General features: G+C 58.2%; 106 protein-coding genes and 1 pseudogene (1 of these 107 running past the window's edge). 55 read left to right on the top strand and 52 right to left on the bottom strand.

Going from position 1 to position 115,343, the window contains the following annotated elements:
- From HGP17_RS31385 to HGP17_RS31375, 3 genes are all read left to right on the top strand, one after another.
- Positions 1-2,896 carry the 3' portion of a lysozyme inhibitor LprI family protein gene (locus tag HGP17_RS31385; protein WP_168815533.1) on the top strand. It extends 2,753 nt beyond the left edge of the window, so 2,896 of the gene's 5,649 nt are visible here — the last part of the coding sequence; the start codon falls outside the window, past its left edge; its stop codon occupies positions 2,894-2,896.
- A gap of 17 nt (positions 2,897-2,913) precedes the next feature.
- Entirely contained in the window at positions 2,914-8,868 is a 5,955-nt protein-coding gene (locus HGP17_RS31380; RefSeq protein ID WP_168815531.1) for an MG2 domain-containing protein, read from the top strand.
- A gap of 83 nt (positions 8,869-8,951) precedes the next feature.
- Positions 8,952-11,213: a transglycosylase domain-containing protein gene (locus HGP17_RS31375; protein WP_348649014.1), complete on the top strand. Its 2,262-nt coding sequence runs from the start codon at positions 8,952-8,954 to the stop codon at positions 11,211-11,213.
- A 33-nt stretch (positions 11,214-11,246) separates the two neighbouring features.
- On the opposite strand, the gene HGP17_RS31370 is transcribed toward HGP17_RS31375, so the two are convergent.
- Positions 11,247-11,693: a VOC family protein gene (locus tag HGP17_RS31370; RefSeq protein WP_205926214.1), complete on the bottom strand. Its 447-nt coding sequence runs from the start codon at positions 11,691-11,693 to the stop codon at positions 11,247-11,249.
- A gap of 73 nt (positions 11,694-11,766) precedes the next feature.
- Between HGP17_RS31370 and HGP17_RS31365 the strand changes: the two genes are divergently transcribed.
- The 8 genes from HGP17_RS31365 (at position 11,767) to HGP17_RS31330 (ending at position 18,391) form a co-directional block, all read left to right on the top strand.
- Positions 11,767-12,708, top strand: coding sequence for a LysR family transcriptional regulator (locus HGP17_RS31365; protein WP_168815525.1), 942 nt, complete (start codon positions 11,767-11,769; stop codon positions 12,706-12,708).
- Positions 12,709-12,960: 252 nt separating this feature from the next.
- Entirely contained in the window at positions 12,961-13,731 is a 771-nt protein-coding gene (locus tag HGP17_RS31360) for a GntR family transcriptional regulator (RefSeq protein WP_168815523.1), read from the top strand.
- Positions 13,728-14,564, top strand: a complete 837-nt coding sequence (kduI, locus tag HGP17_RS31355) for a 5-dehydro-4-deoxy-D-glucuronate isomerase (protein ID WP_168815515.1) — start codon at positions 13,728-13,730, stop codon at positions 14,562-14,564. The genes HGP17_RS31360 and kduI overlap by 4 nt, the downstream gene beginning before the upstream one ends.
- A 6-nt stretch (positions 14,565-14,570) precedes the next feature.
- Positions 14,571-15,326: a 2-dehydro-3-deoxy-D-gluconate 5-dehydrogenase KduD gene (kduD, locus tag HGP17_RS31350; protein ID WP_168815512.1), complete on the top strand. Its 756-nt coding sequence runs from the start codon at positions 14,571-14,573 to the stop codon at positions 15,324-15,326.
- A gap of 42 nt (positions 15,327-15,368) precedes the next feature.
- On the top strand, positions 15,369-16,052 hold the full coding sequence (locus HGP17_RS31345; protein ID WP_168815510.1) for an amino acid ABC transporter permease: 684 nt from the start codon (positions 15,369-15,371) through the stop codon (positions 16,050-16,052).
- 7 nt (positions 16,053-16,059) lie between these two features.
- Positions 16,060-16,713, top strand: a complete 654-nt coding sequence (locus tag HGP17_RS31340; protein ID WP_168815508.1) for an amino acid ABC transporter permease — start codon at positions 16,060-16,062, stop codon at positions 16,711-16,713.
- Positions 16,697-17,425, top strand: a complete 729-nt coding sequence (locus HGP17_RS31335) for an amino acid ABC transporter ATP-binding protein (protein WP_168815506.1) — start codon at positions 16,697-16,699, stop codon at positions 17,423-17,425. Before HGP17_RS31340 ends, HGP17_RS31335 begins: the two co-directional genes overlap by 17 nt.
- 171 nt (positions 17,426-17,596) lie before the next feature.
- On the top strand, positions 17,597-18,391 hold the full coding sequence (locus HGP17_RS31330) for a transporter substrate-binding domain-containing protein (RefSeq protein ID WP_168815504.1): 795 nt from the start codon (positions 17,597-17,599) through the stop codon (positions 18,389-18,391).
- 108 nt (positions 18,392-18,499) lie between these two features.
- On the opposite strand, the gene ftsZ is transcribed toward HGP17_RS31330, so the two are convergent.
- On the bottom strand, positions 18,500-19,495 hold the full coding sequence (ftsZ, locus tag HGP17_RS31325; RefSeq protein WP_168815502.1) for a cell division protein FtsZ: 996 nt from the start codon (positions 19,493-19,495) through the stop codon (positions 18,500-18,502).
- Between the two features lie 394 nt (positions 19,496-19,889).
- Between ftsZ and HGP17_RS31320 the strand changes: the two genes are divergently transcribed.
- Positions 19,890-20,195 (top strand): hypothetical protein, encoded by a 306-nt coding sequence (locus HGP17_RS31320; protein WP_246704302.1) that lies wholly within the window; start codon positions 19,890-19,892, stop codon positions 20,193-20,195.
- Between the two features lie 95 nt (positions 20,196-20,290).
- On the opposite strand, the gene HGP17_RS31315 is transcribed toward HGP17_RS31320, so the two are convergent.
- Together HGP17_RS31315 and HGP17_RS31310 are read right to left on the bottom strand one after the other, a co-directional pair.
- Complete coding sequence (locus HGP17_RS31315; RefSeq protein WP_168815498.1) at positions 20,291-20,671, bottom strand: pore-forming ESAT-6 family protein; 381 nt, start codon at positions 20,669-20,671, stop codon at positions 20,291-20,293.
- 261 nt (positions 20,672-20,932) lie between these two features.
- Positions 20,933-23,284 carry a methyl-accepting chemotaxis protein gene (locus HGP17_RS31310; protein WP_168815496.1) on the bottom strand — a complete coding sequence of 784 codons (2,352 nt, stop codon included), beginning with the start codon at positions 23,282-23,284 and terminating at the stop codon, positions 20,933-20,935.
- 418 nt (positions 23,285-23,702) lie between these two features.
- Here HGP17_RS31310 and HGP17_RS31305 point away from each other — a divergent pair, with 418 nt between their 5' ends.
- From HGP17_RS31305 to HGP17_RS31290, 4 genes are all read left to right on the top strand, one after another.
- Complete coding sequence (locus tag HGP17_RS31305; protein WP_168815494.1) at positions 23,703-24,197, top strand: Lrp/AsnC family transcriptional regulator; 495 nt, start codon at positions 23,703-23,705, stop codon at positions 24,195-24,197.
- Between the two features lie 119 nt (positions 24,198-24,316).
- Positions 24,317-25,813 (top strand): NAD-dependent succinate-semialdehyde dehydrogenase, encoded by a 1,497-nt coding sequence (locus HGP17_RS31300; protein WP_168815492.1) that lies wholly within the window; start codon positions 24,317-24,319, stop codon positions 25,811-25,813.
- A 31-nt stretch (positions 25,814-25,844) separates the two neighbouring features.
- The gene (locus HGP17_RS31295; RefSeq protein WP_168815490.1) at positions 25,845-27,224 is read left to right on the top strand and encodes an aspartate aminotransferase family protein; all 1,380 of its coding nucleotides are present in this window, start codon (positions 25,845-25,847) and stop codon (positions 27,222-27,224) included.
- A 144-nt stretch (positions 27,225-27,368) separates the two neighbouring features.
- Positions 27,369-28,799 carry a PLP-dependent aminotransferase family protein gene (locus tag HGP17_RS31290; protein WP_168815582.1) on the top strand — a complete coding sequence of 477 codons (1,431 nt, stop codon included), beginning with the start codon at positions 27,369-27,371 and terminating at the stop codon, positions 28,797-28,799.
- 123 nt (positions 28,800-28,922) lie between these two features.
- Here HGP17_RS31290 and ehuA read toward each other — a convergent pair whose 3' ends face one another.
- The 8 genes from ehuA to eutB form a co-directional block, all read right to left on the bottom strand.
- On the bottom strand, positions 28,923-29,687 hold the full coding sequence (gene ehuA / locus HGP17_RS31285; protein ID WP_168815488.1) for an ectoine/hydroxyectoine ABC transporter ATP-binding protein EhuA: 765 nt from the start codon (positions 29,685-29,687) through the stop codon (positions 28,923-28,925).
- Positions 29,684-30,376 carry an ectoine/hydroxyectoine ABC transporter permease subunit EhuD gene (ehuD, locus tag HGP17_RS31280; RefSeq protein WP_168815486.1) on the bottom strand — a complete coding sequence of 231 codons (693 nt, stop codon included), beginning with the start codon at positions 30,374-30,376 and terminating at the stop codon, positions 29,684-29,686. Before ehuD ends, ehuA begins: the two co-directional genes overlap by 4 nt.
- A complete protein-coding gene (gene ehuC, locus HGP17_RS31275; RefSeq protein WP_168815484.1) occupies positions 30,373-31,038 on the bottom strand; it encodes an ectoine/hydroxyectoine ABC transporter permease subunit EhuC in 666 nt (221 codons plus the stop codon). Before ehuC ends, ehuD begins: the two co-directional genes overlap by 4 nt.
- Before the next feature lie 92 nt (positions 31,039-31,130).
- Complete coding sequence (gene ehuB / locus HGP17_RS31270) at positions 31,131-31,988, bottom strand: ectoine/hydroxyectoine ABC transporter substrate-binding protein EhuB (RefSeq protein WP_168815482.1); 858 nt, start codon at positions 31,986-31,988, stop codon at positions 31,131-31,133.
- A gap of 103 nt (positions 31,989-32,091) precedes the next feature.
- Positions 32,092-33,111 (bottom strand): N(2)-acetyl-L-2,4-diaminobutanoate deacetylase DoeB, encoded by a 1,020-nt coding sequence (gene doeB / locus HGP17_RS31265; protein WP_205926213.1) that lies wholly within the window; start codon positions 33,109-33,111, stop codon positions 32,092-32,094.
- Positions 33,112-33,120: 9 nt separating this feature from the next.
- Positions 33,121-34,299, bottom strand: coding sequence for an ectoine hydrolase DoeA (gene doeA / locus HGP17_RS31260; protein ID WP_168815478.1), 1,179 nt, complete (start codon positions 34,297-34,299; stop codon positions 33,121-33,123).
- Entirely contained in the window at positions 34,296-35,312 is a 1,017-nt protein-coding gene (gene eutC, locus HGP17_RS31255) for an ectoine utilization protein EutC (protein WP_168815476.1), read from the bottom strand. The genes doeA and eutC overlap by 4 nt, the downstream gene beginning before the upstream one ends.
- Positions 35,309-36,286: a hydroxyectoine utilization dehydratase EutB gene (gene eutB, locus HGP17_RS31250; protein WP_168815580.1), complete on the bottom strand. Its 978-nt coding sequence runs from the start codon at positions 36,284-36,286 to the stop codon at positions 35,309-35,311. Before eutB ends, eutC begins: the two co-directional genes overlap by 4 nt.
- A gap of 290 nt (positions 36,287-36,576) precedes the next feature.
- Here eutB and HGP17_RS31245 point away from each other — a divergent pair, with 290 nt between their 5' ends.
- From HGP17_RS31245 to HGP17_RS31215, 7 genes are all read left to right on the top strand, one after another.
- Positions 36,577-37,074 (top strand): BON domain-containing protein, encoded by a 498-nt coding sequence (locus HGP17_RS31245; protein WP_168815473.1) that lies wholly within the window; start codon positions 36,577-36,579, stop codon positions 37,072-37,074.
- A gap of 220 nt (positions 37,075-37,294) precedes the next feature.
- Positions 37,295-37,450: a hypothetical protein gene (locus HGP17_RS31240; protein WP_168815472.1), complete on the top strand. Its 156-nt coding sequence runs from the start codon at positions 37,295-37,297 to the stop codon at positions 37,448-37,450.
- A gap of 37 nt (positions 37,451-37,487) precedes the next feature.
- Positions 37,488-37,724, top strand: a complete 237-nt coding sequence (gene rpsU / locus HGP17_RS31235; protein ID WP_168815470.1) for a 30S ribosomal protein S21 — start codon at positions 37,488-37,490, stop codon at positions 37,722-37,724.
- Between the two features lie 282 nt (positions 37,725-38,006).
- Positions 38,007-38,216, top strand: coding sequence for a hypothetical protein (locus HGP17_RS31230; RefSeq protein ID WP_168815468.1), 210 nt, complete (start codon positions 38,007-38,009; stop codon positions 38,214-38,216).
- 31 nt (positions 38,217-38,247) lie between these two features.
- Positions 38,248-39,210: a DUF72 domain-containing protein gene (locus HGP17_RS31225; RefSeq protein WP_168815466.1), complete on the top strand. Its 963-nt coding sequence runs from the start codon at positions 38,248-38,250 to the stop codon at positions 39,208-39,210.
- Between the two features lie 170 nt (positions 39,211-39,380).
- Positions 39,381-39,635, top strand: a complete 255-nt coding sequence (locus HGP17_RS31220; protein ID WP_168815464.1) for a DUF2934 domain-containing protein — start codon at positions 39,381-39,383, stop codon at positions 39,633-39,635.
- Positions 39,636-39,767: 132 nt separating this feature from the next.
- On the top strand, positions 39,768-40,139 hold the full coding sequence (locus tag HGP17_RS31215; protein ID WP_168815462.1) for a response regulator: 372 nt from the start codon (positions 39,768-39,770) through the stop codon (positions 40,137-40,139).
- Positions 40,140-40,177: 38 nt separating this feature from the next.
- Here the strand turns inward: HGP17_RS31215 and treZ are convergent, their stop codons facing one another.
- Positions 40,178-41,959 carry a malto-oligosyltrehalose trehalohydrolase gene (gene treZ, locus HGP17_RS31210; protein ID WP_168815460.1) on the bottom strand — a complete coding sequence of 594 codons (1,782 nt, stop codon included), beginning with the start codon at positions 41,957-41,959 and terminating at the stop codon, positions 40,178-40,180.
- A 160-nt stretch (positions 41,960-42,119) separates the two neighbouring features.
- Here treZ and treY point away from each other — a divergent pair, with 160 nt between their 5' ends.
- The gene (treY, locus tag HGP17_RS31205; RefSeq protein WP_168815458.1) at positions 42,120-44,606 is read left to right on the top strand and encodes a malto-oligosyltrehalose synthase; all 2,487 of its coding nucleotides are present in this window, start codon (positions 42,120-42,122) and stop codon (positions 44,604-44,606) included.
- Positions 44,607-44,678: 72 nt separating this feature from the next.
- Complete coding sequence (gene glgX / locus HGP17_RS31200; RefSeq protein ID WP_168815455.1) at positions 44,679-46,757, top strand: glycogen debranching protein GlgX; 2,079 nt, start codon at positions 44,679-44,681, stop codon at positions 46,755-46,757.
- Positions 46,758-46,802: 45 nt separating this feature from the next.
- Here the strand turns inward: glgX and HGP17_RS31195 are convergent, their stop codons facing one another.
- From HGP17_RS31195 to HGP17_RS31185, 3 genes are all read right to left on the bottom strand, one after another.
- Positions 46,803-47,786 carry an SRPBCC family protein gene (locus tag HGP17_RS31195; RefSeq protein ID WP_205926212.1) on the bottom strand — a complete coding sequence of 328 codons (984 nt, stop codon included), beginning with the start codon at positions 47,784-47,786 and terminating at the stop codon, positions 46,803-46,805.
- A 197-nt stretch (positions 47,787-47,983) separates the two neighbouring features.
- Positions 47,984-48,958 (bottom strand): magnesium transporter CorA family protein, encoded by a 975-nt coding sequence (locus HGP17_RS31190; protein ID WP_168815453.1) that lies wholly within the window; start codon positions 48,956-48,958, stop codon positions 47,984-47,986.
- Between the two features lie 257 nt (positions 48,959-49,215).
- On the bottom strand, positions 49,216-49,737 hold the full coding sequence (locus tag HGP17_RS31185) for a hypothetical protein (RefSeq protein WP_168815452.1): 522 nt from the start codon (positions 49,735-49,737) through the stop codon (positions 49,216-49,218).
- A gap of 118 nt (positions 49,738-49,855) precedes the next feature.
- Between HGP17_RS31185 and HGP17_RS31180 the strand changes: the two genes are divergently transcribed.
- Both HGP17_RS31180 and HGP17_RS31175 read left to right on the top strand, forming a co-directional pair.
- Positions 49,856-50,440, top strand: coding sequence for a YigZ family protein (locus HGP17_RS31180; protein ID WP_168815450.1), 585 nt, complete (start codon positions 49,856-49,858; stop codon positions 50,438-50,440).
- 105 nt (positions 50,441-50,545) lie between these two features.
- Positions 50,546-50,689, top strand: coding sequence for a DUF1127 domain-containing protein (locus HGP17_RS31175; RefSeq protein WP_168815448.1), 144 nt, complete (start codon positions 50,546-50,548; stop codon positions 50,687-50,689).
- A 272-nt stretch (positions 50,690-50,961) separates the two neighbouring features.
- Here HGP17_RS31175 and HGP17_RS31170 read toward each other — a convergent pair whose 3' ends face one another.
- Both HGP17_RS31170 and HGP17_RS31165 read right to left on the bottom strand, forming a co-directional pair.
- On the bottom strand, positions 50,962-51,615 hold the full coding sequence (locus tag HGP17_RS31170) for a ChrR family anti-sigma-E factor (protein ID WP_168815446.1): 654 nt from the start codon (positions 51,613-51,615) through the stop codon (positions 50,962-50,964).
- Positions 51,612-52,133: a sigma-70 family RNA polymerase sigma factor gene (locus HGP17_RS31165; RefSeq protein WP_348649013.1), complete on the bottom strand. Its 522-nt coding sequence runs from the start codon at positions 52,131-52,133 to the stop codon at positions 51,612-51,614. Before HGP17_RS31165 ends, HGP17_RS31170 begins: the two co-directional genes overlap by 4 nt.
- 297 nt (positions 52,134-52,430) lie before the next feature.
- Between HGP17_RS31165 and HGP17_RS31160 the strand changes: the two genes are divergently transcribed.
- Complete coding sequence (locus HGP17_RS31160) at positions 52,431-52,931, top strand: TspO/MBR family protein (RefSeq protein WP_168815442.1); 501 nt, start codon at positions 52,431-52,433, stop codon at positions 52,929-52,931.
- Between the two features lie 53 nt (positions 52,932-52,984).
- On the opposite strand, the gene HGP17_RS31155 is transcribed toward HGP17_RS31160, so the two are convergent.
- From HGP17_RS31155 to HGP17_RS31135, 5 genes are read right to left on the bottom strand one after another with little or no spacing between them, the layout of a single operon-like run.
- Entirely contained in the window at positions 52,985-53,401 is a 417-nt protein-coding gene (locus HGP17_RS31155) for a DUF2177 family protein (RefSeq protein WP_168815440.1), read from the bottom strand.
- Positions 53,402-53,433: 32 nt separating this feature from the next.
- Entirely contained in the window at positions 53,434-53,808 is a 375-nt protein-coding gene (locus HGP17_RS31150; RefSeq protein ID WP_168815438.1) for a DUF2147 domain-containing protein, read from the bottom strand.
- Between the two features lie 28 nt (positions 53,809-53,836).
- Positions 53,837-55,069 carry a cyclopropane-fatty-acyl-phospholipid synthase family protein gene (locus HGP17_RS31145; RefSeq protein ID WP_168815435.1) on the bottom strand — a complete coding sequence of 411 codons (1,233 nt, stop codon included), beginning with the start codon at positions 55,067-55,069 and terminating at the stop codon, positions 53,837-53,839.
- Positions 55,056-55,889: a DUF1365 family protein gene (locus tag HGP17_RS31140; RefSeq protein ID WP_168815433.1), complete on the bottom strand. Its 834-nt coding sequence runs from the start codon at positions 55,887-55,889 to the stop codon at positions 55,056-55,058. Before HGP17_RS31140 ends, HGP17_RS31145 begins: the two co-directional genes overlap by 14 nt.
- Complete coding sequence (locus HGP17_RS31135; protein WP_168815431.1) at positions 55,886-57,259, bottom strand: NAD(P)/FAD-dependent oxidoreductase; 1,374 nt, start codon at positions 57,257-57,259, stop codon at positions 55,886-55,888. Before HGP17_RS31135 ends, HGP17_RS31140 begins: the two co-directional genes overlap by 4 nt.
- Positions 57,260-57,432: 173 nt before the next feature.
- Between HGP17_RS31135 and HGP17_RS31130 the strand changes: the two genes are divergently transcribed.
- The 4 genes from HGP17_RS31130 (at position 57,433) to HGP17_RS31115 (ending at position 60,714) form a co-directional block, all read left to right on the top strand.
- Positions 57,433-58,233 (top strand): DUF1295 domain-containing protein, encoded by an 801-nt coding sequence (locus HGP17_RS31130; protein WP_168815429.1) that lies wholly within the window; start codon positions 57,433-57,435, stop codon positions 58,231-58,233.
- Between the two features lie 3 nt (positions 58,234-58,236).
- On the top strand, positions 58,237-59,265 hold the full coding sequence (locus HGP17_RS31125) for a cyclopropane-fatty-acyl-phospholipid synthase family protein (protein WP_168815427.1): 1,029 nt from the start codon (positions 58,237-58,239) through the stop codon (positions 59,263-59,265).
- 26 nt (positions 59,266-59,291) lie between these two features.
- Positions 59,292-59,783, top strand: a complete 492-nt coding sequence (locus HGP17_RS31120) for a hypothetical protein (protein WP_348649012.1) — start codon at positions 59,292-59,294, stop codon at positions 59,781-59,783.
- 556 nt (positions 59,784-60,339) lie between these two features.
- Positions 60,340-60,714, top strand: a complete 375-nt coding sequence (locus tag HGP17_RS31115; RefSeq protein ID WP_168815423.1) for a hypothetical protein — start codon at positions 60,340-60,342, stop codon at positions 60,712-60,714.
- Between the two features lie 167 nt (positions 60,715-60,881).
- Here the strand turns inward: HGP17_RS31115 and HGP17_RS31110 are convergent, their stop codons facing one another.
- Both HGP17_RS31110 and HGP17_RS31105 read right to left on the bottom strand, forming a co-directional pair.
- Entirely contained in the window at positions 60,882-61,238 is a 357-nt protein-coding gene (locus HGP17_RS31110) for a VOC family protein (RefSeq protein ID WP_168815421.1), read from the bottom strand.
- 130 nt (positions 61,239-61,368) lie between these two features.
- Entirely contained in the window at positions 61,369-62,445 is a 1,077-nt protein-coding gene (locus HGP17_RS31105; RefSeq protein WP_168815419.1) for a lysozyme inhibitor LprI family protein, read from the bottom strand.
- A gap of 419 nt (positions 62,446-62,864) precedes the next feature.
- On the opposite strand from HGP17_RS31105, the gene HGP17_RS31100 reads away from it, so the two are divergent.
- The 3 genes from HGP17_RS31100 to HGP17_RS31090 are packed head-to-tail and all read left to right on the top strand — an operon-like array spanning position 62,865 to position 67,213.
- The gene (locus HGP17_RS31100; RefSeq protein ID WP_168815417.1) at positions 62,865-64,178 is read left to right on the top strand and encodes a hypothetical protein; all 1,314 of its coding nucleotides are present in this window, start codon (positions 62,865-62,867) and stop codon (positions 64,176-64,178) included.
- A gap of 53 nt (positions 64,179-64,231) precedes the next feature.
- Entirely contained in the window at positions 64,232-65,257 is a 1,026-nt protein-coding gene (locus HGP17_RS31095; RefSeq protein WP_168815415.1) for a DUF4424 family protein, read from the top strand.
- Positions 65,258-65,317: 60 nt separating this feature from the next.
- Complete coding sequence (locus HGP17_RS31090; RefSeq protein ID WP_168815413.1) at positions 65,318-67,213, top strand: DUF4344 domain-containing metallopeptidase; 1,896 nt, start codon at positions 65,318-65,320, stop codon at positions 67,211-67,213.
- Between the two features lie 24 nt (positions 67,214-67,237).
- On the opposite strand, the gene HGP17_RS31085 is transcribed toward HGP17_RS31090, so the two are convergent.
- From HGP17_RS31085 to HGP17_RS31060, 6 genes are all read right to left on the bottom strand, one after another.
- Complete coding sequence (locus tag HGP17_RS31085; RefSeq protein WP_168815411.1) at positions 67,238-68,290, bottom strand: helix-turn-helix domain-containing protein; 1,053 nt, start codon at positions 68,288-68,290, stop codon at positions 67,238-67,240.
- A gap of 546 nt (positions 68,291-68,836) precedes the next feature.
- The gene (locus tag HGP17_RS31080; protein WP_281412805.1) at positions 68,837-69,604 is read right to left on the bottom strand and encodes an amino acid ABC transporter ATP-binding protein; all 768 of its coding nucleotides are present in this window, start codon (positions 69,602-69,604) and stop codon (positions 68,837-68,839) included.
- Entirely contained in the window at positions 69,601-70,260 is a 660-nt protein-coding gene (locus HGP17_RS31075) for an amino acid ABC transporter permease (protein WP_168815409.1), read from the bottom strand. The genes HGP17_RS31080 and HGP17_RS31075 overlap by 4 nt, the downstream gene beginning before the upstream one ends.
- Before the next feature lie 10 nt (positions 70,261-70,270).
- Complete coding sequence (locus HGP17_RS31070; protein ID WP_168815407.1) at positions 70,271-70,918, bottom strand: amino acid ABC transporter permease; 648 nt, start codon at positions 70,916-70,918, stop codon at positions 70,271-70,273.
- Positions 70,919-70,980: 62 nt separating this feature from the next.
- On the bottom strand, positions 70,981-71,763 hold the full coding sequence (locus HGP17_RS31065; protein WP_168815405.1) for an ABC transporter substrate-binding protein: 783 nt from the start codon (positions 71,761-71,763) through the stop codon (positions 70,981-70,983).
- Positions 71,764-72,111: 348 nt separating this feature from the next.
- Positions 72,112-75,159, bottom strand: coding sequence for an aminotransferase class III-fold pyridoxal phosphate-dependent enzyme (locus HGP17_RS31060; RefSeq protein WP_168815403.1), 3,048 nt, complete (start codon positions 75,157-75,159; stop codon positions 72,112-72,114).
- A 160-nt stretch (positions 75,160-75,319) separates the two neighbouring features.
- On the opposite strand from HGP17_RS31060, the gene HGP17_RS31055 reads away from it, so the two are divergent.
- The 4 genes from HGP17_RS31055 to HGP17_RS31040 all read left to right on the top strand — a co-directional run bounded on the left by HGP17_RS31055 (position 75,320) and on the right by HGP17_RS31040 (position 77,618).
- Positions 75,320-75,760 (top strand): Lrp/AsnC family transcriptional regulator, encoded by a 441-nt coding sequence (locus HGP17_RS31055; RefSeq protein WP_168815401.1) that lies wholly within the window; start codon positions 75,320-75,322, stop codon positions 75,758-75,760.
- A gap of 142 nt (positions 75,761-75,902) precedes the next feature.
- Entirely contained in the window at positions 75,903-76,496 is a 594-nt protein-coding gene (locus HGP17_RS31050; protein ID WP_168815399.1) for a hypothetical protein, read from the top strand.
- Positions 76,493-77,056: a hypothetical protein gene (locus HGP17_RS31045; protein WP_168815397.1), complete on the top strand. Its 564-nt coding sequence runs from the start codon at positions 76,493-76,495 to the stop codon at positions 77,054-77,056. The genes HGP17_RS31050 and HGP17_RS31045 overlap by 4 nt, the downstream gene beginning before the upstream one ends.
- On the top strand, positions 77,046-77,618 hold the full coding sequence (locus tag HGP17_RS31040) for a hypothetical protein (RefSeq protein WP_168815395.1): 573 nt from the start codon (positions 77,046-77,048) through the stop codon (positions 77,616-77,618). The genes HGP17_RS31045 and HGP17_RS31040 overlap by 11 nt, the downstream gene beginning before the upstream one ends.
- A gap of 3 nt (positions 77,619-77,621) precedes the next feature.
- Here HGP17_RS31040 and HGP17_RS31035 read toward each other — a convergent pair whose 3' ends face one another.
- Positions 77,622-78,815 carry a hypothetical protein gene (locus HGP17_RS31035; protein ID WP_168815393.1) on the bottom strand — a complete coding sequence of 398 codons (1,194 nt, stop codon included), beginning with the start codon at positions 78,813-78,815 and terminating at the stop codon, positions 77,622-77,624.
- Positions 78,816-79,015: 200 nt separating this feature from the next.
- The gene (locus HGP17_RS31030) at positions 79,016-79,783 is read right to left on the bottom strand and encodes an SDR family oxidoreductase (protein ID WP_168815391.1); all 768 of its coding nucleotides are present in this window, start codon (positions 79,781-79,783) and stop codon (positions 79,016-79,018) included.
- Between the two features lie 441 nt (positions 79,784-80,224).
- Here HGP17_RS31030 and HGP17_RS31025 point away from each other — a divergent pair, with 441 nt between their 5' ends.
- Positions 80,225-81,220, top strand: coding sequence for an ABC transporter substrate-binding protein (locus tag HGP17_RS31025; protein WP_168815388.1), 996 nt, complete (start codon positions 80,225-80,227; stop codon positions 81,218-81,220).
- 117 nt (positions 81,221-81,337) lie between these two features.
- Here the strand turns inward: HGP17_RS31025 and HGP17_RS31020 are convergent, their stop codons facing one another.
- Positions 81,338-81,559 carry a DUF2934 domain-containing protein gene (locus HGP17_RS31020; protein WP_168815387.1) on the bottom strand — a complete coding sequence of 74 codons (222 nt, stop codon included), beginning with the start codon at positions 81,557-81,559 and terminating at the stop codon, positions 81,338-81,340.
- Positions 81,560-81,711: 152 nt separating this feature from the next.
- The gene (locus tag HGP17_RS31015) at positions 81,712-82,770 is read right to left on the bottom strand and encodes a PAS domain S-box protein (protein WP_168815386.1); all 1,059 of its coding nucleotides are present in this window, start codon (positions 82,768-82,770) and stop codon (positions 81,712-81,714) included.
- Positions 82,771-83,002: 232 nt separating this feature from the next.
- On the opposite strand from HGP17_RS31015, the gene HGP17_RS31010 reads away from it, so the two are divergent.
- The 3 genes from HGP17_RS31010 (at position 83,003) to HGP17_RS31000 (ending at position 86,929) form a co-directional block, all read left to right on the top strand.
- Positions 83,003-83,164 carry a DUF1328 family protein gene (locus HGP17_RS31010; protein ID WP_168815385.1) on the top strand — a complete coding sequence of 54 codons (162 nt, stop codon included), beginning with the start codon at positions 83,003-83,005 and terminating at the stop codon, positions 83,162-83,164.
- Positions 83,165-83,376: 212 nt separating this feature from the next.
- Positions 83,377-84,888, top strand: coding sequence for an ATPase domain-containing protein (locus HGP17_RS31005; RefSeq protein ID WP_168815384.1), 1,512 nt, complete (start codon positions 83,377-83,379; stop codon positions 84,886-84,888).
- The gene (locus HGP17_RS31000) at positions 84,869-86,929 is read left to right on the top strand and encodes an ATP-binding protein (protein WP_348649011.1); all 2,061 of its coding nucleotides are present in this window, start codon (positions 84,869-84,871) and stop codon (positions 86,927-86,929) included. Before HGP17_RS31005 ends, HGP17_RS31000 begins: the two co-directional genes overlap by 20 nt.
- 51 nt (positions 86,930-86,980) lie before the next feature.
- Here HGP17_RS31000 and HGP17_RS30995 read toward each other — a convergent pair whose 3' ends face one another.
- The gene (locus HGP17_RS30995) at positions 86,981-90,073 is read right to left on the bottom strand and encodes a response regulator (RefSeq protein ID WP_168815382.1); all 3,093 of its coding nucleotides are present in this window, start codon (positions 90,071-90,073) and stop codon (positions 86,981-86,983) included.
- A gap of 103 nt (positions 90,074-90,176) precedes the next feature.
- Complete coding sequence (locus tag HGP17_RS30990) at positions 90,177-91,094, bottom strand: LysR family transcriptional regulator (RefSeq protein WP_168815381.1); 918 nt, start codon at positions 91,092-91,094, stop codon at positions 90,177-90,179.
- Between the two features lie 109 nt (positions 91,095-91,203).
- On the opposite strand from HGP17_RS30990, the gene HGP17_RS30985 reads away from it, so the two are divergent.
- The 3 genes from HGP17_RS30985 to HGP17_RS30975 all read left to right on the top strand — a co-directional run bounded on the left by HGP17_RS30985 (position 91,204) and on the right by HGP17_RS30975 (position 94,241).
- On the top strand, positions 91,204-91,815 hold the full coding sequence (locus tag HGP17_RS30985; RefSeq protein WP_168815380.1) for a glutathione S-transferase: 612 nt from the start codon (positions 91,204-91,206) through the stop codon (positions 91,813-91,815).
- On the top strand, positions 91,812-92,804 hold the full coding sequence (locus HGP17_RS30980) for a pyridoxamine 5'-phosphate oxidase family protein (protein WP_168815378.1): 993 nt from the start codon (positions 91,812-91,814) through the stop codon (positions 92,802-92,804). The genes HGP17_RS30985 and HGP17_RS30980 overlap by 4 nt, the downstream gene beginning before the upstream one ends.
- 345 nt (positions 92,805-93,149) lie before the next feature.
- A complete protein-coding gene (locus tag HGP17_RS30975) occupies positions 93,150-94,241 on the top strand; it encodes a porin (RefSeq protein WP_168815376.1) in 1,092 nt (363 codons plus the stop codon).
- A gap of 975 nt (positions 94,242-95,216) precedes the next feature.
- Here HGP17_RS30975 and HGP17_RS30970 read toward each other — a convergent pair.
- Positions 95,217-95,978 carry an ATP-binding cassette domain-containing protein gene (locus HGP17_RS30970; RefSeq protein ID WP_168815373.1) on the bottom strand — a complete coding sequence of 254 codons (762 nt, stop codon included), beginning with the start codon at positions 95,976-95,978 and terminating at the stop codon, positions 95,217-95,219.
- A 59-nt stretch (positions 95,979-96,037) separates the two neighbouring features.
- The gene (locus tag HGP17_RS30965) at positions 96,038-96,328 is read right to left on the bottom strand and encodes a hypothetical protein (protein WP_246704301.1); all 291 of its coding nucleotides are present in this window, start codon (positions 96,326-96,328) and stop codon (positions 96,038-96,040) included.
- Between HGP17_RS30965 and HGP17_RS30960 the strand changes: the two genes are divergently transcribed.
- On the top strand, positions 96,306-96,581 hold the full coding sequence (locus tag HGP17_RS30960) for an aldo/keto reductase (protein ID WP_168815371.1): 276 nt from the start codon (positions 96,306-96,308) through the stop codon (positions 96,579-96,581). The two genes, HGP17_RS30965 and HGP17_RS30960, sit on opposite strands and share 23 nt — an antisense overlap.
- Positions 96,582-96,944: 363 nt before the next feature.
- Here HGP17_RS30960 and HGP17_RS30955 read toward each other — a convergent pair whose 3' ends face one another.
- From HGP17_RS30955 to HGP17_RS30935, 5 genes are read right to left on the bottom strand one after another with little or no spacing between them, the layout of a single operon-like run.
- Positions 96,945-97,805, bottom strand: a complete 861-nt coding sequence (locus HGP17_RS30955) for a fumarylacetoacetate hydrolase family protein (protein ID WP_168815369.1) — start codon at positions 97,803-97,805, stop codon at positions 96,945-96,947.
- A complete protein-coding gene (locus tag HGP17_RS30950) occupies positions 97,802-99,145 on the bottom strand; it encodes an MFS transporter (protein WP_168815367.1) in 1,344 nt (447 codons plus the stop codon). The genes HGP17_RS30955 and HGP17_RS30950 overlap by 4 nt, the downstream gene beginning before the upstream one ends.
- A 42-nt stretch (positions 99,146-99,187) precedes the next feature.
- Entirely contained in the window at positions 99,188-100,756 is a 1,569-nt protein-coding gene (locus tag HGP17_RS30945; RefSeq protein WP_168815365.1) for a bifunctional 3-(3-hydroxy-phenyl)propionate/3-hydroxycinnamic acid hydroxylase, read from the bottom strand.
- 28 nt (positions 100,757-100,784) lie between these two features.
- Entirely contained in the window at positions 100,785-101,678 is an 894-nt protein-coding gene (locus HGP17_RS30940) for a VOC family protein (RefSeq protein ID WP_168815363.1), read from the bottom strand.
- Entirely contained in the window at positions 101,675-102,700 is a 1,026-nt protein-coding gene (locus HGP17_RS30935; protein ID WP_168815361.1) for an amidohydrolase family protein, read from the bottom strand. Before HGP17_RS30935 ends, HGP17_RS30940 begins: the two co-directional genes overlap by 4 nt.
- Before the next feature lie 160 nt (positions 102,701-102,860).
- Here HGP17_RS30935 and HGP17_RS30930 point away from each other — a divergent pair, with 160 nt between their 5' ends.
- Positions 102,861-103,550: a GntR family transcriptional regulator gene (locus HGP17_RS30930; RefSeq protein ID WP_168815574.1), complete on the top strand. Its 690-nt coding sequence runs from the start codon at positions 102,861-102,863 to the stop codon at positions 103,548-103,550.
- 18 nt (positions 103,551-103,568) lie between these two features.
- Here HGP17_RS30930 and HGP17_RS30925 read toward each other — a convergent pair whose 3' ends face one another.
- The 3 genes from HGP17_RS30925 to HGP17_RS30915 all read right to left on the bottom strand — a co-directional run bounded on the left by HGP17_RS30925 (position 103,569) and on the right by HGP17_RS30915 (position 106,321).
- Entirely contained in the window at positions 103,569-104,399 is an 831-nt protein-coding gene (locus HGP17_RS30925) for a 3-keto-5-aminohexanoate cleavage protein (protein ID WP_168815359.1), read from the bottom strand.
- A gap of 130 nt (positions 104,400-104,529) precedes the next feature.
- Positions 104,530-105,306 (bottom strand): cyclase family protein, encoded by a 777-nt coding sequence (locus HGP17_RS30920; RefSeq protein ID WP_168815356.1) that lies wholly within the window; start codon positions 105,304-105,306, stop codon positions 104,530-104,532.
- Positions 105,307-105,334: 28 nt separating this feature from the next.
- Complete coding sequence (locus tag HGP17_RS30915) at positions 105,335-106,321, bottom strand: fumarylacetoacetate hydrolase family protein (RefSeq protein ID WP_168815354.1); 987 nt, start codon at positions 106,319-106,321, stop codon at positions 105,335-105,337.
- A 113-nt stretch (positions 106,322-106,434) separates the two neighbouring features.
- On the opposite strand from HGP17_RS30915, the gene HGP17_RS30910 reads away from it, so the two are divergent.
- From HGP17_RS30910 to HGP17_RS30890, 5 genes are read left to right on the top strand one after another with little or no spacing between them, the layout of a single operon-like run.
- A complete protein-coding gene (locus HGP17_RS30910; protein ID WP_348649010.1) occupies positions 106,435-107,373 on the top strand; it encodes an ABC transporter substrate-binding protein in 939 nt (312 codons plus the stop codon).
- A gap of 13 nt (positions 107,374-107,386) precedes the next feature.
- Entirely contained in the window at positions 107,387-108,088 is a 702-nt protein-coding gene (locus tag HGP17_RS30905; RefSeq protein ID WP_168815352.1) for an FCD domain-containing protein, read from the top strand.
- 2 nt (positions 108,089-108,090) lie between these two features.
- A complete protein-coding gene (locus HGP17_RS30900) occupies positions 108,091-108,870 on the top strand; it encodes an ABC transporter ATP-binding protein (RefSeq protein WP_205926211.1) in 780 nt (259 codons plus the stop codon).
- On the top strand, positions 108,867-109,631 hold the full coding sequence (locus tag HGP17_RS30895; RefSeq protein WP_168815350.1) for an ABC transporter permease: 765 nt from the start codon (positions 108,867-108,869) through the stop codon (positions 109,629-109,631). Before HGP17_RS30900 ends, HGP17_RS30895 begins: the two co-directional genes overlap by 4 nt.
- Positions 109,628-110,392 (top strand): ABC transporter permease, encoded by a 765-nt coding sequence (locus HGP17_RS30890; RefSeq protein ID WP_168815348.1) that lies wholly within the window; start codon positions 109,628-109,630, stop codon positions 110,390-110,392. Before HGP17_RS30895 ends, HGP17_RS30890 begins: the two co-directional genes overlap by 4 nt.
- Positions 110,393-110,534: 142 nt before the next feature.
- Here the strand turns inward: HGP17_RS30890 and HGP17_RS30885 are convergent, their stop codons facing one another.
- From HGP17_RS30885 to HGP17_RS30870, 4 genes are all read right to left on the bottom strand, one after another.
- Positions 110,535-111,095, bottom strand: coding sequence for a cupin domain-containing protein (locus tag HGP17_RS30885; RefSeq protein ID WP_205926210.1), 561 nt, complete (start codon positions 111,093-111,095; stop codon positions 110,535-110,537).
- 17 nt (positions 111,096-111,112) lie between these two features.
- On the bottom strand, positions 111,113-111,871 hold the full coding sequence (locus HGP17_RS30880; RefSeq protein WP_168815346.1) for a GntR family transcriptional regulator: 759 nt from the start codon (positions 111,869-111,871) through the stop codon (positions 111,113-111,115).
- A 51-nt stretch (positions 111,872-111,922) separates the two neighbouring features.
- Entirely contained in the window at positions 111,923-112,354 is a 432-nt protein-coding gene (locus tag HGP17_RS30875) for a lipocalin-like domain-containing protein (RefSeq protein WP_168815344.1), read from the bottom strand.
- A gap of 202 nt (positions 112,355-112,556) precedes the next feature.
- A complete protein-coding gene (locus HGP17_RS30870) occupies positions 112,557-113,480 on the bottom strand; it encodes a LysR family transcriptional regulator (RefSeq protein WP_168815342.1) in 924 nt (307 codons plus the stop codon).
- An 85-nt stretch (positions 113,481-113,565) separates the two neighbouring features.
- On the opposite strand from HGP17_RS30870, the gene HGP17_RS30865 reads away from it, so the two are divergent.
- Positions 113,566-114,273 (top strand): CoA transferase subunit A, encoded by a 708-nt coding sequence (locus HGP17_RS30865; protein ID WP_348649009.1) that lies wholly within the window; start codon positions 113,566-113,568, stop codon positions 114,271-114,273.
- Entirely contained in the window at positions 114,273-114,908 is a 636-nt protein-coding gene (locus tag HGP17_RS30860) for a 3-oxoacid CoA-transferase subunit B (protein WP_168815338.1), read from the top strand. Before HGP17_RS30865 ends, HGP17_RS30860 begins: the two co-directional genes overlap by 1 nt.
- 241 nt (positions 114,909-115,149) lie before the next feature.
- Here HGP17_RS30860 and HGP17_RS30855 read toward each other — a convergent pair.
- Positions 115,150-115,343: pseudogene (locus tag HGP17_RS30855) on the bottom strand (dihydroxy-acid dehydratase); the annotation flags it as partial.

The following is a 115,343-nucleotide window of genomic DNA, read 5'->3' as shown; positions in this document are numbered from 1 at the left end:
GCCGCTGGAAATAGCAACCGCGGGATCATACCAGCTCGATCTCTATTCCCTTGGTGGCGATCTGACGGCTCGACTGGAGGATATGGAAGGTTGGCCACTGACCGCCCCGGGGCCGCTCTCGACGCTCACGCAGGATTTCACGCCTGGACATTATCGCCTGGTGATCCTGCCTCGCGACGTCGATACCCGTTTCGTCGCGCGTCTGAGACCGGTGGTCGAGCCGCCTCAGCTGCAAGGCCACGGACCGCATCCCCTGGCCTTCAATGAAGCCCAGTCGTTCCAGTGGCGCGAGCCGCAGAGCAAGAGCGACACGCGTATTCCCGACAGCTGGACGTTCGATCTTCAGGCCGATGCCAATGTCAGCATCGATCTGACCGAAGGCATGATTGGCACGCTAGTGCGCAACGACAATGAGCAGATCGCCCGATTTGTCGCGTCACCTCAATTCAGCGGCAAGTTGAAGGCCGGACATTATCGGATCGATCTCACCAGTCTCGCGCACGACGATCGGCTTGACTACCAGATCACCTTGAACACCAAGGATCTGCAGCCTGGGGAAGCGCGCTTCATCAACCTTCCGTCCGAGCTGACCTTCAATGTTGAAAATAGCCGCGTCGTCAGCCTCGGCACCTTCGGTCGGGACGAAATCAAAGGTGTGCTGAAGGACGAGCATGGCGCCGTTATCGAGCGCCTGGCCGGACGCAGCGATGATTGGAACATTGCACTTTCGACCCGCCTGGCAGCCGGATCCTATACGCTCTCTCTCGATCGCGCGGTAGCTTCAGGCACCGGCACCAGCTCATCGGAAGATAATTCCGATACTCAGGATGCCGACACAAGCAGCGATGACCAGGACACGGCAAGCGACGATCAAGCCAGTGCCGCCGATATCGAGATACAATTCGCTTTGCCGCAAGAGCGGGATCAACCCGCGCTCACCGATCACGGCACAGCCGAAGTCAACGGTGCGTCCGTCTTCACGTTTCCGCTGCCCGCCGGCGTCAAGGATCAGCTTGCCCTCGTTGCGGCGCAGTCGACGAGCGACCTCGTGCTCTCTGTCGAAAAGCGCGACGCTGACGGCAACTGGAAACCACAGGCCTTCGCGCGTGGACGCACACCGCTGATAGCGTGGCCTCATTCCGACAACGACGCGCAATGGCGTGCATCTGTTTGGACCCTTGATGGGGGAGCTGCGCCCATCAAGATCGGCGCACGTAACATTGCCCGCGGCATGAGGGAACCTGGCAATGTCGCTCTCGAACCCATGACGATCGATGGCCTCGGCATCTCGCTGAACGTTGCGCTCGCGCATGCGCCATCGGCCGGGCTTGTGAACCTTGGCGTCACGGCAGACCTGCTTGCCGGCGCAAGCGCCGACCGCCCGCTGACGACAGCGACTTCAGGGCTTTTCGCACCGCAATCGGATCACCTGTGGCTGGTCTCCAACACGGCAGGACACATCCAAGTCGATCCTGCCGAGCCCAACGCCAAAATTGCGCTGACGCTCGCGCCGGGCGATAGGGCAGTCGTCCCAGCGACAACGGCCACGCCGGGTAAAGTAAGGTTCTGGCGCGCGGATTCAGCTTTTGGTCAGCCTGGTCTGGCGGCCGGACGCGGCATGGGGGTCAGTCTCAATAGCGCGGCAGCGCTTGCCGATCGCCAGGATTTGCATGTCTGGAACGCGGCGAGCGACGAGGGCTTGCAGATGCGGCTGAAGCCGATCGATGCGACGGAGCTCGAGGCAGTGCAGTTGAACGGAACCTATACGGCAACTATTCCGGCGTTCAGCGCGCAGCCCGTAAAGCTGACGAATGGCATCAAGCGCCTGACGCTGGATGTGGCACCCGGCATCGCCGTCGTCTCCGCACCCTCGAGTTCGCAGCTGTTGAATGTCTGGTCGGGCGCCGCGCCGCTGTCGCGCAACCTTGCAACGTCGGCCGAAGAAATCTGGCTCGTCAACCTCACCCCTGAAACCGGCTCTGCACGCGTCAGCCTGTCACCGGGTCAGGCCGTTACGCTGGGCAACGATCAGATCAAGCGCCGTTTCTTCGGAACCGTCGGTTCGGAAGAAATCGCGGTCGATGCCGCAAAGGGAGACGTCATCAAGGTCTCCGGTGGTTCGGCTACCTTTATCGGAGCAGACGGCCGCGTTGCCCGCGGTGACGGCATGACCGTGTCTGGTCCGGGCCAACTGATCGTCGATCATGGCGCGGGGCTCGTCGCCCTTTGGCTGGAGCGCGGTGGTCAATCCCCCTGGCCCAAGCCAGAACTGAAATCACTGGCGCTGCCGCAAAGCCTGCCTCTCGAGGGTGAGGCCATGGCTTTCCATATCAACCCCGACAAGCCGATGGTGCTGGATGCAAGCACCGACGCCCCCGTCATCATTGCTCTCGAGCAAAATGGCCACAGGGACTTGCAGCTGTTTCCGACAGGAGCCGAGTTCCACCGCTACGTTGCGGCCGGCGATGCGACGCTAACGCTCTATTCCACGCATGAAGGACCGTTGTCAGGCAACCTCAATGTCTCGGCAACGCCAGTCGTTCCTGTAAACGACGGTGTTGGAGCCCCGGTCGTACTTGCCCCAGGCACCACGGCGCTCTTTGGCTTCGAGGTCAAGAATGGCGGCAATATCGGTGTCGGGCTGCGCTCTGATCCGGATCTTGCGGTCAGCCGGCTGCTGAATGCAAAGGGCGAGGTGATCGGCGAAGGTATCAATCAGCTCGAGCAACTTGCGGCGGGTAACTATCTGCTGGAAGCGCGTGCACCGGCCGATGCACCGACGCTCATCGTCAGACCATCCGTGGTGGGGTTGTCGCCGCCACCCGCGGGTCCACCACCCGAAGTTATCAGTGATTATCTGCAACGTGCCGGCTTGAAGCCCACGGGATCGAAGTGAAACCAATGAAAAAGCCAATGACGAAGATTGTATTTCTCATTGCCCTCGCCTTTGCGTCTTCATCGCTGACAATAAGCAGCTACGCGCAGCAAAATATGGCCTCTCCGACACTGGATATGCTCCAGCGCTCCGACGGCGTGAAAATCGTGCCGGAGAGGTTTTTGCGCGCCTACGATCCGGTGACGATTTTCTTCCCGACGGATACCGGCCCTGCGGCCGGCGGTCCGGAAGATTCACCCGAACGTTTCGCGACCGTGGAGCCGGCAACAGCCGGTGCCTGGCAATGGCTCGGACCGCGTGCGCTGCAATTCCGACCCGCCGACAAATGGCAGCCTCTCGCCCGCGTCAAAATAAAGATGCAGGGTCAAGACAAGGATGCCGGCGGCGAGACGGAGCTTGTGCCGCTGCTGCCCGTGCCGGTTTCCACCGCCCCCGCCGCCGGCGATGACCCCGTCAACGAGCTTGACCAAATCACGCTGACCTTTGCCGAACCCGTCGATGTGGCTGCACTTGCCCGCCTTCTGTCCATCGAGCTGCGCCCGGCGCCCGGGATCGGCGACGAGGGCGGCCTGATGCTCGGAGCGCAGGATTTCGATATCCAGCCTCTGGAGCGCAACAGCCGCAGCGACCAGCAATCCTATGTGGTTAAGCTGCATACCAGCGTACCCGATGGCCGCGTTGCCATCTTGCGGTTGAAACTGGCAGATACGCCCGACTTCAGCGATCAGACGTTCGAGCTCCGCGTCCGGACCGCCGTGCCCTTCACCATGACCAGTTCCGATTGCGGACAGGGCTTCGACGCCACGACGACTGATGGCATCTTGCGTTGCACCTCCAACGCCACCGTCAGCAGCTCCAGCGCATCGACCGATGACAACGGCAATCCGGTCGAGAGCGCCGATACCGCCAACAAAGGCCGCGGACTGATCTTCCGGTTTTCGAGCAATCCAGTGACGGGCGCGCAATTTTCAGTTCGCGACGCCCTTCGCATTTCTCCGCCAGTGGACGATCTGAGTGCCGAGGCGAGCAATGGGCGCCTCTATGTCCATGGTCGCTTTCTGACCGACAAGGTCTATACGCTCGATGTTGCCGCCGGTGCGCTCACGGATGAGCGCGGCAGGCCGCTTGCCACAGGCTTCAACCGCAAATTCGCCTTCGCGCCGGAACAGGCCTCGCTTGTCTGGGATGCGTCGCAAGGTGTTGTCGAGCGCTTTGGCCCGCAGCTCGTGCCGGTGCGCGGACGCGGCTACGACAGAGCCGACGTGCGCATCCATGCGATCGATCCGCTCTCGCGTGATTTTTGGCCTTTCCCTCAAGCGGGCCTCGATACGAATGACGACGACGCGCCGCCCTTGCCGGGCAAGGAGCCGCAGAAGTGGGCCAATGGCGATGATATCTCAGGAGACGCGATCACAGCCCGCGTCAAGGCTCTCGGATCTCCCGCAATTTCGCAGTTCGTGGACCTGCCGATCCACAAAGGCGGCGTCGACATGAAATTCGGCCTCGATCTGAAGCCGCTCTTTGCAAGGATTGCAGGCACGGACCAGCCGGGCACCTACCTCGTCGGTCTGCGTGCGGTAGACAACCAGACGCGGCATTGGCTGCGCGTTCAGGTGACCGACCTGACCTTGAGTGCTGTTGAGGAGCAGAGCCGCGTGCGCTTCGCCGTCACCTCGCTTTCGAATGGCAAGCCGATCAGCGGAGCGCAGGTTCGACTCGACGGGCTGCAGAATGGCAAATACGTGACCCTTGCGACCGGCACGACGGACGCCCAGGGCTTTTATTCCTGGGAATTGCAACAGCGCGCGGAGGCAAGGATCCGGCGCGTTATCGTGACGAAAGGGCTCGATACTCTCGTTGTCGACCCGGACAACGCGCCAGCCCAATATTCCCAGGATAATTGGACCAAGCCGTCGACCCCATGGTTGAATTGGACCACCAATCCGCAGGAAGATCGCACCGAACAGGCACGCACACTTTGCCATGTGTTCACGGAGCGGCCGATCTACCGGCCGGAAGAGCCCGTTCATATCAAGGGATACGTCCGCAGCTATCTCGGCGGCCACCTGACGCTGCCGACACAAGGCGGTCAGATCGTCATTACCGGTCCCGACAAGCAGGAGTGGCGCGTCCCGGTGAAACTCGACGCCTACGGTGATTTCTATCACAAGTTCGATGCCGAAACGCCCGCGACCGGTGACTACAAAGTCCATTTCGAGCCCGGAGATACGGCAGCCGATGAGAACCAGCCGGCGCAGAAATCCGGCGATGATGAAAATACCGACGGCCAGGCAACCGACGGCAATGCCGACGATGGTCAGGCAGACGACACCCAGGCCGATTCCGCGCAGACCGCCGACAATGCTGACAGTGGCGACGACACGGCCGACAATACGACGCAATGCGGCAGCATTTCCTTCAAGAAGGAAGCCTATCGCCTCCCGACCTTCGAGGTCGTTCTCAACAATCCGCAGACGGTACCGCTCGACGCCTCGTTCAACGTCGATCTGATCGCGCGCTATTTTGCAGGCGGATTGCTGGCGGATCGTCCCATTCGTTGGCGCGCCGTGCAATATCCCTACAACTGGACGCCCCCCGGCCACGACGGCTTCCTGTTTTCGACGGACTCCCGCTATTCCGGCGGCGATGAATTCAAGTCTTCGCCGGCACTGGAGCGAGACGGCAGCACGGATGCCGGCGGCGCCTCGCGCATCAGCTTCGATACGACGATCGAGCCGACCGCGCAGCCGCGCCGCTACATGATCGAGGCGACCGTAACCGGCGACGACGATCTTCAGGTACGCAGCATCACCAATGTCTATGCCGTTCCGCCTTTCGTGCTCGGCCTGAAGGTGCCACGCTATGTCCCGAAGCCGGGTGCGATAGAACCTGAGATTTTGGCCGTCGACGGCAATGGCGAGCCGGTGGCCGGATTGGAAATGACCGCTCGGCTGATCCACCGCAACTGGACATCGACCTTGCAGGCGAGCGACTTCAGCCAGGGTTCGGCGAAATACGTCACGCAGGAGATGGACGAGACCGTTCTGGAGCGCAAGATCACCAGCACGAAGGATATCCGGACCCTGGCGCTGGAGGCCAAAGACGCGGGTGTGTACATCGTTCAGCTGGAAGCCAGCGATCGCGTCGGTCGTCGCCAGCAGGTCAGCGTCGATTTCTTCGTCGGCGGCACCACGCCGGTTACCTGGGCACAGCCGCCGGCGCGAACAGCGACCGTCACCACGGACAAGGATAGTTACATCCCCGGCGAAACTGCCAACCTGCTGATCCAGTCCCCGTTCCAGACAGCGCGCGCGCTGGCCGTCGTCGAGGAGCCTGAAGGCAAGTTCCACTACGATTGGGTGGATATTGCCGACGGCTACGGCCACTATGCGCTGCCAGTGCGCAAGGAATACACGCCGCAGATTCCGGTGCATTTCCTCATCATGCGCGGCAGATTGGAGACAAGCACTCCGACGCCGAACGCGCCTTTCGATCAGGGCAAACCCGTCACGATCGCCGCAACGAAGACAGTAACGGTGAAACCGGTGAAGAACACCGTGACCGTCACCATGGATTATCCGAAGAAGGCTCGCCCCGGCGACGAGGTCGAAGTGACGCTTCATCTGGCCGATGATACCGGCCAGCCTATCTCCGGCGACGCCACCTTCTGGATGATCGACCAGGCTGTTCTGTCGCTTGCGACGGAACAACCGCTGGATCCGCTGCCGAATTTTATCGTCAGACGTCCATCCACCATGGCGCTGCGCGATACCCGCAACATGGCCTTTGGTATCATTCCCCTTGATGAAGTGCCTGGCGGCGACGAGCGCGAGGACTGGGGAACGGATAACAATATCTCCGTCCGCAAGAATTTTACGCCAGTGCCGATCTACCTTCCCGACGTAAAGATCGGTGCGGATGGCACTGCCAAGATAAAGGTGAAACTTCCAGACTCCTTGACCGTGTTCAAACTGCGCGCCAAGGCCGTTAGCGGACCCGACAGGTTCGGTTACGGCACGGGTGAGATGCTGATCCGGCAGGAAATCGTCGCACAACCCTCGCTGCCCCGTTTTCTGCGGTATGGCGACCAGTTCGAGGCAGGCGTCATTGCCCGCATTGTCGAAGGCGCCGGCGGCGCCGGTGCGGCATCGATCGTTTCCGACGGGTTGACGCTGGCGGGCAGCAAGGATTTTTCCTTCAATTGGGAACAGAACAAGCCGGCTCATATCGGTGTTCTGGCGACCGTACCGGAGCCGAAACCCGGTAAGGACGACGTGCGACTCCGGTTTGGAGTGGAGCGCGTGGCCGACCATGCGCGCGACGCCGTCGAAATCACGCTGCCGCTGAAATCCGACCGCGTTCCGATCAAACATTACGAGATCGTCGAGATTCCGGCCGGCGGCTCGAAAACGCTGGCGGCTCCGCAAGACAATATTCGCGCCGGATCGTTTCAGCGTGCGATTACACTAGCCTCCGATCCGGCATTGGTGAAGCTCGTCGCCGGGCTCAACACCCTGGTAGAAGCTCCCTACGGTTCCACGGAGCAACGGATATCGCTTGCGTCCTCCGGCGTAGCCTTCAAAAGCTTTGCGCCGATCCTGGCCGCTGCAAATCTCGACAAGCGCGTCGACGGCGATGTGCACAACACGGTGCTGGCCATCAGCCAGGCCATCGATGCCGATGGGCTCGTCGGCTTCTGGCCACACAGCAAAGGCAATGTGTCGCTGACGGCCTGGGCCTATTCGTTTCTGATTGCGGCTGAGAAGGCAGGCGAACCGGTCGACAAAGCATTGACCGATCGCCTGGCGAGCGTCTTGAAACTGTCGCTGCGTTCGGATTATCCGCACCTCCTCACCGGAGACGAAATTCGCGAACGAGTCGAGGCGTTGACGGCTCTGGCCGAAGGCGGCAAGCTTGATCCGGCGTATACGGCGGAATTGGCCCGCTCCGCAGCATTGATGCCGAATGTCAGCGTTGCTCGCATGACGGCCGCCGCCGCTGCCGCACCGGATGCCGATCCGCGCCTCGTCGGCGGTTTGGCCGATGCGATGTGGTCGCGCGTGCGCATTCTCTCGCGCGATGGTCAGCTGGTCTATAACGGTCAGGCACAGGATGGCGGCAATCCCATCATCCTGCCGTCGGAGACCCGCAGCCTTGCGGAAATGGTGCGTGCCGCAGCCCTGACTTCGGAAACCGACCCGCGCTATCCCGCCCTGAAAACAGCCCTGCTGCAACTGGGTGAAGGCGATGGTTGGGGCTCGACCAACGCCACCTCAGCGGCGATCCGCGCCCTGGCCGCCGCCTGGCAAAGGCCAACGACGCCATTGCCATTGACGCTTGCTCAGAATGGCAACACGCAGACGCTAACGCTGGACGCCAATACACCCGTGCTGCGTCAGGTCACTCTGGACTCAGGCAACATCACCATCAGCAATGCCGGATCGACATCCGCGCTTGCGCTTGTGGAGACGAACTATCTATCGGCCGATCCCGGCTACAAGGCGCAGGCGCAAAGCCAGGGCTTCGCGCTGACTCGCACGCTCTATCGGGTTCATGCCGGTGATGCGCCACTGGAAAAGCTCGCTCCCGATGGGACCGGCGCTATCCAGCTCAAGGTTGGCGACATTCTCGAAGAGAGAGTGGAACTGGTCGTTTCGGAAGATCGGACCCACGTGGCTCTCACGCTGCCGCTTGCCGCAGGGCTCGATCCACTGAATCCCAACATAGCCACCGCACCGGCAGAAGCCACGCCCTCCATGACGTCGACCCTGCCGAGCGACTGGGTCTCTTATGGTGACGATCAGGTCTTCGCCGCGTCGGACAGGCTTGCAAAAGGCAACTACACCTTCGCCTATCGAAGCCGCGCCCTGATCCCCGGCTCGTATACGCAGCCCCAGGCTTCGGCGGAGACCATGTATCAGAAGGGTGTGCAGGGAATGAGCGCTGCCGTGCAGATCGTGGTGGCGAAATAAGCCCACCGCGATCTGAACGCAGATCGGACGAGGAGCCAGCCGGCAGGCAAATGAAATTTTGGGGAAGCCGTCGATCAAAGCTCGTGTCTTTTTCCCTGCTGATCCTCGCAGCGGGTACCCTGACCTATGGCTATTTCATCAATCAGCGCGCACACCTCGACGCACCCGCGCCGACGCCGATCCTCTATGATCGCGGTGGCGCGTTTCTCGCCCAGATTGGCCATGCCGATCGGGAAAGCGGGCGGATCGATTACGGCTACTGGCCGCTGGAGAAACTGCCGGACCGCGTCGTGAAGGCAACGCTCGCGCTTGAGGACAGGCGGTTCTATGAGCATGCAGGCGTCGATCCCTATGCTGTCGGCCGTGCCGCCTGGCAAAATATCGGCGGCGTCGGACGCCGCTCGGGTGCCTCTACGATTGCGATGCAAGTCGCGCGGATGCAGCAGCCGGAATCGCGCACCCTTATGCACAAGGTTCTCGAAGCCGGTACAGGCGTATTGCTGACCCTGCGTTATGGCCGTGAAGCGATACTGGCGCAATATCTGCGGCTGGCGCCTTATGGCAATGGCAGCCACGGCATCGCCCATGCGGCACGGCTCTATTTTGACAAACCGGTCGCCGACCTTTCCTGGGCGGAGATCGCATTGCTTTCGGCAATCCCGCAATCGCCGACCCGCATGAATCCCTTTCGACCGGAGGGTTTGCGCCGTGCCATCCAGCGCGGCCATCAAATGCTGAATGCCCTCGCAAAACAGAGCGTCATCAACGCCGACGAGGCGGAAATCGCCCATCGACAGCTCGCCGAGATGCGCATGCCGGATCTGCCTCGCCGTCCGGACGCACTGCATCTGATCCTGCGATATCACGACCTCATCGAGACCAGGGAGATTACACCGTCGTCCGCAACGGCGCCGTTGATCCACACGACGATCGACCTTCCGCTGCAGGCGGATGTTACCGCTCTTGCGCGCCAATATCTCGACAGTTGGCGTCCTGCTGGCGCGCAGCAGGTCGGCGTCATGGTCGTGTCGCGTCAAACGGGTGAAGTGCTCGCCCAGGTGGGTTCCAGCAATTACTACGGCAGGTATGCCGGCGCGTTCGACTACACACGAACGCAACGTTCACCCGGCTCGACGCTCAAACCCTTTATCTATGCGCTGGGATTCGAGCGCGGCGTCCTGAAACCGACGGATATGCTGCTGGATCTGCCAGAGGGTGCATCAGGCATCGGCGACGCGGACCGGGAATTCCTTGGCCCCATGCTGCCGCGCCAGGCCCTGGCCAATTCACGCAACGTGCCGGCCACCAATCTGCTGCGCACCATCGGTCTCGAGACAGCATTTCGCTTTCTACGCGATCTTGGTCTGCACGACCTTGAGACGCCTGCAGACCACTTTGGCCTGTCGATGGCAATCGGGTCGCTGCCGACGCGGCTGGACAGGCTGATGCGCGCCTATGGCGCGCTGGCCAATGACGGACAATTGCGTGATCTGCGCTGGGCGCGCGAACAGCCGCAGCCACAGGCTGTACGGATCCTGTCGTTGGATACAGCACGATTGATCACCTCTTTCCTGTCCGATCCACAGGCGCGACTGCCGAGCTTCCATCGTTATGGCTCACTGGAATATCCATTCCCCGTCGCCATCAAGACCGGCACGTCACAAGGCTATCGCGACGCCTGGGCCATGGCCTATTCGGAAAAGGTCATCGTCGGCGTCTGGATCGGCCGCGGTGACGCCGGTACCATGAACCGGATGACCGGTGCAGGAAGTGCCGCCCATCTCGTACATGCCATCATCGATCGGGTGCATGGCAACAAGCCCGGGGACATCGCCGATTCACGCTTTCCGACGCCGCCGGATCGTAAGCCTATTGCGGTCTGCGTCGTCAACGGACAGGCAAACGACAATAGCTGCAGCCGGACTCTGGTGGAATGGCTGAAACCTGACGAGATGCCGAAAGTGGCAGCGATATCGCCTTCCCGGCCGAGTGAAAATCTTACATCGTTGCCGATCAGCGCGATTGCGGGGAGAAGCCAAGGCTATTCACTCGCCAAGGTCGATGCCTCCGACCCGCAGATCCATCTGGCCATATCCACGCCCGCTCGCAACAGCCAGATCTGGCGCAACCCAGAACAGCCGGCGGCATTCAACCGGCTGGCCCTGAAAGCCGATGTCCAGCCTCATGTGCCGCAAATCGTCTGGTATGTGGATGGACAGCCGTTTGCGGTTACCGACCCCGACAAGCCTGTCTTCTGGCCGATCCAGAGCGGTGAGCACCGCTTCCAAATCCGCCTGCCCTATCGCGACGAGACATCCGCGATCGTTCCGGTTTACATCCAATAAGGATGGACCGAAACGAGCCCTGCCTGGCGCAGGCTATAGCAAGGCGCCCTCGAGACGTTCGGACGTAAAGGCGATTTCCTGTCCGAACGACAACTCAAGCGTGTTGCCGTCGGGATCGGCGATGTAGGTCCAGCAGCCGACAGGCGGTCCGTCATCGCGCGGCTTCGACCTTAGAATACCGCAACGCTCGGCTTCGGCCGCTTGATTCAGCACCTCTTCACGGGTAGCACAAGCGATGCCGATATGCCCGAAGGGACCGAGTGGCGTGTCCTGCAGGCTCCGCGAAGCGACAAGGACAAGTGCGAAGGGGCGTAAGCCATCGGCCATCCAGGCAACAGCTTCAAGCGGCTCCCTGGCTTGCCTGCGGTGGATGACGTGAAGATTGGCAAACTTCTTATAGAAGGCGATGCTCTTGTCTAGATCGCGCACCAAAAGCGCGACGTGCGATAGACCGAGATCTGTATTCGTTGCTTGGCTCATGTTCGTTTCTCCTTTCATTTTCAATTTCGCCCATCAATAATGTGAATTGAAATCGAAATGAGACATCACGATCATGCATGAAATGAATAATATCGCAGCCTCGGACTTGAACCTGCTTATGGTTCTGGAGGCCTTGCTTGAGGAACGCCACGTCTCGCGTGCGGCTTTGAGGCTCAATCGATCTCAGCCCGCCGTGAGCCACGCGCTTGCGAGATTGCGGGATATCTTCAACGATCCGTTGCTGGTCAGGGGCGACGAGGGTCTTCAGCCGACCGCACGTGCACTTTACCTTCAGGAACCCTTGGCGGAAGCGCTTGCGCTTGTTCGCTCCATGATGGAGCAACCGGGGTTCAATCCGAGCCAGACTGAGCGCCTCTTCCGTCTTTCCATATCGGATTACGGCGCAGCCATCCTCCTGCCTGCCCTCGTGTCGCGCTTGCGGCGAGACGCCCCCCTTGTCGATCTCTCCGTGGTTTCCTATGGCAGGGACAGGGCACTTGCGGCTCTTACCGACGGCGAAATCGACCTTGCCGTCGGCGTCTATCCCACGCTCAAGCAGCAGGCCCATCGCGACTTGAGAAGCCTATCTTTATTCAAGGAGACGTTTGCCTGCCTGATCGACGCCGGATACAGCCAAACTCCGATTGATCTCGCCGCCTATCTTTCCCGGCCACATGTCCAGATTTCGGTGGCTCTCCAGGACAATAGCGAGATCGATGGCATGCTTGCACGCCTCGGCCATAAGCGTCGCATTGCCATACAAATCCCCCATTGGTCGATCGCGCCGGATCTTGTGCGTGGTACGGACCTCATATTGACGGCAGCGCGACGCAGCCTCGCTCACCTTGCCAACAACGAACTTATTTGCTGTGAGGTGCCGTTCGCGATGCCGACCTTCCCCTTCGTCCAGACCTGGCATCGCCGCCGGGACCGGGACCAAGCCCACCGTTGGTTACGGCAGCAGATCGCCGAGTTGGCAAGTTCAAAAGACGTTGGCGGCGGACAGCCAGCTTAAACTCCCTTCGCGTGGCTAAAGCATTCATTTTTCGTGTGATTTTGTTTGCATCATAGTCCACGACACCGCGGTCATCCGCCTATGGCGGCGCTTGAAGAGCGCAATTTCGTGCCGATGACAGGGCGCTGTGAATCGTGGTTCGAATCTGCTTGCCACTAGAAAAATACTAATATATTACTTCGCTCGCATCGTCGGGGGGAGCCGAGTGAAGTCGTCAACAAGCCCATTTCCATCAATCACTGGACTGCGGATATGACTGTCACCCGCAAGCGGCGGTCGATCGCCGGCGTTACTCCTCTTTCGCATCAACGTGCGGCAACGCCGCGTACCGCCACGCTGATCTACGACATGCTGCGAGAAGAAATCATTTCCCTTCGTCGCAAGCCCATGGACTTGCTGAACGAGAAAGAACTGGAAGCCCAGTTCGGAGTCAGCCGTACCCCGATCCGGGAAGCCATTTTACGTCTCGCAGATGACGGACTTGTCGACATCTTCCCTCAATCCGGAACCTTCGTCTCACGCATTCCACGGCGCGCGCTCTATGAAGCGATCCTGGTGCGAAAGGCGCTTGAGGATACGATCGTTTCGATCGCCGTTGACAAGATGACGCCCGCGAACACGCGTCTGCTGGAGCGCAATCTCGACGATTTGAGTGTCAGCGTTCGCGACGACGATGTTGAGGCCTTCCACCGGATCGACAACGAATTCCATCAGTTGATCAGCGACATCGCCGCCTTCCCAGGCATTTGGACGATCATCCAGCAGGTTAAGGTCCACAGCGATCGTTACCGCCTCCTCACATTGCCACAGGACGGGCGACTTGCGCGGGTTCTCGATGAGCATTCCGCCGTCGTCGAGTGCATGCGCAAGGGTGACAAGACCGGCGCCATGCAAGCTATGGGCTTCCATCTCGGCAGGCTTTTGCACGAAGTCGAAACCGCCGAAATCTGGGATCCGAACTATTTCATCGAGGATGCAATCTCTCCCTTGGCATCCGCCGCGAAGAAGGAAAACACACCATGAAAATCGAGGTCAGGCACGCTTCTCATCCGGAGGCGGTACGCAGCTATGACACCCAGACGCTGCGCCAGCATTTCCTTATTGAGACCGTGTTTGCCAGCGGGGAAATCCGGCTCTGCTATTCTCACTACGATCGCATGGTGATCGGCGGTGCAACGCCGCTGCAGGAAAGCCTTGTTCTGACGGCTCCGAAGGAGATCGGCCAGGAAACCTTCCTGGCTGAGCGGGAGCTCGGCGCTCTCAATGTCGGCGGCGCAGGCCGGATCATCGTCGATGGCCAGAGCTATGATCTGGCCAAGTATGATTGCCTTTACGTCGGCAAGGGCGCGAAGGATGTTTCCTTCGAAAGCGCCGACAGCGGCAATCCGGCCAAGTTCTACCTCGTGTCGACCCCCGCGCATCAGAGCCATCCGACCGTTCGACTGACGCGCGACATGGCGCGGCACCTGACGCCCGGCGAAGCGGCGACTGCCAACAAGCGCTCGATCTATCAGTTCATCCATCCGGAAGTCTGCCAATCCTGCCAGCTGACCATGGGCTTTACGATGCTCGAAGCCGGAAGCGTTTGGAACACGATGCCGAGCCACACCCATGATCGTCGCATGGAAGCCTATCTCTATTTCGATCTCGACGCGGATCAGCGCGTCTTCCACTTCATGGGCGAGCCGCAGGAAACCCGTCACATGCTCGTCGCCAACGAACAGGCGATCATCTCGCCGCCCTGGTCGATCCATTCGGGCGCAGGCACCAAGAATTACAGCTTCATCTGGGCCATGGCCGGTGACAACAAGAGTTTCACCGATATGGACCACATCGCGATCGCAGACCTGAGGTAAGCTCCCATGCCACATCCTTTTGATCTCTCGGGTCAGACCGCAATCGTGACCGGCGCCAATACCGGCATCGGCCAAGGCATTGCGGTCGCCCTCGCACAAGCCGGTGCCTCGATCGTCGCGGTCGGACGCTCGACGATGGATGAAACCCAGGCGTTGGTTGAACAGGCAGGCGTCCGGTTTCACGCCGTCAAGGCCGATCTCTCGACCATCGAAGCGGTCAAGGCGATCGTCGCCGAAGCAGTTTCAACTTTTGGCACCGTCGACATTCTCGTCAACAATGCCGGCATCATCCGCCGCGCCGACGCGATCGATTTCACCGAGGAAGACTGGGACGCCGTCATCGACACCAACCTGAAGACGGCGTTTTTCCTGTCTCAGGCTGCCGGCCGCCACATGCTGGAAAAGGGGCGCGGCAAGATCATCAACATCGCCTCGCTCCTGTCTTTCCAGGGAGGGATCCGCATTCCGTCCTACACCGCCTCGAAGAGCGGGCTTGCCGGCATCACACGTTTGCTTGCCTGCGAATGGGCAGCCAAGGGCGTCAATGTCAACGCCATCGCGCCCGGCTATTTCGTCACGAACAATACCACGGCGCTGCGCGAGGATCCCGACCGCAATGCCGCCATTCTTGCCCGGATTCCGGCCGGTCGCTGGGGAAAGCCCGAAGACATCGGCGCAACGGCCGTTTTCCTCGCAGCACCGGCTTCCGACTATGTGCACGGCACCGTCATTCCGGTCGACGGAGGATGGCTGGCGCGCTGAAGGCGCAGGATCGCGCCACGCATCGCAGCATTTGGAGGAGAAATGCAGTATCAGTTCGATTTCTGGGCACTCTTGCCCTATTGGCAGGACTTTCTGTGGGGCGCGCTGACGACCCTTGAAATCACCTTGTTTTCGGTGGCGATCGGTCTGGCAATCGGCGTTGTCTGCGCCGTCGCGCGCCGATCCGACGCGCGGGTCCTTCGAGGAGCTGTCGGCATCTATATCGAAACGGTGCGCAATACGCCGTTCATCGTCCAGATCTTCTTCATCTTCTTCGGCCTGTCTTCCGTCGGGGTTCGCCTGCCGATCGTCGCCGCCTCGGTCTTTGCGATGGTGATCAATGTGGGCGCCTATACGGCGGAAATCGTTCGAGCCGGCATGGATTCGATCCATCCGAGCCAGATCGAGGCAGCCGAGTCATTGGGGCTGTCCAAGTTCCAGATCTACCGCGATATCATCCTTCTTCCAGCTATTGAAAAAGTCTATCCGTCCCTTTCCAGCCAATTCATTCTGATGATGCTTGCAACATCGATCTGCTCGCAGATCTCGGCGGAAGAACTGACGGGCATTGCCAACAATATCCAGTCCAATACGTTCCGCTCGCTGGAAACCTATGTCGTCGTCGCGGTGCTTTATGTGGTCATCACCTATCTGATGCGTGCCGCATTCTTCGGGCTTGGCCTGATTGCCTTCCCGCGCCGTCGCAAACTCGAACTCGGTTTGTGAGGCGTCCATGCTCGGGGGATTTTCGACCAACCATCTCATCTATCTACTCGACGGTCTTGTCTGGACCGTCGTGCTCTCGGCGCTGGCCTTTCTATTCGGCGGTGTTGCCGGCTTTTTCGTCATGCTGGCGCGGATCTCGCGGTTTCGCTGGCTGCGGCGTGTAACCCTCGTCTACATCCAGATCGTACAGGGCATGCCGCTGCTCATTCAGATGTTCCTTCTCTATTTCGGCCTTGGTGTCTTCGGCATTTCCGTTCCGCCGCTCATGGCGGCTTGCCTTGGCATGATGGTCTACACCAGCTCCTATCTCGGCGAGATCTGGCGTGGTGCAGTCCAGTCGATCGCCAAGACGCAGTTCGAGGCCGCAGAGTGCCTTGGTCTGACGCGCTGGCAAGCGTTGCGCGACGTCATCCTGCCGCAGGCGTTGAAAATCGCGACGCCGCCCACGGTCGGCTTCCTCGTGCAGCTGGTCAAGAACACATCGCTTGCCTCGGTTGTTGGCTTTCTGGAGCTGACGCGCGCCGCGCAGGTCATCAACAACTCGCTATTCCAGCCCTTCCTGGTCTTTGGCGTCGCAGCCTTCCTGTATTTCTGCGTCTGCTATCCGCTGTCGGTCTGGAGCCGTTCGCTTGAGAGGAAACTCAATGTCGGTCGCCGTTAAGCTCACCAATGTCGTCAAGCGCTTCGGAGAGCTGGAAGTGCTGAAGGGCGTCTCTTTCGAGATCAATACCGGCGAGGTTGTGGCGTTGCTCGGCCAGTCCGGTTCCGGCAAGAGCACCGCGTTGCGCTGTATCAACCGGCTGGAAACGATCCAGGAAGGTTCGATCGATGTCTGCGGCCACCGCGTCGAGGACCCGAAACTCGACCTGCGCGCCCTGCGCCGGGATATCGGCATGGTGTTCCAGAGCTACAATCTGTTTCCGCACATGACGGTGGCAGAAAACATCATGCTGGCCCTGCGCCGCGTGAAGAACATGCGCCGGGATCAGGCGCGCGAGATCGCCGTTCAGGTTCTGGCCAAGGTCGGGTTGTCGGAAAAGATCGACAATTATCCGGAGCAGCTCTCTGGCGGACAGCAGCAGCGCGTCGCGATCGCAAGGTCACTCGCCATGCAGCCGAAAGTCATGCTGTTCGACGAGGTGACATCGGCGCTCGACCCGAAGCTCACCGGCGAAGTGCTGCGCGTCATGGAAGATCTCGCGCGCGCCGGGATGACCATGATCGTGGTGACGCACGAAATGGGCTTCGCCAAACGCGCCGCCAATCGCGTCATCTACATGCACACCGGCAAGGTCTGGGAGACGGGAGGAGCAGACATCCTCTCCAATCCGCAGACGCCCGAACTGAAGGAGTTCATGGCCGCAGAGCTTTGAAGCTGAGGCATGATGCCGGAAGGCGCACGCGGCTTTCGGACGACATTGCGATCTATCCATTTGATTTTAGTGCGGATTAAAATTTTGTCTCGAACAGACTCAAAGCCATTCCGCCCTAAGGAGGAGACCTGCGACTTTCGCAGGGTCGGACAACCGAGAGAGGAGTCTCATATGCCGACGAGAATGATTTCGAAACTTGCGCTGATTGCCAGCGCCGGTTTGCTTGCACTTGCCACCGTTGCCCATGCCGATGTTCTCGACAACATCAAGAAAGCCGGGAAAGTCCGCATCGCAGTCGCGATGGGTATCCCCGAATATTCCTTCGTCGACGAAAACCTGAAGCCGACGGGCTCGGACGTCGAGACCGCCCAGCTGATTGCCAAGGATCTTGGCGTGAAGCTGGAATTGGTGGAGATCACCAATGCGGCCCGCGTTCCGTCCGTGCAGACGGGTAAGGCCGACATGGTCGTTTCCTCGCTCGGCATCACAGAGGAACGCAAGAAGGCGATCGACTACTCCATTCCGTATGCAACGCTCGCCCTCGTCGTGGCAGCGCCGCCCAGCGTCGAGATCAAGGGCTATTCCGACCTCGTCGGCAAGCGCGTCGGCGTTACCCGCGCAACGACGAACGACCAGGACATCACGGCGAATGCCAAGGGTGCCACCATCGTCCGCTTCGAAGACGATGCAACGCTCATCACCTCGGTTGTTTCCGGCCAGGTCGATATTCTGTCCAGCCAGTCCGCCGTCATCAACGGCATCAACAAGAAGCTGGGTGATCATCCGCTGCAGGTAAAGTTCACCCAGAAGGAAACCGTTCTCGGTATCGGCATCCCGAAGGGCGAGACTGCGCTGAAAGGCTGGCTGGATCAGTGGGTGAAGACGAACTTCGACAACAAGGTTCTGCGCGACATCTATCGCAAGTACCACAATGCCGAGCTGCCTGACAATCTCACATCCCGCTAAGGGAATGTTGCTACCGCAACACCATCAAAATCGATGAAGTTCCAATCTTACAGGCGGCCAATGGCCGCCTGTTTGGCTATTCATGCGCAGTCCTTGCGCACCCGTTCCTCACTGCGGTTGCGCAGCAAAATCAACGGGTGCGGCAACACCTTCAAGGCCGGTTGCAACGACTGATACGCGGAAGACACCATCGAGATTTCTATCGAAGATCGCGCCGACCACGATATCGGCATCGGAAAAGACTTCATCGCGAATGCGGCTGGCCGCTTCGTCCACTTCGAACAGCGTCATGTCAGAGCCGCCGGAGATGGAAATCAGCACGCCCCGCGCGCCCTTCATGCTCATATCGTCAAGTAGCGGATTGGCGACGGCGGCATCGGCGGCCTTCAATGCACGACCCGGGCCCGAGGCTTCGCCGGTTCCCATCATCGCCCGGCCCATGCCGCGCATGACGGATTTGACGTCAGCGAAATCGAGGTTGATGAGGCCTTCCTTGATGATCAGGTCCGTAATGCAGCTGACGCCGGCATAAAGGACCCGGTCTGCGGTCACGAAAGCATTGGCGAAGGTGGTCGTGGCGTCTGCAATGCGAAACAGGTTCTGGTTCGGAATGACGATGACGGTATCGGCGCTTTCCCGCAAACGCTCGATACCTTCATTGGCGGTGCGCATGCGGCGATTGCCTTCGAACGTGAATGGCTTGGTGACGACGCCCACCGTGAGAATCCCCGCCTGCCGCGCGACCTGCGCGATGACTGGCGCAGCGCCCGTTCCTGTGCCGCCGCCCATGCCGGCCGTGATGAAGCACATATGCGTGCCATGGAGATGATCCATGATCTCGTCGATGGATTCTTCGGCTGCGGCACGACCAATATCAGGCAGCGAACCCGCGCCGAGACCTTCTGTGACCTGCGCGCCGAGTTGAATGCGTCTGCCGGCCTTCGACGTCGCTAGCGCCTGCGCATCGGTATTCGCCGCAATGAATTCGACGCCCTGCAACTCCTCGGCGATCATATTGTTGATCGCGTTGCCGCCGCCACCGCCGACACCGACGACTGAAATCTTCGGTATCACCCCGGCAAGTGGTGTGCGGACATCGGCCATGAAGGACTCCATTCAATAATTCAATTATCGATCGCGCACCGTTCGTCGAAGCAGGCGTCAATGCGATTCGCTTTTGCATAAATATCCTAATTAGGAACGTGTGCGCATTACGGCATGTAAACATCGCCCTCCACAGAATAATGGGTCCAACGGAAAATTTGTGAGCCGGATACCGGGTAACAGACGCGCGGCATATCCCGGCCCGTTACCGGATCGCACGCAACGGGTCTGAAATGCTTCCCGAATTGCACGCTCCAATGTCGCTGCGAAGAGAACCACACGTCGCACTTCGGGCTTGCTTGTCTGCGCCGTTATTTCGCCCTGACCGTGCAGCAGAGATGGTAGACACCTATCGAGCGATTCTGTCCCGGAAACGAAAGGCAATGAAATGTTTATGAAATTGGTAGCTACAGCGTCTATCTTGCTGGCAACGGCAGCACAGTCCTACGCTTCGAGCGACAGTGCATGGAACGCACTTTTCGCGAAGGTGAATGGCACCTGCATCGGGATGTCGCGCATGAATACGCCCGAGGTTTCAGCACCCATCGTTTTCGATGATGCGACGGGCAAGGTCGGCCTTCTGTTGCGCGGATCGCTTGGAAAGACCAAGGGAAAAGCCGAGACGGTGAATCTGATGTGCCTATATGACAAAAAGACCGGCAAAGCCTCGATCGAGGAATATCACTGGCTCGGGCGCTGAGCGGCAATTGTGGAGCGATAGCGATCGCTATCCATCATTCCCAACGGCAAAGAGAAGAGATTGCGTGGCGGCGTTGGCCGCCACGCCATGTTCCATCACTTCGGAAGCTGTGCGCCTGCCTGCTTGACGGCATTGGCGATGACTTCGCAGAATTGCTTCTCTGACACATTCTGTGCCTTGGCGGAGGCTGCGAGATCCTGGTTGACGCCCATGGCGGAAATCTTGCCGCTTTCGCCTTCCTTCTCGGCCGCATCGCCCTTGGAAGTATCTGTCGGCGCCGGAATGAGAGCGCTCAACTTCTGCTGAACTTCAACGGCAGAACCGTCGATATGGCCGGCGTTCTGGCAATATTTCAGAATGCCGAGCTGATTGCGTGCCGAATTATATGCCATTTCCATCTGGTCGCTGGTCGCCTGCGCAAATGCCGGCGCTGCAAATCCGAGCACCGCGATGCCCGTCAGAATAATTTTACGCATATGAAACTCCTGATTGCTTCAACATGGTGCGATGTAGCCTCAATTGCTTCGAAGGCAATACCCGCAAGGGTCAGGAGAATTATTCTTGAAGAAAACCATAGGATGAGTGTGTGGAACGCTCAAACAGACAGATGGAAAATGCGATGCGCGCAATGAAAAGGCCGCGTCGGGTAAATCCCCGCGCGGCCTTTTCGTTATCCATTTACCACCGACCTGAACGATCCTGTACGGCGGAGTTCGATCCGCGTCTCGACGCTCCGATCAAAAATCCTCCCAGGCGGGGCTGGCTGCCGGCGCAGTGTTTCCGAATGCCGAGCGAAGTTTGTCGGTCAGCGCCCTCTGTCCCGAGGACTGGCTGCCCGCGGCCTTGCTGAGGGGGATAGCCCTGGCAGGCGCATCGGTGTGAACCCGCGCCGCGGCATTCAGCGGAACCACTTTTCTGGCACTCATATCCAACTTGAACTGCGCAAGGCGGTTGGAGAGCGACGAGACTTCGCTTGCCAGCGTATGCGTTGCCGCGTTGGATTCCTCGACCATGGCGGCATTTTTCTGCGTCGCCTGATCCATCTGGTTGACGGCCGTATTGATCTCCTGAAGCCCGGTCGATTGTTCCCGTGCCGATTGTACGATTGCCTGTACGTTGCTGTCGATCAATTGCACTTCCTGAACGATCGCCCGCAGCGCTTCACCGGTCTGACCGACCAGGCTCACGCCTCGCTTGACCTGATCACCGGAAGAGTGAATGAGCGCCTTGATCTCCTTGGCGGCCGTCGCGGAGCGTTGCGCAAGTTCGCGCACCTCCTGGGCGACGACTGCAAAGCCCTTGCCTGCTTCACCGGCTCGAGCTGCCTCGACGCCGGCATTCAGCGCAAGCAGGTTTGTCTGGAAGGCGATATCGTCGATCACGCCGATGATGTTGGAGATCGATAGCGAAGACTGCTCGATACCGTTCATCGCTTCGACGGCGCTGTGAACGATCTCACCGGAGCGCTCGGCATTGTCTTTCGTGCGCCCGACGAGGGAAGCAGCTTCTTCGGCGCGTGTGGTGGAGTCCTTGATCGAGGTAGTGATCTGTTCGAGCGCTGCCGCCGTCTCCTCGACGGACGCCGCCTGCTGTTCCGTACGACGCGCCAGATCGTCCGCCCCCGTGCGGATCTCGTCAGACCCGCTCTGGATCACTGACGCGTTCTCCGAGAAGGACATCATCGCTTCCTGGAGCTTCTCGACCGAGGCATTGAAATTGCCGCGGATCGCATCGAGAGCAGAGGTAAACGGTTGATCGAGACGCACCGTCATGTTTCCGTCCGAAAGCTGCACCAGCCCGGCGGCAAGCTCGCCGACGGCGAATTTGACCTCGGCTTCCTGGGCATCGTTGATGCGGGCGCGTTCAGCCCGTTCGATCTCCTGCGCCGACCGGCTCGCTTCAGCCTCTGTCTCAAGCCGCACTTTTTCCCGGTTGTTTTCAAGAAGTATGTGCAGCGAACGCGAGAGATCACCGATCTCATCGCGAGCCTCGCGATCCTTAAGCACGACGTTGAGATCACCATTGGCGATCCTGTCGGTTTCGCCGATGACATTCTCGATCCGACGCACGAACCGCCGGGCGATCAGCCAGCCGGCAAGGCCGAGAAGAACAGTGGCGATCGAAGTGACCAGAATGGCATTTCTGACGACGGAATTGACCTGCGCAAAAACCGTGGCCTTCGGCACGGCGACGATTGCGTACCATGACATGCTGTCGGTGAGCTTCACCGGCTCGGCAACGGCGAAATAATCGGTGCCGTCGGCGCTGGTGATTTCGCGCTCCATACCAGGGTTGGCGATCAGCTGATCCCAGCCGGCCGTCTCCGCACCACCGTCCTTGATATTCTTCCCGATCAGCGCGCCATCGGGATGGCTGATCATTCCGCCGGCTCCGGTGACGAGGCTCATGAAGCCCGTCCCCATCGGGTGAATGGCGGATATGGCCTTTTGGGCATCGTCGAGCGCCATGTCCATGCCGGCCACGCCGACGGGCTTGCCATCGATGATGATCGGCTTGGTAATGGAGGTCATCAAAACCTGCTTGCCATCGATCGCATAGGAATAGGGTTCGATGATAACGGTCTTTTTCTGGGTGAACGGCAGCTGGTAGTAATCTCCGGCACCTGACACGGTGTAATCCGTCAGCGGAACGTGGCTGATAGCGCCGCCGCTGCGCACCCAATAGGGAACATAGCGGCCAGTGGCATCGTGGCCTTCCTTGCCGACGAAATCCTTGTCCTTGCCATCAAAGGCATCCGGCTCCCAGCCCGTCCAGACGCCAAGCGCCACCGGATTGGTTGCCAGCAGATTTTTGAGGATGCTGTCCGCTGTGGAGCGATCGGCATGGCCTGACACTTTCATCGTCTCAAGGACGGTCTCCAGCGAATTGACCACCGCAATAGCTGACCCGAGGGTCTTTTCCGATCCGGCCGCAGTCGTGCTGGCCATCTGCCGCATCTGATCGAGGCTCGATTGGCGAATGGTCGTGTACGCGGAATTAAACAAGATCGCTGATGCGGCGACCGTCGCGATGACGCCACACGCGGCGACCGAGAAAATATTGCGGCTAGTTGCGGATTTCAAAATCATATCACCACCTTATCGGGTGGCGTTGCAAAGCGGCCCGCCCCCCGCGCGACCTGACAGTAACAATATTCCGCAAGCGGCCAATATGACCGGAACCGCTTGTATCCTGTCCAAGATAGATGTTCGTGATTAATAATCAGTATATCTTTGGGAAATGGCGACTTACCGGGCGACTATGACTTTTAGTGATAAAGAAAACTTGGGAATTATTTCTCTGAAATTAATACTTCGATCCTATTGGGTACACTCAATAGATACCGCACCGCAAAATTAGTAACATCTATTAGATTTCAACCATCGCAATACATTCCGGAATCAGACACGCAAACGTTTTTGCTCGATTTCGTGCCACACGCTTGTCAGCCCATGTTTCGAGTGCCATTGGTCTCAGGACACGGACCGAGACATAAGCAGCCTGCCAATGAAACTTGACGCCATCGATCTGCGGATACTTGAAGCCATTCAACGCGATGGCCGCATCACCAAGCTTGCGCTCGCGGAAAAAGTGGGGTTGTCGCCGACACCGTGCTGGCTGCGCCTGCGCAAGCTGGAAAAGGCCGGGATCATCACCGGTTATCATGCAAAACTTTCCCTGCGTCGGTTGGCGCCTGTCGCCAGCGTCATGGTGGAAGTCACCCTTACCAATCATCGGCAGGCTGACTTTGAGCGCTTTGAGCGCGCAATCGCGTCCACGCCGGAAATCGTCGCATGCTGGGCCGTCGGCGGCGGCGTCGATTACATTTTGAAAATAACGACCGTGAACATCGACGCTTATCAACGCCTGATCGACAATCTGCTCGACCGCGACCTCGGCATAGAACGCTATTTTACCTACATCGTCACCAAGACCGTGAAGGAAGAAATCGTCCTTCCGGTAGCCGATCTTCTTTCCGGCGAACTTCCTGACGACGAATAGAGAAACTCTCTAGCATCGTCTTTTTCTTTAGGCCTTTTCTCTCCTGCTGCTGCGACCAATAGACAATCTCTCGTGGTGTTCCATGACAGCATGGGTCATCTGGAAAGAGAGATTTGCCGATGAACGCGCTCCACGCCCGTGCCACCTATCATGAAGCCCTTTCGCGGCTGAACGACCGCCATCTCTTGCGAGATCTGTCCTATGTCGCGGGCCGCTGGGTTGCTGGCAAGGCCAATCAAAGCTTTGAGGTCACCGATCCAGCCTCCTCCGCGACGCTTGCCTGGGTCACCAGCCTCGACCAACGAGAGACTTTCGAGGCTATCGACGCCGCGAATGAGGCCTTTGCGGGCTGGCGCTCGCTGCTGCCGCAAAAGCGCGCGGCAATCCTGCGCAAATGGTATGAATTGATGATTGAGGCGCGCGAAGATCTGGCGCTGATCATGACTCTGGAGCAAGGCAAGCCGCTCGCTGAATCCCGCGGCGAGATCGATTATGCGGCAGGCTTCATTGAATGGTATGCAGAGGAAGCCAAGCGTATCAACGCGGAGAGCGTGACCAGCCACCTGCCCGATGCAGAAATGATCGTGCGCAGGGAAGCTCTGGGCGTTGTCGGCATTGTCACGCCCTGGAACTTTCCTTCGGCCATGATCACCCGCAAGGCGGCTGCAGCGCTTGCGGCCGGCTGCACCGTCGTCGCCCACCCGTCGTCCGAAACACCGCTTTCGGCGCTGGCACTTGCCGAACTCGGCGAGCGCGCCGGGCTTCCGTCCGGCGTCTTCAATGTCATCACCGGCGACGCGGCGACCATTGTCGGCGCGTTCTGTGACGATCCGCGGGTCAGGGCACTGAGCTTCACCGGCTCGACCGGCATCGGCAAGATGATCGCCGGCCAGTGTGCCGGAACAATGAAGCGGCTTGTGATGGAACTTGGCGGCCATGCGCCGCTGATCGTCTTCGATGATGCCGATATCGATCGCGCCGTGGATATCGCCATCAATGCCAAATTCGCAACGTCGGGCCAGGATTGCCTCGCCGCCAATCGTATCTTCGTCCAGCGTTCGATCATGGACGCGTTCGTCACGGCATTCGGCAAACGCATCGAAGCCTTGAAGGTAGGAAACGGCTTGGACGGTGCCGCCGAGATCGGCCCGCTGATGCACGAACGCGCCGTCGTGAAAGTGGAAGAACAGGTGGCGGACGCTCTGAAGCAGGGCGCACGGCTTGTTGTCGGCGGAAAACGTCACGCGGCTGGTTCACTCTTCTTTCAGCCCACTTTGCTGGTCGAGCCCTCACCGGATGCGCTAATCATGCACGAGGAAACGTTTGGACCGGTCGCCGCCGTCAGCGTCTTCGACAGCGAGGACGAGGTCGTCGCCCGGGCCAACGACACGGAATATGGCCTTGTCGCCTATGTCGTGACCGCCAATGGCGCACGGCAGATGCGGCTCGGCCGCGCGCTCGAATACGGCATGGTGGCCATCAACCGCGTGAAGATTACCGGCGGACCGATCCCCTTTGGCGGCTGGAAGCAATCCGGCCTCGGTCGTGAAGGCTCCCGCCACGGCATCGAAGCCTTCACCGAGCTCAAATATCTCTGCGTCGACACGACTGCCTGACGCTCCCGATACAAAAAGAAGGAACCACAACATGTTGGACAAGCGCAACGAACTGAACGCCTGGGACAGGGACCATTTCTTCCATCCCTCGACCCACATGGGAATGCACGCGCGCGGCGAAACGCCGACCCGGGTGATCTCGAGCGCCGAGGGCGTCTACATCACCGACACCAGCGGCAAGAAGAGCCTCGATGCCTTTGCCGGTCTTTACTGCGTCAATGTCGGTTACGGCCGCCAGAAGATCGCCGATGCGATCGCCGAGCAGGCTAAGAACCTTGCTTATTACCACGCCTATGTCGGTCACGGCACCGAAGCCTCGATTACGCTTTCGAAGATGATCATCGACCGCGCGCCCGAAGGCATGAGCCGCGTCTATTTCGGTCTTTCCGGTTCCGATGCCAACGAGACCAACATCAAGCTCATCTGGTACTACAACAATATTCTCGGTCGTCCGGAGAAGAAGAAGATCATTTCCCGTTGGCGCGGCTATCATGGCTCGGGTGTCATGACGGGGAGCCTGACTGGCCTGGAACTCTTCCACAAGGCCTTCGATCTGCCGCGCGCGCCGATCCTCCATACCGAAGCACCTTACTACTTCCGCCGCGCCGATCGCTCGATGAGCGAGGAACAGTTTGCACAGCATTGCGCTGATAAACTCGAGGAAATGATCCTAGCCGAAGGTCCGGACACAGTCGCAGCCTTCATCGGTGAACCGATCCTCGGCACAGGCGGCATCGTTCCGCCGGCGAAGACCTACTGGCAGAAGACCCAGGCCGTTCTCGATAAATACGACATCCTTCTCGTGGCTGATGAAGTCGTCACCGGCTTTGGGCGTCTCGGCACGATGTTCGGATCCGATCATTACGGCATGAAGCCGGACCTCATTACCATCGCCAAGGGCCTGACATCTGCTTATGCGCCGCTTTCGGGCAGCATCGTGTCGGACAAGATGTGGCAGGTGCTCGTCCAGGGATCGGATCAGCTTGGCGCCATCGGCCATGGTTGGACTTATTCCGCACACCCGATCTGCGCGGCCGCCGGCATCGCCAACCTCGAGCTGGTCGATGAACTCGGCATCGTCGAGAATGCAGGCTCGACCGGCGCCTATTTCCGCTCGGAACTCGCCAAGGCTGTCGGCGGTCACAAGCATGTCGGCGAAGTTCGCGGCGACGGCTTGATGGCTGCCATCGAATTCGTCGAAGACAAGGACGACCGCAAGTTCTTCGATCCCGCGCAGAAGATCGGCCCGCAAGTGGCGGCAGCGCTGCTTGAGCGTGGCGTTATCGGCCGTGCCATGCCGCAGGGAGACATTCTCGGCTTTGCACCGCCGCTTTGCCTGACTCGCGAAGAAGCCGATACCGTCGTGAAGGCGGCTGCCGGCGCAATCGACAGCGTGCTCTCGGGCCGCTGATCCGCGCTAAGCCGGCGCAATTCCCGCGCATCCTCATACAGTGGTGCGGCCCGTTGTTGACAATGGGCCGCACCATCGCATTCGGTCGTCGCCATTCGGCGCCGGATGGTGTACATGGATTCTATAATTGTACCGGATCAATCCATGTATCGTCATGATTCAAAAGACCAGGACAATGGTGCCTGGAAGCCCGTTCTTCAGCATCGTAAGGGTGCGACCAAACACAAGCTGCTGACTGACAAGATCATCGCCGACATCGACGATGGCATCCTGCCGGTTCACACCCAGATGCCCACGCATCGCGATCTCGCCCACGCGCTCGGAATCTCGGTCCAGACCGTGAGCCTGAGTTACAAGGAAGCCGAGCGCCGCGGCTACCTGCGCGGCGAAGTTGGGCGCGGCACCTTCGTGCGTAGCCGCGTCACCGAACGCGCCGACAGCTTCATGCTCGATCGCGATCCGAGCGGCAGCGCCGATCTTTCTATCATTCGGGCCGTCTACACCGACGCGCATGAGCGATCGGCCCGCGAACTGATGCGCGCTCTTGCGGAAACCGATAATAGCAGCTTCATGCGACCTTGCCGGCCGATCGCCGGTCTGGATGCTCATCGCGCCGCAGCGCAGGTCTGGCTATCACGTTTGTCGGTGAAGGCCGACCCCGATCGGATCCTGATTACGAACGGCGCAGCGCACGGCCTCTTCCTTGCCGTCGCTTCGGTGATACGGCCGGGCGAAGTGGTCCTCACCGAGAACTTGACCGATCACGGCATCATCGGTCTCGCCAATGTTCTCGGCTTCACCCTGCGCGGCCTGCCGACGGATCACGAGGGTATATTGCCGGATGCCTTCGAGGCCGCTTGCGCCGTCGGCGACGTGTCTGCGCTTGTCATCGTCTCAACGCTCGGCAACCCGACCAGCCACGTCATGGGTGCAGAGCGCCGACGCACGATCGCCGATATCGCCCGCCGGCACGGTATCTTCGTCATCGAAGACGAAGTGTATAAGCCTATGCTGCGCGATCCCCTTCCCTCCATGGCGGACCTTATACCTGAGCTGGGATTCTTCGTGACGAGCTTTACGAAATCCGTGATGACGGGATTGCGTCTTGGTTATCTCGTGGTGCCGGCCCATTATTCGATCCGCGCCGCGTCGATCCTGCGCGTTACCGGCTGGAGCGCGACCAATGTCGTTGCGGAAATGGCTTCGCGCTGGGTTCTGGATGGCACCGCCGAGACGCTGCTTGCCGTTCAGAGAAACGAAGCCGAGGCACGACAGTCGATCGTCTCCGACGTGCTGGCTCCATTTGTTGCAGGCAGCCATCCGCTGTCGCTATGCGCATGGCTTTCGGTGCCCGAGCGCTGGACCGAGGATGGCCTTGTGCGCGCACTCGCGCGCAAGGGCGTCGCGATCACGCCGTCCGAGCCTTTCGTCGCAGGCGGGGAGCGACCGGCTGGCGGCATTCGCATCTGCCTCGGCGGCCGCCTGTCTCACTCCGCCCTTCGCTCGGCACTGGAGACCGTTCGCGGCACTTTCGAACAATTGCCCCCTGTGTTCGATGTCGGCTCTATCGTCTAGAGCAATTCCAGGAAAAGTGCGCAGCGGTTTTCCGTCCGGAATTACGCGAAAACAAAGAGATAGAGCGGTTCGGGGGTTCCGTGAAAAGCTGAACCGCCCTAGCGCCGCCGCAATTCGATTTCCTCAAAGGATAGACGCGAGGAACTCCTTGGTGCGCTCCTCCTTGGGCGCGCTGAAGATCTCTTCTGGCTTGCCCTGCTCACAGATGCGACCCTTGTCGAAGAAGCAAACCCGATCGGACACTTCGCGCGCAAAGCGCATCTCATGCGTGACCAAAAGCATGGTCAGGTCGTGCTCATGGGCAAGGTCACGAATGACGCCGAGCACCTCGCCGACAAGCTGCGGATCGAGCGCCGATGTCGGCTCGTCGAAGAGCAGCACTCTCGGGCGCATGGCAAGCGCACGGGCGATCGCGACGCGCTGCTGCTGGCCGCCCGAGAGCTGGCTTGGATAGTGATCCTTCTTTTCTGAAAGGCCGACCATGCGCAGAAGTTCGACTGCGCGGCATTCGGCCTCCGCCCGCCCCAACCCCAGCACGCGGGTCGGCGCCTCCACGACATTGCGCAGCACGGTCATGTGCGGAAACAGATTGAAGCTCTGGAAGACCATGCCGACATGGGTGCGGATCTGGCGCAGATGCGCCTCGCTAGCGAGGAAGCGTCCGCGACCATTGTCCTGATGGTAGGACATGCCGGCCAGATGCAAGGTTCCCTCCTGGAAGGGTTCGAGCGTCATGAGGATGCGCAGGACCGTTGATTTCCCAGAGCCGGATGGGCCGATCAGCGTCACCTTCTCACCGGGCGCGACATCGAAACAGAAATCATCGAGTACGGTCAGATGGCCGTAGCGCTTGGTCACATCTTGAAAGCGGATCAGTGGTTGCGTCATTTGAGAGCAATTCCGTTTTTCGGCAACGCCTTTTCGAGCCAATGAATGACCGCCGAGCAGACGAGCGTGAGGATGAGAAAGATCAGGCCAACGAGAGAAAGGGGCACCAGATACTCGAATGTCCGATCTCCGATGAGATTGGCAAGGTTGAGCATGTCGACCACCGTGACGACGGAGAGCACCGGCGTCTCCTTGAGCATGGAAACGAGATAATTGCCCATGGCCGGAATGATGCGGGGGATCGCCTGTGGGATGATGATATCCCAATAGGTACGCCCATGGCCAAGATTGAGCGCCGTCGCCGCCTCCCATTGTCCACGCGGCACGGCATCGAGACCGCCACGATACACTTCCGATGTATAGGCCGAATATTGCAGCCCGAGGGCCAGAGCGCCCGTCAGGAATGCAGGCAGCGTGATGCCGTAGATCGGCAGGACGTAGTAGAGGAAAAAGAGCTGCACGAGCAACGGCGTGTCGCGCAGGAACTCGATGACGAAGGCTGTCGGCCAGGAAATCGCAATGAAGCGACTGCGTCGCAGCAAGGCGAAGATCAGGCCGAGAACGAGTGCGATGGCAAAGCCGGCGGCCGCCGCCTCAAGCGTCACGATCAAGCCGATGCCAAGGATCGGCAGGATTGACCATGCGAAGGACAGCGTCGTCGACGTATCCCATGTGAAGCCATACATCATGCCGGGGACCTCCCCGGGAAGGCGGCGCCACGCCGGAAGACCGTCTCCAGCCAACGCATGAAGGCGACGAGGATGAGCGCCATGATGAAATAGCCGACGAGCGTCAGCGAGTAGATCGTGACGCTATCGAGCGTGATATTGCGCAATTGCTGCGCCTGAAAGGTCAGATCGCTGATCGAAATAAGCGACACCAAAGCCGTGTCCTTGAGGTTCTGGACCGCGAGATTGCCGAAAGCCGGCATCATTTCGACCACAGCCTGCGGTAGAACGATGTGGAAGAGCGTCTGACGCTGGCCGAAGTTGAGGGCTCGCGCCGCCTCATGCTGGGTATCTGGAACCGCCTGCAACGCACCGCGCACCACTTCCGCGCCATAGGCGCCGATGTTGAGCGCCAGGCCGGCGATGCCTGTCGTGATGGGGTCGAAGGAGATTCCAATCAGCGGCAGCGCGTAATAAAGCCAGAAGAGCTGCACCAGCAGCGACGTGCCGCGAAAGATCTCGATATAAACGATCGCGATCGAGGAGAGCAGCCTCCCTCCGGCAAAGCGCGCAAGGCCGGCTGCAAAGGCAAGTGCGGCACCGAGCAGCATCGAGGCGACGGCGATGATCGCGGTCACCTCCGCGCCCTTCAGCAAGGCCGGAATATAATGGGTCCAACTCATTTTGGGTCACCTCCGTTCCAGGATGGGAGGGGCCGAGCGACCTGGCGATCGTCCGCAGACTGCCGCCAGGTCGTTCCCGATGATCGATAAAGTCACTTGCCCGCGCAAAGGTCTTCGGTGCTCTTGGTGCGTGCCGCCTCGACGCTTTCATCGCTAAGACCATAAGACATCAGGATCTTCTTGTAGTCATCGGTCTTCTTGAAGGCTTCAAGCGCCGTATTGAAGGCCTTGTAGAGCTCCTTGTCTTCAGGGCGGAAATCGAAGCCGCCATAGCTTCTGGCGGATTTTCCGTTGATGACTGGGTCAGTGAAGGGCGCTGCGTGCTCGACATTCGTGCTGCCCTGAACAAGCTTGGCAACAGTCAGCTCGGTTGCTGCATAGGCGTCGGCGCGTCCGGTCTGGATCGTCGACAACGCATCGGCGTTCGCCTGGATCATGACGATCTGTGAGTCCGGAATGCCGAGACCGTGGAAGAAATCGAGCTGATCGGCGCCGGATACAATCGCAATTTTCAACGAAGGATCCTTTTTGATGTCTTCGTAGGAATGCAGATTCTTGGGATTGCCCTTCGGCACCAGCAGGCCTTCGCCATAGCTGGAGTTCGGTGTGGTGAATTGAACCTGCTTGCAGCGTTCCGGCAGGATATTCTGTTCGGCGGCAACAAAATCGAAGCGCTTTGCCTTGAGGCCGGGGATCAGCGATCCGAACGGCGTCACCGTCCAGTCGACTTCCTTCACGCCCATCGATTTAAGGACGGCTGCGGCAACATCCGGACCGATGCCCTTGGCGGTACCACTCTCATCCATGAAGCTGTAGGGAACTTCGTTGGCGCTGGCGCCGCGGATGTAGCCATCCTTCTTGATCTGCTCAAGGCTGGCGGCATTTGCGGATGCGGCCAGGCCGATGGAGAGGCCCAATGCGGCCACACTGCGATAAAAATTCGATCTCATCGTTCACTCCTCTGTGGTTGAATTCCGTTATCGGCTGTCCGGTTTTCCGGATCTCTGCCGTAACGGGGTGATGATCCGCGCCGCGCTGCCGCGGCGCGGCAACTCAAGGCCCCTCCGTCAACGTTGCGACGACGGCGAGACAGTCCCCGGTCTTGATGAAGCCAGGGAAATGACGTGCGGCAAGAACACCATTCAGCGCCGCTCGATAATCTGAAGGTTCGCCGCCCGTACGGCCGATCGGATGGATACGGGCGATGATTTCTCCCTGTGCGACTGTGTCGCCGAGATCCTTGAGCGGTTCGAAGAGGCCATCAGCTTCGGAAAACACAAAGCAATCCGACGAGGGCATATCGAGCCATTGCGTCGCTGCGACCTCCGGTGCGCCGGAGACGATGCCCGCATGCTTCAGGAGATTGAGAACGCCGCGCTTGGCAATTGAAGCCGTGCGCGCCGATATGGTTCCCCCGCCCGAAAGCTCGGTCGTTACAAAAACCTTGCCCATCTCCTCGGCCGCGGTGTCGTACATGCCGGCAGCATCGATCTCGATCATTCGCATGGAATAGGGTGCGGAAAACGCGGCAACGCCGTCGAAGCAGGCTTTCTCCTGCGTCTTGTCCGGCAGCTCATGCGCGGCGGCATAGGGCAGGAAATCGAGCGTGCGGCCGCCCGAATGAAAGTCGAGCACGATGTCGGCAAGCGGCAGTAGGTGGCGCGTGAAATAGTCGGCAATCTTTTCGGTCACGTTGCCATCGGGCCTGCCGGGAAAACTGCGATTGAGGTTGCCCTTGTCGATTGGAGAGGTGCGCGTCGCCGCCCGGAAGGCGGGATAGTTCATCGCCGGAACGATGATGACCCGCCCCTTGATATCTTCCGGCTTCAGCGTCCGGGCAAGATCGAAGAGCGCAACAGGCCCTTCATATTCATCGCCGTGATTGGCGCCGGTCAAAAGCGCCGTCGGCCCTTCGCCGTTCCTGATGACGCAGATCGGGATCATGATTGATCCCCAGGCGGAATCATCGCGTGACCAGGGCAGACGCAGATGGCCGTGCTGGATGCCGTCCCGGTCGAAATCGACCGTCGGCGTAATCGGCGATGCGCGTTTGGATATGCTCATGCTGCTCATCTCAGGCATTCACTTCACGACAAGCCGACGGGGCACGTTGGAAAGGCACTCGACGCCGCTTTCGGTAATGACGATGCTTTCGGTGATCTCCATTCCCATGGTTTCGAGCCAGAGGCCGGTCATGAAGTGGAACGTCATTCCGGGCTGGAGCTCGGTGCGATCGCCAGGGCGCAGGCTCATGGTCCGCTCGCCCCAGTCCGGCGGATAGGAGAGACCGATCGAATAGCCCGTGCGGTTATCCTTGACGATCCCGTACTTCTTCAGGACCGCAAAGAAGGAATTGGCGATATCCTCGCAGACATTGCCGGGTTTGGCGGCGGCAAGGCCGGCCTCCATGCCCTCGAGCGTCGCCTTCTCGGCGTCAAGAAACGCCTGGGTCGGCTTGCCGAGAAAAATCGTTCGCGACAACGGGCAGTGATAGCGGCGATAGCAGCCAGCGATCTCGAAAAAGGTGCCTTCGCCGCTCTTCATCGGCTTGTCGTCCCAGGTCAGATGCGGCGCAGAAGCATCGGCACCGGATGGCAGCAACGGCACGATCGCGGCATAGTCACCTCCGAAACCGTCGACGCCGCGGATACCGGCATCATAGATTTCGGCGACGAGATCGGATTTGCGGATACCCGGCTCGACCTTTTCCACGATCCTCTTGTGCATGGCCTCGACGATACGGCCTGCCTTGCGCATATAGTCGAGTTCAGTCTTGCTCTTGACGGCTCGCTGCCAGTTCACCAGTCCTTGCGCATCCTTAAAACGGGCATTCGGCAGATGCTTGACCAACGAGGCATAGGCAGCGGCCGTGAACCAATAATTGTCCATCTCCACGGCGATCGAAGCGTTGGCCCAGCCGCGCTCCTCGATGAGCTTCGAAAGCAAGTCCATCGGATGACGCTCGTTGGACTGCACGTAGTGATCGGGATAGCCGACGATATTATCATGGGCGAGATAGGCCGTGCGCTTGGCGCCGTTGGCGTCCTGCCCGCGTCCATACCAGATCGGCTCGCCTGAACCCGGTACTACCACACATTGATGCACATAGAAGGACCAGCCGTCATAGCCGGTAAGCCAATGCATGTTCGAGGGATCGGTGACGATGACGAGATCGACACCTGATTTTTCCATGGCGCGGCGCGTCTTTGCGAGCCGTTCAGCATATTCGGCGCGGGTAAAATTGAGGATCGGTTCGCTCACGCTGGGTCTCCTGATGCTTCTGTCGTTTCGATCGCCTGCCCCGCACCGGCCGAAACGGCACGACGATGAGCAAGAGTGGCAATGGCGGTATCCTGGACGCCTGTCCCGGTCAGATCGCAAAGTGTGATCGCCTCGGGCGACCGGCGGCCCGGCACCTTGCCGGCGACGATGGCGCCGAGCTCGGGGAAATCGGCGGCCTCACTCACCAGTCCCGCCGCGATCGCGTGATGAAGCTCGCCCAGTCGCCGCGTCTGCTTCAGGCTGTCGGCGACGTAGAGGGTGGCTTTGCCGATGGCTGCAGGATCGATCTCGTTCTTGTGCTCGGCGTCTGAGCCCATGGCAGTGATGTGCTGCCCGGGCCGCAGCCACTCGGCTTTCAGGATCGGCTTCTGCGAAGGAGTTGTGGTCACGATGATATCGGCGCCACGACAAGCCTCTTCGGCATCCGCTTGCGCCACAACAGGAAAACCGAGTTCCACCGTCAGTTCGCGAGCGAGCTTTTCAGCTTTTGCCAGATCCCGGGCCCAGATCCGGGCAGCCGCGATCGGCCGGACAAGAGTGAGTGCGCGCAATTGCAGGCGAGCCTGCATGCCAGCGCCGAAAATTGCGGCAGTCCTTGAATCCGGTCGAGACAGGTGCCGGGCGCCAACCGCCCCTGCTGCTGCGGTGCGCACATCCGTCAGATAGCCGTTGTCGAGCAGAAGCGCCTCGACAAGGCCGGTGCGGGCCGACAGAAGCATCATCAATCCGTTAGTGCTCGGCAAACCCAGCGACGGATTGTCGAAGAAGCCGGGGCTTACTTTGATCGCGAAACTGTCAAGATCAGGAAGGTAGGCCGTTTTCACATCGACCTCGCCACGATGCGCGGGGATATCCAGCCGCATGATCGGTGGCATTGCCACGGCCTTCGTGGCAAGCGCGGCAAAGGCCTCTTCGACGCGATCGACCGCATCCATGTCGAGCTGGATGATTTTGCGAAGATCGATTTCCGTAAGAACGAGCACACGTGTCATGGCATCACACCTACTTCTGTCGTTTCGACGATTTGTCGATGAGCCGCAGGATCGATGTTGCCGCCGGATACGATGACAACGGTGGGGCCGCCCGGTCTGATCTTGCCTGCAAGCAGGGCCGCGATCCCAACTGCGCCGGCCCCTTCGATGACCTCACCCTCGATGGTCGCCGCATGGCGGATGCCCGCGGCGATCTCCGTCTCGCTGAGCAGGATCACGTCGTCGAGCAGTTCCTTGCACATGGAGAAGGTATGGCGGTTGCCAAGGCCAATGCCGCCGCCGAGCGAATCTGCAAGTGTTTCAACCTCCTGGACCTCGATGGGTGCCCCCGCCACCAGACTTGCCGCCATTGCCGCTCCGCGTTCCATGGATAGGCCGATCACCTTGACGGTGGGGCAACGACCTTTGATCGCCGCAGCAACGCCAGCGGCAAGTCCGCCACCGGACAAGGGCACCAGAACCATCGTGGCTTGCGGGAGATCATGGATCACTTCCAGCCCGAGCGTACCCTGACCGGCAATGATATCCGCATCGTCGAAGGGGGGCACAAAGCACATGCCTTCAGCTCGCACGAGACGCTCAACTTCATCCATGGCGTCATCCTGGGAACGCCCGACGATGCGAACATCTGCTCCAAGATTACGTATGGCTTCGACTTTGTTCCGGGGAACGAGCGCCGACAGGCAGATGGTTACGCGAGCGCCCAGTGCTTTCGCTGCATGCGCAACAGCGCGTCCGTGATTGCCGGTCGACGCGGTTACCAAACCGCGTGAGCGCGCCTCCTGATCCAAAGCCAGGATGGCATTGGTCGCGCCGCGCAATTTGAAACTGCCGGTGGTCTGCCTGCTTTCCAGTTTCAGATAAACGGGCGCGCTGACATGCCGAGACAGGACCGGCGACGGCTGCAACGGCGTGCGGATCGCATAGCCTGCAATTCGGCGCTGAGCAGCTTCAATCTCCGCCAATGTTACCATTGCTTTCATGGCGCGCATCGGGACGCTCGAGGCGAAACGCGAAGTGCTGGCATGTCTCTTCTCGCTTGACTGTTCATGACATCAGCCTGAGAGAGACAATGGATCATGTCAATCTTATTATTGTTTCATTACAATTCTAGATGCATGAGCGACTTGATGGAGCTGATATCTGCCTGGACGTGGTATTGCAAAATCCGATCCAATGATCCCGTGGCTGGATTTCCCATTCATGCGAATGAAACAAAACCCGTGCTGCCGGGTTTGTCCTTCAGAAGTTGAAGGAGATTGGCATGACCCAGCCCAGCAAAACCAAGCCCCTGTCACGAGAAGAGGACTATCGCGATTATCAGGAGCGCGACGACCGTGAAGGATGGCCCTATTCCGATGAGAGCGGCTTCAACTCGGCCAATCCTGAAAATCAGGGGTATGGGACGACACCGGCCAACTTTGACGAGGAGCCCAACTCCGGCCTGATCGGCGACACCGCAAAAAAGAGCGGGCTAGAGGAGGACAACGCTCACACCTTTGGGCCGCTATCGACCGCTCGGATCGACAGCGACGCATTGGAAGCGGCCATCACCGACCGACTTGCCGAATATGGCGAGATCGATGCTGATAGTATCGACGTTCACGCTGACAATGGCGTGGTCACGTTGGAAGGTAGCGTCGAAACGGAGGCTGTGGCACACGCCATCGAGGCGCTTGTCCTTTCCATGCGCGGCGTCGCCAAGGTTCGCAATGAACTTAGAACGATTGGCGTAGATTCCCATATTCCGCCGGACGCATAGCGAAGGCGAAGGGTCGCTTCCGGCTCTATGGCCTTGCAATGCTCGTCGAGGATGCTTATCTTATGATGTAAAGCCGTTATGCGGCTACCGCCACGTGTATTCAGGCTCGCGATACTTTTGAGCTCAAACAGCATGTGGCCTCGCCCGTGTCCAATGACGTCACGGGCGCTTCCATGAACTCACATCATTGACGCCGGTTTTGACCGGCGAAGGAACTCTATTGAAAAAACTGAACATCGCTGCCGCGCTTGCGGCGGTGAAACCGCGTGAGCGCGATGAGGCCGCTATTCGGCCTGAAAACAACAACTGGAAGCCATATCCCTGCCTGTTGAGCCGAAGGGAGCTTCAAAAGCTGGTCGCCGAACAGGTCGACTGAGCGACATATTACCAACGTAACCATAAAGGAGAACAAAATGCAGGTTTTGGTAAGAGACAACAATGTCGAGCAGGCCATGCGGGCGCTGAAAAAGAAAATGCAGCGCGAAGGCCTGTTCCGCGAGATGAAGGAGCGCCGGGCCTATGAAAAGCCGTCGCAGCGACGCATCCGCGAAAAGGCTGAAGCCGTCAGTAGGCATCGCAAGGCTACGCGTAAGAAATTGCAGCGCGAAGGTCTGCTTGCCGGCGCAAAGAGAAGATCACCCGGACGTTAATCCACGAGGATCCTCTGCGGCACATTTGATAGCGTTGAAAAGAAACATGCTGTGACAGGAAACAAGCAAGCCGCCACAGAGTTTGATTGATATGAGGGCGCCGAACGGCGCCCAATCGTAAAGCCAGCAGCCAGACGAGAGCGCCATCAAACCCGTGGGACTGTCCCTTGGGAAGCCCCTGGCTAAAGCCATTTCAAGATGGTTGCTGCAAACGGATTGCAATAACCAATCGCAGGCCGGAAGAAGCTTAGGCCGGTCCACATCCATAAGAGGAGCAGGATCATGCAAAACAAAGCCAAGGATCTCGCAAACGAATATCTTCGACTGGGCGGCCGCCGTCTTTTGGTGATGGATGATAACATTCTCTCCACCAAAAGCTGGGAGAGCGACCCACCGGAAGCCGAGACGTTCTGGAAACAGAAGGTCGAGTTGCTTGCTTTGAGACAGCGCAACGAAGTGATGTCGTTTTTGCCCTCGATCAACGCAAAATGACGGCGATTTCAGGCATTGAGGTTTAGCGCGCATGGCAAAGGCTGGCACCATCCGTATCGGCATTTCCGGCTGGAGCTATGCCCCTTGGCGTGGCGTTTTCTATCCGAAGGACGTCACGCAGAAACGTCAGCTTGCCTATGCCTCGCGACAATTTCCATCCATCGAAATCAATAGCACGTTTTACGGGCTCCAACGCCCCGAGACATTTTCCAAGTGGCGGAACGAGACGCCGGATGATTTCGTCTTCGCGGTGAAGGGCTCGCGCTACATCACCCATCTTCACCGCCTGCGTGACGTCGAAACGCCTCTCGCCAACTTTTTCTCATCCGGCCTGCTGCGCCTTGGACCGAAACTTGGGCCAATCCTCTGGCAATTTCCGCCAAAGCTGCGCTTCGATGCCGATCTCTTCTCCGCTTTCATCAAAATGCTGCCGAAGGATACGGATGCTGCGGCTAAACTTGCGCGGCGGCATGATGAGAGATTGAACGGCCGTGCCGCCTTGCAGTCTGAAGGAAAGCGACCGATCCGCCACGCCTTCGAAATCCGCAACGACAGCTTTGTTCAGGCCGGATTCATCGAAATGCTTCGGGAGCATCATATCGGGCTGGTCTGTGCTGACACGGTCGAATGGCCGTTCTTGATGGATGTGACAGCAGACTTTGTTTATTGCCGCCTGCACGGCTCAAAGGAACTATATGTAAGCGGCTACGACGGCGATGCACTCGATACCTGGGCAAGGCGCGTCTATGCGTGGGCGCATGGCCACGAGCCGGCCGATGCCGAGCGTATAGTGAAGCCTGCAAGGCCGCAGGCCAAAGCAGGGCGCGACGTTTATGTCTATTTCGACAACGACGTAAAGGTAAGGGCACCTGAGGACGCCATCCAGCTGGCTTACCGCCTTGGTCTCGCCGAGGCGTCATCTCCTCATAATCGCAAACGCTCGCCTTCAAGCCGAACGTCGGAAGAAGCGCGACAACACTGGCCGTCGCGATAATAAGGTGCCTTTCCATGAAACGCCTGGTGTCCGCATGCTCGGTCTCATCGCCCCGCTTTTTTCATGCGCGGCGCCGGAACAATCGCGGATAGCTCCGGTTAGATGCAAACCCGCCATACAACCAAGCTATCCTTCCAGCACGAATCCCACACCATCCCAGGAGATGCAGCATGAACGACGAGAGATTTTCATGGATCAGCAAGCGCGCTTACGCCCTTTGGGAACAGGCTGGACGCCCTTGGGGGCGTGACGAGGATCACTGGAACCAGGCCGTGAGTGAGCGTAATGCCATGGAGGGCTCTCGCGCATCATCAGACGGACAAGAGCTGATCTTGAGATTCAAGCAAAAACTGAAGCGGTCAAAGCGCGCTCAGTCGCCACAGGCAAACGACGAAGATGAGCCCGTCAGATCCAGCTGCGTTTGACCAACCGCGCGAGTGGAATCCCAACAGTGAACATGGATAGGGAACGGATCCAAACGATGCGCATTAAAAGTCTACACGAACGGTAGACAAATCTTGGGATCTTCCTAGATCCAAGGAAGGAGGAGAATACAGATGAAAGTACTTGTTGTCGAAGACGAGGCGATCATTGCTCATCATCTCATTTCGATCGCGGCGGATGCAGGGTTCGAAACACTCGGTCCGGCATCCACGATGGAGCAGGCTCTCGCCTATGCACCGCGAGCGGATATAGCCCTCATCGATATCGGCCTTATCGACGGGAAAAGCGGTCTGCAGCTCGCGCGCCGGCTGATCGACCGATATTATACGACGATCATTTTTGTGACAGGCGCTCCCGAAGCCCTGCAAAACAGCTTTTCCGAAGCTTTTGCTGCAATCGAAAAACCCTTTCTCGATCAAGAGGTCGTCGATGTGCTGCGTCGTGCCGCCGAGATGCGCATGGGAAACCAGCATCTGAGCGCTTGAGCGGCGATCGTAAAATCCGGCAAAAGGAAGCGGCCCGTTCAATTCTTGTCTGAGCGGCCCTCTACGATATCCCACGCAACGCTCCAGGCGCCGAGGTGATCACCTGCAACGTCACCCAGTGAGAACAGCGATCCCGCCTCGGGCGGCACTGATGCTAGAACCGGTTGTTCCGAGAGATTTGCCATCAGGCGCAGCGTTGCGCGGCCCATTGTCCAACTGACCTCAACCAGTGGACTTTCCTTAGGATACCAGGCGGAATGACCTGGCAGAGCGGCCAGATGGGGCACGATCTTCTCCCGCCGAAGCCTTATCAATCCCTCGTAAAACGCAAGGAGCGCGTTTCCAGGCGCTGCCAAATCCCAGCGTAGTTTCGCGCTGGAAAACGTCGCCTCGGATGTCGGGTCCGGAGCATCATCTGCATCGAAGCCCGGCAGCCGCGATAGCTCTTCCTTTCGGCCGATCCTCACCTTGCTGTTCAGTTCCTCATCGAAATCACAAAAGAAGGGAAAGGGCTCGGCAGCGCCCCATTCCTCTCCCATGAACAGCATTGGGATTTGCGGCGACAACAGATAGACGGCCGCGATTGCCTTCAATGCGTCCAGCGGATGCGAAGCAATCATTCGATCGCCCATCGCCCTGTTACCGATCTGGTCGTGGTTATGGATAAACGAGATGAATACCGTCGGCGGCAGATGGCCGCTGGGCGTCCCCCTCTCCTGCCCGCGATACGGCATGAGCTGCCCCTGAAAGACAAACCCTTCGGCGAGCGCTCGCGACACCTCCGCCTGATGATCGGCATAATCCCCATAGTAGCCGAACGTCTCACCGGTAGCTGCGACATGGAGACCGTGATGAATATCGTCGTTCCATTGTGCCGTGAAATAGAGCGGTTGGCCGTGACGATCTCTCACGAGCAGCTCCGCATTGTTGTCCTCGTTCTCGACGATCAGGTGAATATGGCGCTCAGGGAAGCTCTGTCTCACCCTCTCGGCGAATTCATTGAGAATGTGCCGCTCGCTGTCATCCTTGATGGCGTGGACGGCATCAAGCCGCAAACCATCCATCCGGAAGAGATCGAGCCAGTAAATGGCGTTCTCGATCACGAAATCACGAACGACACGGCATTCCTTGCCATCGAAATTGAGCCCATGTCCCCAAGGCGTCTTATGCTGCTCGTTGAAGATGGGAGCATAGAGGGGAAGATAGTTTCCGTCCGGGCCGAAGTGATTATAGACGACGTCGAGGAACACGCAGATCCCACGCTCATGGGCGGCATCCACTAACTTCCTGAGATCTTCCGGACGGCCATAACTGCTGTCGGGAGCATATGGGAGCACACCATCATAGCCCCAGCCGTATCGCCCGGGGAAATCGCTAAGCGGCATGAGCTGAATGGCGGTAACACCAAGCCGCTGCAGATGGTCCAGTTTCCCGATGGCGGCGAGAAACGTGCCTTCTCGCGTAAAGGCACCAACATGCAGTTCGTAGATGACGATATCCTCCCAAGGGCGGCCACTCCAGTTGCTGCTGCGCCATGCGAAGGCGGGATCGATCAGCTCGCTGGCGCCGTGAACATCCCCGGGCTGAAACCGGGATGCGGGATCGGGCACGTTGAGGCCATCTGCAAGAGCAAACCTGTAGCGATCGCCCGCCTGGGCGCCAGGTATTTCTGCAACGTGCCACCCATCATCGAGCTTATGCATCTCCCATTCGCCGCGTTTTTCCAATTTCAGCGTCACGTGCGGCTGCAGCGGTGCCCAAAGACGAAAAGTAACGGCGCTTGATTTGATATCCGGACCGAATGAAAAACTGTGTTGCATGTGATCCCAATCATCGTTTCGTCTGGCACGGTTTCGCCTGATGCGGTTTCGTCCAGGTGTTCGCAGGAGCCAACGCTATTTGCCGGCAAGTGTTCCCAACTCAGGAACAGATCTCCGCCCGCATCGTTTTGAGAGGCCAACCTCATGCGCGGGGACGCCGATGACCATTCCAAACTCTACCTATCGCCTGCAGTTTCGCGGAGAGACCACCTTCGATAGAGCCAGCGAAATGATCCCCTCCCTCAAGAATCTCGGGATCAGCCACGTCTATGCCTCGCCGATCTTCACGGCCACGAACGGATCGACGCACGGCTATGACGTGACGAATGCGAACGAGATCGATCCGGCAATCGGCGGACGGAAGGGCTTCGACAGGTTTTCGGCGAAGCTACAGCGAGCCGGACTTGGCCTCATCCTCGATATCGTGCCCAACCACATGGCCGCCTCCCCCGAAAACGCATGGTGGAGCGATGTTCTGCGCTCCGGCAGGCAAAGTCCCTACGCCCATCATTTCGACATCGACTGGAGCCGGAAGCTCACTTTGCCGCAGCTCGGCAAACCCTTAGAGGACGTACTGGCCGCAGGTGAGCTTCAGCTTTCGATGGATCCCGACGACCAGGATTTGCTGCTGACCTATTTCGACAACCGTTTTCCGCTGTCTGCGGAAAGCGCGCAGCATGTCATGGATGAAACCGGCGGCGAGCAGGGGCAATTGCAGGCTTTCTCCGCCGATATCACCCGAATGAAAAGCCTGCTTGATGCTCAGCTCTGGCATTTGATCCACTGGAAAGATGCCGCCCGGCATCTCACCTATCGCCGTTTCTTCGAGGTTGCAGGCCTCGTCGGTCTGCGGATGGAAGACGAGCGCGTCTTTGAAGAGACGCATCGATTGACCTTCGAGCTTGTTCGTTCCGGCCAGGTGCAAGGCTTACGGATCGATCACATCGACGGCCTGGCAGATCCCAAAACCTATCTTGAAAGACTGCGCGAAGCGGTTGGCGCCGATACCTTCATCGTTGTCGAGAAGATCCTCGGCCCGGACGAAGTCCTGCCTCAGGATTGGCCGGTATCCGGGACTACGGGGTATGAATTCATTTCCGCATTGGCGGATCTGTTCGTCGCATCCGATGGCCTCGACAAGATCGACGACGCATATGCACGGGTTGCTCCGGACCAAGCCGATTATGCCGCCGGTCTGCGTAAGGCCAAGCAGTCGATGGTCGAGCGCAACTTCGAAGGAGAGGTCGCACGACTGGCTGGTCTCTTCAGCTCAATTTATCCGGATATCCAAAAGGCGGATGTTTTATCGGCACTTCAAGAGCTGCTGATTGCTTTTCCGGTCTATCGAACCTACGGCCATCACGACCCTCTATCGGGCGTGGATGAGACCGTCCTCCGCACGGCGATCAACGACGCCCGTGCCAAAGCGCCGCCGGATGCGCTCGATACGATCGATCGCCTTCTGCGCGGTGACATCGTCAGCAAGACAGCCATCGAGTTCCGCACCAGATTTCAGCAACTGAGTGGCCCGGTGATGGCGAAGGCCATAGAGGACACGCATTTCTATCGGTATAACCGGCTGATTGCGGTCAATGAAGTCGGTGGCGAGCCCGTCGCGACAGCGCGCGGCGTCGCCGCCTTTCATGAGCAGATGGCGGAACGCCTCCGACATCAACCCTGCGGGCTTTCGGCAACGTCGACGCACGATACGAAACGCGGCGAAGATGCACGGGCACGTCTCTATGGCCTCTCGCAGCAGCCCGATGCCTGGATTGCCGGAGTATCGCGCTGGTGCTCCCTCAATGCCGGCCTGCGGACAAATCTCCCCGATGGGCCTGCGCCGGAGCCCAATGTCGAGTGGATGCTCTATCAGACACTTGCCGGGATCTGGCCTGACGCTATCGAACGTGAAGATCGGAGCGCGCTAATGGAGCGGTTCGCCGCCTATGCCGTCAAGGCAGTTCGCGAAGCAAAAATGCGAACGGATTGGGCGGATGAGAACGCTGCTTATGAAGACGCGGTCGCGAGCTATGCAAAAGCTCTGCTGACATCCGACAACCGGGCTTTCGAGAAGGATTTTGTCCAGACCTTGCGGCCGTTCACCGAGACCGGCTATCTCATCAGCCTATCACAGCTTCTGATCAAGCTTACCGCGCCCGGGATTCCCGACATTTATCAGGGCGCGGAAGGGCTCGACTTCAGCATGGTCGATCCGGACAACCGCAGGCCGATCGCAGATCGGCATTCCAATGTGACGGAGACACCCCAATTTGCCTGGAAAGACCGTGAAGTCGCGTTGTTGAAGCAGCGAGTTATCCAAAAGGCGCTTCGGTATCGTAACGAGCATCCCAGTCTTTTCCGTAAGGGAGATTATCTGCCGCTCAAGGTCAGTGGAAGGCGAGCCGACAATCTCGTGGCTTTTGCGCGCGTGCTTGGGGAAGAGGCAGCAATCACCGTGGTCCCGCGACTGGTGGATGCGAGCGATATGAGAGCCGATTTCTGGGACGCCACGGCAATCTCGATACCGGCGGAGATTGACCGGCATTTGCATGATCTGTTGACGGGGTCGTCATCGGCTTCAGGCGATATTTCGGCCGCCCGTTTGCTTGCTGATTATCCCCTCGCCTTGCTGGTCGCCGGCGGCTAACCGCATCTGTCACCATCGACGGAACAAACAATATCGCCCCGGTGTTTCTGTGTGCCAACTACGAGGGACTTCATGACACAGGATGGACAGCGGCATGCAATCGAACCGGGCGATTTTACACGCCTGGGCGCGAATTTCGACGGACAGGGCGTCAATTTTGCACTCTTCAGTGCCTGCGCCGAGCGCGTAGAACTTTGCCTCTTCGACGAAAGCGGCAAGCATGAGATCGACCGGATCGAGCTGCCGGAATTCACCAACGAGATCTGGCACGGTTATGTACCGGGGCTGAAACCCGGCGCGCTGTACGGCTATCGCGTCCATGGCCCATTCGATCCGGAAAAGGGCCACCGCTTCAATCCGCACAAACTGCTGATCGATCCATATGCGCGTGAACTGGTGGGCAACGTGGAATGGTCGCAGGCGCATTTCGCCTACACGCTGAATGACGAGCAAAAGGATCTTTCGTTCGACACGACGGACAGCGCCGGTCAGATGCCGAAATGCCGCGTCATCGATCTCAACGACGAGACCGGTCGGCAAACTGACAAGAAACCGTCCATTCCATGGTCCCGGACGATCTTCTACGAAGCCCACGTCAAGGGCATGACCATGCTCCACCCAGCAATCCCCGAGAACCTGCGCGGCACGTTCGACGGACTGGGTCAGAAGGAGATCGTCGACTACGTCAAGAGCCTCGGCATTTCATCGATCGAGCTTCTTCCCATTCATTTTTTCCCCGATGACAGCCATCTGCTCGACAAGGGCTTGCACAACTACTGGGGATACAACACGCTCGCCTTCTTCGCCCCGGCCTCGCGTTATTACGGGCCAAAGGGCCTCAACGGCTTCCGCGACATGGTGCGCGCCTTTCACGACGCCGGAATCGAGGTGATCCTCGACGTGGTCTATAACCATACGGCTGAAGGCAACGAACTTGGCCCGACCCTTTCCTTCAAGGGTATCGACAACTTCTCCTATTACCGAACCCTGCCGGACCAGCCGCGCTACTACATCAACGACACCGGCACCGGCAACACCATCAATACCTCGCATCCGCGCGTGCTGCAGATGGTCACGGATTCACTTCGCTACTGGGCCGAAGACATGCACGTCGATGGCTTCCGCTTCGATCTCGGCACTATTCTCGGACGAGAGCCGGAAGGTTTCGATCAGCGCAGCGGCTTTTTCGATGCCGTCGGCCAGGACCCGGTCCTTTCGAGAGTGAAGCTCGTCGGCGAACCATGGGATATCGGCCCTGGCGGCTACCAGGTGGGCGGCTTTCCACCGGGATGGGCGGAATGGAACGATAAGTATCGCGATACAGTCCGCGATTATTGGAGAGGCAATCCCGGCACGACGAGAGATTTCGCCGCGCGTGTCCTCGGCTCCGGCGACGTTTACGACCTGCGCGGTCGCCGGCCATGGTCGAGCGTCAATTTCATCGCCGCCCATGATGGCTTCACGCTGAACGATCTCGTTTCGTACAACGACAAACACAATGAGGCGAATGGCGAAGACAACAAGGACGGTCATAGCGACAATCGCAGTTACAATTACGGTGCCGAAGGTCCGACCGAAGACCAAGACATCAACACCACGCGCGATCGCCAAAGACGGAACTTCCTCGCGACGCTGTTTCTATCCCACGGAACGCCGATGCTGCTTGCCGGCGATGAATTTGGCCGCAGCCAGATGGGAAACAATAACGGCTATTGCCAGGACAACGAACTGAGCTGGCTGCATTGGCAGGATACCTATGGGAGTGCGGAGGACCTACGCGCTTTCGCCACCCGGCTGATCGCGCTACGACAGGATCATTCTATCCTGCGGCGCGAAAACTGGCGCGATGGCCTCATTGTGTCCTGGTTCAACCCGAATGGCGGCGAGCATACGGAGGAACAATGGGAAGACGAAACGGCAACGACGATCGGCCTGCGCCTATCGCGCGAGCAGCCCTTCGAAGAAGGCTGGGACGACGTGTTGCTTCTCTTCAACCCGCAAGAAGATGGTACCAGCTTCAGTCTGCCTGACGACAAACGCTGGATGGTGGAACTCACAACAGCAGACCCGAAGGTGCAGGGCATCGAAGCACCGTCGGACCAGGGTCTGGAGCTCGAAGGCAGGAGCCTGGCGCTGCTGCGGCCCGTCTAACGACAACGGAGACCTAGCCTATCGAAGAGAGCTGAACCGTGGCGATCAGCTGGACCGCGCTTCAGCCTCAGATCTCTTCTGGATGACGTTCAGCACCGTGCCGTGAAAATCCCTGAGGAAGATCGAACCCCACCATGCGCAGTAAACATTGATCGGCGTCGCGATCGCATAGTGGGTGGTCAAGCTCAAACGTGTCTTGCCATCCGGTAACGGATCCAGACGGTAGTCACCGTTGGCGATCCTGAGATAGCTGCTGTCGATCTTGATATGGCCCTCGACCGCGTCGGGTATCGATTGTGGGCCGAACCGGAATGTCCATGCCAGATGGCGGCCCGGCTGCCAATCGGTCACCACCTCCTCGAAGGTCACGCCGTGTGTCCAGCGCAAATACCGCACGGCGCCAACGCCGGCTCCCTCAAGCCGGGCATCGATTGGCTGTGGAACGCCGACAACCCCATGACTGAACGTCCACATCAGTTCCTGCGGCGCGATCTTCGGTATCTCGACGGTATTCTTCCAGACGGTCTCGAGCGGCGCGTCGATGACGACGACGCTTTGCACCTGTTCATCAAGAACGGGTGCCGGCATGAACGGCTCGGCAGGCAGGGCAAGCAGCGGGAGCACGACAAGACAGGACGAAACCGACCGCGATCGCCATTTGCGCAGCGATAGGCCTGAGATCGCCGATCCCAGCGCCGATCCAAGATAGAATATCGGCGCTGCCATGATGGCGCAGATACCGGCTTCCCTGAATACAAGCACCGCGATCACGATGAAAGCGGTGATGCAGATCCAGCCAATCTTGATGTGCCGCCACACAGTATCTTGTCCAAGAGGATCCATCGCCGCCGATGCGACACTTGCAATTGCCATCGGCACCAGGATCAATCCCGAAATGAACGGGATTGCCGATCCGGCGGGCATCCAGACAATCACGTAGAGGACAAGCGCATAGATCACCGCAACCGCAATGGTGAAAATCAGGCGCTGTTTGATGGACGGGCGGATCTTCGGTTTCTGATCGGGCAATGCTTTAACTTCCTGCTATACGAGACACGTCAGGACATTGATCGACCGTCGCCGGGCGATCGGGCGGGATCAATCGAACGTCTGATGACGGGGAACGAAATCTGCTTGGACACACCCGTGCTGGACGCTGCAAGCAGGCACCCATTGCGCCTACTTCCTCAACCCTGCCGGGTCAAGCGCGATTATCTCACTCGTTGCTAGAACCAGCCTTTTACCTTGAACCAGACCAGTGGGATGAGAGCGCTGATGATGATCACGGCCCAACCATATGGATAGCCCCAAACCCAGTCATACTCCGGCATGTTCTTGAAATTCATGCCGTAAACGCCAGCCATCAAGGTCGGAGGGATGCCGACGATGGAAACGATCGTCAAAACCTTGAAGACATCGTTCTGGGCGATACCGATCAGGCCGACGAGCGCATCCAGGACGAACTGCACCTTGTTCGCGAGTTGCTCGTCATATTCGGATAGCGAATGCAGGTCCTGACGCAAGCTGCCGACACGGGGCTTCAATGCGCCGCCATGCCAATCGCAGGCATTCTGCTCGGAATAGGCAAGGACGCGCGCGAGACCCAAAAGACCATCGCGTATTTCCGACAACCGGTCACCAAGTCGGCCGAGCTGGCGCAGCTGGCCACGCAGGATCCGATTGGCCCGGGCAGGATGGCGCCCACGCGGATCCTCGGCACGGAAAGCATCCTTTGACAGGCGATTCAGTTCGGCCGCCAGATGTTCGAGAATATCGGCGACGTGAGAGACAATCTCCTCGCAAAGCAGAACGAAGACTTCGAGACTCGATTTTGGGGCGTCCTTGGTCCCGTCGAATTTGGCGGCGACCGCGTCGAATGTCGGAAGCGACATGAAGCGGACGGTCACCAACCGGTCGGCCGACAACACGAAGCCGACGGGCGGCGTCGCCTCCGCTCCTTCGGGGCGCTTGGCAGCCGATGGCGTGCTCATATAGAGGACATCGTCGACAGCCTTCAGCCGGCTGGAAGCCTCGATTTCACTGAGGGCTCCCAAGGACGGCAGCGTAATTCCGAACAGTTTTTCGACATTGGCAATCTCCTCATCGGAAGGATCGAGGAGATCTATCCACAAGGCATCCTTGATGCTTTTATCCGCTTTGTCTGCTTGATGGCTGCCTTGGGCGGGAAAGGTATTCAACATTGTTTTGACGACCCTTTGATTGGTCCTGCTGCCGAATTTCCAGTGTCTTTATCAAGGCAAGACAAAACGCTTTCGTCCTGCCGACCATGCTTTGTGAGCAACGCCATAAAGCGGCAATTTTGCTGTCGTGATTGCCTGCCTTCGCGATCTGCTAAGCCGCTGCATGCCCTCCGAACACCGAGGCACTTTGAGTGCCGGAGCATCTTTTCAGTGCCCCGGCCTCTCCATGCGTCAACCAGTGCTTGACGTCGTTCGAGCTATTCGGCTGCGTTTTCTGCCTTAGGCTTGCGGCTTCTTTTGGGCTTTTCGCCACCTTCGGCAACTGCCGTGGTTGCCTTCGCACGAGCGGGCTTGGCAGCGGCGGGCTTAGTCACTGCTTTCGCAGCAGCAGGAGCGCTACCGGTCTTCGCAGCGGTCAGCAGCGTCGCGCGGCGCTTGCGGTTTTCTTCGAGCGCGTGCTGGAAGCTGGCGTCGTTTTCTGCGTGATGCGCAAGATCATCCAGAAATTCGGCAACATCCTTGAGCGTCTCGACGACCACATAATTCAAACCGTTGCCGGCGTTGATCGAGTCTCGGCCAATGGTGACACCAAAGCCGCCGGGAACACGCTGGAACCAGGTCGAGCGCCATTTTCTGAAGCCGGCGGTATCACGTTCGTATTCTTCCAGAAATGCCTTTTGCTCCGCGACCCTTGCGCGGAATGTATCAATGACGGTCTTTGATCCGGCCTTGGGCTTGTTGGCCTTCCTGGATGACCACTTTTCAAGAAAATTTGTCACAATCTTATTCTCCGTAAGACGGTTTGGCGTGTAGTACCGTCGGCTGTCATCGTTAACACGAGGCTTGTCGAACTGCTAACCTGCTTTTTTCTGCTGCCGAAATTTGCCAAGAGGCGCCATGTTTGCGATCGCTTCGATCACCACCGCTACCCAGGAAATCAAGCGAAGCCGCTTTCTGGCTACGGCTGCGCCTGTCACCACGATCGAAGACGTCAAGGACTTCATCACGCAGCATTCGGTTGCCGACGCCAATCACAATTGCTGGGCATGGCGCATCGGACAGAGCTATCGCTTCAACGACGACGGCGAGCCGAGCGGCACAGCCGGCAAACCGATCCTTCAGGCCATCGATGGCTTGGAACTCGACAGGGTTGCCGTGGTCGTAACGCGATGGTTTGGCGGCACGCTGCTCGGCAGCGGCGGATTGATCCGAGCTTATGGCGGTACGGCGGCAATCTGCCTGCAGGCTGCAGAAAGGCAGGAAGTCGTTCCGACCGTCAGTATGACCATCAGCGTGAATTTTTCAGACCTCGCCCTTGTGAAAGCAAGGCTTGCCGCGCAATCCGGCATGCAGATCAGCGCCGAAAGCTTCACCGCGTCCGGCGCCATTCTTGACGCAACTGTGGCAATTTCAATGGCAGATCACGTCAGCACCATGGTCACGGATCTGACAAGCGGCAGGGCGATAATAAAATTGACATAAATTCGGCAACAGCCCTGCAATGGCAACATGCCTCGTGTGCAGGCATATGCATTTATTTTAGCCGGCCAAGTGATTATCTCCTGTGCACAACCAAAGGAGATGAAAATGAGAATGTTCGATAAGCTTAAGCAATACGCTGAAAACCGCCGTGCAATCCGCGAACTTGGCGCTCTTGACGATCACGCCCTGCAGGATCTTGGTCTTTCCCGCTCGCGTATCCGTTCTGCGGTCCTCGGTACGTCCCGCTAATAATTTGCATGCATGCACGATGTTCGGACGATAAACCGATCACTGGATCGGTTTGGTCCGGATGTGGTTTACTTGGTCTCAGGCAAACATATAGCTGGCGCAAGCCGCTCGTCTCGAGCGGCATTAGCGCACCGAATACCCTTCCCAAAAACTGATCGTCAAAACCACACCGCATGTGTGGTGTAGAGCTTCGATGCGTACATGTCGGCTGAGACCGGCCGTTAGAGGCTCGTCCTCTCAAAAACCATCCGCACGACAAAGCCGGGATCGGCTTAGATCCCGACCAGCGGCTGTAGCAGCCGGCCGAGAAATCCCTTGAACTGAATTCGGCCTTCGATTGCGGCAAGCGAAATACATTCGCCCTCGCTGCCGATGATCGGACTGTGGTCCGTCTCGTCGTCGCCTTCGACGAAATCGCCTGGAAGATAGCGGTTGCCGCCGTCGGAAAACGAACCGGTGAGGACCTGAGTTACCTCCAGATCGGAATGCCCGTGCGCGGGCATATGCTTGTTCGCCTTGACCTTGAGCAGAATGACATTCGCTTCCGGCGCGTAGGGCACGGTAATTCGGCTGAGCTTCACGCCCGGTCCGACAGAACGCCACGGTCCGATGCCGCAATCACTCAAGGCTTTTGGCAGTTCAATACCGTCGATCGACGCCCGGCTCGATCGCACCGCACCGGCTGTAGCCTTGCTTTCGATCGGCCCCAGCTTTTCCAGCACGCGATCAAGGGCGCCGTCTGAAAGCTCTTCCGGCTCGATCTGCGCAAGAAAAGCCCCGCCGATCGCCTCGAAATTCGCGACCTTCCTTCGACAGGCAGGACACCCGCCAATATGGGTAGCCACCACGAGCGCCGGACCCGCGGGCAAAGTCCCGGCCGCGTACCGCAGAAGTGTTTGATCACTGGGATGATGGTTCGCAGTCATAGTGTCTCTTCAAGCATAGTTTTAAGCCTGACCAGCGCTCGCCTTATTCGTGACTTCACGGTCCCAAGCGGCAGGTCCAATTCTCGAGCGATCTCGGAATGCGGACGATCGCGAAAAAACGACAACCTCAGGATCGTTTCCTGCTCGGGGCTGAGCGCCTGCATCGCAGTCCGTATCCTGTCTTCGTCCACCCTGACGAAGAGAAGCTCCTCTGGCGTGCGCTCCTCCTCCTGAAAACTGCTTGGATCGGCACCGGGCAGCTGCGAGGATTTTACCTTGCGCTGGAAATCGATCCGAAGATTTCGGGCGATGGTGAAAATCCATGTCGCTGCGCTGGCACGGGCGGGATCAAAATACGACGCCTTGCGCCACACCAGCAACATGGCTTCCTGTGCGATCTCCTCCGCCAGTTCGGGCGCAGAGCCAGTCCGCATCATATAGGCCTTGACCTTCGGCGCCGCCATGGCGAACAACGCAGCAAATGCGTGCCTGTCTTGCCTCGCGGCGATGGCCAGCACAAGCTGATTGGCCTCGTCCGACGAGAGGCTGTCGGGGCCCGACAACGCGGTCACCGGCTGCCTCTCGGCAGCCTTTGATGAGCAGGACGACCTTTTCGATCGGTCTGTTTGCAGCGCTGAAACATTCATATCCCTTATACGGCCCGCCGAAACGGTTGGATCCCGTGATCCAATTCAAAAAGAGTCTCGTATGAGTTTACGAGACTAGAAAGAAAGCCTCCATCTTAGCAAGTGGCTGAATCTACCGACAGATTATTGATGCCGGCGCAGAGCCGCAAAATCCGAACGAGGAAAGCGATGTCATCTCATATCGAAAAGCAACCAGGCAGCCCGTGGATCTATGCGGCGCTGGCGATCTTTACCGTCATCATCGCATTGCTTCTCGGTCAATGGGCAACCTTTCCCAATCTCGCCGGCTGGTATGCGCATCTCGTCAAACCGGGATTCAACCCGCCGAACTGGATCTTCGGTCCAATGTGGACCTTGCTTTATGCATTGATGGCCTATTCCAGTTGGCGGATCTGGAGACTTTCTTCCGACGTGCCGGGGCGATCGACGGCGCTTTTGCTATTTTACGCTCAGCTTTCGCTGAATGCCCTGTGGTCGTGGATGTTTTTCGGCCTTAACAATCCGATGGCCGGTCTCATCGATATCGTGCCGCAATGGCTTCTGATCCTTGCCACCATCCATGCCTTTCGCAAGCTGGATGCGCAGGCTGCATACTGCCTGGTGCCGCTAGCGGCATGGGTCGCTTTCGCCATGTTATTGAATTTCGAAATCTGGCGGCTGAACGGTTGAGCTGCCATTGAGATCTCAGTGTTGCCCGCCAATCCGTCGAGGGTGGTCGATTTTCAGTTCCCCGCAGGTCCGACGAGGCGCTCGGCGATCCATTGGCTGCTTCCAGCCGCGATGGCCGACAGGAGCGTTCCCCATACGAGATCCGCAATGGTAAGGATGGTCGGCCAATTCTTGAGAGTCGACTGATTGGTAAGATCGTAAGTCGCATAGGCGGTGAAGCCAAGAATAGCCCCATAGAGCGCCGCCGTTCCGAACGAGCCCGCCAAAAGCCCGGGACGCACCGCAAGGAAGGTCAGCCCCGCCGCATATATCAGGTAAAAGGCGATGGCTGGCGCCAATTGAAAACCTGGTGCCAGAAGATCGCCGATCATCGGCCGATAGAGCCGATCCGCCATGGTGCTTAGCCAAACGAAATCGATCGCAACGAAAACGATTAATGTGGCAAGGTAGGCGACGAGATAGGTTTTCACCGGAGGCTCCTTGACGGCTGGCTTTTCGCCAATCAGTGGATACGTGTCCAATCGACACCCTTGCAGATCAGGCCCGCGACAATGCAGCCCTTGGTCGTCATGTGATCACCGTTCACCGTCACGGTGATCCGATAGTTCAGATCGCGCTGCGGATCGAATGCGTTGCCTGTGTAGTGACCGTCAGAGCCTGGCTTGATCGTCATGACCAGCTTGTCACCTGCCTTTTCACTCGGCGTACCCGGCTTGATCCATGTGTTGATCGCACAAATGTCTGATCCGCACGCTGCAATCCTGACTTTGGCATTGCCGTCTCCACGCGCCCATTGACCCTCTATGCCGGGCGCCGCCTGCACTGCAACCGGGGCTGCGATCAGCAGGCATGCGAGAGCTCCTGTCACCAACCTCATGCTCAGTCCTCCCCACGGTTTTGCACCCTCAGGCGTGTTCGAGCGTGTACAATCCGACATCGATGCTCCCCTCCTCGAAACCGGCTTCGCAGTAGCAGAGGTAATAATGCCACAGGCGACGGAAGCGCTCATCGAAACCGAGAGCGGCAATTGCAGGCCAACGCGCATGAAAGCGCATGCGCCAGTCGGCCAATGTGCGAGCGTAGCTTTTGCCGAAATGCTCCCGCGCCGTCAGCCGGAATCCAGCGTTCAAAACGACCTTTTCCAGGGCGGAATCGGACGGCAGGAAACCGCCAGGGAAAATATACTTCTGGATGAAATCCGAGCCGCGCCGATAGGAATCGAAGCGGCCTTCCTCGATCGAAATGATCTGCAGCACGATACGGCCGCCTGGCTTCAGACAGCGCTTTAGCGTCTCGAAGTAGCTCGGCCAGTAGGCCTCGCCGACCGCCTCGAACATCTCGATCGAAACGATACGATCGAATTGTCCGTCGAGGTCGCGATAGTCCTGGAGACGCAGATCGACCTGGTTCGACCTGCCGGCGTTTTCAACCGTTTCCCTGGCCCAGGCGAGCTGCGAAGGTGACAGGGTGATCCCTGTCACCTTCGCGTTTGTCCGGCCCGCCAGGAATACCGCGAGTGCACCCCAGCCGCAGCCGATTTCCAGCACGCTGTCGGCGCCTTTAAGATCCAGATTATCGAGAATGCGTTCAAGTTTCTTCTGCTGCGCCGCTTCAAGCGTCCGCGCCGAATTGTCGAAGATCCCCGAGGAATATAGCATCGAGGCATCGAGCCACTGCCGATAGAACTCATTGCCAAGATCGTAATGCGCCTCGATATTGCGGCGGCTGCCCTGCCGCGTATTCGCATTAAGCAAATGCTTGGCCCGATTGAAGAGCCGCACGATCGGGCTTCCTTCGACGGTCGGTGCAAGCGCTGCCGTGTTTCGGGCGGCGAACCGGATGACCTCCGTCAGATCCGGCGTTGTCCAGTCCTCATCGAGGTAACTCTCCGCAAAGCCGATATCGCCCGCGGCGATCAGGCGGCGCAACATGCGCCAGCGCCTCATGATGATGACGGCCTCAGGACCGGGTTCGTCACCATATTTTTCAATCATGGGCCCGGAGGGCAGCACGATCCTCAGATGACCATAACGAACATTTCGCAGCAACCTCAGCAGCAGTCGACCGGCAAAACCGAGCCTTTCCTTGCTTTCGGCCAGCGTGAGGGACGCGCGGGAGAAATCGTCAAACGGGCTCATGAACATCGACTTTCGAACGAGGTGTCTTTCCTTCAGCGGATGAAGGACGGACGAATGAAACGGGCTGCTCGGGAGGACGCGGGTGGATGCGCAGACCTATGCCCTTGAGCCAGATCCTGAGCGCCTCCCAATGGATCCCCCCAACGACGCGAAGTGTCAGCAGGGGAATGGCGAAAAATGCCTTTAGCAATGCTCCATCCGTGAGTTCGGTGCGACGCGCCAGATGCCTCGCCGTCAACACCGGACCCTCATGATCGAAGGTTTCGATGCGAATGGAAAGACGATCGGCCGGCGGCGAAACCTGGAACCTATAGCGCAGGTCCATATCCATGAACGGCGAGACATAAAAAGTCTTGTCGCATTGCTGGACAATGTCGGCGCCGCTATGCGCCTCCACGGGGATCATGTAGCCATGGCGCTCGCCGAAGGTATTGTCCACCTCCCACAGGATGGCTTTGGGAGATCCATCCTTCGAATAACAAAAGAAAACGCTGAGCGGGTTGAAAGCCCAACCGAGCAGACGCGGCATGGTGAGCAGCATGATCGGACCGCCATCCGGCTCGACACCGACCTCGCGCATCAAGCACTCCACCTGCTTGCGCAAATCCGAGCCGGAGCGATCACCGCGATCCCTGCGATAAAAGGAGAACAGGTTGAACCGATCGATCGAGAGGAGACGCAGTTTCCGATCGACCTTGTCGAGTTCATCGAGGTCGAGCAGCAGAGAATAGATGCGATAGCTGAGCTTGTGCTGTTTCGGCTTGAAACGCGCATGCGTGACGAGGCCGGGAAACAGCGCAGAGCGTAGTTTCGCCGTCATGCGGTCACCTCCACATCAAGCGGCAATTTCACCGGGCGGACAAGCGGCTTTCGGACGATGCGGGCACTTTCCTCGGCAACCTGCCATGGACGGCGCAGACCGCCGAGATCCTCGGCAACCGCAAGGCCCGCCTGAATGCCATCCTCATGGAAGCCCGAACCGAAATGCGCACCGCAGAACCAGGTGTTGCACGCACCCTGCAGAGACCAAATCTCCTTTTGCGCCCGATCCGTATCGAGATCGAAAACCGGATGGTCGTAGCTCTCGCGGCAGATGACGGTGTCTTCCTTCGGTTCGCGGCGAGGGTTGAGTGTCACGAAGGTCGGCGGGGCGGCACCCAAAGGCTGCAACTTGTTCATCCAGTAGGTGATCGAGGGCTGCGTTGGCCCATCCCGCGTATCCGCGACATAATTCCAGCTCGACCAGGCAGCCCGCCGTTTCGGCATCAGTGAGGTATCACCGTGGAGCACAGCCTCATTCCTGGAGTAGCGGAAAGCGCCCAGAATGCGCTGTTCGTCCTGGCTTGGATCCGCCAGCATGCGAAGCGCCTGATCGGCATGGGTGGCGATGACGACATCGTCAAAGATGTAATTTCCCCCATTATCGTCCCGAAGCTCGACGCTTTGTGGTCCGCGGCGTATCGACATAATCGGTGTCGACACGCGGATGCGGTCGGCAAACCGGCTGGTCATGCGCGCAACATATTCCCGGCTGCCACCGTTCACAGTGCGCCAGACCGGCCGATCCCACAATTCCAGCAGCCCATGATTGCAACAGAACCTGATGAAGTTTGCCGCCGGATAGGCACCCACCTGCATGGCTGGCGTCGACCAGATTGCCGCAGCCATCGGATAGAGATGGTCTTCGCGGAAGGCCCGCCCGTAGCCGTTGCGCGAAAGATAATCGTCGAGCGATATACCGCCGAGGATCGGCAGATCCAGCGGTGCACTCTTATAGAAACGCAGCAAATCCCGCATCATGGACCAGAAGCGCGGGCTGACGATATTCGACTTTTGCGCGAAAAGACCAAGCCCGGTGCCTCCGGAATATTCATAGGCGCCGTTATCGAACGACACCGCAAACGACATGTTCGAGGCTGCGGTCGGCACCTCCAACATACGAAACAATGCCGTCAGATTGGGATAGGTGACTTCGTTGTACACGATGAAGCCGGTATCGACCGCAACCGGCCCTGTCAGGCTTGCGAATTCCACGGTGTTGCTGTGGCCGCCGACGCGCTTGCCAGCCTCGAAGACCGTTACGTCGTGGCGCTTGGATAAAAGCCATGCAGCCGAGAGACCGGAAATGCCGCTGCCGATAACAGCGATCTTCAGGCGTCGGTCGCCGCTATTTCCATCGTGATAACGCATTAGATCCTCTCTTCCCCCAACCATCAGCTTTTCGCTTTCAAGACAGATACGGAAGAAGACAGCTCCCGGTTTCGCGCAGAACGAGATTTTTTCAAAAGAAGGCGAAACCAGATCCGGGGTGCGTCCGTAAATGGAACATCGGGATACGAACAGGCGTCAATGCGAGCGAACGAATGGATTGGGTTCTTCTGGCTGTCATAGCAATCGGTGTATCGCTGGCCATGGCGGCGGCATGGCTAGTGCAGCGCATGACAAGCGCCAGCGGCTGGATAGATACCATTTGGTCCTTGGCCGTCGGCTTTGGTGGGATTGCTGCAGCCATCTACGCGGAAGGCTTGTTTGCCCGCCGCATGACTGTGCTTGTCGTTGTCGCAGCGTGGGCATTGCGGCTTGCCTGGCATATTGGAACGCGTACCCGAGGCGGCGGAGAAGATCCTCGTTACGCCAGGCTCATGGAGGACTGGGGCGACAGCGCCGGCTGGCGGCTGTTTGTCTTCCTGCAGGTCCAGGCACTCGCAGCTTTCATCCTCATATTCGCCGTCTATCTCGCTGCGACAAACGATAAGACCTATCCGAGTGGAACGGATTTCTTTGCGGCTTTGCTCGGCGCGGCCGCTCTGATCGGCGAGACTATTTCAGATGCCCAGCTCGCACAGTTTCGCCGTACGCCGGAAGCAAGGACCGAGATCTGCGAAAGCGGCTTGTGGTATTATTCCCGCCACCCCAACTATTTCTTCGAATGGCTGTTCTGGTGCAGTTTCCCGCTCTTTGCCATCACGAACTCGGTCACGAGCCTTTTGTCCCTGCTTGCGCCAGCACTGATGTACTGGCTGCTCGTACATGTCTCCGGCATTCCGCCGCTTGAGGATCACATGCTGAGATCGCGCGGCGAGAAATTTCGCGCCCTGCAGCAGCATGTCAACGCTTTCTTTCCCGGCCCCCGCAAGTCAACGTCTCATCCCGAAGGAGAATAATCGATGAATATGCTGGCCTTTGCCATCAACACCGCCGAGCGTGCACCGCTCACCGACAGCATGACGCTTGCGGGTATCGATTTTCTGTGCGGGCGCACCAAACGTCGTCTGGCCGCTACGTCGATGGACGAAGAGAGGGCGTTCGTCAGCGCGATGGGCCAGTTTCCGGTGGCAACGCACACAGACGAGGCCAATCGCCAGCACTATGAAGTGCCAGCCGAATTCTTCAGCCTGGTTCTTGGGCCGCAGCGGAAATATTCGTGCTGCCTTTATCCTAATTCCGATACGACACACGCAGAAGCCGAGACCTATGCGCTTGCGGAGACGGTCAAACATGCCGGCATCGAGGATGGACAAAGCGTCCTGGAGCTTGGCTGCGGCTGGGGCTCGCTATCGCTTTATCTTGCCCGGACATTTCCGAACTCTCAAATTACCTCCGTCTCGAATTCCGCCTCGCAGCGCGAATATATAGTTGATCTCGCGCAGAAGCGTGGCCTGACCAATCTGACCGTCATCACCGCCGATATGAACGATTTTGCCACCGACGAGCGTTTCGATCATGTCGTCTCGGTCGAGATGTTCGAGCATATGTCGAACTGGCGCACCTTGCTGGAGCGCGTTCGCGGCTGGATGAAGCCCGATGGCAGGCTGTTCCTGCACGTGTTCACCCATAAGGACCGCTCCTATCGTTTCAATCATGAAGATCCTGCCGACTGGATCGCCCATCACTTCTTTACCGGTGGCATCATGCCGGCCCATGACCTGCCGCATCGCTTCGGCGATCTTTTCTCCGTCGAGCAGGAATGGCGCTGGTCTGGAACCCACTACCGTCGTACGGCAATCGACTGGCTCGCCAATTTCGATCGCGAGATCGATCGCATCCAGCCGATTTTCGCCAAGGTTTATGGAAAAGACAGCGCCCTCTGGCAACGCCGCTGGCGGCTCTTCTTCCTGGCGACGGCCGGGCTGTTCGGCCATGACAACGGCAATGTCTGGGGGGTGGGTCACTACAGCCTGAGACCGGCCGGATGATGCAACGGGCGCAAGACCCACGAACCGTGGCAGGGGTCACAGTCGCCTGGGTCATCATAGTCAACAAGCCATTTTATCCGTTCTATGTCTGGTGGCTGGTCGGCAGCGGCGTTGATATATCGACGCTCACGCTCGTCTCTCTCCCCTTTTTCCTGGCGATCCCCCTGATCGCCGGAAAGTTCCCATTCGCCGCTCGCCTGGCGCTCCCCGTGATTGGCACGCTGGATACGGTGTTTGAAACCGTCATTTTCGGGCGCGCGTCCGCTACCCTGCTGTTTCTCGCTCCCTGTATGGCATTGGCGCTCGTCACATTTCATCCCACCGAGAAATGGTGGCAGCGGGGCGTTGCCTGCTTCATTTTCGTCTGCTTCGTCGTCTCTTGGTGGACGATCGGAAACCCGATCTTTTCCTGGAGCGAGGGCCAGCTTGCAACACTGCTGAATATCAACGCCTTTGCCGTAGCCAGCCTCATGGCCTTCATCTGCCTGCGCTATTCCGGCATGGCTTCACCCACGTAATCAGACGATTTCCCGACATGAATGTTGGTGGTCGCCGATTGCCAACGAACGTCGCACACGATTCATCAATGTCGATCTCGGTACGCGGCGGTTCTGCCACCTCCGATACGAAAGCGGCTTGCTGCCGACTTTGGTCCGTGAGAGCTGAGGTTCAGCAGGTGCAGTGCCGTCTATAACAAGTGCACGCATGTTTCGATCCTCAAAATTTCGTACACCCGGCACCGATATCGAGCTATCTGCGAATTCTCCAGGCTGCAGCGCCTTGATGAAGATCGCTCTTCGTTCACTTGGGCCGACTGCCAGGCACACGACGGCGGACGATAAAACGGAGCACCCATCATCATGCCCGGCCATCCACTTGCGGCAAGAGTTCCACCTGCGATCGCTGGCCTGATGAGGACCAGCATCTACCGACACCGAAGGCTGATTTTCCAGAACTGGATGTGGAAGGGAACTGGCCGCTCGAAACATCCGATGCAAAATGGTTCGAGCAATGCCTGACCAGCCCCATCTATCCGCTCACATAATAGGCCACGTTTTATCTCAAGGAGAGATTATGAACACCGGACGTCATATGCTGGCACTAGGGGCCGGTCTTTGCCTTTTGTATGCTTTGACGGCTCCGGCGCAAGCCGCCGGCTTCAACTGCAAATATGCCAAGAGCCACGTCGAAAAGCTGATTTGCACCACGCCCAGCCTGTCGAAGCTCGATGACGAAATGAAGGTGCTATTCGACAAGATCGAGGGAGAAACTTACGGCCACGACGGCGAAACGGGCGAAGTGCTCGATCCGGCTGGCAAGGAACAGACGCACTGGCGGGAGACCGTCAGAGACGCTTGCAGGGATGCCGCCTGTCTGAAAACGGCTTATACCGCACGCCTTGCCGAGATGCGGAAGAACTGGTCGCAAGCCCTCGGTCCTGATGACTGACCGATGGCCAAAGGCTGGTCGGCTCTCCGAACACGGCGCGGCTGCCAGCCTGATTCCCGCCGGCGGTTTCGCAGCGTGGACGACCGACATGGAAGTCGTTTTTTTACAGGCGAAATCTTCGATCGCTACGCGTTCGCACTCCAGGCTGCCCCAAAGCCATCCTACGGCTAGCCTCTGAAGGGCTTTGGGGGCGGCTCGGCAAGGGTGATGCGATTACCGTCCGGGTCGGCTATCTGACCGATACGGCCGTAATCACCGTGGGATTCACCCGTAATCGTCACGCCAATCCCGCCAAGCGATTTGCTGGCTTCCTCCATTTTAGGCACGACGATCGTCAATCGACCGTAGCCCGCATTCTCCTTGTCGAGAAAAACCTGGATATTCGCGCCAGCAATGTCCCGCCATTGGATCAACATGTCCATGGGACGATCGTCGGGTTCCCGACCAAAGAGGCCGGTGTAGAATTTCTCTGCTCTCTCTATATTTGCGGTCGCGAGGGCAGCATAGATTCCCTGGATTTGCATTGGAATGTCTCCCTTCCACAGCAACATCTCTGTGGAATGAGAAAAGGCAGGGTTCTGTTCCCTGCCTTGCACGTCCAGAGCCCCACCGAACGGATATCGCCGGATTGCCGCGACTATCACGTGCTCTTTCTTATCGCGGGATCCGGCTTTCCAGCTCCGTGGCCCGCTTGGATGTGGTTTGCACCAGGCAGTCATCGGCAACGATCAAGGCAGCCGTTCCACTGTTTGTATCCACCGCGCATTCAGTGTCGCGGTCGGCTATCCATTTGCGCTGCTCGTCGCGAATTTGCGTGGCGCCGCTCTGGTCCAGCTTCGAGCGCAGCAGCTTATAGGCACGATTGAGACGATCATCCTGATATTTCAACTCATCACCGGCACAGTTGCGCATGGTAACGGTGACGCCCTCCGACTTGTCGAGGCAGGCCTTGTAGGACGGGCGCGTGATGCTGGCCTGCTTCTGTGCCGTGGATGCCTTTGACGTTGCGGCCTTGTCAGCAGGCGCCTTTTCATCCGCCCGGCGATAGATGCGGGAGAAGCTGACGTTGATGCCGCCGCACATGTGGTTGTCGCCAACGACAAGGTAACGTCCGAGCTGGCTCATCCTCACCTGGCAAAGGCCTGCAACTTCCTTGTCCTGATAAGGCAGCAGCTTTTCCGGTTTACCATCCTCGCCCTCCTGATAGCCAAAGGCTGCCTGAGAGTTCTGACCGTCGATCAGACCGGCAAACTGCCCACCCTGCTCGCCATTGCCGAATTGCAGGTTGGCCTTGGCATCGATGCGGATCTTGCCGCCTTGCGGTTTTGCGACGATGCTCATTTCGCTGTCTCCCCAATGTCCGACCCAATCGGGCGCGGGCGACAATTGCGAAAGCCGCGACAATGGCAGCCAGCCGGACGTCTCATCATCGGTCCGCTTTGCGGGGTTGAGATAGGTGGCGCAGGCACGATCGCCACTTGCTCGGCTTACGGCAACCTGATCACCCGGCAAGAGGAAGGACCCCTTCTTGCAGACCACCGATTTTTCCGGGCACTGAAACTCGACCTTGTCTCCCGGCTTGACCTCGTAGAGCTGCGCGGCAAGCGGATTGTCATCCAATGCATTGAAGCCAAAGCAATCCGTTCTTTCGGCCGCGGCGGCAAGCGTCGGGAAAGACAACAGAACGGCGGGGAGGAGAAGGCGGGAAAAGGTGCTGCGCCATGCATTCATGCTTAAATCCTTTCAGCGAGACAGGGCCTCGACGGAGATGGAAAGCTCCCTCGATACCAGCGGATCGGAAGAGCGGGGATAGAGCTTTCCCATTCCGCACATCAACTCTTTCAGGCAGCCTTACGGCACGTGAGAGTTGTCGGCCAGCCGCGAGAGTGAGGATTTGCAAATATAGACGCATGTGCACCTATGGCAGACGCAGGGATATCGGTGCCGCTGGCATGGTCTGATATGGCCTTGTCGGTCCTGCGTCCTGATGCCGGCGTTTCCCTGACGGGAAAGCCTCATACTGTCCGGGAATTTTGGCAAACTACCCCGCTTCCGGCCTCGCGTCCGAAGGATCGATGCTCATCGCGACAGCAGGGCAATGCGCCGTCGGCGCCGATGCGTTGAGACGGCGGTGAAGGTCGGGGGAACGAATGCTCCAAGTGATGACGGATGCGCCTTTTGGCAAGCGGCGTCCTATAAATTCGCGGCTGGCTGTGGTGGCGATAGCGCTGTCAACCATCGTTCCATTTGCCACGATTGCGCGCGCCACCTCCATAACCGATGATCATTCGGGCAAACGCCAGATTCTTCTATGTGACGATGCGCACGAGATGCTCTCGAACAATGACGAGATGCGCACAGCAGAGACGCTTGCCCTTGGCAAGGATATCCAATTTCGCCCCGACACATCCGACGAAAAGTGCACCTCGCTCGCCGCACTGCTGAAGTTCAATGGCAGTCAGGTTCTGATTACCGCCGTGGTGTCCGATCCGGGCGAGAGCGGATTGGATCAAGGCTCTAGCCTGTCCGCCTATTTCTTCCGGGAGACGGGAAGCGCGCTACGACTCGTCACGGTCAAGCGCGATTTTACGGAAAGTAACGGCGTGCTTGGCAAAAGCGGAGACATCAACGCCGCGCATTTCGGCACTGATGACGGCATGACCGTCAATGGCGGCATATCGTTCCAAGGCTATTCCACCGATTTGACCAACTCTTACGTATTCCGCAACGGCGGCATCGTTTCTCTCGGCATGGTTCCCACAGGCTGGAGCAACAGCGGTGCCGAGGAAGACGAAAGCAAGTCGGTGACCATTACGGGACGGCTCGAGACCGGACTATCAAAGCCAGATCGCGTCCGGGTGATCTATACGAGAAGTGTCGGTGGCGGCGCCGAGCAGACCAGCACCACGATATGGCGGTCGCAGGCAGGCAAATTCGCGCTTGAGGCGGGCACCGTCCCGTCGGAAATCATCAGCGGTTTCGAACTTGGCGCGGACGTTATCGCGAAGAACGGGACGCCCGTGTCCGAGATAGATTCTAAAGCAGAGCCCGCACCCGTAGCCGCGGCAGGATCGGATACGGTCTGGTCGATCGACGATATCGGTATGAAGGCACCATCCGCCGCGGTCGCCGATGCCATCAGACAAGACCCCAATTACCCGTCAATCTGCAAGTTGACCGGCAGGGAAATGCTGCCATCTCTCTCGGCAACCAACGCCACCTGGTTCGTCACAACCTCGAACCGCTGCGATGCAGGCGCAGGAAACGGTCCTGTCTTTATCGTATCCGTTGCGCCCGCAGGCAATGCGACAGTCATCTTCAGCGGCTTTCGCCACGCGGTAAAGGCCGAAAACGGCGTGCATGGTGAATTCCACGATCTGTTCGTGAATGGCGATGCCCGAAACGCCAAGTCCGGCGAACTCTACACCTTTGACGGCCAAGCCTATCGCAAGAACGGATCCTGACATCGCTCAACAGATGCCAATCCGACGTTTGCCCCTATCCGGAAAGAAGAACAATGCGCCTTACCTCCTTTGCCAGTGCAGCCCTTTTGCTTCTGTCCACCCCGGCTTTCGCCGATGACAGTTCGGCCACGCTTGGAACCGGCGGTCTCGTCCTTCAGAAGACGGACAAGATCGCGCTCGTTTCGGAAGAGCTGTATCTGTCTCCGAAAGGCATCCGCATTTCCTATCGCTTCCGCAATCTGACGGATGCCGACTATTCGACGACGATCGCCTTTCCCATGCCCGCATTCCCGGGCGGCGGCTCGAACTCCACGACCTCCGTGCCCGACCCGGCAAGCGATAACTTCATGAAGTTCCAGACAACCGTCGACGGCAAGTCAGCCCCTTCTCAGCTTGAACAGCGGGCGTTCATTACCGAGGACGGCAAGCCCGATACGGAGATCACCGACAAGCTCAAGTCCCTCCACATCCCGCTGGTGCCAACCGCGGAAGCAACCGAGGCAGCCGTTGCCCACCTTACCGACGCGCAACGAAAAGACCTCGTCGACGGCAACATCTTCGATTCTGGCGGCAGCGACTACAATGGCGAGGCGACAACGCTGTATCCGCTTTGGACGCTGAAATCGAAATACTGGCGTAACCAGACTTTTCCGAAAGGCAAGGATCTGATCGTCCAGCAGAGCTATGTTCCGATTGTCGGCAGCCAATCGTCGCTCTCCCTCGGGTCGCCCTACATGGACGAGGAGCGGCTGAAATTCTATCAGGATACCTTCTGCACCGACGATAGCTTCGTGAAGGCCGCGCGTAATCTTTACAAAAAAGCCGGCGCCGACAATGCAACAACCTTCCAAGTGTTCGAGCAATATTTGTCTTACGTCATCACTTCGGGCGGCAACTGGGCAGGTCCGATCGGCGATTACAAGCTGATCGTCGACAAGGGCGATCCAAAGACGCTGGTTTCCTTCTGCGGCACGGGCGTCAAGAAGATCAGCCCAACCCAGTTCGAAGTCGATATCAAGAACTATCAGCCGGATCGCGATATCGACGTGCTGCTGCTGCCAACCGTACCCGTTCAGTGATCTCGACTGCGAGCTGATATCGCCCGTCATAACTCAAACTGAGAACCGGAACTTGCGCAAATGAACATGCCCCCCAAGCGCTACTCTTCCAGAAACCTGTTCCTCGCGCTCGCTTTTCTCCTGGCTCTTCCCGTGCCAGGCCTGATTGAGCCCGCCTATGCGCAGTATTCCAACCAAGCTGCGTCCCAAGTCGATCTGAACAGCACGGATTCGATCGAGAGCAACCTGAATATTTGGGAACGGCGCCTGGGCCAGGAGGGCCTGATTGTCCTTGGCTACTACAACGGTTTCGCCGATGGCTCGTTCGGACAGAGCACGCGCAATGCGATCGCCAGCTATCAAGGCGATCATCATCGGCCTTCCACTGGACGGTTGACCGCCAAGGATGCTTTGGAACTCGGCGGTGCCGCTCTTGATCTGCGCAAACAACTGCAATGGCGCCAGTTGGACAATTCGCAGGCTGGAGTGACGATTTCCTATCCCGCCGCAATCATGACCCAGCGTCAGGACAACAAGCTGGGTGGAGAGACCCTTCAGCCCCCGGACGGCGCGCTTAGCCTGAAGACGGCGCATTTTGCCAATTCCGGCCCAGGCCAGATCGATTCTCTGTTCCAAAATATGTTGAACGAGCAGGGCAGCACGATCACCTATCAGTTCAAGCGGCAGAACTGGTTTATCGTATCGGGCACCTCAGGCGACCGGAAATACTACTCGCGTTTCGAGCAGCGAGGCAACGATATCCGCGGTTACGACTTGAGCTGGAACGCAAGTGAACCCAGCAAGCTGGTCGACAATATTTCGGTGCTCATTTCCAACGGCTTCTATCCGTTCGGCGACAGTTCCGCAGGCGGCGACCCGAATTATCCGACCCTTATGCAGCTGGCCGATATCGCCGCTTCAAACGGCCAGGGATCGTCATCGGGCAATAATTCCGCCTCCAGCGGCTCAAGCGGCGCGACGACCCAATCTGCACAGCAGGATGACGGGCAGCAGACCGCACAGTCCGGCGACAAGGCCAACGACAAAGATGGCGTGACCGAACAGAAAGAGGGCGGCTTGCCGCCGCCCTCGGACGGTTCGCTCGTTACCTCTGACGGCAAGGGCCTGCGTTTCGTCTATCATTATTTTCCGCCGCAGGACCCCAAGTTCAACTATGCATATCAGTGGGCGGTCGACACCCACCTTTTCCTGAATATCCCGGAAATAGACGGCCTCGACGGACTGACCGTGACCCCGCGCCAGCTGCACTATGTGACCCGGCAATGCGATACGGTCAACGCGTTCTACGACAAGAAAAACGGCGCGGTCTTCCTCTGTTACGAGATGATCGACAGCCTGCTGCAGATGGGCCAGGCCCTCTCGAAGGGGGCATCCGACCCGAAGGCTCTGACGATCGAATTCGTACAGGATAACCTGCGTTTCATCCTGCTGCATGAATCAGGTCACGCTTTGATCGATCTGCTCGATCTTCCCGCCGTCGGACGTGAAGAGGACTCCGTCGATCAGCTCGCGGCGGTTCTGCTGTTGTCGAACGCGGACGATCGCGAAAACAAGAATGATATCGCCCGCGTCCTGCAGTTGGCATCCGTCTGGTTCAAGGTCAACAGCCAGTCCTCGGGCAATCCCGATGTTGCCTCGTTCGCCGATGAACACTCGCTGGATGCCCAGCGCTACTTCAACCTTCTATGCATGGTCTACGGGCTTGATCCTCAAAACAATGCCGGCATTGTCGACAACGGCATGCTGCCGAAAGAGCGAGCCGCCCGATGCCCGGATGAAGCGTCCAAGATCAACCGCTCCTGGGCCCGGCTGCTTCTGCCGCACTTTTCTCCAAGATTCCAGCCGAAGACGGATGGGGCCAATGGCGATGCGCAACAGACGACCCAGGCACCGCAGGCCGCGACAGGCGGCAACCCACTTGAATGGGATAAGGGCACCAATCCGTTCGGCAAGTGATCGGCGATGGCGCGCCCGATAACGTCAATTATCGGGCGAACCGAACGGCAGGCTCCAGCCTGAGGGCTGACCGCCTCCGTCTTGCGGACGCTGGGGAGCGGCGTATCTTGATACGGACGCGCGAATATTTTCCAGCGTCTCACCCGGTGTATGGCCGAACTCCGCCTTGAAAAGGCGGAAGAAATACTTCTCGTTCGAGAAGCCATGACGCCATGCCACCTCGGCTATGTGAGGCTGCGCCCGATTTGGATCAGCCAGCATCTGGTATGCGCGACGCAGACGTTTCCGCTGAATTTGCCGCATGATGCCGCCACTACCCTCGAACAGCTGATAAAGCTTCGCACGTGACAGCCCGACATCGCGACAGATGCGATCGGGCGTGAGACTGGCATCGAGAAGATGCGCATCGATATAGCGCAGGATTCGGGAAAGCAGCATATCGCGGATCGGGCTGCTTGCCTCATCGCGCATGGCAGGCGACGACGTAACCGCGGCGGTGATCAGCTGCAGGGTCGATTGGACGATATGAGGAATTTCGTCTGCACCGAAGGTCCCGAGATTGCGGAACAGGGAAAGCAGATGGTCGCCGAGCAGGCGTCCTATGCCGCTTGAAAGCGTATGGCCATGCAGAAGCTCGGTCTGGCTCGGTAGCAGATCGCGCGGAACCACAAGCGAAATCACATCGCCGGACTCCACAAGCGTTTCGTTGATCTGGGCGGCATCCAGGACGAATAGTTCACCTGCGGACTTGACGGATTGCGGCGTCGTCCATCGGCAGAGCAGCCGGCCACTTAGGACCAGGGTAAACCGGAAGAAGTCATGGCCGTCTGTACGGATATGCCGTTCGGTGCGGTGCACTTCATAGGCAGACGCCTGGTTCTGATGAAGCCATCTTCTACCGGAAAGAATGAGAGGACCGAGCGCCGCGCCCTTCGCCTCCGCATTGAAGGCTACGGGCTCTTCGTCTCGCAATCTGCAATCGCAGTGATTGTCTTTTACCCAGACGTGAAACCGATCTTTTTCGGGAAAGTCGAGAGTGGAGAAATTGAATATGGGGGTCGAGGATATCTGCGCCATGCCTGTTAAATCCAACGCCTTCAATGCGGACGGCGGTAAGCGGGGGCTTGCCGGCGTCCTTCTTCATCACTACTGCGATACCGATTTCGGTGCGGCTATCGCTGCCTGCTGATCGATAAGGATCTCGGCCGGATCCCAAGCGGGTTTTGCCCTGCCACAATGCATGATCGAATTTCCTTTCAAAGCAATCTGGGCGCGAGCGCCACACGATAACAGCTCTTGCCGCCATTGGGCCTGCCGCGCAGGTTCAATGGCTCACTTTCAACATAGGAAATATACCGATCGCCCTATATATACAACCAGAGACCGCCAATCAGGTAGGCCGCATGCAACTGGTGCCGCGCGCAACTGTGATGCCCCATTACGGCGCGAAACGTTCCATAAACCAATCGGTTCATCCCAACGAACCGCGCGTTTAAGTAGAACGCCTTTTTGAAAAGACCAGATGCCGGAAAAGAAAGTTTGCTTAGCCCTCAAACAAATGGGGCCTCCGCTCACCGTGGACGATGAGCGGAGGCCCCATAAGCGGCAGGGTGAAACGGGTGTCTATCGATCGTGCAGATGTTTCTTCAGAAAGGAGCGGGTTCGATCCTGGGTTGGATTTTGCAGGATCTGCTGCGGCGGGCCTTCTTCGACAACAACACCGCCGTCCATGAAGACGATATGATCGGCGACTTCTCCGGCAAAGCGCATTTCGTGAGTAACGATCAGCATCGTCATGTGCTCCGCGGCGAGCTGTTTCATGACGGCGTTGACTTCGTCCACCAACTCGGGATCGAGTGCCGACGTCGCCTCGTCGAACAGCATCACCTTCGGCTGCATGGCAAGCGCGCGCGCGATCGCGACACGCTGCTTTTGGCCGCCGGATAGCCGGGACGGATAGGCATCGACCTTATCGGCAAGCCCGACCTTAGACAGAAGCTCCACAGCCAGTTCGCGGGCCGCCTGTCTTGTCAGGCCTTTGAGCTTGATGGGACCGAGCGTGATGTTCTCAAGAACCGTCAGATGCGGAAATAGGTTGAAGTGCTGAAAAACCATGCCCATCTGCTGGCGCACTGTGTTGATATGCCGCTCGAAGGCACTTCCCTTCAGAGCCCGATTGACCAGCTCACCATCGAGCCAGACCTCGCCGCCGTTCAGCACTTCGAGATGGTTGATCGATCGCAGAAGCGTGCTCTTGCCAGATCCACTGGGGCCGATAATGGCAATGATCTGGCCGCGAGAAACCGAGAGATCGATTCCTTTCAGGACTTCCAGCGCTCCATAAGCCTTGCGGGCACCCTTGACTTCGACCATGGGCTTTGCAGCGCTCATCGTGACATCTCCACCTTATGTTCAAGAAACTGCAGGCCGGCTTCGAGCACGAGGTTGGCGACGTAATAGATGCCTGCAACGGTTAGATAGAATTCGAACGGAGTATAGGTCTCGCTGATGGCGAGCTGCGCACTGTAGACAAGCTCGGCAATCCCGATGATCGAGACCAGCGAGGTGTCTTTCAATAGGACGATCAGGTTGTTACCGATCGGCGCTATCGTCTTTCGCACGGCTTGCGGCACGATGACATATCGCTGGGCCTGGCCGCGGCTGAGGCCGATCGAGCGGGCGCCCTCCATCTGGCCATGATCCACGGCAAGGATGCCGGCGCGGAAGACATCCGCATTGTAGACGGCAAAGTGCAGGCTCAGACCGATGATACCGGCTCCAAGTGCTGGAATATCGATCCCGATCTGCACCAGGCCGTAATAGATCAGATACAACTGCAGCAGAAGCGGCGTTCCCATGAGAAGCCATGTGAGAAACCGCACGGGAAAGCTCAACACTGCAGGCGCATAGAGGAGGATCAGTGCGAAGCCTATGCCGAATATCAGGCTCAGGACGCTTGAGCTGGCGAACATAACGATCGTCCACCACAAACCGGTCAGAAGAAGGCCTGTGTAGGGCATAACGGCGCCGAAATCGAGATTTTGCATGGACGCGTCCTCACCTTGGCGCGAAACGCTGATCAAGGCGATCAACAATGAAACGAACCGCGTAGACCATCACGATGTAGAGCACGGCGGCGACAGCGAATATTTCGAAGGGGCGGAAGGTCGAGCTGATGAAGCGTTGCGCCGTATAGGTGAGTTCGACGACAGATATGGTCGAGACCAACGCCGAACCCTTGATCAAGGCGACCGCATTGACGCCAAGCGGGCGGATCATCAGCCGCGCCGCTTGCGGCAACGTCACGTACCACAAGGTCTGTGCGCGGCCAAAGCCGATCGAGCGGGCTGCCTCCGCCTGCCCTCGATCGACATTGACGATCGCTCCGCGAATGGACTCGGCCATGTAGGCGCCGATGTTAAGCGCAAGACCGATCACCCCGGCCGAATAAGGTTCAAGCTCCAGGCCGATTTGCGGACCGCCGAAATAAAGGACGAATAGCTGAACGAGGCACGGCGTACCCCGGAAGATGCTGACGTAAATTCGAGAGAGACATCGAGCGACGAAGAAATCCGACAACCGGCCTGCGACCAGCGCGATCGCGATCAGCAAGCCCAGCAAGATCGCAAGAACTGAAATACTCAATGTCACCCACGCGGCCTCCAGAAAAAACGGGAGGACGCGCTGCATTAGCGCGATATCCATAAAACGCTCCGAAAAGTCCTGATGAATGGGCCGGGGTCATCCGGCCCACACCGAAATGCGCGTCAACGAATGTCGCTGCCGATCCACTTCATGGAGATCTTCTCGTAGGAGCCATCGGCCAGCATATCTTCAAGGACCTTCTGCATCTTCGCCTTGAGTTCCGGATTGTTCTTGCGGATCGCGATGCCAAGCCCGACACGACCGCCTTCGATATTCGGCGTATCCAGAATTCGAACCTTCTGACCGGTTTCCTTGACCGCCACCATCACTGGGATGCTGTCCATAACGAGAGCATCGATACGGCCGGCATCGAGATCGACCAGCATCTCGGGCAGACCCTTGTAGGAGCGCACGGTCAGGTTACCCTGGGCCCTTGCCCATTTTTCGTGGGAATCGCCGAGCGTGACACCAACGGTCTTGCCGTTGAGGTCTTCGAGCTTTTGTATGGCCGAGTCCGCCTTTACCACGATTGTTCTTCCGGCGTGATAATAAGGACCGACGAAGTCGACGGCTTTCTCGCGCTCGGGCGTTATCGTCATCGATGCAACGACGGCGTCGTATTTCTTCGCGAGAAGTCCGGCGATGATCCCGTCAAATGGGGTCGTGATGATCTTCGCCTTGAGGCCCATCTTTTCGGCAATGGCCTCGCCGATCGAGGCATCGAAGCCAACGACCTCATTCTGCTCATTGGTATAGCTGAACGGCGGATATTGTCCGCTCATGGCGACCCGCAATTCGCCGGACTCCTGCAGCGTCTTCAGCTCATCTGCCTGCACATGCGATAGGGAAAATGTCGCAGTAATAGCGAGCGCCGTGGCGGCGATTATGGTCTTGAGATTAAACACGTCGGTTTCCTCTGTTGGTATTTTGTTTGGTTTTGTTGGGTTCCCAGCAACCTTCACCAGCGGAGTTTTGCATAGCCGTTTTGTCCAAGCACCCTGCAAGGTGTCAGCGTACCTGACACATTGCCGGAATTGACCGGCATTATGTCGGCCGTGCGTTCCCGTTCCAGAGAGCTTTGCGCAAATGGCGAACAGTGGCTCTGGATGCACGACATGCGTGCTTCCGTGCGACCCTCGGGCTTTGTGCATCCATATGAGCATCGGCCATGCCGACAAACGACAAAGGCCGCATTCCCGACCATCGCTGGAACGGGAATGCGGCCCATAAGACCACTGATCGAGCGTGCGAAACTACTTCAGTGCAGCCTCAAAGCTTGCGTTCAACACATCAAGCAGATGGTCGGCATTGTCGCGGCTGAAGATCATTGGCGGACGCATTTTAAGGACGTTGTCATGAGGTCCCTCCGTTCCCATCAGGATACCGCGCGCTCTCGCGCCGTCATTGATTTTTCTGGCGAGATCGGTTGCCGGCGCCTTCGTCCGGCGATCCGTAACAAGCTCTATCCCAAGGAACAGACCGAGGCCGCGGACATCGCCGATGATGTCGAAGCGATCCTGCATTTTGCGGAAGCCTTCGAGAAGGTAGTTGCCGACATCAAGCGCATTGCCGCGCAGATCGTCGCGCTCGATCGCATTGAGAACTGCAAGCCCCACAGCGCACGAAACCGGATTACCGGCAAAGGTATTGAAGTACTCCATACCGTTGTTGAAGCTGTCGGCAACCTCACGAGTTGTCACCACAGCCGACATCGGATGGCCGTTGCCGATCGGCTTGCCCATCGAGACTGCATCCGGAACGACACCCTGGGTTTCGAATGCCCACCAATGGCTCCCGACCCGACCGAAACCGACCTGAACTTCGTCTGCAAGGCACAGGCCGCCTGCCGCGCGGACCATGGCGTAGACCTCTTTCAGATATCCATCTGGAAGGAAAACTTGTCCCGCGACACTGGGGATCGATTCCGCCATGAAATATGCCGGTGCCCGACCTTGCCTGCGCATGAGTTCGATGTGCTCGGCAACATTCTCCGCAAAACGCTTGCCATGCTCCTCGGCGGGCCATTCTTCCGGCGCCCGGTACCCATCCGGGATAACGGCCTCATGGACATGCTCGGGACGACCCTTGCCGCCCTTGCGCTTGTATTTATAGGGACTGAGATCGATCAATTCCTGCGTCGTGCCGTGATAGGCCCAGTCGAGAACGATCGCGTCGTTGCGGCCGGTATGGGTGCGCGCCATGCGCAGCATCAGGCTGTTCGCCTCGCTGCCCGAGCAGGCGAAGGATGCAACCGCCAGCCCTTCCGGCAACGTCGCCGTCAGACGCTCGCCATATTCGACGATATTGTCATGCAGATAGCGCGTGTTTGTATTGAGCAGCGTAGCCTGCCTGGAAAGCGCTTCCACGACGTCCGGATGCACATGTCCGAGATGGCAAACGTTGTTGAAGCAATCGAGATAGGCCCGGCCATAATTGTCGATCAGCCAGACGCCGTCACCGCGCACGAATTTGATCGGCTCGGAATAGGATATCGACAGGTTGGGCAACAGCAGCTGCTTGCGTTTGGCGATCAGCTCCTCACGCGTCCGGCCGTCCTGGCGGAATGTCTCTGGTGGGATGCCGGCTAGCGCCGCAGCATCCGGAAAAATCTCCGCCCAGACGTCTAGGTAGGCCGTTTCGCCGACGCCGATAATCTCGGTTGCCGTCAGGTGTACATCCGTCGAAATCTGGAAATGCAGATGCGGCGTCCATCCGCCATTTTCATGCATATCGCCCATATGACCGACGAGCGCACCCGCTTCAATGTGATCACCGGGCTTCAACCTTTCAAGAACCTCATGCGCCATGTGGCCCCAGATGGTCAGAAAGGCCGGGCAGCCGTCGGCGGCATGTTCGAGCGCGACAAGCCCGCCGTATCCGAGCGGCTCACGCTCGATCTCCACGCTTCTAACGGTAGCCGCTACCGGCGTGTAGAGCGGCGTTCCCGCCGGCATGAACAGATCGACACCGACATGATGGATCCGCCGCTGACCTTCGATGAAGCGCGATTCAAAGGCTTTGTCCGTATAGACGGTTCGTTTCTCGCCCCACGGGCCGATGCCGAGCTCGATCCCATGCTGACTGGCGAAGTCGTCCCACCATGCGGTCGCTTCCTTCGGGCGCTGCTCTGCGGACGCAACCGTCATGACATGCGATGCATCGCCATAAGGCACGATCGCCTTCGTCATGGTTGCAGCAGCGGGACGCACGATATGAGCAAAGCCCTCGCTGTTGTCGGCAATCCAGCGGCGCACCGCACCCGCGCCCTCGACGGCATCGAAGCCACAGGCCTTGCGTAGAATGGCGGTTGCAAGCCGCGGGTTCATCGCATCCATCTTGGCAAGCAGCCGCCACGCCGGGGCTTCGCTGATGGCAAGATACGGATTGTCGCCGGTCTGGTCGTGGCGCGAAGCGGAGAAGGTCACGCTTGTCACCAGGCGCATCGCGATCAGATCGAAGAGGACGTCGACTTCCTCCGCCTGGAGCGGATATGCGGCATGAAAGCCTGCGGCAAGGGCCGCAGCCGCGCCGATCGGATCATCCATATCGAGAATGGAATAAGCGCAGGCAATGGCCACTTCGGCAATGAGAACGCTGTGAACGGCATCGCCAAAATCGATAACGCCGGAGATCTTCTGATGGTCATGCTCGTCAACCAGCACGTTCCAGTCATTGGCATCGTTATGGATCACCTGCGCACGCAGCCGCGATAACTTCGGCTCGACCAAGGTTTCGAAACGCACGATGAACCTCTCCAGCATCGCGCGCTTTTCCGCGTCGCGGACGAAATGGAGGCGCGAACGCGCGCGCCCAGCGTGGCGCAAATCCCAGTCGAGATCACGCACGGCACCAACATGAATAAAGCCCTGCAGCGCCTGATCGAGTTCACCGAGCGAGCGGCCAAGGCTGCGCATCAGTTCGAAGGTTCTGCCGACCTCGGCAAGCGGCGTGCCGGCAAGCCAGCCAACCAGACGCACGGCATGGATTTCACCGTTCTCAGCGGTTGCCGAAGCGAGGAATTCACCTGAGAGGCTTTGCTTCAAATGCGGAACGACGAGCTGGGAATCCGCACTGGCAAGATGGTGCAGAAGGGCGGTCTGAAATTCGCTTTCGACCTTCGGTTCGCTCGCATTGACGATCTTCAGGATCCAGCCGGCATCTGTCTGCGTCTTCAGCCGATAATTGCGATCCCGCTCGCTGTCGAGCGGCGACGCCTTGGCCATAACGCCAAATATTTCATGGGCGAGCCTCTCGGCATCGCCTGCGGAAAATTGTGGGGCCGGATGGGAAAGATCGGTCATAGTTGTTGTTTTTCCAAGCTATTTTTCTCAGCGACAGCTTGGCACGCAATCTATTTTCAGGCATCAAGTATCCTGCCGGATCGACCACGTATCCTGTCGGAGCCCACCGGCACATTGTCGGAATTGGCCGACAGACGTTCGGCCTCAGGATGTGAAGACCATGCGTGACCTCGACGCCAAGGATCGCGAGATCCTCGAAATTCTATCCAAGGAAGCGCGTATTGCCGTGAAGGCCCTCGCCGGCAGAATTGGCCTGTCGAGAAGCGCCACGAGCGAGCGCGTCACCAATCTTGAGCGCAGCGGCGTGATCCGGGGCTATCGCGCCGATATCGGCGAGATCGATGCCAATGTCATTCGCGCCATTCTGCTCGTCAGCCTTAAACGCACACCGGCTCTGGGGCTGCTCGATATGCTGGCGCGGCACACGGAAGTGCGGCGCGTCTCATCCGTCAGCGGCCAGCTCGATCTTGTCGTCGAACTGGAAGCAGCCTCCATCAACGACCTCAATCAGGTACGTGACATGATCGCCAGCAGCGACACGGTCGAAGACATTACGACGGCGGTCGTGCTGCGGCGGGATATCGACCGCGAGTCGAGATAGACTCCATCCACCTCTGAACTAATGAACTTGGCGATCTTACCATACCAGCCCTTGCCATAGCAGCTGTGTGAACCAAATAAGGGTTGTAACGTGGCCTTCAGGGAAAGCCGGTCGCAAATGCCAATCCCATTTGAAGTCGGTAATGAAGCAATCGGTCATTAAGAAAGCGAATAAGGCGGTTTATACGCGCGTCGCCGCTGGCATAGGTGGATCTCTGGCCGCTGCGCTATCGCTTGGGCTTTCTCTTTATGCGACCCGCACGTCGACCGAGATCGCGCAGATTGCAGCGGGTACACCCATCAAAACAGGTCAATGGGAAGTTGCTCTCGCCTCGGCAGAGACACTCGCTCTGCTGCCGAATGGCTCCCACGTCACGGACGGCAAGAGAGCCCTGGCCATCGACCTCACGATCAAAAATCTGACGGCTGAAAGTTCCAATCTCTATTTCCAGACGCTGAAACTCGACAACATTCCAAATGCACCCGTTCCGCAATTCTACCTGATGCGAGACAAGGAGCTGCTTTGGGATCTGCAGCCGATGATGCCGGAAACGGTAAAGGCCGTTTGGGAGCTGCCCGCGACGGAAACGCTGCCGAAGGTTCTGAATGTTACCGTTATCGGCACGACCTATAAGGCAAAGGACAACCTCTATTCGGCGCCAGGCTGGTTCAATCCGACGGATGTGGCTCGTGTCAGTTTGCCGGTGACGGCTGCGGCTGAAGGAGCAACGCCTTGATCCGCCTTCTTCTATCATTGTTGCTCGTCGGTTTGGCTGCGCTGGTACTCGCTTTCCTCCAATCGACGACACCGAGCTACGCAGTATTGACCGGACCTATCGAGACGACAGGCCTGCAGAAGGATACGGTTTCGAGCCAAACCTTCAGCATCAAGGTGGATAAGATCGTGCGCGCAAAGACCATCGCGTTCACACGCTATGGACGACGGGTCGAACGGCAGACTGATGGTGTCTGGCTGATCGTGAGTGTCGAGCTTCAATCCAAAAACGAGACGCTGTCGGTCAATGCTGCGGCAATCGAGGGGGCCTCGGGCCGCCTTTACCGTCAAAGCCACCGGTCGGACGGCGCCCCTCGCCTCCTGCCGACGAAAGAGGTACAGCCGGGCCTGCCGACGAAAGGCATCTTCATATTCGAGCTACCCGAAAATGAAACGTCCAGCATGACGCTCGTGGTTTCCAAACAGCAGGCACCGCAACTGGAATCGGAGATCCGCGTCAAGCTCGATCAGAATGGAATAGAGACGCGCGAGCGTGCGGAGATCGGCAACGATGGCGTCTAGACGGGAACGGCGGCTTTGGTGGATATCCCTGGTCAGCCTGCCTGTATTGCTGGCTGGCGACTATGCCATCAATGCGTGGCGCGACGCGACTGAATATATGCTGCGAAGCGAGCTGCGGGTTCACCAGGTCACCGACGGACAGACTTTCGCCAAGGCAACCTGGGCGCTGAACCAGACAAGAGTGATCGGCGACGGCCGCGACACAAAGATAACGTTTCCCGGACAGATGCGGCTTCTGGTCGTGCGTCTATCTGCCAAAGCGGAAGAAGAGATCGGCGACTCCTGGACACAATGCCAGTTCGCCCTGGAGGATCCGACCGGCCGCCGTTGGCTTCCGCTCGACTTCATTCTTTCCGGCGATATCAGCCGCGATCTCGACCCGAAGGCAACACCAGTCGATGGTTGCGGTGCCGTATCGCGTCAGCCGCCGGCCAAAGGCGCAAGCGCACTGATCGAAGAGAAATTCATCGTACCGGCCGAGGCCATTCCAACACTCTCAGCGCAGCTCAGCTTCCGATCGACAAGGCCGGACGCCCTGTCGATTCCGCTTGGATTGAAATAGGCGTCAGCTTCCGCTTCGCCATTGCCGCCCATGGGCAAAACCGATTTCCAGCGCGGCGGCAAGCAGGCAAATCTTGATCGGCATGATGAGAACACCATCCCCCGGCGCACTGGGCGTTCCGAAAAAAAGTGAGATGGCTTGAGCAACAAGCTGCCAGAACGATAGTTCGTTAGGGCCGACCAACCGGGAAATTCCGAACCACGCCCAGGCTGAGCCCCAATCGAGTATTCTGTAAAACACGATGACGGCGAGCAGCAACCCGAGACCCGAGTTCAAAGTGAGCCCCACGCCCTGCGCAAGCGCCCGATACCGTTTCGTCGTGCCTGAAATGAAATGCCAAACGAAGTCGCGGATGGCCTTGGGCAGCGTCTGCCAGCGAGAAAGCGCGTGAGACAGCCGCCCTTCGCTGAGCGGTTGCTCGCCATTGATATCGTAACCATAGACCAAAGCGGCCAGCGTCAACCAGACGACAGGGTAGAGTGCGTAGAGGAACAAGCCACGCATCTGCTTTGAAAATGTGACTGTCGATGCTTCCGTTGTCGGCGGGAATAGGGTTGCCGCTGCGGCGTCGCTGACCGGATTGAGGAAACCCAGGAAATGACCGATCGTCTCGGGAAGCGCCACGACCCAGGCGCGAATGTCATCCTCCCAGGTCGAGATAACATAAAGACCGATAAAAGCCCAGTTTGCCTCGCAAACCACGATCAGGATCGCCCAGAACGGCGCCTTCGATCGCTTGTGCATGAACTTTGCAAAGCGCCTGATAGCCCAGGCGGCGGCAACCGAAATGAGCAGCCACGCGTTGCTGCCAAATTCCAGGGGGCTATAGCCCTCACCGTTCATCATCAGAGCAAGAGATAGGCGCGAATAATCCCTCACCGTGTCGCTCAGAAAGCCCCAAGCCGTATAGTACGCAAAGAACGGCACCAGCGTCAGCGCCAGTATGGACGTGAAACTGGGCGTGGCGGCACTTTCGGTTGACTCACCCTCAGGGCGAGCGGCCGCAGCCCTTGAGGCCGCATCGAGCGCCGGCAGCCCCGGTCGCACCGTTTCAAACAGCGCGACGATGATCACGAGCTTCAAAAGCACGATCAGGGCCAGGGTTGAAAGGCCCGCCAGCGAATTGATGAGGCCTATTCTAACGGCAAACTCGTTAAGAAGAGAATTGCCGATCATCCCGATGATCAAAAGCGCCATCAGCTGCGGCCAATATCGCCGGAGCAGTCGCAAGGTCAGCAAAGGGAGCTGAAATGGAAGCCAGATTGGCGAGCTATCGTCCTGAGATAAAGCCGTCATGACCGGCATAGTAGCAATCGATGCGCGACACGCCAAGTGTCTGTTTTAACCTTGGGTTCCTTTGTCCGCGGCCGGCCAGACCGATCGCTTCCGCATGACGATCAGATTGCCGTGAAGCCATTATCGACGAACAGGTGGGCACCGTTGACAAAGCGGGACTCATCGCTGGCAAGATAAAGCGCAGCCTGCGCCACATCTTCCGGCTCACCGATGCGTCCCTGCTGCGCGGCGATTGCAGCTTCGGAGACATCGACGCCGAGCGCCTGCAGCTCTTGAACCTCTCGCAGGCCATGCGGCGTGCGGATAAACCCGGGGCAAACAGCATTGCAGCGAATATTGCGATCCCGGAATTCGACACCGATCGCTCGGGCAAACATATGAACAGCACCTTTCGTCGTGTCGTAAAGCACTTCCATGGGCGTCGCGGCCACAGCCGAAATCGATGACGTGCACACAATCGAGCCGCCACCTGCGGCGATCATGCCGGGCAGCACCGCCCGTGTCATCAGAAACATCGAACGAACATTGACGGCATGAAGCCAATCCCACTCCTGTACCGATGTTTCCAGGAACGGCTTGATAACGATGGTACCGGCATGGTTGAACAGCACGGTGACGGGTCCATAGGCCGCTTCCACGCCATTGACCGCATCGGCAACGGCCACTTCGTCTGAAACGTCCGCGACCCAAAATTCGGCGATACCGCCGGCCGACCTGATGTCCTCGACGGTCTGCGCTGCCGCATCGCCATTCCGGTCGATGATTGCGACCTTCGCGCCTTCCTGCGCGAACAATCGCGAGGCCGCTCCGCCCATGCCGGTCGCCCCGCCGGAAATGATTGCAATCTTGCCCCTCAGCCTGTCAGTCATGCCGCTAGCCCCTTCACCCGGATTTTCAACACGTCGTTGCGAACGTCGACGATATCATTGTTTTGCCCGGAACCAGCCCCCTTGCGCAAAGAAATACGCCGGGACGGACGGGCTCTGATACCCTTGGGTCTTGATGCCCAATCGGTTGACACAGAGCATTTGTCATTGCCTGCAATCGTCGAAATGTGCAGAACGTCCCTGGCTGCGGCGCGTCGGTTTCTGGCTCCGTCAGAGGATTAGTCGATATTTGCCAATCGAACATTTAGGGCGAAAACCACAGGTTCTGCACATTGGCTGCAATAATCTGCAGATATGCCGACGCTCACGGATCGATGAAGTCCGAGACTTCTTCGCCGGTCCGCCGCCGAATGGAAAGGAAACGGTGTGCGGGTTTCTCCCAAGCATCCTTTCAAGACAACAGACATGACCTGGAGGTCTGAAATGAAAAAGTACATTGCCGCCGCCATCTTCGCGGCAGCATTCCATCTCGCTGCAGGCACGGCTTACGCCGATTGCGGCTCTGTTTCGATCGCAGAAATGAACTGGGCATCGGCCGGCGTTGCGGCCAATGTCGACAAGATCATCCTCCAGGAAGGCTATGGCTGCTCCGTCGAACTCGTCACCGGCGATACGCTGCCGACATTCACCTCGATGAACGAGAAGGGCCAGCCGGATATTGCGCCTGAACTATGGATCAATGCCGTACGCACGCCGTTGGACCAGGCCGTTTCGGAAGGACGACTGGTCATGGCAGCCGGCATCCTTTCCGAAGGTGGTCAGGACGGCTGGTGGATCCCCAAGTTTCTCGCCGATGCGCACCCGGAGATCAAGACAGTCCAGCAGGCTCTGGAGCATCCGGAACTCTTCCCTGCCTCGGATGACCCCAAAAAGGGCGTGATCTACAACTGCCCGCCCGGCTGGCAGTGCCAGGCCTCGCTCGGCAACCTCTTCAAGGCGCTCGATGGCGAAAAGAAGGGATTTGAAATCGTCGATACCGGCTCTGCCGCCGCCCTGGACGGCACGATCGCGAACGCCTTTGAAAAGAAGACGGGCTGGCTCGGCTACTACTGGTCGCCGACGGCGATCCTCGGCAAATATCCGATGGTTCGCCTCTCTTTCGGCGTGCCGCATGACAAGGCCGAGTGGGATGCCTGCACCTCCGTGCTCGATTGCGCCAACCCAAAGGTCAATTCCTATCCGGTTTCAGAAGTCTATACGGTCGTCACCAAGCCGTTTGCCGAAAAGGCAGGGGTTGCGATGGATTATCTAAAGCAGCGCAAGTGGCCGAACGACCTCGTGAACAGCCTTCTCGCCTGGCAGACGGACAACCAGGGCACCAATGAGGAAACCGCCAAATATTTCCTGAAAAACCATGCGGACGTCTGGACGACATGGGTGAGCCCGGACGTTGCCGCGAAGGTCAAGGCATCTCTGTAAGTATAGCAACGTCGGTGGCGCGCCTTGCGTCACCGACCGTAGCCCAGCGACTTTGTCGCGGCTTGGCAAACCTCCGGCAATCCGCCAGCCAGTCGACAATTTCGAGCGGCTACGCCTCTATTTGTTTTCAGATGCAAGTTCGCCGGGCTTGAAGCCTTTGCCGTCTTTTCCTTTGGACGGAATAGCTTCCGATGAGGTCGGGGCCGGCTGCGACGGGTCTTCATCCGCCGACTTCAATTCGCGTTCCGCTTCAAGCCAATGACGCTGCTCCTGCCCCTCCGGCCTTCCTTCGGCTTCCCACTTCTTATATGCGGCCTTGCTGATTTCGTCGTCGCTCATCTCATCCTCCTTCGAGACACCCTGATCGAACCTCGCGGCACGAAACATGTTCCCGATACCGGCAGAGATTCTGACGGCGCAGAGTGCGAGAGATTGTGAGTTCGCGGCGACGTGCTGGCCGCTCCTCGATGAGCCGCAAAAACGGCTCCTGCTCAATTTCCGAGCTTTGCCTTCGGCAGGACGATCGACACGGCGAGGCCGGCGGCTTTCCAATCACGCTCAAGGGTGGCGGCGAGCATGCCGGTCACGCCCTTTTCCAGACGACCGCCGAAGTCGGCGCTCGCATCGGGCGATGGGCCTGGACCGCCGACCTCCTGCCAGTCGATATGAACGTCTTCCGCCGTATCCCGGACGTGAATGCTCAGACGGCCGTCGGCGATCGACAGCGAACCATGTTTGGCCGCATTCGTCGCCAGTTCATGCAGCATCAACGCGACATGCGTGATGGAAGCTCCGCCAATTTGGGGGTTGTCACCCTGAACATCGATGCGACCGTCGTCGGCATACGGCTCCAGAATGATGCGGATCAATGAAAGCAGGTCAACACGTTCTTCGCTTTCCGGCTCGTCCCGCAGAGCGGACATCGTCAATTCGTGAGCTTTCGACAATGATGACAATCGCGCCTGAATTTGAGCGACGACCTCTTCGGGCGCTGAGGATCTTGCGCTGATGGAAACGATCGCGCCCGCCAATGCAAACAGGTTTTTGATACGATGCCGCATCTCCACCATCAGAAGCTGCTGTTGTTCCTGCGCCAAGCGCCTTTCCGTGATATCACGGGCGATCTTGGACGCACCGATGACGACGCCTTCCGCGTTGCGGATCGGCGAGATGGTCAATGATATATCGACCAGGGATCCATCCTTGCGCCGGCGCTTCGTTTCAAAATGCTCGACGCGGTTACCGCTCTGGATTTGAGCCAGGATCGCCGGCTCCTCTTCGAGCCGATCTTCGGGGATGATGATGGTTATCGACTTACCGACGACTTCCTCGGCGCTATATCCAAACAAGCGGGTGGCAGCATAATTCCAGCTTTGGATGATGCCTTTGACGTCCTTGCTGACAATCGCATCATCCGACCCGTCGATGATCGCAGCGAGCCAGTCGCGCGGTCTCTGATCATTTATCCCGCCCCGTCCAGAAGGTGCAGAGTTTGGAGCCCTCGGATGTGCGCTTGCGTCGAAGCCATACTTCTTATCAAAATCGCCCATTTCAACTCTCCTTCACACATAAGCACGCGTTCCGCGGGCGCCTCCGCATATTGCGGTAAAACCGACCCTCACCCAGCAACATAGTGCTGTGTTCTTTCTCGACCAGACTTCGTTCGTATTGAGCGGAACCCGGCAAAGCATCGAGCCTGGCGCCCTCGGGCATTACTGACCCGGCGATGGAACAAAGCAGAGGCACGTTTCGTTGTTTCTTCAGTCGTAAATGGAGGTTCAGATGCTTTACTACACGCTCGTATTTCTTGTCGTTGCCCTGATTGCAGGCGCACTCGGGTTCGGTGGCGTCGCGGGTGCAGCAGCCTCGATTGCCCAGGTTCTCTTCTTCCTGTTTCTCATCCTGTTCGTGGCGTCGCTTCTCATGCATGTCGTCAGACGCTAACAACGGGATACCCTGACAACGGTTGCGGGCCGACGATAGCTCCTCGGCTCGCAACCGAATTCGTGTAAGTATATCGCCCAACGGAAAACTTCCTCGTTCGACTGCGGCATCTTATGAACTGTCGCGCTCGCAGCGACAATTTGGGCGCATGCTCGAGAAACTATTTTCTTTGCAAAACAAAGCTCTACTTACGTGAGAGACAAGGAGGAAAAATGGCTAAAAAGTTGCTTGAGAAAGCGTTGACCGGAGTTGCGGGTCTCGATGACGTACTCTCAGGTGGGTTGTCCCGTGGCCACGTATTTCTGCTTGAAGGGTCGCCAGGAACCGGCAAGACCACCATCGCGCTGCAATTCCTTCGGGAGGGAGCATCAAGGGGCGAACGTTGCCTCTACATAAGCCTTTCGGAGACCGAATATGAACTGCGCGAAAGTGCCCAATCTCATGGCATAGAGATTGACAGCAATATCGAGATATTCGAACTGGTGCCTCCGGAGAGCCTTCTGGATGCAGACCAGCAACAAAGTCTTCTCTATTCCTCCGATCTTGAACTCGGCGAGACGACGAAGCTGATCTTCGAAAGCTTCGAGCGTCTGAAACCGCAACGTGTCGTGATCGACAGCCTTTCGGAAATCAGACTGCTGGCTCAAAGCTCGCTCCGGTATCGACGGCAGATTCTGGCGCTCAAGCATTTCTTTTCGAGATCCGATGCGACGGTGCTGCTGCTCGATGACATGACCTCGGATGTGCTCGACAAAACTGTCCACAGTGTCGTGCATGCCGTCATTCATCTCGAGCAGTTGGCCCCGAACTACGGATCCGAGCGTCGACGTTTGCGGATCATCAAATATCGTGGACAGGCGTTCCGCGGCGGCTACCATGATTTTACCATCAGGACAGGCGGCGTGGCCGTCTTCCCGCGTCTGCGGGCCATCGAACACAAGACAGGCTTCGAACGCACGACACTCAAGACCGGCATCCAGGAACTCGACGAACTGCTGGGTGGTGGAATCGAGCGCGGATCGAGCACACTTCTGCTCGGCCCGACAGGGACGGGCAAGAGCCTTTTTGCGCTGCAGTTCGTACTTGCCGCGATCAAGCGCGGGGAAAAAGCCGCTATCTTCGTCTTCGATGAGGAACTCGGACTGCTTTTCTCCCGTACGAAGGCTATGGGCCTGGATCTGGAGAAGATGAGCGATGATGGTTTGATCCACATCGAGCAGCTGGACGCAGCCGAACTATCTCCCGGAGAATTTGCCCAGCGCGTCCGGGATCGTGTCGCCAGTTATGATGCAAAGACCGTGGTGATCGACAGCATCAACGGTTACCAGGCAGCGATGCCGGAGGAAAATGCGCTGATCCTCCACATGCACGAACTGCTTCAGTATTTGAACCGGCAGGGCGCCAATACGTTTCTGACAGTTGCCCAGCACGGTCTCGTCGGCGATATGAAGTCCCCGGTGGATGTGACATATCTTGCCGACACGGTCATTCTTCTGCGTTATTTCGAAGCGCTCGGCAAAGTACGAAGGGCCATTTCCGTCATCAAGAAACGCACTGGCAAGCATGAGGAAACGATTCGCGAGTTTCGGGTTACGAATGCCGGTTTGACCTTGGGCGAGCCTCTTTCCGGTTTCCAGGGCGTTTTGCGTGGCGTTCCGAACTTCGTGAATGAAAAACAGTCGTTGCTTCCGACGTCGGAGGAGGGTGGCGATCATTTCCAGTAAAGACACCATCGGTCTTATCCATGCGCCTTTGGGACGCGATGCGCAGATTGCAGCATCGTTGCTTCGTGAGGTGGGCGTCACTCCCACGGTGGCCCCGGATCTCGCATCCTTTGTCGCATCTTTGAGCGACGACGTGGTCTTCGCAATCATCACTGAGGAAACGCTGCGTTCATCGGACCTTCGCGCCATGTCCGCCTGGATAGAGGCGCAGCCAAGCTGGTCGGATCTTCCGTTTATCATCATGACAAACCGCGGCGGCGGCGCGGAGCGCAATCCGGGCGCGAGCCGGCTTTCTGAAATTCTCGGCAATGTCAGCCTCATAGAGCGCCCATTCCACGTGACGACGTTCGTCAGCGTGGCGCGCTCGGCATTGAGAGGCAGGCGGCGTCAATATGAAGCACGGCTGCGCATTGAGGCGCTGGACGAGGGTGAAAGACGGCTTCAAACGGCCATGGAGGCCGGCAGGCTGGGTGCATGGGAGCTGGACCTCGCGACCAAGGAACTCTTCACATCGCCGACATGCCGCCGGATCTTCGGCCGCGGCTCAGATGATAACTTCACCTATCTCGATCTGCTGGACAGCATCCATCCGGACGATATTGCGCGCGTGCAGGAAGCGATCGATGTGACGGTTGCGACCGGTGCCGATTACTCGACCGAATATAGAACGATCTGGCAGGACGGCTCAATCCATTGGGCGGAAATCCACGCGCAGCTATATCGCGACCGGTCTGGAACAGCGATCAAGCTCGTCGGGGTTTCTGCCGACGTGACCGCACGAATGAAAGCTGAGGAACACCAGCGGCAACTCAACGAAATCCTGGAAGAACGGGTGGCTGAACGCACACTCGAATTGGAAGAGGCCCATGCCGCGGTGATGGCGGAAGTCAGCCAGCGCGAGCGCGCCGAAGAACAGCTGCGCCATGCGCAGAAAATGGAGGCGATCGGCCAGCTGACGGGCGGCGTTGCCCACGATTTCAACAATCTGTTGATGGCGGTACTCGGAAACCTCGAGCTTCTTCGCAAACATGTGGGCGACGATGCCAAGGCTGCCCGACTGATCGAAGGCGCACAGCAGGGGGCCCAGCGCGGTGCATCGTTGACACAAAGATTGCTGGCCTTCGCGCGCCGGCAGGATCTTAAGATCGGGCCTGTCGATCTCGGCGCGCTTGTGCTCGGAATGGAAGATCTGCTGAGACGCTCCGTCGGCTCGGCCATCCGGATCCAATCATCGCTGCCGGACCGGCTTCCTCTAGTGTCTGCCGACAGCAACCAGGTCGAGCTGGCGCTTCTCAATCTCGCGGTCAACGCTCGTGACGCCATGCCAGATGGCGGTGCGATCTCGATCGGATTGAAGGAAATGCAACAGCTCTCGAAAACGGACACGCTTGCGGCCGGACATTATGTCGTTTTATCGGTGGTCGACCAAGGTCACGGCATGAATGAAGATACGCTGCAAAAGGCGATCGAACCGTTCTTCTCCACCAAGGAACTGGGCAAGGGAACGGGACTTGGCCTGTCGATGATCCATGGATTGGCTCTACAGCTCAAGGGCGACCTTCGGCTGACGAGTGCGATCGGCAAAGGCACGACCGCCGAGCTCTGGATACCGGTGTCGACGACAGCAATCAGCCTCGAAGCTCTAGACCCCACGCCGGCGAGTGAAGAGAGAGCATTGAGTCCGAAAAAGATCCTGCTCGTCGACGATGACGTGCTGATCGCCATGAGCTCGGCCGACATGCTGAGCGATCTCGGCCACGAAGTGACTGAAGCCCACTCCGGCAGGGAAGCGCTTGAATATCTAGGAAACGGCAATGGTTTCGATCTGATGATCACCGATTACTCGATGCCGGGAATGACGGGAGCGGAGCTGGCGAAGGCAGTGCGGGAGATCACACCCAACCTGCCGATCCTGATCGCGTCGGGATATGCCGAACTGCCTCCGGATGCGGACCTCGATGTCGCACGGTTGGGCAAGCCATATACGCAGACGCAGCTGGCAACGGAAATAAGCAAACTGATCGCAACCGATCAGCCATGACGCAGTGACATCAAGACGAACCCGCCTGAGGCGGCTTCGTCAGCGTCTTTCTCAGGCGTCCATCACTGCCTTCAAGGCGGCGTCGAGTTCTTCCATGCCGTGGGGCTTCGGCAGAAGTGCCGTCCTGGAAGTGTCCTCCAGATTCGGCGCCTGATTCCGACCCGTGGCGAAAACGATGCCGATCTGCGGCCAGCGCCGCCGAACCTCACGGCAGAAATCCTCGCCCGACATGCCCGGCAAGCCGAGATCGCTCACGAGAATGTCGATGCCCCCTTTTTCGAGCAGGACGAGCGCGTCTTCTGCGGAGGCCGCCTCCGCAACATCATAGCCCAATTCGGACAGCATATCGGCGCCTGCCATGCGGATCAGTTCATGATCCTCGACGAGGAGAACGCGGTGTCTGCCGTTCGCCTCCTCAGGTTGGGATGCAGTGGGAGATGTCGCTGATGTTACGGGCGTTTCGGAGGCCATTGTCAGTACTTGCTTACGATTGTTGAGGATATGGCGAATTCTACGGGCAAGCGCCTCGCGCGTATAGGGCTTGGAAAGCAGCTCGACGCCCGGATCGAGCCGGCCGCCGTGAACGATCGAATTCTCCGTATATCCGGACGTGAACAGGATGGAGAGGTCCGGCATACGCTCGCGGACCTGACGCGCCATATCGGCCGATTTCAGCGGTCCTGGCATCACGACGTCGGTAAAGAGAAGATCGAGCGGAATTCCGCTCTCGATGATGGTCAGCGCTGCGGAGGCGTCCTTAGCCTTGACCACCTTGTAGCCGAGATCGACGAGCATGGCGACCACGGTGTCGCGCACTTGCTCGTCATCCTCCGCAACAAGTATGGTTTCCGTTCCCCCGACCAGAGGCGCATGATCGATCGCAACGATCATGTCTTCCTCCTGATGGCTTCGCGGGAAGTAGAGCTTCAGCGTCGTCCCCTCGCCCACCTCGCTGTAGATCTTGACGTGGCCGCCCGATTGCCGGACGAAGCCATAGACCATCGACAGGCCAAGACCCGTGCCCCTGCCGACGGGTTTCGTCGTAAAGAAGGGATCAAAGACTTTAGCGATCACGTCTGAAGACATTCCGCAGCCCGTATCGGTCACGGCAAGCATGACATATTGCCCAGCCGTCACGTCCTGATGCAGCCGCGCGTAAGTGTCATCGAGGAAGGCATTGCCGACTTCGATTGTCAGTTTGCCGCGTCCTTCCATCGCGTCGCGTGCGTTGATCGCGAGATTGAGGATCGCATTCTCCACCTGGACGACATCGACAAAGGTATTCCACAGCCCGCCGCTGCGGACGATTTCAACCTCGATGGCCTCACCGAGCGCTCGCCGCAACAGTTCTTCCATACCCGCGATAAAGCGGCCGATATTGACGACCTTCGGTTCGAGCGCCTGCCGTCGACCGAAGGAGAGGAGCTGGCTTGCGAGCTTGGAACCACGCGCTACGCCCTCGAGCGCATTCGCGACTTTTTTCTCCGCTGCGGTGTTGCCGACAATATCCTTGCCGAGAAGCTGCAGGTTACCCGAGACGACCTGCAGGAGATTGTTGAAATCGTGTGCGATGCCGCCGGTCAACTGCCCCACGGCTTCCATCTTCTGGCTTTGCCGAAGCGCATGCTCCGTCTTGGTGTGTTCAGCAACTTCGCGCGCGACGCGTTCCTCAAGGCCGGAGTTTGCTTCCTGCAAAAGCGCTTCGGCTCGGCGCCGCTCGGCAAGTTCCCGTTCGACCTCCTGAAAGAGACGCGCATTGTCGACGGCGACAGCGGCGATGGCCGCAGCACCGGAAATCAGATCCTCATGTTCCTGGCGAAACATTCCAGGCCGATCATGACCAAAAAACAATCCACCGATCACGCCGCCTGAACGTGATTTGACGGGAACCGCGAGATAGCTTTTGACGGGAAGATGACCGGGAGGCATGCCGGCGTGCGGGTTGTTCTTGCCATAACGAACGTCCTTGGTGATGTCGTCGGAACGAACCACACCCTTGCCTTCGAAAGTTGGTCCGAAGACTTGCGTGTTGCGTGGCATCGGGAACTTCGAGAATTGCTCACGAGGGACACCAGCAAGCGAATACAGCAGATAGCTTTGGCCCTTTTCATCGTACACATTATAGAAAAAGGCACCGAACTGCGCCCCGGTCAGCGCAACACCCGCATGGGTGATCTTGTCGACAACGGTATCCAGATCAAGTTCCGCCGAGAGATCCGTGCTCAATCTGTTCAGGATGCCGAGAAGTCGCGTCTCCTGGCGCAGCGCGTTTTGGGCGGCATGCTGATCCGTCACATCATGGCCCTGAACGAAGATCCCCACGGGACGATTGTCATCGCCAAGAACGGGCTGGAACACGAAATCGACAAAGCTGTCTTCCAGAACGCCGTGGCGTTCGAGGCGAACGAGCGAGTCCCTGCCGTGATAGGGGATGCCCGTTTCGAACACGCCGTCCAGATGTTCGCGATAGCCCTGCCCCTTCAGTTCCGGCAGCGCCTTCATCAGCTTCTTGCCGAATACCGCCTCGCGGGTCTTGCCGATAAAGCGAAGATAGGAATCATTCGCCATCTCGAAACGGTGTTCGGGGCCTGACAAGAGAGCCATGAAACCCGGTGCCTGCTCGAACATCCGCATGAGCCGATCCTGCTCACCGCGAATTCTGCGCTCGGCCTTTACCTTCATCGTCGTCTCGACAACGATCGCGATGACGCCGCAGGGTCTGCCATCCTCATCCATGACGGGCGAGTAGTCCAGATTCATGAAGACCTGCTCGGGCTCGCCGGTCCTGAACAGCGTGAGTTCCTGATCCACGTAGGCAAGCGTACCGCCGGCAAGGCCGACCTTCATGACGTTATCGTTGAAATCCGCGACTTCCGGCCAGCCCTCGCGCACCTTCGAGCCGAGCAACTGCGGATGCCGTCCGCCCGCAAACACCGAATAGGCATCATTATAGATCATGATGCCGTCTTCACCCCACAGCGTCACGATCGGCACCGGCGACTGAAGGATGGTTGTTGTCGTGACCTTGGTCGCGGCCGGCCATTGCGACGGGGCGCCCAACGAGGTGGATGCCCAATCGAAGCTGCGGATCAATGTCGCAAGCTCGCCCTCATGGGCGAGGAAGTCAAAATCAGAGGATTTCATGGGCGCCGGGTTTGTTATGGTGATGCACTCTAGGGCAGAAATCGAAGCGTGGAAAGCACGCCGACCCTTTGTACGGTGCCATACATATCTTCGTGCCGGATCGTCAGAAGCTTGCCTCGTCGGAGCCCTTGGCATTCACCTGCCGCTGCAGATGGGCGACGGCAAAATCCATGAAAGCGCGCACACGTCCTGAAACCATATGCCCTTCGGCATGCACGAGGTGGATAGGCACCGGCGCGCGCTCATAATCGGCCAGCACGACCTTCAGGCGGCCTTCCGTGATATCCTGCGCCACCTGATAGGATTGGAAGCGCGATATGCCAAAACCTGTGACGGCGGCTGCGATCGCACTGTCGTTCGTATTGCATATCAGCGAAGGATTGATCGGGACGCGGATCTCGTCGTCCTTGCCGAACCACCACTCTGAGGGACCAAACAAGCCGTCGCGGCCGATCAGCTTGTGATGACGCAAATCCTCAGGTCTTTGCGGCTCGCCGAAGCGGACGAAATAGTCTGGCGACGCGCAAATGACCTGCCTGATCGAGCCGATCCGTCGCGCGATCAACCCCGAGTCCGACAGCGCGGCAATACGGACGGCCACATCGAGGCCCTCTTCCATCAGATTGGTCATCCGGTCGACGAAGGCAGTCCTCACGCGCATGTTCGGATAAAGCTGAAGAAAATCGAGAATAACGGGCAACACATGCAGCCGGCCGAACAGCACCGGCGCCGTGACAGTCAGGAGACCGGCCGGCTGCGTGTAGCTTCCGGCGGCGTTCGCTTCCGCCTCGGCAATGTCGGCAAGGATGCGCCGGCAATCGGCAGCATAGCCTTCTCCCGCCGAAGTCAGCTTCATGGACCGGGTCGTTCGTACGAGAAGGCGAGTTCCCATACTGTCTTCGAGCTGAATGACCGCGCGCGTCACCGAAGGAGCGCTCATGTGAAGAGCCTTGGCCGCAGATGCGAAACCGCCGCTCTCCACCACCCGCATGAAGATGCGCATTGCCTGCAACCGATCCACAGACCCTCCTAATTATTTCAGATTATGAAACAGTTACGTACAAATTACAGAGCTTATCATCGGCACGTCTAATAGTCACCATTGCGACACTCGCCCAAAGGAGATCGCCATGAAACTTTATTATCATCCGCTATCAGGCCATTCGCACCGCGCTCGCCTGCTTTTGTCGCTGCTCGACGTCCGGCACGAGCTCGTCTTGGTCGATCTTGCGCTCAAGGCACAAAAGCAAATGGATTTTCTGGCGCTCAATCCGTTTGGACAGCTACCCGTGCTCGATGACGACGGCACGATCATCGCGGACTCCAATGCCATCATGGTCTACGTCGCCAAGAAAATGGGGCGCGCCGATTGGCTGCCGGAGGATCCCGCCGGTGCCGCCGCCGTGCAGCGCTGGCTTTCGGTCGCTGCCGGTCAGATCGCCCACGGTCCGGCAATGGCGCGCATGATCAACGTCTTCAAGGCACCCTATCGGCGCGAAGAGGTGCTGCCTCGTGCTCATGCGATTTTGGCGCTGATCGAAGCGACGCTCGATGGCCGCGACTGGATCGCCGCCGATCGAACCACCATTGCCGATGTGGCACTCTATAGCTATGTGGCGCGCGCTCCCGAGGGCGACATCAATTTGGCCCCCTACCCTCATATCCGACTGTGGCTCGCAAGAGTGGAAGCGCTTCCCGGTTTCGTCGAATTCCAGAAGACACCGGTCGGAATAGTCGCATGACGACGTTGGCGGCAGATGAAGCCACAACACGGCTACCGTGGCATGAAGGAGAAACCCAGCTCCAGAGGTCCATCGGCGTCGAGGCGAGGATGGGCGAAGTCGGCCGTAAGGCAATCCGCGACCATTTGATCGATCAGCACCGGGAGTTTTACACGCTTCTGCCGATGGTCGTTCTCGGCGCGGTCGATGCCGACGACGATGTTTGGGCCACACTGCGAGCCGGATATCCGGGCTTTCTCCACGCACCGGACCCCAGCAGGCTGAGGGTTGCGCTTCCACGCGAAGGCGCAGACCCTGCCGAGGCGGGAATGGAGGATGGCGCGGCAATCGCACTGTTGGGCATCGACCTTGGCACGCGTCGACGGAACCGCCTGAACGGCACGTTGCATAGACATGCCGGAGGCTTCGATCTTGTGGTACAGGAGAGCTTCGGCAATTGCCCGAAGTACATCCAGTTGCGGCACGCCAGCTTCATCCGGGCACCTCAGCAATCCTCCGCTCTGCCGCCACACACTGGCTCAACTTTGGACGATGAAAGCCGACGGCTCGTGGAGCAGGCCGATACCCTGTTCGTGGCGTCCTATTTTGAGGACGGCAATGGACGCCGCATCGGCGTCTCGCATCGTGGCGGCCCGACGGGCTTTGTGCGCATCGGCGATGACGGCTGGCTGACCATACCGGATTTCCCGGGAAACCGATTCTTCAACACGCTGGGCAATATTGCGATCAACCGCAAAGCCGGGCTGGCATTCGTTGATTTTGCCTCCGGCTCGTTGCTGCAAATGACTGGTTATGCCGAGCTGGTGCAGGATGCTTCGATCTGCAAGCCCCTTGCGGGTGCGGAGCGCTACTGGCGTTTTCGTCCACGCAAAGTGGTCTGGCGGCCCGATGCCCTCCCGATCCGGTATGACATGGTGGAGTGGTCACCCTTCACCCTCAACATGCGTGGAGGGAACAAGGCCGAGGCGGCGTCCGATCGTGCCCAATAATCTCTATCAGGGCGAAAACGCAGACGTGATATGATCGATACCGCAGCCAATCGATGTTGCACAAAATCAACAGCGACATTTCCGTTCTCGATAACACGCAGAATCCGATTTACAAACGAGCGGGCTGTATATAGCAACATATTCAGGATCCTATATTAGTTCGCGCACTGGTGGGGTTTTTCAGGTGCGGACTGACGGGGGTTCCATAGGGGTGGGGTAATATCGGCATTCACGTGCAGAAGCATTGCCTTGTCTTTAGTCGTCTTTACAACGAGATGGCTTTGGCAATGCGGATGATACTCGCTCCTTGGAATATGTAATAAAGATTGCAACCAGGAGTTTACAATGAACATCAAGAGCCTCCTTCTCGGCTCCGCTGCTGCTCTCGCAGCAGTTTCCGGTGCCCATGCAGCTGACGCAATCGTTGCTGCCGAGCCCGAGCCGCTGGAATACGTTCGCATCTGCGACGCATACGGTGCAGGCTACTTCTTCATTCCCGGCACGGAAACCTGCCTCAAGGTTGGCGGCATGGTCCGTACCGAAGGCAAGTGGTACGACGCTTACAACGCAAACAGCCGTAACGGCACGCTGTGGCACACCCGCGCTCAGCTGGCGCTCGACACTGCAACGGACACCGAATACGGTCCGCTGAAGACCAACACGGTTATCCGTTGGGACTGGCAGGAAGGCAACTCCACCTCCACGAAGCTTCTCTGGGCTAACATCAGCCTCGGCGGCTTCCTGGTCGGTAAGGCTGACTCGCAGTTCAACTACTACATGGGCTACGCCGGCGACGTCATCAACGACGACGTGATCTACGACGGCCCGTACGAACTCAACCAGTTGACCTACAACTATGACGCAGGCAACGGCTTCACCGCTGTCGTCTCGCTCGAAGACTCGAACTCCACCGGTTCGGGCGCTGGTTACGGCGCAAGCTGGGCAAGCGATGACAAGGCCAATCACTACGCTCCCGACGTTGTTGCCGGTGCCGGCTTCAAGTCCGGCGCATGGGGCTTCAAGGTCGTTGGCGGTTACGACTCGATCAAGTCTGAAGGCGCGATCAAGGCTCGTGTCGATGCTGACTTCGGCGTCTTCTCGGCCTTCTTGATGGGTGGCTGGAACACGGACGGCGACAACCTCAACAAGTACGCAGGCACCAACCTGGCCCGCTCTTCTTGCCCGGTTGACGATGCATCGAAGTGCGGCTGGGGTGACTGGGCTGTTTGGGGCGGCGTTGGCGTTCCGATCAACGAAAAGCTGAAGTGGAACCTGCAGCTGGCCTACACCGACAGCAAGATCTTCGCAGCGACCACGAACCTGAAGTTCAACCCGGTCAAGAACCTGCTCATCGAGCCGGAAATCTCCTACACGAACTTCGATTCCGTGAACCAGGATCAGTGGGCTGGTATCCTCCGCTTCCAGCGCAGCTTCTAATATCATTCGCCCGGTCTCCTGGGACCGGGTCTGGGAAGCCTGATGTACCGATCAGTCAGGTTTCTCGATGTGATGGATCGACCTCTGATCAATCATGAAAGGCCCGGACTCGCTCCGGGTCTTTTTTATTTTGGCTAAAAGCACGCACCTCGGGAGCATAAATTTCCCTAGCGCCTAGTGAGTTCAATCCTCAGCTGGCGTGGGCATAGCCTGCCCAAGTGCTCTCGCTACATTCGAAATCATTGCGTTGTGCAAGATCTTCGCTCCGGATGTAGCCAGCTATTTCAAAGACTTTACGCAAGAGATCATGACAGGCGTGCTTCCAATCATCCTGCCGGCCTGATTCTTCTGCACGGCGGCACTCGTCAAATTGAGATCGAGCCGAATTTTTGCGAGACGGTTCGCGCCCGCCATCTTCTGCGCCATGGATATGACCAATGGCGGTCTCTACGCCTCTTTCGGGCAGTTATGTGCGACCAAGGAAAAAGCAGTTTTTTTTGGAGCTGCCACCCAATCTGGCTTTGCAAAATTATCGATCTGCGTCATGCGATGGCTAGAATGTCTCAGATGTTGGCCTATGGCCCTGTCGTCATCTGACCTAAATCCCGTTCCTTGGTCTGTAACTCACCGCACCTGTTCCTCGCTTGACGAAGTATGCGGATGGTTTATGTAACCATCGCACTATCCACCACGATCACGCTGAACCTACCCACATCGCACAAACGCGTGCCGCCCTCTGTCCTCGTGCCTCGCCAGATTGGCGGGCGCTGGTTGCGACGGAATAAATCTATGCTCCGAAATCACCGGCCGCGGCTATAGACCACCCGTATCGGTCGACGCCCAAGCTATGCAACATCTGGAGAAAATTGCACAAATGCAGGAATTACTCCTGCAGCGAATTTGTGTTGGCAGTGTCAGTTATCTCGACGAACCACGTTCGCAGCACCCCCATCACTGCTTTTCTCCAGAAATAATTCAGCGATTACAAATCTTTATTATGATTCTCAGGCCATTCCCTGATTCAGCGTTGACAGAAAAAGCCACGCTATGTTTCGCTAAAAACAGCGGAAGTGATTTAATATCGCGAAGCACGGTGATGCGGTCGGCGATCACCGAGAACTCCTGGATACGATGCGAGATATAGATCACGCCGACGCCCCTGCCCTTTGCTTCCTTGATGAAACGAAACAGCGTCTCCGTCTCGCGTTCGGACAATGATGCCGTCGGCTCGTCAAGAATGAGTATGCGAGCGTTTGCGTGGATGGCTTTGGCGATTTCGGTCATCTGCTGCTCTGCACGAGAAAGCGAAATGACCGAGGCTCTGACATCAATATTGAAGCCAAGCTCCGCAAACAGCTTGCGAGCGTCGCGTTCCATTCGCCTTCGGTCGATAAACGGCCCGATCAGCGGTTCATTACCGAGGAAAATGTTCTTCGCCACGCTGAGAGTGGGGACGAGCGAAAATTCCTGAAACACCGCGGAAACACCGCTCTTCTTCGCATTGGCCACGGAAGAGAAGGCAACCTCTTCGCTATATAGCTTCACGCTTCCTGAGGAATGCGGGTATACGCCTGCAAGAATCGAGATGAGCGTGGACTTGCCTGCGCCGTTCTCTCCAAACAGGACATGCACTTCGCCGGCTAGGAGGTCGAAATTGACGCCATCAAGGGCTGTGACACCGGGAAACGTCCGGGTAACATGCCTCATCTCGACAAGATGTGAGACCGTTTTCTGCATGTTGGATCGCCAATCTTGGCTCCGGCAGAATTTGCCGGAGCGCCCGTCATGTTCAAGGCTCAGTTCACGCTGAACTTCGGCTTGAAACCATCAGGCGGGAGGATGGTATCCTTGTTGACCTGACCAATATTGCTGGAGTCGAGCACGAAGATCTTCGGGCCGACATGCTTGATGAGATCCTTCTTTTCCAACGCCCGGACGGCCTGATCGATCGCAACCCGTTCCTGGATGACCATGGAGTCGGCAGGCGAAGCTGCAATGAGGCCTCGCTTGATGCCTTCAAAAACGCCTGGGGTCATGTAGAAAGAGAGGAGATGGACCTGGTCTTTGAGGCCACGTTCACGGATCAATCCTTGTGCCGCTTCCGTCGCTCAGGTCGCGCTTGCGTGGCTGCTGCATCAAAAGGTCGTTTCAAGCGTCCTCGTTGGCGCAAAGCGGATGGAACAATTTGAAGACAATCTGAAGGTGACGAAAATTGTCCTCAGCGATGAGGATCTCGCCGCGATCAACGAAGCGAGCAAGCTTCCGCCAGAGTATCCCGGTTGGATGCTCGCCATGTGGAGTCAGATCCGTGCTGGCTATCTCGCCAACTCGAAACGATAAACCCGGCAAGATGCGCGCGACCGGCGAAAGGTTGCGCTCTCAGTCGGGCGATGCCCAGACGCTCGGCAATATCCCATGCTGAGGTGTCGCGCGATCCAACCTCGGGTCCCTGCCCTAATAGATTTCGGTTGGCTATATCTATTCTTGCCGAGACACGACGTCGTGTCCGATCGCCGAGACGAGATAGCCAGAGCGCTCCGCAGCGCTGGATTGCCGGCGAAGGTGATCCGCTCGTCGGCGCATGGCAGAACTTCCTAGGGTTGTATCAATGGCCGGTCAGCAAGTTGCTTGGATCGTATTCGCGACGACCCGATGGCCCTGGCCAGGGCCATCGGGTAATGCTTATGAAAGTGACGATGCCCTCTATCCGGCCGTCGCCGACAACTCTTCGCCAATTGTATTCCTCAAGATCGAAAGCCGTTCGATATCAACCTCGATCAGATCGCCGGGCTTCATCCAAAGCGGAGGATTGCGCTTGGCACCGACGCCGCCTGGCGTTCCGCTGACAATCACATCGCCGGGCTCGAGCCGCGTGAACGATGAGCAATATTCGATCTGGCGGGGAATATCGAAAATCATCTGATCGAATGTCGCATCCTGAACAACCATGCCGTTGAGCCGCGTCTGGATACGCAGATTGCCAAGAGGTCCGAGCTCATCGGGCGTCATCATCCAGGGACCGAACGCCCCTGTGTCAGGAAAATTCTTGCCGGGCGTGAACTGGTGCGTGTGACGCTGAAAATCCCGGACGCTACCGTCGTTATAACAAGCATATCCGGCAACATGGGACAGTGCATCGGCACGCGAGATGTACCGGCCACCCTTGCCGATGATCACCGCCAGCTCTCCCTCAAAATCCAGCTCGGTCGAGACGCGGGGGCGGATGATGGGTGCGAGATGCCCGGTCTGACTGTTGGAGTAACGCGCGAAAATCGTCGGATTATCGACTTCGGTCCGCCCGGTTTCCTTGCGATGCATTTCGTAGTTGAGACCCACGCAAAGGATCTTGTCGGGATTGGGAACAACAGGCAGCCACTCAATCGCGTGCGTGTCATAGGCCTTAGCGTCAGACTTGGCTGCGGAAACGCCTTCGAAACCGGCGGCAATCGCCGCCTTCAAATCGGCGTATGTGCCGGAAAGAACGGCGCCAACGTCAAAAATCGTGTCGCCTTCGACGATGCCCCAGCTTTTGCGACCCCCAAACAGAAACGTTGAAAACTTCATGCCTTTATCTCCTTGCCGGGGTGCGTCGACCCATCCGGCTTTTGGTTGTTTCCCAGACCTCGAAAGCCCGGAAAAGATGCGAAGCGGGTAAGAGTTCGCTCCGGAAAGATCATGGCGAACGCCGATACCGCACCGATTGCCAGAATGAGCGCTGTAAACAGCATAGCGTTGGCATAACCTGCAGGAACGTTGTCGCCGCTTGCCTGAATGATGCTGCCTGTTATGGCATTGGAGACCAATGCCGAGGCAGCGTTCGCCGAATAGATGACCACAATCAGCCTGCCGCGCTGCGATGCGGGAGATATTGCGCCGAGCGCCACCGGACCATAGATGGTCGTCAGGCTTGGCGCTGCGAAAGCGATTGCGATCAATGCCAGTTGCAACGCACCAGAACTGTAGACAGCAAGGGCCAATGCAGCCCCGCTTGCGAGCAGTGCATAGCCTGATGCGCTGCCTAGCGCCGCGCGCCTGCTCCATCCGGATTTCAGCATGTTTTGCGCAAGCCAGGATCCAACAAGCAACAGCGGCGATTGGAAGATATAGACGCCGGAAATGATCCAACCGACCTGAGTGTGTTCATACCCAAGGCCCTGCTGCAGATAAGGCGGCAGCCAGGTGGCGGACATTCCGACGATCCAATAAGACATGGTCGACATGATGATAATGCCGATGACCGTCGGATCGAGCCACAATGCGGTTGCCGGAATGCGCAAACCGTCATCTTGTGCATCCTTGCGGGCGTTCGCGACGGCGTATGGACCTTCCTTGCCAATCACAAGCCAGGCAGCAAGCCAGACCAGCCCGAGAAGGCCGCAGAACAGGAACCCACTACGCCAGCCGTAGGAGACGATGACATAAGTTAGAAGTGGACTGCCCACCAGCAGGCCAACGCTGATACCCTGGAGGATCACCGCGCTTGGAACGCTTCGTCTCTCTGTTGAAAACCAGTCGTAACAGGCGTGAAGCGCTGTGGGCAGGCCAGGCCCTTCGCCAAGGCCAAGGAAGATCCTGCATACCACGAGCACGGTGATGGACGTGCTGAAATAGATCGGAATCTGTGTTGCGGACCAAATCAGCGCGAGGCCAACCAAGATCCACTTTACCGGGATGCGGCCGATGACAAACAGGCCAACGAAAATACCCGATAGCGAAAACAACAAAAAGAAACTGCTGCCGACCAAACCGAACTGCTGCGGCGTTAGCGATAACTCCTTCATGATCGGAACGGCCGACAGACCGAATACGAGTTTGTCGAAGAAATTGAGCGTCTGAAACAAGAACAGCATGATCAGTACGGTATAGGGGCGCCAGCGCTCCCTGGATGCGTTTGTATTTCCCATGGTTTCCTCCCCGTTTATACAAGCCGCGCAATCGACCGCCCCTCAATGGAGGCGATCGCGTAATTCACTCAGTTGTTGATCAAGTTCGAACTGCGTGCGGGCAGCACCGAAGACGTAGTGATCAGGACGAACCAACACTGCCTCGACGCCATGCCGATCGAACCAGGCAGCCAGAACACCCTCCATTTCCTCAAAGGTGTCGAGGCCTCCGCTGACCGCCGGCGCAACGAGCGTTTTAACGACGAGGCCAAGCTCCGACGGCACGCCCTGACCATTGACAGCGCGCCGGCCATCCAGGAACAGCCGCCAGCCATTGCCCGTCATCTTGTCGAGCAATTGCGCCGAACCATCCTCCCGTCTGGCCAAGGGCTGGGGAAACAGTGTTCCCTTCACCTCTTCCGCGCCGCAATCCGACAGGAAGCCGACGCGGAGCGGTGGCACGATCTCCTGCCTGGTGATCGTGCGTGCCTGACCACCCCCTTCAGCAAGCGCTTTTTCATCACGCTGTGAGGCTGCAACCGGGTCGCGTTCGCAGATCATCTGACCGATCGCCTTGATCTTACCGGTCAGTTCCACGACGTGCTGCTTGCGTTCCTCGGTATAGGTGTCAAGCAGACGATCGCTTGATCGGCCGACAAGGACACGATCCAGCTTCCAGGTGAGGTTGGAAACATCGCGCAGTCCCTGGCACATGCCCTGCCCTATAAAAGGGGGCTGCTGATGGGCGGCATCGCCGGCTATGAATACTCTGCCCGAACGCCAATTATCGGCGACGAGAGCGTGGAAGCGATAAGCCGCCGCGCGCCATAGCTGACCATCGTTCGGCGATAGCCAGGGCCCAAGCAGCTTCCAGACATTCTCGGGCTTCTCCATCTCGCGGGGATCTTCCCCCGGAAGAAGCATGATTTCCCAGCGACGATGGTTCTGCGGTCCCATGACGAACGTTGTTGGTCTCGCCGGATTGCAAAACTGCGCCGAGGTTTCTGGAAGCTTGTCGAGGGCATCCTCGTTGACCTTGATATCAATGACCAACCAGGGCTCATCGAAGACCAGATCTTCCAATTTCAGCCCTGCCTGCTCGCGAACGGTGCTCCAGGCGCCGTCGCAGCCGATCAGATAGTTTGCCGAAACTGTTCTCGTGGCCTCAGACGTCACGATACGAGCTTCGACATGCGTGTCGTTCTGCCGAAAGCCTATCAGTTCGCTCCCCAGTTCGACGGTGACCGTCTCAAGCGACGTCACATGCTCTCGAATGGCGGCTTCGACGGGCGGCTGCGTGAAAACCATGCTCGGCGTGTAACCCAACGGATAGGGCCGCGCGACCATATCGATGCGACGGATGAGCTGACCGCGGGCGCCGAAGTGCTGGGATGCGGTAAACGGCGCGGTATAAGGCAAAATTCCTTCGGCGATCCCCATGTTATCGAAATGGCGCAGGATCTCGTGGTCGATCGCGATCGCACGCGGCTTTTCATAAATTCCCGTCTGACGATCAACGACCAGAACCCGATGGCCCTTTTGGCCAAGCAGCCCGGCGGCGACGGCGCCGGCTGGGCCAAAGCCCGCAATCAGGACATCGTAGTGCTCAAACGTGTGAGATATGTTCGTCAAGGAAGTTGCCCGCTTTGAAGATGGGAGTTCAGTTGCCCGAAAATGGCACGGATACCTGTGCCTTCTTGCAGCCTTCGGATTTCGGCGGGGCGATGCCCCAGTGATCAGTTCGCCCTGGCGGCCAAGTCCAATCCGCGGGACCGCCAACCTTGTAACTGTCATCCACTTGCAAGACTTCGGACGTGTATTCGACGACGACACCGAGCGGATCGACGAAATAGGCAAATACGTTGTCGCCAGGCCCATGCCGGCCGACACCCCAGCCGATGGGAATGTTGTTGTCGACAACCCGCCCGGACGCACGCATGACGGATTCTGTATCCGGCATCAAAAACGCGATATGATTGAGGCCGTTCATCTCGGCTTCGGCAAGAACGACCGCGTGATGATCGTCGTTGCAGCGCAGAAACGCCATAATCTTCGAACGGTCAGTCAGAAGAAAGCCAAGCACGTTCCGATAGAAGGCGGATAATTCTTCGATGTCTGCGCTGTTGATATTGACGTGCGCGAGCCGTAGCGGCCGGTTCGCCTCGACCGCCTCTTTCTTGCATTTGTCGCCATATACGAATTCCAAGACGCAGCCCTGCGGCTCGCTCGCCACAAAACCGATTCCTCCCGCCGGCCCGGGCCTGTCGCCCATTGGTCTCAGAATTTCGCAACCAAATCCCTTGAGCCTATCGTGAAGCATGCTGAGCTCTGCCTCGTCGCGGACACGAAACGTCACCTTGCGAAGTTCGGATCGATGACTTGCCTTGAGTTCGAGAACATGGTGATCGTGTCCGGTAGCCGCCAGAAAGACTTTGCCATCGTCGCGGGCGACGACGTCCAGTCCCCATATCTTCGTGTAGAACGCTTCGGAACGCTCGATATCCGGTGTGCCGATTTCGACGCTGCGCAACGCGATAATTGGAAATTCGGTCATTGTCTCACCCCGGAAAGGCCCAGGAAGCGGGCCGCATTTGCATGAGCCAAGCGCTCCTGGATTGCGGCATCCTCAAACGCCTCTTCAATACGCGACAGGGGCGAACGCTCATGGAAATTGAAGGGATAGTCCGTTCCAACAAAAAGCTGCGTGTCGCCGAACATCGACGTGATATGGCGCAGCGTCATCGGATCGTAGACGAGAGCGTCATAAAAAAGCGCCTTGGCCTGCAACGACGGTTGCTGGAAAATGGCATCCTTGACTGCCGGGAAAACCCGCCACCCTTCATCCATGCGTGGCAAGAGCGAAGCGAGGGTCCCGCCCCCGTGACTGAAGCCGATACGCAGGTCGGGGGCATTCTGCAGCATGTTCGAAGTGATTACCGAGGCGGCGGCAAGCCCCACATCGGTCGGGTAGGCAATAATCTGCTGCAGCTGACCGGGACCAAAAAGACGGTCCATTCCCGCGGGACGGACGGCATGGACGAAAACGGCGGCGCCGAGGGCTTCAGCCTCCTTGAAGAAGGGAAGAAAGCGAGGATCCCCGATCGCGGCGGCGTTCACGTTGCTGCCGATCTCCACGCCGGCAAAACCAAGATCCTTGACCACACGATGGAGTTCGACGATCGCGGCGTTGAGATCCTGCAACGGCACGGTTCCGAGACCACAAAAACGACCATCGGAACCCGCGATCAGTTCAGCGATCGTGTCGTTGAGATAGCGGCTCAGATCGATAGCCGGATCGAGATCCATCCAGTAGCCAAATAGCTCCGGCATGGGAGATAGCGCCTGTATCCGCACTCCCATGTCGTCCATGTCGGCGATCCGCGTCGGCCCATTCCAGCACGCCTGGCCAAGGGTGCGATAGTTCTTGCCGTCGATGACAATCGTCTTGTGGCAAGCATCGGCGCTCTCCATGCTTGGCCAGCCCCTGGGTAGCGCACCTTTCAAATATGACGGGAATTCGGCCGGAACGATGTGCGCGTGCACATCGATCCCGCAGCAATTGCAGATCCGCGTCATGGCTTTCCGTCTTTCAAGCTCAACTGCGGTTCCTCCTTATCGGCTTTGAGCTGCAAATATTACACAAAATGCCACATGTAAACCAGAATTTATAAATTTGTGGGAGATCACGGAGTGTTGTATAAACCGCAAAAATCAATGTGACCAACCAGGCTCTCAGATGAACGAACAACCGCTTGCGAAAGCACTTACGCCCTCCGCGACCCTGGCCAGCTCCATCTATGAGCGACTGAAGGCGGATATCTTGTCCACCGTGCTGGAGCCGGGTCGCAAGCTGCAGCTCCGTTTTCTGATTGAGCATTACGGCGCAGGTCAAACCCCGCTTCGCGAAGCGCTCAATCGCCTTGCATCCGAGGAGTTGGTTGAGGGAAAGGACCAGAGAGGGTTCTTTGTTCGCACGATCAGTCGGGAAGAGTTGCAGGAGCTGACGAAAACAAGATGCTGGGTCGAAACCCTGGCCTTGCGTGAATCGATGGCGCATCGTGACCAGGCGTGGGAGGAGCATCTTTTGCTGACCCATCATCGGCTCAGCCGGACGCCTCGCTCGCGGAAGCCGGAGACGTTTGAAGACAATCCCGAATGGGAACGTCTGCACAGGCAGTTTCACCATGTCCTGATTTCGCAATGTGGCTCGCGACCTCTGATCGCCTTTTGCGAACAGCTGGCCGACCGGTTGTACCGCTATCGCCAAATCTCGATCCGAAAGGCGTTTCGCACGCGGCACGTCAGCGATGAACACGAAGCGATTTTGAAGGCGGTTCTTTCTGGAGATATCGAGCTTTCGGTTGGCTTGTTGGAACAGCACTATCGCCGGACTGCCGAAGTGGTCATCGAGGACCTCGGGCATTAGTGTCCGTGCCCCCCGGCGCTATCCCCACCGGGCGCGAAGTTCATCCGCCGACGCAAGCGCATGACCAAAATCCGACAATCGATCGGCTACCGTGTCCACCAGCGCGGCGTTGTTTTCGGCAAGCGCTCCCGACGGAAGCAAAAGGTTGTTTTCAAAGCCGACGCGAACGTTTCCGCCCATGAGGGCTGCGGCAAGCACGCAGGCGCATTCGTGTCGACCAAAGGCACAGACGGTCCAGTCGAGAAACGGTAAGACGCCTGGCGCTATGAACGGCAGCAGATCGGAAGGGACGGATGTCTGGCCGGTCGTGTAGCGCCTGAGGACATAGAGAACTGCGGGATCATCGAAGGGAATGGCCCCGCTGCGATGCATATCGGCAAGACGCGCAGCTTCTTCCGGCGAATACAGAATGAATTGCGGAGAAATTTTTTCCGAGCGCAGCCAATGCAGGAACCCGGCAAAATCCTTTTCGGAGGCCTCGTTCGGCGATATTTCACGAAGCGCCAGCGAAACGGCCTCCGGTCGAACCGCCCGAACCATCGCCATCTGTTCCTCTGGCATATACAGACCAAGCGATTCCGTCGTGATCTGGATCACCAACCGATCTGCGACCTCTCGCCTCACTGCCTCTATCGCCTGGCGATAGGCCTGCGCATCGAGGCTATGAAGACCGCCCTTGTCTCTGACATGGACATGAATCAAGCTTGCGCCGGCGTCGGCGCATTCGGCCGCGCAACGCGCCAGCTCGTTGGGCAGAATGGGAAGGGCGGGATGGTCCGTCTTTGTCAAGCGGCCACCATTGGGCGCAACAGCGATCGCGACAGGTCGCAGCAAGTGTTGATTGATCATGTTGATGGTCTCAAAGGAGAGTTCGTATGGACCTCGCCGGAGGCGCAGCGAAGCGACCTCCCCTTTATCCACACGGGAGTGGGGGAGGTCGAAAAGTCATGTCCACCCACGCGAGATCGCGTAAGGACGGTCAGTCGGAGAGGATGGCGACGGCGCGCGTCCATCCGGCGGAGGCCTTCTCGATCTTCACCGGGAAGCAACTGATGGTGAAACCCTTGGCCGGCAAGGCTTCGAGATTGTGCAGCTTCTCGATGTGGCAATAGCCGGTATGGCGCCCCGCCTTGTGACCTTCCCAGATTAGAGAGGCATCGCCGGTTTGCGCATATTTCCTGGCCGTATGGACAAAAGGCGCGTCCCAGCTCCAGCCATCGGTACCCGTCACGCGAACACCCTGGTCGAGTAGAAACATCGTTGCTTCATAGCCCATGCCGCATCCGCTCGCGACATAGTCCGGCTGGCCGAACTTCACGCCTGCCGACGTGTTGACGACGACGATCTCAAGAGGGCTGAGTTGGTGACCGATGCGCTTAAGTTCGGCCTCCACATCCGCCGCCGTCGCAACGTAACCATCGGGAAAATGACGGAAATCCAACTTGACGCCGGGCTGATAACACCATTCCAGAGGAACTTCGTCGATCCGCCATGCGGGCTCGCCGTGGTTCATGGTCGGATGATAGTGCCAGGGAGCATCGAGATGTGTCCCATTATGCGTTGAGAGCGAAACACGCTCGACCGCCCAGCCCGCGCGATCCGGCAAATCGTCCGGGGTCATCCCTGGAAAGAACGCAAGCATCTGGTCCAGGCTTTGACCGTGATCGACGTAGTCTATGTGGGGGATCTGGATCGGGGGATCGGCCGGTATATCGTTCGCGATCGGTATTGACAGATCGATGATGCGCTGGGGCATGATTATCCTCCTGTTATCGGATCCGCATTCAGCGGTTTCGGACGACCTTATTGCGAAGGATGCCGATACCTTCTATTTCAAGTTCGACGACGTCACCGTCTTTCAAGAAAAGCCCGGTCTCCAGTCCGCAACCATTACCGATAGTCCCGGAACCGATGAATTCTCCAGCATAGACGGTTTCATCCTGTGACATGTGCGCCAGGATTTCCTCGAAGGTGAAGAGCATTCCCGCCGTCGTGCTGGCACACCGCAGCTCGCCGTTGACCCGAACGAATGCTTTCAGATCATAGGGATCGGTTAGCTCGTCTTTCGTCACAAGCCAGGGGCCGAGCACATTCGCACCGTCGAAACTCTTGCCCTTGGCCGGACCCAACCGGCCCGCCATTTCCCGTGCCTGTTGATCGCGCGCCGAAAAATCATTGAATATGGTGTATCCAAAGATGTGATCGCGCGCGTCCGCAGCAGAAATGTTCTTACCGCTCCTGCCGATCACCACACCAAATTCAAGCTCGTAGTCCATGATTTTCGAATAGCGCGGCCAAACGATGGTGTCGTCAGGCCCAGCGACGATCATGCGGTTGGTGATGTAGTATATGGGCAGCATGCGATAAATATCGGCAAGCGGCGGCAGGGGTTGCGCCTCCAGTTCGGCGATTGCCGCCTCATCGTCGCCAAGCGCCAGCCGCTGGATCCCGCGCGAGGATTGGCGAATATGCGTCTCGAAACTCATGCCGTCGCGCATCTGCCGTGGCTGTTGAAGCGGCGCCATCAAGCGGACATCGCTGAGATTCGATGAAAGATCCCGATCGTCGATATATCGCGCTAGCAACTCGCTCGCCTCAGCCAGACCGGCGCCCCCAGCATCGATCAGGGCGAGCATCGAGGCAAACTGGTCGACGTCTTTCAATCCGGCTCTTTTCGCGGCGGCCTGCAAATCAAGCACCCGGGTGTTGTCGGTGTGGACGCTCCCGAGGCGGGTCGTACTGTCATTCGCGCAATAGGTCGCAAGTTTCATTCGTTATCCTCCTTCCAATCGTATACGTAACTTGAGTTTATATATATTATGTGTTTTTATCGATACAGAATATCGATATCGTTGGAAAGCGATTTGTTTGGGAGGAGAATTACGTGAGGTATGCTATCGCAAAACTGGCGCTTGCCACCGGCATAGCCATTGCTTCCTGGTCGGCAACGTTTGCAGCTGATGCAAAGATCAATATCGGATGCACGGCGACAACCGATTGCGCCTCGGCAGCAGTCGCCCTTCAAGAAGGGATCTTCAAGAAGCACGGCCTGGATGTTTCCATGACCTTGATCGGCCTCAACTCCAACATTCCAGCGGCACTGCTGTCGGATTCGCTTCAAATCGGCGGCCCTACGCCGACGGTCTTTCTGCAAGCCGTCGACGGCGGCCTAGACCTTGTGGCAATTGCAGGCGCAAGCTCGACGGCTCAAGCGACCCATGACACCTCCGGAGTCATTGTTTCTCCCGATAGCACCATCCGACATCCGGCCGACTTCGTCGGAAAGAAAGTTGGTGCGCCCGGTATCGGCGCCTATCTGCAGGTCCTTTTCTCCAAATGGCTGATCGACGCCGGCGTCGATCCGAGCAAGGTACAGTTCGTCGAGGTAACGTTCCCGACCATGGGAGATACGTTGAAGTCGGGAGCCGTCGACGCCGTTGTATCCTCTGAGCCCATCATGTCGCGCATCGTTGATTCGAAGGTTGGTATCAATATTGCCAACTTCATCGGTTCTGTGCCGGATGGGCGGCCGGTCATTCTCTATTCGGCCACGCGCGAGTGGGCTCAGGCCAACCCCCAAGCCGTGACCGAATTTCGGGCCGCGATCGATGAGGCCGCGAAAATCGTCAATGACAATCCCGACGTGGCCCGCAAGGCGATTGCCGAATTCACGAAAATCCCGCAGAACGTCCTATCGAAAATGAAGCTGTCGCACTCCGATCCGTCCTTGAACAAAGAACAGCTCGACTGGTGGGTCGCCACCATGAACCAGCAACATATGCTGCAAGGAAACGTCGATACCGCGGCACTGATCCAGAACTGAAGAGGAGTGAGGATTGTCGAAGCTGTTTGGGAACGCGGCGGAGCTCGCAAACTCGGAAATCCTAAGCGAGAGAGCCGCGGCCTTCTTGGAGCACGATATTCTCGCCGGTACCTGGCAGCCAGGCGATCGTCTCGGAATTCAGGCGCTGTCGGAACGATATGAGATTGGTGCAACGCCTTTGCGCGAAGGCCTTTCGCGCCTCGTTGCACGAGGCCTCGTCTCAGCGGTCGGCCAACGAGGTTTTCGGGTCGCCACGGTGTCCGAGGCCGATCTATCCGACATAACACAGGTACGCATTCTTGTGGAATGCGAGGCCCTGTGTCGATCGATCACGAGCGGATCTGACGAATGGGAGGCCGGAATTCTCTCCTCGCTGCATCGGCTTGTTCGATCAGTGGAGCGTGACCCGGAAACGATGCGTGAAGGCTCAGCAGAGTTCGATCATCTGCACAAGTCTTTTCACCGTTCTCTCCTGGAGGCATGCGGCTCGGAGCGTCTGCTGCGCCTGCACGATGATCTCTACTACCAAGCCTACCGTTACCGTCGCACGATGATGAGCCGCATCGTCGATCACGAGCGTTTCATCAAGCAGCACAAGCTCATGGCCGATATCGTTCTTTCGCGGGACGCAGATCGGGCCGTCGCCGAACTTTCCGCTCACCTCCGCCAGACGCTAAAGATCGTCTACGGGTCGAGCCCCACCATCGGAAGATAGAAATGGATGGAATGAATACCCGCAGCGATGTCATCGAATTCGATGACATCAACCTGTCTTACGGTGATCGCGCGATTATATCCGGCCTATCGCTAAGCCTTAAGCGTGGCGAGATCGTTTGTGTCGTCGGGCCTTCCGGTTGCGGAAAAACCACCGCACTGCGCATGGCAGGTGGACTGGTGCGTCCGAACGGTGGGGTCGTGCGCTTTCTCGGTGAACCGCTGACGGCACCCCGGCGCGATGTGGCGATCGTCTTTCAGGATTATGGAAAAGCCTTATTGCCCTGGCGCACAGCTGCGGCAAACGTCGCGCTGGCGCTCGAGGCGGCAGGCGTGGCGAAAGCCGAGCACAAGGACCGCTCTTTTGCCCTGCTGGCCAAGGTCGGGCTTTCCGGTCACGAGAACAAGTATCCGACAGAGATGTCGGGCGGCATGCAACAGCGCATTCAGATCGCCCGCTGTCTGGCGCAGGAACCGTCTGTTCTGTTGATGGACGAGCCGTTTGGCGCCCTTGACGCCATGACACGCCAAGGCCTGCAGGATGAGATGCTGACACTCGTCGCGGAGACCGGCACGACCGTGCTGTTCGTCACCCATGACCTCGAAGAGGCGGTCTATCTGGGTGATCGAGTGATCGGGCTCCTTCCGAGGCCCGGGCGCCTGGGCATAGAACTCGACGTGGACCTTCCACGACCACGAGATCAGTTGTCGACGAGAGAGATGCCGGAATTCTTGCGCCTTCGCCGTGCGCTATTCGACTTTATCGAAAGGGCGGAACGATGAAGCGTGGTTGGTGGAAAGGCCTGATTGTGCCCGCCGCACTCGTCGCCGTCTGCGAGGCGGCCATGCGGATCTGGGGATCGACGTCGATGTCACTTGCCGCTCCAAGCGATATCTTGCTGGCGCTGATACAAAGTATTGTTGACGCATCCATCCTGATCGCTACCAGCGCGACGCTCGCAACGGCTGGAGCCGGTCTTCTTATTGGAGGTATAGTCGGCACGCTGCTTGGCGTTGTCTTCGGACTATTCGGCATTATCGACCGGTTGATGGAGGTCAGTGTCGAAATGATCAGGCCCATCCCGTCGATTGCGATTTTGCCGATTGCAATGCTGGTCTTCGGTTTCGGTTTTCGAATGGAAATCGCCATCGTCGCATTTTCTTGCATCTGGCCGATGATGCTTCTCGTGCGCGCGGCCATGGCGTCCATCGAGCCACGGCTTTTGGAAGTCGCCAGGACATTGCGCCTGTCGCCGTGGCAGCAACTCCTCAAGATCGTGCTGCCCGCCGCGCTGCCGCGGATCATTGTGGCCTTTCGTCTGGCGGCGGCTATCGCGCTTGTCGTCTCCGTGACGGTGGAAATCGCCGTCAATCCGCTCGGCCTCGGCTATGGAATCCTGGTGGCGGAACAGGCGCTGCGACCCGCGACGATGCTTGCCTATCTCGTTTGGACCGGGATACTTGGCTGGATTATAAACGCGGCGTTGTCGTATGCGCAGCGCAGGCTTCTTGGTCGAGCCGCAATGATCGGAGTGGCACCATGAGGCTCCCGCGCATCCTGTCGCTCGCCGCCAGCCTGCTGGTCGCCGCCACCCTGATTTGGCTATGGCAACTCATTGCCGATCATCGATTGGTCAATCCGGTCTTTCTACCCGGACCCAATCGGACATGGAGGGCGCTTGTTGCGGGATTTGATCATGGCGGACTTGCGGGCAAGCTCGCCGCCACACTCGAACGCATGTTTTGGGGCTGGCTGATTGCATCGTTCGCAGGCATTGGGCTCGGTGCGATTGTTGGCAGCTCACCTGGCTTGCGCGCCTACATCGCACCAATGCTCGAATTCCTGCGGCCACTGCCCGCCTCCGCCACAATTCCGGTCGCGATCGCCGTGTTCGGCCTATCCGACGGGATGGTGCTCGTCGTTATTGCGTTTGGCGCGATGTGGCCTGTCCTGCTGGCGACGATCCATGGTTTCACGGTTGTGGAGCCGCGGCTTTATGAAGTGACGCGCGCACTCGGATTCTCACGCTCAAAGGTCATCTGGAAGGTGGCGCTTCCCTCAGCTTCACCCGATATCATAGCCGGTATGCGGCTCGGTCTGACTGTTTCGCTCATTCTATCGATCGTCTGTGAAATGATCGCGGGACGCAACGGTCTCGGCAACTGGATCCTGCTGGCCGCACGATCGTTCAGGGCGCCCGATCTCTACGCAGGCGTGATCCTTCTTGGCGCGCTTGGCTATGCGACATCCACAGCAATCGCCACGTTCGAAAGCCGCCTGCTGTCTTGGCGGTCGCGACGCTGACGAAAGTAAGGAAGGCATCGTGTCAGAACGTCTTTTTCGCCGATGACCGCATCGACGACCCGGCCGAGCAAGAGCATTGGCAAGCCAAGAACACAGAATTTCGAGCGCCATCGATAAGCGAGGCGCTCGAGGTTGAGGAGGATTACCGTCCGTCGATCAGAATGAAGGCAATGCGAGCCATGGCATCCGATCTATTGGCCCAGCCGTGCATCGTCGCACGTTGAACCAGGACATCGCCACTCCGCAACACCAGCTTCTCGGTATCAAGCACGGCCGTTATCTCACCTTCCAGCACAATCGCATAATCGACGGTTCTGGTTTCGTGCAGCCCGGGGTGATTCCCTTGAGGCCTGTGATCGGCGTCGGGATACAGTGTCCGGAATGTCGCAAGCTGTTGGCGGCGCACCTCCTCCGGATCCCTCGATTCCGGCGGATAGTCGATGATTCTGACAACCGTTCCATTTTGTGGCGGCAAAACTCCAGCGTGGGCTGTGATCGTGTCTGGCTCGGAAACATCAACCGGCGTCGATAGTGTGCGCCAGATATTGGTTACGCGATAACCTGGACGTTCCACAACTGTACGCACTGCCGGTGATGGCCCAACCTCCGCAACATAGCTTTTGCCATCCGCATTGATTGCGGTGACAATACGCCGGATCTCCGGGAGTACTTCGGTCATTGCTTTTCCTTTGATGTCGTTCATTGAAGAGTTCTGCAAGATCAGTCGCGGCCCGATGACATGCCCTGCTGGTTCAGGTGGATCTGCATGTATTCTGCGGTGCGGCCGATATGAAGTTTCAAGCATTCGATCGCGGACTCCTGACGCGACAAAACATGTTCCATCAATTCTCGATGATCACCTCGGGGCGAGATCGGATACATCGATCTGGATCTCAAAAGCCTGCGGTAGCGCGTCATCTGGACGTAAAGCTCATCGCAAAACGCACGAACGCTCTGGTAGGGGCATCCAGCAAGCAGTGCAGAGTGAAAGCGATGGTGTTTTTCTTCGTAGCGATCGAGCCACTCCTTGGAGTGTTCGTCACATCGCACAAGCTCTAGATCGAGAAGATTATAGCTCGCAACGATCTCGTCCTCCCATCGAAGGTCGCCATGGCGCATTGCCAAACGCAGGACTTCCGCCTCAATCAACTGCCGGGAAGCGGTTATGTCGATCAGCTTTTCCATGGTAGCGGGCGCGACGCTGAAACCGCGATTGTTTTCAAGAACGACCAGATTGCGTGCTACCAGCTGGGATAGTGCTTCGCGAAGCGGCGTGGCGCCGATCTTATAATTTTCCACCAATTCACGGATCTTGAGCTTCGCTCCGGGAGGCAGCACTCCGCTCATGATATCCTGGTGGAGAACCGCAAGTGCGTGTTCTTGTGCGGTCTGGCTACGCTCATCGAGCTGGACAACCATCGCGCTTCTCCCTCCTTCTCTGGAGCCTTGACTGGCCATGTGACCTGAATTGTCGAACATAGAGCGCTCACATCTCTGCTCACCGGAATGCCAGGAGCGGTTATCGCAAACTCAATCGTGTCGACGCCATTCCAGCTCAAGCACTGCCATGATGCCGTTTTGCATCTGTGGCAAGGTTCGAAGGAAGACCCGATCGTCTTCAAATCTGAATTGACGCGTGAGCTGTGTTCCGACCCAATTCGGATAGGTAGATGTGTCGACGTGATGAACGACGCGATCCCCCTCGATCGAGTATCTACCGGCATAGGCAATACTTGTCGTATAGGCGCGAGCCTTTTGCCAGTCCGGACTGGATTGGCGGTCTCCTTCCAGCCTCTCCCGAGCGCCATGGGTAATAAGCGCCATCATCCGCCCCGTGGCGGTGTAGTGAATGAAGCCCGTTGCGCCATCACCATAAGAGCTTTCCCGACGCCCGTCCTCGGCTGTTATCGTTGTTGCATCAACGAGTTCCCAAACCCCGACAAGCTTTTCCCGATCGCTCATACCTCACCTTTCGCGTGAAAATCCATTGCCTTGCAGACACGCTCAGCAGGAACCGTGGCGTAGTTTTTATCGATAAATCACGTTTTATCGATAAAAAATCAACCGTCAAGCAAAGTAGGTCAAAAGCTCGGAAATTCATGGGGCATGGCGTGACACGACACGGGCTGGACGCAATGGTGTGAATGCCGACTTCCTTCGCGCATCAAACTTTAAGTATTCCAGCACTGTTGTGATCGACATCGTCGAGATCGAGCGTACTCGCATGTCGCACGATCTCCTTGATGACCGGATCACCCTCTGACGCGCGGGTGACGATGTGAAACATGATCGGCTCGATGCGCCTGTGCGTCATGATCGCAACCAGAGTGCCGGCATTAAGTTCAGGCAGTACCATTGATCTTGGCGCAAGCGCAAAGCCGTCTCCCGCAGTCACGATATCCGTCATGGTCCGAACATTGTTGCACAGGTTGATCGCCGGTTGCGCTACAGGCAACCCCGGTAGAGCTTCCTTCATAATCTGATAGATCGGCGAATGGCTTGGCAGCGACCAAAGCGAGGGCCTGTGCGCAGACCCGCCCTCCTCCAGCCGCTTCGCAACCGCTGGACTTGCAACCCAGAGAAGCTCGGCAGCGCCAATCGGGGTCGCCTTCAATGCGGGATGCGCTATCGAACCGGCCGCGAATGCGAGATCGATCTTTCCAGTCAGCAACGCCTGGATCATGTGGGCGGTAAGTTCAATTTCGATCTCAAAAATCAGGTCGGGCCAACGGCTTTTCATCGCGGCGACAAAGGGAGCGAGGCAGGACGCGGCGGCAATTTCCCCTGCGCCCACACGAACGACACCTTTAAGCTGATTGAAGCCGGCGCTCTTGAGCAATGCACCCTGCAGTTCCTCCCAGATCGGATGATAGTCGCGCACGAGCTCACGCCCCGCCGGCGTCAAACTGGCCGATCTGCCATGCTTCTGGAACAGCTTTGCACCAAGTCGTTCTTCCAATTCACCGATACGCGCGGATATCGCCGGCTGGGTCGCATTCAGTTTCTCGGCGGCGGCGGCAAACGTGCCAAGTCGGGCAATCCAGACCAGAGTTTCGAGATGATAGAGGGATATGCGATTGATAGACATTTCTTATAATTAATCCCAAAAATAAATAATTGGAATGTATGTTTTAGATAATGTCCATTGCTCCCGATTGAGGGAGGAACAGTTGGTGGAAAAACTCTATTCCAACGCCGAAGCTGCATTCGAGGGGCTGCTTTTCAACGGGATGATGATCTGCGCCGGTGGCTTCGGATTGTGTGGAATCCCGGAACGCCTGATCGATCAATTGAGGATCTCCGGCGTGACGGGATTGACGGTGGTGTCCAACAATGCCGGCATCGACAATGAAGGTCTCGGCAAACTTCTGCGAACGCGCCAGATCAGCAAGATGATCGCCAGTTATGTCGGGGAGAACAAGGAGTTCGAGCGACAGTATCTGGCCGGCGAACTTGAGGTCGAATTCTGTCCTCAGGGAACGCTTGCCGAGCGCTGCCGCGCTGGAGGCGCGGGCATTCCCGGCTTCTACACCAAGACCGGTGTCGGAACCATTGTCGCCGAGGGGAAGGAAACGAAGATCTTCGACGGACAGGAGTATCTGCTCGAGCGGGGCATTTTCGCGGATCTCGCCATTATCAAAGCGTGGAAAGCGGATACGAGCGGCAACCTGATCTTTCGAAAGACGGCGCGCAATTTCAATGAGCCGATGGCAACCTCGGCGAAGATCTGCATCGCCGAGGTCGAGGAGATCGTGCCAACCGGCAGCCTCGGTCCCGACAATGTCCATCTTCCAGGGATTTACGTGAAGCGGCTGATCGTCGGCAGCCCATACGAGAAAAAGATCGAATCGCGGACAGTACGCCAGAAGGAGATAGCTTGATGGCCTGGACACGAGAACAAATGGCGGCACGCGCGGCGCGCGCGCTGCGAGACGGGTTTTATGTGAACCTCGGAATTGGCATCCCGACCCTCGTCGCAAATCACATTCCCCAGGGCATCGAAGTGACGCTTCAGTCGGAGAATGGCATGCTTGGGATCGGCCCTTTTCCTTTCGAAGGGGAAGAGGATCCGGATTTGATCAATGCCGGCAAACAAACGATCAGCGCATTGCCGAATAGTAGCTACTTTTCGAGCTCGGACAGCTTTGCAATGATCCGGGGTGGTCACATCGATGTGGCGGTGCTCGGTGCCATGGAGGTTAGCGAGGGCGGAGATATTGCCAATTGGATGATTCCCGACAAGATGATCAAAGGCATGGGCGGCGCCATGGACCTTGTGGCTGGTGTAAAAAAGATCGTCGTTGTGATGGAGCATGTCTCGAAAGACGGTTCCCCCAAATTCGTCCCAAGTTGCAGCCTGCCGCTGACGGGCCGCAATGTGGTCGACATGATTATCACTGATCTATGTGTTTTCGAACGGAGCGCGCCGAACGCACCATTTGCCGTCATTGAGTTTGCCGAGGGCGTTTCTGCGGAAGAGATCGCATTGAAAACAACCGCACATTATATCGGCTGATTGCTTTGGCTGGCTCGATGATTTCAGTTACTTCGCCGCATGTCTTTGAAAGGCTAGCGTCGGTAAACAATCGGTTCGAGCAGCGGAATTTGCGTGTGATCCGTCTCAACCGCTTTATCGCAACGCCAAAGACGTCGCCTGCGATTTCTCATCATTTTAGATGCTTAGGCAACCAAACTGTCATCGCCTCGGTCTATCCAGCCTGATAAGCAAGCTGGCAAGCGCTCCGGTCGCCTGCCCGTCAGTGGTTATGCCTGGGTGGCGTGGACGCGATATTGCGGAACTGTTCGGCGCCATCGAGCACCGCGCCATCGGAGAGCTGCGTGACCGAGCGGCGATAGATGCGCTGCCACGGCGTCGCATCCGGCGGCACGGCGGGAATGCCGTCGCCCTTGCGCCGCGCGATCTCCGCCTCCTCCACCAGCATGTCGCAGC

Origin of the sequence: Rhizobium sp. P38BS-XIX (assembly GCF_012641435.1) — a bacterium.
GTDB lineage: Bacteria > Pseudomonadota > Alphaproteobacteria > Rhizobiales > Rhizobiaceae > Rhizobium.
The sequence above is the reverse complement of the archived record's forward strand: the minus strand, read 5'-3'. Positions and strand labels throughout refer to the sequence as shown.

Coding starts and splice junctions, on each gene's coding strand:
- HGP17_RS31300 (WP_168815492.1), top strand. CDS start 24,317: ATGAACGCGCTCCACGCCCGTGCCACCTATCATGAAGCCCTTTCGCGG.
- HGP17_RS31150 (WP_168815438.1), bottom strand. CDS start 53,808: ATGAGGTTGGTGACAGGAGCTCTCGCATGCCTGCTGATCGCAGCCCCG.
- HGP17_RS30980 (WP_168815378.1), top strand. CDS start 91,812: ATGACGACGTTGGCGGCAGATGAAGCCACAACACGGCTACCGTGGCAT.
- HGP17_RS30930 (WP_168815574.1), top strand. CDS start 102,861: ATGAACGAACAACCGCTTGCGAAAGCACTTACGCCCTCCGCGACCCTG.
- glgX (WP_168815455.1), top strand. CDS start 44,679: ATGACACAGGATGGACAGCGGCATGCAATCGAACCGGGCGATTTTACA.
- ftsZ (WP_168815502.1), bottom strand. CDS start 19,495: ATGGCCGATGTCCGCACACCACTTGCCGGGGTGATACCGAAGATTTCA.
- ehuA (WP_168815488.1), bottom strand. CDS start 29,687: ATGACGCAACCACTGATCCGCTTTCAAGATGTGACCAAGCGCTACGGC.
- ehuD (WP_168815486.1), bottom strand. CDS start 30,376: ATGATGTATGGCTTCACATGGGATACGTCGACGACGCTGTCCTTCGCA.
- HGP17_RS30935 (WP_168815361.1), bottom strand. CDS start 102,700: ATGACGCGGATCTGCAATTGCTGCGGGATCGATGTGCACGCGCACATC.
- HGP17_RS31320 (WP_246704302.1), top strand. CDS start 19,890: ATGAAATTGGTAGCTACAGCGTCTATCTTGCTGGCAACGGCAGCACAG.
- HGP17_RS30975 (WP_168815376.1), top strand. CDS start 93,150: ATGAACATCAAGAGCCTCCTTCTCGGCTCCGCTGCTGCTCTCGCAGCA.
- HGP17_RS30900 (WP_205926211.1), top strand. CDS start 108,091: ATGGATGGAATGAATACCCGCAGCGATGTCATCGAATTCGATGACATC.
- HGP17_RS30875 (WP_168815344.1), bottom strand. CDS start 112,354: ATGAGCGATCGGGAAAAGCTTGTCGGGGTTTGGGAACTCGTTGATGCA.
- HGP17_RS31295 (WP_168815490.1), top strand. CDS start 25,845: ATGTTGGACAAGCGCAACGAACTGAACGCCTGGGACAGGGACCATTTC.
- HGP17_RS31115 (WP_168815423.1), top strand. CDS start 60,340: ATGAACACCGGACGTCATATGCTGGCACTAGGGGCCGGTCTTTGCCTT.
- HGP17_RS31175 (WP_168815448.1), top strand. CDS start 50,546: ATGAGAATGTTCGATAAGCTTAAGCAATACGCTGAAAACCGCCGTGCA.
- HGP17_RS31340 (WP_168815508.1), top strand. CDS start 16,060: ATGCTCGGGGGATTTTCGACCAACCATCTCATCTATCTACTCGACGGT.
- ehuB (WP_168815482.1), bottom strand. CDS start 31,988: ATGAGATCGAATTTTTATCGCAGTGTGGCCGCATTGGGCCTCTCCATC.
- HGP17_RS31370 (WP_205926214.1), bottom strand. CDS start 11,693: ATGAGCCAAGCAACGAATACAGATCTCGGTCTATCGCACGTCGCGCTT.
- HGP17_RS31360 (WP_168815523.1), top strand. CDS start 12,961: ATGACTGTCACCCGCAAGCGGCGGTCGATCGCCGGCGTTACTCCTCTT.
- HGP17_RS31090 (WP_168815413.1), top strand. CDS start 65,318: ATGAACATGCCCCCCAAGCGCTACTCTTCCAGAAACCTGTTCCTCGCG.
- HGP17_RS30995 (WP_168815382.1), bottom strand. CDS start 90,073: ATGAAATCCTCTGATTTTGACTTCCTCGCCCATGAGGGCGAGCTTGCG.
- HGP17_RS30920 (WP_168815356.1), bottom strand. CDS start 105,306: ATGCCCCAGCGCATCATCGATCTGTCAATACCGATCGCGAACGATATA.
- HGP17_RS31170 (WP_168815446.1), bottom strand. CDS start 51,615: ATGACTGCGAACCATCATCCCAGTGATCAAACACTTCTGCGGTACGCG.
- HGP17_RS31365 (WP_168815525.1), top strand. CDS start 11,767: ATGCATGAAATGAATAATATCGCAGCCTCGGACTTGAACCTGCTTATG.
- HGP17_RS31100 (WP_168815417.1), top strand. CDS start 62,865: ATGCTCCAAGTGATGACGGATGCGCCTTTTGGCAAGCGGCGTCCTATA.
- HGP17_RS31190 (WP_168815453.1), bottom strand. CDS start 48,958: ATGTTGAATACCTTTCCCGCCCAAGGCAGCCATCAAGCAGACAAAGCG.
- HGP17_RS30915 (WP_168815354.1), bottom strand. CDS start 106,321: ATGAAACTTGCGACCTATTGCGCGAATGACAGTACGACCCGCCTCGGG.
- rpsU (WP_168815470.1), top strand. CDS start 37,488: ATGCAGGTTTTGGTAAGAGACAACAATGTCGAGCAGGCCATGCGGGCG.
- HGP17_RS31220 (WP_168815464.1), top strand. CDS start 39,381: ATGAACGACGAGAGATTTTCATGGATCAGCAAGCGCGCTTACGCCCTT.
- HGP17_RS30970 (WP_168815373.1), bottom strand. CDS start 95,978: ATGCAGAAAACGGTCTCACATCTTGTCGAGATGAGGCATGTTACCCGG.
- HGP17_RS31035 (WP_168815393.1), bottom strand. CDS start 78,815: ATGGCGCTTTTGATCATCGGGATGATCGGCAATTCTCTTCTTAACGAG.
- HGP17_RS30870 (WP_168815342.1), bottom strand. CDS start 113,480: ATGTCTATCAATCGCATATCCCTCTATCATCTCGAAACTCTGGTCTGG.
- doeB (WP_205926213.1), bottom strand. CDS start 33,111: ATGAGCAGCATGAGCATATCCAAACGCGCATCGCCGATTACGCCGACG.
- ehuC (WP_168815484.1), bottom strand. CDS start 31,038: ATGAGTTGGACCCATTATATTCCGGCCTTGCTGAAGGGCGCGGAGGTG.
- HGP17_RS30925 (WP_168815359.1), bottom strand. CDS start 104,399: ATGATCAATCAACACTTGCTGCGACCTGTCGCGATCGCTGTTGCGCCC.
- HGP17_RS31020 (WP_168815387.1), bottom strand. CDS start 81,559: ATGAGCGACGACGAAATCAGCAAGGCCGCATATAAGAAGTGGGAAGCC.
- HGP17_RS31305 (WP_168815494.1), top strand. CDS start 23,703: ATGAAACTTGACGCCATCGATCTGCGGATACTTGAAGCCATTCAACGC.
- treY (WP_168815458.1), top strand. CDS start 42,120: ATGACCATTCCAAACTCTACCTATCGCCTGCAGTTTCGCGGAGAGACC.
- treZ (WP_168815460.1), bottom strand. CDS start 41,959: ATGCAACACAGTTTTTCATTCGGTCCGGATATCAAATCAAGCGCCGTT.
- HGP17_RS30890 (WP_168815348.1), top strand. CDS start 109,628: ATGAGGCTCCCGCGCATCCTGTCGCTCGCCGCCAGCCTGCTGGTCGCC.
- HGP17_RS31290 (WP_168815582.1), top strand. CDS start 27,369: ATGTATCGTCATGATTCAAAAGACCAGGACAATGGTGCCTGGAAGCCC.
- HGP17_RS31010 (WP_168815385.1), top strand. CDS start 83,003: ATGCTTTACTACACGCTCGTATTTCTTGTCGTTGCCCTGATTGCAGGC.
- HGP17_RS31315 (WP_168815498.1), bottom strand. CDS start 20,671: ATGCGTAAAATTATTCTGACGGGCATCGCGGTGCTCGGATTTGCAGCG.
- eutB (WP_168815580.1), bottom strand. CDS start 36,286: ATGGTAACATTGGCGGAGATTGAAGCTGCTCAGCGCCGAATTGCAGGC.
- HGP17_RS31105 (WP_168815419.1), bottom strand. CDS start 62,445: ATGAATGCATGGCGCAGCACCTTTTCCCGCCTTCTCCTCCCCGCCGTT.
- HGP17_RS31215 (WP_168815462.1), top strand. CDS start 39,768: ATGAAAGTACTTGTTGTCGAAGACGAGGCGATCATTGCTCATCATCTC.
- HGP17_RS31125 (WP_168815427.1), top strand. CDS start 58,237: ATGAATATGCTGGCCTTTGCCATCAACACCGCCGAGCGTGCACCGCTC.
- HGP17_RS31245 (WP_168815473.1), top strand. CDS start 36,577: ATGACCCAGCCCAGCAAAACCAAGCCCCTGTCACGAGAAGAGGACTAT.
- HGP17_RS31055 (WP_168815401.1), top strand. CDS start 75,320: ATGCGTGACCTCGACGCCAAGGATCGCGAGATCCTCGAAATTCTATCC.
- HGP17_RS31080 (WP_281412805.1), bottom strand. CDS start 69,604: ATGAGCGCTGCAAAGCCCATGGTCGAAGTCAAGGGTGCCCGCAAGGCT.
- HGP17_RS30950 (WP_168815367.1), bottom strand. CDS start 99,145: ATGGGAAATACAAACGCATCCAGGGAGCGCTGGCGCCCCTATACCGTA.
- HGP17_RS31330 (WP_168815504.1), top strand. CDS start 17,597: ATGCCGACGAGAATGATTTCGAAACTTGCGCTGATTGCCAGCGCCGGT.
- HGP17_RS31015 (WP_168815386.1), bottom strand. CDS start 82,770: ATGGGCGATTTTGATAAGAAGTATGGCTTCGACGCAAGCGCACATCCG.
- HGP17_RS31075 (WP_168815409.1), bottom strand. CDS start 70,260: ATGCAAAATCTCGATTTCGGCGCCGTTATGCCCTACACAGGCCTTCTT.
- HGP17_RS30860 (WP_168815338.1), top strand. CDS start 114,273: ATGGCCTGGACACGAGAACAAATGGCGGCACGCGCGGCGCGCGCGCTG.
- HGP17_RS31225 (WP_168815466.1), top strand. CDS start 38,248: ATGGCAAAGGCTGGCACCATCCGTATCGGCATTTCCGGCTGGAGCTAT.
- HGP17_RS30880 (WP_168815346.1), bottom strand. CDS start 111,871: ATGTTCGACAATTCAGGTCACATGGCCAGTCAAGGCTCCAGAGAAGGA.
- HGP17_RS31140 (WP_168815433.1), bottom strand. CDS start 55,889: ATGACGGCGAAACTACGCTCTGCGCTGTTTCCCGGCCTCGTCACGCAT.
- HGP17_RS31030 (WP_168815391.1), bottom strand. CDS start 79,783: ATGACTGACAGGCTGAGGGGCAAGATTGCAATCATTTCCGGCGGGGCG.
- HGP17_RS30895 (WP_168815350.1), top strand. CDS start 108,867: ATGAAGCGTGGTTGGTGGAAAGGCCTGATTGTGCCCGCCGCACTCGTC.
- HGP17_RS31380 (WP_168815531.1), top strand. CDS start 2,914: ATGACGAAGATTGTATTTCTCATTGCCCTCGCCTTTGCGTCTTCATCG.
- HGP17_RS31110 (WP_168815421.1), bottom strand. CDS start 61,238: ATGCAAATCCAGGGAATCTATGCTGCCCTCGCGACCGCAAATATAGAG.
- HGP17_RS31135 (WP_168815431.1), bottom strand. CDS start 57,259: ATGCGTTATCACGATGGAAATAGCGGCGACCGACGCCTGAAGATCGCT.
- HGP17_RS30885 (WP_205926210.1), bottom strand. CDS start 111,095: ATGAACGACATCAAAGGAAAAGCAATGACCGAAGTACTCCCGGAGATC.
- HGP17_RS31310 (WP_168815496.1), bottom strand. CDS start 23,284: ATGATTTTGAAATCCGCAACTAGCCGCAATATTTTCTCGGTCGCCGCG.
- HGP17_RS31085 (WP_168815411.1), bottom strand. CDS start 68,290: ATGGCGCAGATATCCTCGACCCCCATATTCAATTTCTCCACTCTCGAC.
- HGP17_RS31095 (WP_168815415.1), top strand. CDS start 64,232: ATGCGCCTTACCTCCTTTGCCAGTGCAGCCCTTTTGCTTCTGTCCACC.
- HGP17_RS31230 (WP_168815468.1), top strand. CDS start 38,007: ATGCAAAACAAAGCCAAGGATCTCGCAAACGAATATCTTCGACTGGGC.
- eutC (WP_168815476.1), bottom strand. CDS start 35,312: ATGACACGTGTGCTCGTTCTTACGGAAATCGATCTTCGCAAAATCATC.
- HGP17_RS31040 (WP_168815395.1), top strand. CDS start 77,046: ATGGCGTCTAGACGGGAACGGCGGCTTTGGTGGATATCCCTGGTCAGC.
- HGP17_RS31025 (WP_168815388.1), top strand. CDS start 80,225: ATGAAAAAGTACATTGCCGCCGCCATCTTCGCGGCAGCATTCCATCTC.
- kduD (WP_168815512.1), top strand. CDS start 14,571: ATGCCACATCCTTTTGATCTCTCGGGTCAGACCGCAATCGTGACCGGC.
- kduI (WP_168815515.1), top strand. CDS start 13,728: ATGAAAATCGAGGTCAGGCACGCTTCTCATCCGGAGGCGGTACGCAGC.
- HGP17_RS31160 (WP_168815442.1), top strand. CDS start 52,431: ATGTCATCTCATATCGAAAAGCAACCAGGCAGCCCGTGGATCTATGCG.
- HGP17_RS31335 (WP_168815506.1), top strand. CDS start 16,697: ATGTCGGTCGCCGTTAAGCTCACCAATGTCGTCAAGCGCTTCGGAGAG.
- HGP17_RS31005 (WP_168815384.1), top strand. CDS start 83,377: ATGGCTAAAAAGTTGCTTGAGAAAGCGTTGACCGGAGTTGCGGGTCTC.
- HGP17_RS31145 (WP_168815435.1), bottom strand. CDS start 55,069: ATGAGCCCGTTTGACGATTTCTCCCGCGCGTCCCTCACGCTGGCCGAA.
- HGP17_RS30940 (WP_168815363.1), bottom strand. CDS start 101,678: ATGACCGAATTTCCAATTATCGCGTTGCGCAGCGTCGAAATCGGCACA.
- HGP17_RS31050 (WP_168815399.1), top strand. CDS start 75,903: ATGAAGCAATCGGTCATTAAGAAAGCGAATAAGGCGGTTTATACGCGC.
- HGP17_RS31345 (WP_168815510.1), top strand. CDS start 15,369: ATGCAGTATCAGTTCGATTTCTGGGCACTCTTGCCCTATTGGCAGGAC.
- HGP17_RS31180 (WP_168815450.1), top strand. CDS start 49,856: ATGTTTGCGATCGCTTCGATCACCACCGCTACCCAGGAAATCAAGCGA.
- HGP17_RS31070 (WP_168815407.1), bottom strand. CDS start 70,918: ATGGATATCGCGCTAATGCAGCGCGTCCTCCCGTTTTTTCTGGAGGCC.
- HGP17_RS30955 (WP_168815369.1), bottom strand. CDS start 97,805: ATGAAGTTTTCAACGTTTCTGTTTGGGGGTCGCAAAAGCTGGGGCATC.
- HGP17_RS30985 (WP_168815380.1), top strand. CDS start 91,204: ATGAAACTTTATTATCATCCGCTATCAGGCCATTCGCACCGCGCTCGC.
- HGP17_RS31130 (WP_168815429.1), top strand. CDS start 57,433: ATGGATTGGGTTCTTCTGGCTGTCATAGCAATCGGTGTATCGCTGGCC.
- HGP17_RS31060 (WP_168815403.1), bottom strand. CDS start 75,159: ATGACCGATCTTTCCCATCCGGCCCCACAATTTTCCGCAGGCGATGCC.